The 115,343-nt window shown below is 56.9% G+C and carries 100 protein-coding genes, 3 tRNA genes and 2 pseudogenes (1 of these 105 only partly in view); 21 read left to right on the top strand and 84 right to left on the bottom strand.

Annotated features, from left to right (window positions below):
* The 26 genes from ASN_RS14275 to ASN_RS14150 all read right to left on the bottom strand — a co-directional run.
* Nucleotides 1-186, bottom strand: the beginning of a protein-coding gene (locus ASN_RS14275) for a lipoprotein-releasing ABC transporter permease subunit (protein ID WP_058988550.1). The gene continues 1,062 nt to the left of window position 1, outside the view; 186 of the gene's 1,248 nt are visible here — the first part of the coding sequence; it begins with the start codon at nucleotides 184-186; its stop codon lies off the left edge, out of view.
* A gap of 2 nt (nucleotides 187-188) precedes the next feature.
* Nucleotides 189-1,505 (bottom strand): proline--tRNA ligase, encoded by a 1,317-nt coding sequence (gene proS / locus ASN_RS14270; protein WP_045542822.1) that lies wholly within the window; start codon nucleotides 1,503-1,505, stop codon nucleotides 189-191.
* 156 nt (nucleotides 1,506-1,661) lie between these two features.
* Nucleotides 1,662-3,308 (bottom strand): ribonuclease J, encoded by a 1,647-nt coding sequence (locus ASN_RS14265; protein ID WP_006558254.1) that lies wholly within the window; start codon nucleotides 3,306-3,308, stop codon nucleotides 1,662-1,664.
* Between the two features lie 8 nt (nucleotides 3,309-3,316).
* The gene (locus ASN_RS14260; protein WP_006558253.1) at nucleotides 3,317-4,129 is read right to left on the bottom strand and encodes a type III pantothenate kinase; all 813 of its coding nucleotides are present in this window, start codon (nucleotides 4,127-4,129) and stop codon (nucleotides 3,317-3,319) included.
* A complete protein-coding gene (locus ASN_RS14255) occupies nucleotides 4,113-4,877 on the bottom strand; it encodes a biotin--[acetyl-CoA-carboxylase] ligase (RefSeq protein WP_058988549.1) in 765 nt (254 codons plus the stop codon). The genes ASN_RS14260 and ASN_RS14255 overlap by 17 nt, the downstream gene beginning before the upstream one ends.
* A 10-nt stretch (nucleotides 4,878-4,887) precedes the next feature.
* Nucleotides 4,888-6,339: an NADH-quinone oxidoreductase subunit NuoN gene (gene nuoN, locus ASN_RS14250; RefSeq protein WP_006558251.1), complete on the bottom strand. Its 1,452-nt coding sequence runs from the start codon at nucleotides 6,337-6,339 to the stop codon at nucleotides 4,888-4,890.
* A 60-nt stretch (nucleotides 6,340-6,399) separates the two neighbouring features.
* Nucleotides 6,400-8,340 carry an NADH-quinone oxidoreductase subunit L gene (gene nuoL, locus ASN_RS14245; RefSeq protein WP_058989358.1) on the bottom strand — a complete coding sequence of 647 codons (1,941 nt, stop codon included), beginning with the start codon at nucleotides 8,338-8,340 and terminating at the stop codon, nucleotides 6,400-6,402.
* An 8-nt stretch (nucleotides 8,341-8,348) separates the two neighbouring features.
* Nucleotides 8,349-8,672: an NADH-quinone oxidoreductase subunit NuoK gene (gene nuoK / locus ASN_RS14240; RefSeq protein ID WP_006558249.1), complete on the bottom strand. Its 324-nt coding sequence runs from the start codon at nucleotides 8,670-8,672 to the stop codon at nucleotides 8,349-8,351.
* A complete protein-coding gene (locus ASN_RS14235; protein ID WP_082666700.1) occupies nucleotides 8,669-9,382 on the bottom strand; it encodes an NADH-quinone oxidoreductase subunit J in 714 nt (237 codons plus the stop codon). The genes nuoK and ASN_RS14235 overlap by 4 nt, the downstream gene beginning before the upstream one ends.
* 36 nt (nucleotides 9,383-9,418) lie before the next feature.
* A complete protein-coding gene (gene nuoI / locus ASN_RS14230; RefSeq protein WP_006558247.1) occupies nucleotides 9,419-9,907 on the bottom strand; it encodes an NADH-quinone oxidoreductase subunit NuoI in 489 nt (162 codons plus the stop codon).
* Nucleotides 9,907-10,935, bottom strand: a complete 1,029-nt coding sequence (gene nuoH, locus ASN_RS14225; protein ID WP_035380839.1) for an NADH-quinone oxidoreductase subunit NuoH — start codon at nucleotides 10,933-10,935, stop codon at nucleotides 9,907-9,909. Before nuoH ends, nuoI begins: the two co-directional genes overlap by 1 nt.
* A gap of 6 nt (nucleotides 10,936-10,941) precedes the next feature.
* Nucleotides 10,942-13,023, bottom strand: a complete 2,082-nt coding sequence (nuoG, locus tag ASN_RS14220) for an NADH-quinone oxidoreductase subunit NuoG (RefSeq protein WP_058988548.1) — start codon at nucleotides 13,021-13,023, stop codon at nucleotides 10,942-10,944.
* A gap of 5 nt (nucleotides 13,024-13,028) precedes the next feature.
* Nucleotides 13,029-14,357, bottom strand: a complete 1,329-nt coding sequence (gene nuoF / locus ASN_RS14215; protein WP_006559074.1) for an NADH-quinone oxidoreductase subunit NuoF — start codon at nucleotides 14,355-14,357, stop codon at nucleotides 13,029-13,031.
* Between the two features lie 11 nt (nucleotides 14,358-14,368).
* Nucleotides 14,369-15,010, bottom strand: coding sequence for a complex I 24 kDa subunit family protein (locus ASN_RS14210; RefSeq protein WP_035380844.1), 642 nt, complete (start codon nucleotides 15,008-15,010; stop codon nucleotides 14,369-14,371).
* Nucleotides 15,007-16,281, bottom strand: a complete 1,275-nt coding sequence (locus tag ASN_RS14205) for an NADH-quinone oxidoreductase subunit D (protein ID WP_407922284.1) — start codon at nucleotides 16,279-16,281, stop codon at nucleotides 15,007-15,009. Before ASN_RS14205 ends, ASN_RS14210 begins: the two co-directional genes overlap by 4 nt.
* 5 nt (nucleotides 16,282-16,286) lie before the next feature.
* On the bottom strand, nucleotides 16,287-16,949 hold the full coding sequence (locus tag ASN_RS14200) for an NADH-quinone oxidoreductase subunit C (protein WP_052051400.1): 663 nt from the start codon (nucleotides 16,947-16,949) through the stop codon (nucleotides 16,287-16,289).
* Nucleotides 16,942-17,505 (bottom strand): NuoB/complex I 20 kDa subunit family protein, encoded by a 564-nt coding sequence (locus tag ASN_RS14195; RefSeq protein ID WP_006559070.1) that lies wholly within the window; start codon nucleotides 17,503-17,505, stop codon nucleotides 16,942-16,944. The genes ASN_RS14200 and ASN_RS14195 overlap by 8 nt, the downstream gene beginning before the upstream one ends.
* 13 nt (nucleotides 17,506-17,518) lie before the next feature.
* A complete protein-coding gene (locus ASN_RS14190) occupies nucleotides 17,519-17,884 on the bottom strand; it encodes an NADH-quinone oxidoreductase subunit A (RefSeq protein WP_006559069.1) in 366 nt (121 codons plus the stop codon).
* 227 nt (nucleotides 17,885-18,111) lie between these two features.
* Nucleotides 18,112-18,186: transfer RNA gene (locus ASN_RS14185), tRNA-Val, on the bottom strand.
* 89 nt (nucleotides 18,187-18,275) lie between these two features.
* Nucleotides 18,276-18,560: an HU family DNA-binding protein gene (locus ASN_RS14180; RefSeq protein ID WP_006559067.1), complete on the bottom strand. Its 285-nt coding sequence runs from the start codon at nucleotides 18,558-18,560 to the stop codon at nucleotides 18,276-18,278.
* A gap of 146 nt (nucleotides 18,561-18,706) precedes the next feature.
* Nucleotides 18,707-21,229: an endopeptidase La gene (gene lon / locus ASN_RS14175; RefSeq protein ID WP_082666699.1), complete on the bottom strand. Its 2,523-nt coding sequence runs from the start codon at nucleotides 21,227-21,229 to the stop codon at nucleotides 18,707-18,709.
* A gap of 193 nt (nucleotides 21,230-21,422) precedes the next feature.
* Nucleotides 21,423-22,688 (bottom strand): ATP-dependent Clp protease ATP-binding subunit ClpX, encoded by a 1,266-nt coding sequence (clpX, locus tag ASN_RS14170; RefSeq protein ID WP_006559065.1) that lies wholly within the window; start codon nucleotides 22,686-22,688, stop codon nucleotides 21,423-21,425.
* Nucleotides 22,689-22,808: 120 nt separating this feature from the next.
* Nucleotides 22,809-23,474: an ATP-dependent Clp endopeptidase proteolytic subunit ClpP gene (clpP, locus tag ASN_RS14165; RefSeq protein WP_174766843.1), complete on the bottom strand. Its 666-nt coding sequence runs from the start codon at nucleotides 23,472-23,474 to the stop codon at nucleotides 22,809-22,811.
* Nucleotides 23,475-23,643: 169 nt separating this feature from the next.
* Nucleotides 23,644-24,978, bottom strand: a complete 1,335-nt coding sequence (gene tig, locus ASN_RS14160) for a trigger factor (protein ID WP_006559063.1) — start codon at nucleotides 24,976-24,978, stop codon at nucleotides 23,644-23,646.
* 99 nt (nucleotides 24,979-25,077) lie between these two features.
* Nucleotides 25,078-25,162: transfer RNA gene (locus tag ASN_RS14155), tRNA-Leu, on the bottom strand.
* A 49-nt stretch (nucleotides 25,163-25,211) separates the two neighbouring features.
* Nucleotides 25,212-26,675 carry a bifunctional ADP-dependent NAD(P)H-hydrate dehydratase/NAD(P)H-hydrate epimerase gene (locus ASN_RS14150; RefSeq protein WP_058989356.1) on the bottom strand — a complete coding sequence of 488 codons (1,464 nt, stop codon included), beginning with the start codon at nucleotides 26,673-26,675 and terminating at the stop codon, nucleotides 25,212-25,214.
* A gap of 168 nt (nucleotides 26,676-26,843) precedes the next feature.
* Between ASN_RS14150 and ASN_RS14145 the strand changes: the two genes are divergently transcribed.
* The 3 genes from ASN_RS14145 to ASN_RS14135 all read left to right on the top strand — a co-directional run bounded on the left by ASN_RS14145 (nucleotide 26,844) and on the right by ASN_RS14135 (nucleotide 30,883).
* The gene (locus ASN_RS14145) at nucleotides 26,844-27,299 is read left to right on the top strand and encodes a CopD family protein (RefSeq protein ID WP_039904747.1); all 456 of its coding nucleotides are present in this window, start codon (nucleotides 26,844-26,846) and stop codon (nucleotides 27,297-27,299) included.
* 785 nt (nucleotides 27,300-28,084) lie between these two features.
* Complete coding sequence (locus ASN_RS14140; RefSeq protein WP_082786210.1) at nucleotides 28,085-29,548, top strand: DEAD/DEAH box helicase; 1,464 nt, start codon at nucleotides 28,085-28,087, stop codon at nucleotides 29,546-29,548.
* A 3-nt stretch (nucleotides 29,549-29,551) separates the two neighbouring features.
* Nucleotides 29,552-30,883, top strand: coding sequence for a class I SAM-dependent RNA methyltransferase (locus tag ASN_RS14135; protein WP_407922283.1), 1,332 nt, complete (start codon nucleotides 29,552-29,554; stop codon nucleotides 30,881-30,883).
* On the opposite strand, the gene ASN_RS14130 is transcribed toward ASN_RS14135, so the two are convergent.
* The 9 genes and pseudogenes from ASN_RS14130 to ASN_RS14090 form a co-directional block, all read right to left on the bottom strand.
* Complete coding sequence (locus tag ASN_RS14130; RefSeq protein WP_035380859.1) at nucleotides 30,831-31,199, bottom strand: HesB/IscA family protein; 369 nt, start codon at nucleotides 31,197-31,199, stop codon at nucleotides 30,831-30,833. The two genes, ASN_RS14135 and ASN_RS14130, sit on opposite strands and share 53 nt — an antisense overlap.
* Before the next feature lie 18 nt (nucleotides 31,200-31,217).
* Nucleotides 31,218-31,697, bottom strand: a complete 480-nt coding sequence (locus ASN_RS14125; RefSeq protein ID WP_006558279.1) for an SUF system Fe-S cluster assembly protein — start codon at nucleotides 31,695-31,697, stop codon at nucleotides 31,218-31,220.
* On the bottom strand, nucleotides 31,684-32,139 hold the full coding sequence (sufU, locus tag ASN_RS14120; protein ID WP_035380863.1) for a Fe-S cluster assembly sulfur transfer protein SufU: 456 nt from the start codon (nucleotides 32,137-32,139) through the stop codon (nucleotides 31,684-31,686). Before sufU ends, ASN_RS14125 begins: the two co-directional genes overlap by 14 nt.
* Before the next feature lie 2 nt (nucleotides 32,140-32,141).
* Nucleotides 32,142-33,392 carry an aminotransferase class V-fold PLP-dependent enzyme gene (locus ASN_RS14115; RefSeq protein WP_058988544.1) on the bottom strand — a complete coding sequence of 417 codons (1,251 nt, stop codon included), beginning with the start codon at nucleotides 33,390-33,392 and terminating at the stop codon, nucleotides 32,142-32,144.
* A 2-nt stretch (nucleotides 33,393-33,394) separates the two neighbouring features.
* Entirely contained in the window at nucleotides 33,395-34,669 is a 1,275-nt protein-coding gene (gene sufD / locus ASN_RS14110; RefSeq protein WP_058988543.1) for a Fe-S cluster assembly protein SufD, read from the bottom strand.
* Nucleotides 34,666-35,436, bottom strand: coding sequence for a Fe-S cluster assembly ATPase SufC (gene sufC, locus ASN_RS14105; protein WP_006558283.1), 771 nt, complete (start codon nucleotides 35,434-35,436; stop codon nucleotides 34,666-34,668). The genes sufD and sufC overlap by 4 nt, the downstream gene beginning before the upstream one ends.
* A 13-nt stretch (nucleotides 35,437-35,449) precedes the next feature.
* Nucleotides 35,450-36,940, bottom strand: a complete 1,491-nt coding sequence (sufB, locus tag ASN_RS14100) for a Fe-S cluster assembly protein SufB (protein ID WP_006558284.1) — start codon at nucleotides 36,938-36,940, stop codon at nucleotides 35,450-35,452.
* A gap of 3 nt (nucleotides 36,941-36,943) precedes the next feature.
* A complete protein-coding gene (locus ASN_RS14095) occupies nucleotides 36,944-37,408 on the bottom strand; it encodes an SUF system Fe-S cluster assembly regulator (protein ID WP_006558285.1) in 465 nt (154 codons plus the stop codon).
* Nucleotides 37,409-37,537: 129 nt separating this feature from the next.
* Nucleotides 37,538-38,835: pseudogene (locus ASN_RS14090) on the bottom strand (DUF445 domain-containing protein).
* 127 nt (nucleotides 38,836-38,962) lie between these two features.
* Between ASN_RS14090 and ASN_RS14085 the strand changes: the two are divergent.
* Complete coding sequence (locus tag ASN_RS14085) at nucleotides 38,963-41,737, top strand: phosphoenolpyruvate carboxylase (protein ID WP_058988542.1); 2,775 nt, start codon at nucleotides 38,963-38,965, stop codon at nucleotides 41,735-41,737.
* A 92-nt stretch (nucleotides 41,738-41,829) separates the two neighbouring features.
* Here ASN_RS14085 and ASN_RS14080 read toward each other — a convergent pair whose 3' ends face one another.
* Complete coding sequence (locus tag ASN_RS14080) at nucleotides 41,830-42,567, bottom strand: alpha/beta fold hydrolase (RefSeq protein WP_231948244.1); 738 nt, start codon at nucleotides 42,565-42,567, stop codon at nucleotides 41,830-41,832.
* 597 nt (nucleotides 42,568-43,164) lie between these two features.
* Here ASN_RS14080 and ASN_RS14075 point away from each other — a divergent pair.
* Entirely contained in the window at nucleotides 43,165-45,312 is a 2,148-nt protein-coding gene (locus ASN_RS14075; protein WP_058988540.1) for an AsmA family protein, read from the top strand.
* Nucleotides 45,313-45,795: 483 nt separating this feature from the next.
* Here ASN_RS14075 and ASN_RS14070 read toward each other — a convergent pair whose 3' ends face one another.
* From ASN_RS14070 to ASN_RS14050, 5 genes are all read right to left on the bottom strand, one after another.
* Nucleotides 45,796-47,136 carry a hypothetical protein gene (locus ASN_RS14070; RefSeq protein WP_058988539.1) on the bottom strand — a complete coding sequence of 447 codons (1,341 nt, stop codon included), beginning with the start codon at nucleotides 47,134-47,136 and terminating at the stop codon, nucleotides 45,796-45,798.
* A gap of 111 nt (nucleotides 47,137-47,247) precedes the next feature.
* Nucleotides 47,248-49,335 (bottom strand): elongation factor G, encoded by a 2,088-nt coding sequence (gene fusA / locus ASN_RS14065; RefSeq protein WP_039904049.1) that lies wholly within the window; start codon nucleotides 49,333-49,335, stop codon nucleotides 47,248-47,250.
* A 219-nt stretch (nucleotides 49,336-49,554) separates the two neighbouring features.
* A complete protein-coding gene (rpmB, locus tag ASN_RS14060) occupies nucleotides 49,555-49,860 on the bottom strand; it encodes a 50S ribosomal protein L28 (RefSeq protein WP_006558293.1) in 306 nt (101 codons plus the stop codon).
* 113 nt (nucleotides 49,861-49,973) lie between these two features.
* Nucleotides 49,974-50,267, bottom strand: a complete 294-nt coding sequence (locus ASN_RS14055; protein ID WP_006558294.1) for a hypothetical protein — start codon at nucleotides 50,265-50,267, stop codon at nucleotides 49,974-49,976.
* 84 nt (nucleotides 50,268-50,351) lie between these two features.
* The gene (locus tag ASN_RS14050; RefSeq protein WP_058989354.1) at nucleotides 50,352-52,190 is read right to left on the bottom strand and encodes an ABCB family ABC transporter ATP-binding protein/permease; all 1,839 of its coding nucleotides are present in this window, start codon (nucleotides 52,188-52,190) and stop codon (nucleotides 50,352-50,354) included.
* Between the two features lie 122 nt (nucleotides 52,191-52,312).
* Between ASN_RS14050 and ASN_RS14045 the strand changes: the two genes are divergently transcribed.
* A complete protein-coding gene (locus ASN_RS14045) occupies nucleotides 52,313-53,191 on the top strand; it encodes an NUDIX hydrolase (protein ID WP_058988538.1) in 879 nt (292 codons plus the stop codon).
* A gap of 82 nt (nucleotides 53,192-53,273) precedes the next feature.
* Here the strand turns inward: ASN_RS14045 and ASN_RS14040 are convergent, their stop codons facing one another.
* The 3 genes from ASN_RS14040 to ASN_RS14030 are packed head-to-tail and all read right to left on the bottom strand — an operon-like array spanning nucleotide 53,274 to nucleotide 60,874.
* Complete coding sequence (locus tag ASN_RS14040) at nucleotides 53,274-56,225, bottom strand: [protein-PII] uridylyltransferase (RefSeq protein WP_058988537.1); 2,952 nt, start codon at nucleotides 56,223-56,225, stop codon at nucleotides 53,274-53,276.
* 49 nt (nucleotides 56,226-56,274) lie between these two features.
* Nucleotides 56,275-58,941 carry a DNA mismatch repair protein MutS gene (mutS, locus tag ASN_RS14035; protein ID WP_058988536.1) on the bottom strand — a complete coding sequence of 889 codons (2,667 nt, stop codon included), beginning with the start codon at nucleotides 58,939-58,941 and terminating at the stop codon, nucleotides 56,275-56,277.
* A gap of 7 nt (nucleotides 58,942-58,948) precedes the next feature.
* Nucleotides 58,949-60,874 (bottom strand): tetratricopeptide repeat protein, encoded by a 1,926-nt coding sequence (locus tag ASN_RS14030; protein ID WP_058988535.1) that lies wholly within the window; start codon nucleotides 60,872-60,874, stop codon nucleotides 58,949-58,951.
* A 116-nt stretch (nucleotides 60,875-60,990) separates the two neighbouring features.
* On the opposite strand from ASN_RS14030, the gene ASN_RS14025 reads away from it, so the two are divergent.
* From ASN_RS14025 to ASN_RS13995, 7 genes are all read left to right on the top strand, one after another.
* Entirely contained in the window at nucleotides 60,991-62,496 is a 1,506-nt protein-coding gene (locus ASN_RS14025; RefSeq protein ID WP_058988534.1) for a carboxypeptidase M32, read from the top strand.
* Nucleotides 62,497-62,591: 95 nt separating this feature from the next.
* The gene (locus ASN_RS14020; RefSeq protein ID WP_082666698.1) at nucleotides 62,592-63,779 is read left to right on the top strand and encodes an L-dopachrome tautomerase-related protein; all 1,188 of its coding nucleotides are present in this window, start codon (nucleotides 62,592-62,594) and stop codon (nucleotides 63,777-63,779) included.
* A gap of 161 nt (nucleotides 63,780-63,940) precedes the next feature.
* Complete coding sequence (gene thrC / locus ASN_RS14015) at nucleotides 63,941-65,341, top strand: threonine synthase (RefSeq protein ID WP_035380883.1); 1,401 nt, start codon at nucleotides 63,941-63,943, stop codon at nucleotides 65,339-65,341.
* A gap of 51 nt (nucleotides 65,342-65,392) precedes the next feature.
* A complete protein-coding gene (locus ASN_RS14010; protein WP_006559744.1) occupies nucleotides 65,393-66,658 on the top strand; it encodes a M16 family metallopeptidase in 1,266 nt (421 codons plus the stop codon).
* The gene (locus ASN_RS14005; protein WP_058988533.1) at nucleotides 66,655-67,995 is read left to right on the top strand and encodes a TldD/PmbA family protein; all 1,341 of its coding nucleotides are present in this window, start codon (nucleotides 66,655-66,657) and stop codon (nucleotides 67,993-67,995) included. The genes ASN_RS14010 and ASN_RS14005 overlap by 4 nt, the downstream gene beginning before the upstream one ends.
* A 25-nt stretch (nucleotides 67,996-68,020) precedes the next feature.
* Entirely contained in the window at nucleotides 68,021-68,983 is a 963-nt protein-coding gene (locus tag ASN_RS14000; protein WP_058989352.1) for a Tim44 domain-containing protein, read from the top strand.
* 104 nt (nucleotides 68,984-69,087) lie between these two features.
* Nucleotides 69,088-69,285, top strand: coding sequence for a hypothetical protein (locus ASN_RS13995; RefSeq protein ID WP_058988532.1), 198 nt, complete (start codon nucleotides 69,088-69,090; stop codon nucleotides 69,283-69,285).
* Nucleotides 69,286-69,712: 427 nt separating this feature from the next.
* On the opposite strand, the gene ASN_RS20000 is transcribed toward ASN_RS13995, so the two are convergent.
* The 4 genes from ASN_RS20000 to ASN_RS13980 all read right to left on the bottom strand — a co-directional run bounded on the left by ASN_RS20000 (nucleotide 69,713) and on the right by ASN_RS13980 (nucleotide 72,943).
* The gene (locus ASN_RS20000) at nucleotides 69,713-69,850 is read right to left on the bottom strand and encodes a hypothetical protein (RefSeq protein WP_162829217.1); all 138 of its coding nucleotides are present in this window, start codon (nucleotides 69,848-69,850) and stop codon (nucleotides 69,713-69,715) included.
* Complete coding sequence (locus tag ASN_RS13990; RefSeq protein ID WP_006557494.1) at nucleotides 69,850-70,809, bottom strand: heme o synthase; 960 nt, start codon at nucleotides 70,807-70,809, stop codon at nucleotides 69,850-69,852. Before ASN_RS13990 ends, ASN_RS20000 begins: the two co-directional genes overlap by 1 nt.
* Entirely contained in the window at nucleotides 70,806-72,053 is a 1,248-nt protein-coding gene (locus ASN_RS13985) for a heme-copper oxidase family protein (protein ID WP_157765190.1), read from the bottom strand. Before ASN_RS13985 ends, ASN_RS13990 begins: the two co-directional genes overlap by 4 nt.
* A 206-nt stretch (nucleotides 72,054-72,259) precedes the next feature.
* Nucleotides 72,260-72,943, bottom strand: coding sequence for a class I SAM-dependent methyltransferase (locus tag ASN_RS13980; RefSeq protein WP_058989351.1), 684 nt, complete (start codon nucleotides 72,941-72,943; stop codon nucleotides 72,260-72,262).
* A 153-nt stretch (nucleotides 72,944-73,096) separates the two neighbouring features.
* On the opposite strand from ASN_RS13980, the gene ASN_RS13975 reads away from it, so the two are divergent.
* The gene (locus tag ASN_RS13975; protein WP_058988530.1) at nucleotides 73,097-73,315 is read left to right on the top strand and encodes a hypothetical protein; all 219 of its coding nucleotides are present in this window, start codon (nucleotides 73,097-73,099) and stop codon (nucleotides 73,313-73,315) included.
* A 5-nt stretch (nucleotides 73,316-73,320) separates the two neighbouring features.
* On the opposite strand, the gene gshB is transcribed toward ASN_RS13975, so the two are convergent.
* The 4 genes from gshB to ASN_RS13955 all read right to left on the bottom strand — a co-directional run bounded on the left by gshB (nucleotide 73,321) and on the right by ASN_RS13955 (nucleotide 77,521).
* On the bottom strand, nucleotides 73,321-74,319 hold the full coding sequence (gene gshB / locus ASN_RS13970; protein ID WP_058988529.1) for a glutathione synthase: 999 nt from the start codon (nucleotides 74,317-74,319) through the stop codon (nucleotides 73,321-73,323).
* Between the two features lie 178 nt (nucleotides 74,320-74,497).
* Nucleotides 74,498-75,967 carry a glycosyltransferase family 39 protein gene (locus tag ASN_RS13965; protein WP_058988528.1) on the bottom strand — a complete coding sequence of 490 codons (1,470 nt, stop codon included), beginning with the start codon at nucleotides 75,965-75,967 and terminating at the stop codon, nucleotides 74,498-74,500.
* Between the two features lie 10 nt (nucleotides 75,968-75,977).
* Entirely contained in the window at nucleotides 75,978-77,096 is a 1,119-nt protein-coding gene (locus tag ASN_RS13960) for a glycosyltransferase (protein WP_058988527.1), read from the bottom strand.
* A complete protein-coding gene (locus ASN_RS13955; protein WP_264372216.1) occupies nucleotides 77,096-77,521 on the bottom strand; it encodes an Lrp/AsnC family transcriptional regulator in 426 nt (141 codons plus the stop codon). Before ASN_RS13955 ends, ASN_RS13960 begins: the two co-directional genes overlap by 1 nt.
* Nucleotides 77,522-77,776: 255 nt before the next feature.
* On the opposite strand from ASN_RS13955, the gene trxB reads away from it, so the two are divergent.
* The gene (trxB, locus tag ASN_RS13950) at nucleotides 77,777-78,727 is read left to right on the top strand and encodes a thioredoxin-disulfide reductase (RefSeq protein WP_058989350.1); all 951 of its coding nucleotides are present in this window, start codon (nucleotides 77,777-77,779) and stop codon (nucleotides 78,725-78,727) included.
* A gap of 104 nt (nucleotides 78,728-78,831) precedes the next feature.
* Nucleotides 78,832-79,713, top strand: a complete 882-nt coding sequence (locus ASN_RS13945) for a LysR family transcriptional regulator (protein ID WP_006557504.1) — start codon at nucleotides 78,832-78,834, stop codon at nucleotides 79,711-79,713.
* Nucleotides 79,714-79,792: 79 nt separating this feature from the next.
* Here the strand turns inward: ASN_RS13945 and ASN_RS13940 are convergent, their stop codons facing one another.
* Nucleotides 79,793-81,232: a mannose-1-phosphate guanylyltransferase/mannose-6-phosphate isomerase gene (locus ASN_RS13940; RefSeq protein ID WP_006557505.1), complete on the bottom strand. Its 1,440-nt coding sequence runs from the start codon at nucleotides 81,230-81,232 to the stop codon at nucleotides 79,793-79,795.
* Nucleotides 81,233-81,643: 411 nt separating this feature from the next.
* Between ASN_RS13940 and ASN_RS13935 the strand changes: the two genes are divergently transcribed.
* A complete protein-coding gene (locus ASN_RS13935; RefSeq protein WP_006557507.1) occupies nucleotides 81,644-82,105 on the top strand; it encodes a Ros/MucR family transcriptional regulator in 462 nt (153 codons plus the stop codon).
* Between the two features lie 214 nt (nucleotides 82,106-82,319).
* Nucleotides 82,320-82,610 carry an integration host factor subunit beta gene (locus ASN_RS13930; protein ID WP_039903402.1) on the top strand — a complete coding sequence of 97 codons (291 nt, stop codon included), beginning with the start codon at nucleotides 82,320-82,322 and terminating at the stop codon, nucleotides 82,608-82,610.
* On the opposite strand, the gene ASN_RS13925 is transcribed toward ASN_RS13930, so the two are convergent.
* Both ASN_RS13925 and murJ read right to left on the bottom strand, forming a co-directional pair.
* On the bottom strand, nucleotides 82,607-83,890 hold the full coding sequence (locus ASN_RS13925; RefSeq protein ID WP_058988526.1) for a UdgX family uracil-DNA binding protein: 1,284 nt from the start codon (nucleotides 83,888-83,890) through the stop codon (nucleotides 82,607-82,609). The two genes, ASN_RS13930 and ASN_RS13925, sit on opposite strands and share 4 nt — an antisense overlap.
* A 28-nt stretch (nucleotides 83,891-83,918) precedes the next feature.
* Nucleotides 83,919-85,469 carry a murein biosynthesis integral membrane protein MurJ gene (gene murJ, locus ASN_RS13920; RefSeq protein ID WP_058988525.1) on the bottom strand — a complete coding sequence of 517 codons (1,551 nt, stop codon included), beginning with the start codon at nucleotides 85,467-85,469 and terminating at the stop codon, nucleotides 83,919-83,921.
* Nucleotides 85,470-85,667: 198 nt separating this feature from the next.
* Between murJ and ASN_RS13915 the strand changes: the two genes are divergently transcribed.
* The gene (locus ASN_RS13915) at nucleotides 85,668-86,804 is read left to right on the top strand and encodes an AI-2E family transporter (protein ID WP_006557511.1); all 1,137 of its coding nucleotides are present in this window, start codon (nucleotides 85,668-85,670) and stop codon (nucleotides 86,802-86,804) included.
* Nucleotides 86,805-87,055: 251 nt separating this feature from the next.
* On the opposite strand, the gene ASN_RS13910 is transcribed toward ASN_RS13915, so the two are convergent.
* From ASN_RS13910 to ASN_RS13880, 7 genes and pseudogenes are all read right to left on the bottom strand, one after another.
* A tRNA-Pro gene (locus ASN_RS13910) sits at nucleotides 87,056-87,129 on the bottom strand.
* Between the two features lie 62 nt (nucleotides 87,130-87,191).
* Nucleotides 87,192-88,148, bottom strand: a complete 957-nt coding sequence (locus ASN_RS20285) for a MerR family transcriptional regulator (RefSeq protein WP_082666697.1) — start codon at nucleotides 88,146-88,148, stop codon at nucleotides 87,192-87,194.
* Nucleotides 88,141-88,461, bottom strand: a complete 321-nt coding sequence (locus ASN_RS13900; protein WP_006557513.1) for an integration host factor subunit alpha — start codon at nucleotides 88,459-88,461, stop codon at nucleotides 88,141-88,143. Before ASN_RS13900 ends, ASN_RS20285 begins: the two co-directional genes overlap by 8 nt.
* A gap of 74 nt (nucleotides 88,462-88,535) precedes the next feature.
* Entirely contained in the window at nucleotides 88,536-89,501 is a 966-nt protein-coding gene (locus ASN_RS13895; RefSeq protein WP_058988524.1) for a beta-ketoacyl-ACP synthase III, read from the bottom strand.
* Nucleotides 89,502-89,566: 65 nt separating this feature from the next.
* Nucleotides 89,567-90,672: pseudogene (gene plsX / locus ASN_RS13890) on the bottom strand (phosphate acyltransferase PlsX).
* Nucleotides 90,673-90,753: 81 nt separating this feature from the next.
* Complete coding sequence (rpmF, locus tag ASN_RS13885) at nucleotides 90,754-90,957, bottom strand: 50S ribosomal protein L32 (RefSeq protein ID WP_035380917.1); 204 nt, start codon at nucleotides 90,955-90,957, stop codon at nucleotides 90,754-90,756.
* Between the two features lie 162 nt (nucleotides 90,958-91,119).
* Nucleotides 91,120-91,674, bottom strand: coding sequence for a DUF177 domain-containing protein (locus ASN_RS13880; protein ID WP_058988523.1), 555 nt, complete (start codon nucleotides 91,672-91,674; stop codon nucleotides 91,120-91,122).
* Between the two features lie 282 nt (nucleotides 91,675-91,956).
* On the opposite strand from ASN_RS13880, the gene ASN_RS13875 reads away from it, so the two are divergent.
* Nucleotides 91,957-92,514 carry an outer membrane protein assembly factor BamE gene (locus ASN_RS13875; RefSeq protein ID WP_058988522.1) on the top strand — a complete coding sequence of 186 codons (558 nt, stop codon included), beginning with the start codon at nucleotides 91,957-91,959 and terminating at the stop codon, nucleotides 92,512-92,514.
* A gap of 271 nt (nucleotides 92,515-92,785) precedes the next feature.
* On the opposite strand, the gene ASN_RS13870 is transcribed toward ASN_RS13875, so the two are convergent.
* The 5 genes from ASN_RS13870 to def are packed head-to-tail and all read right to left on the bottom strand — an operon-like array spanning nucleotide 92,786 to nucleotide 96,651.
* The gene (locus tag ASN_RS13870; protein WP_058988521.1) at nucleotides 92,786-94,165 is read right to left on the bottom strand and encodes an ATP-binding protein; all 1,380 of its coding nucleotides are present in this window, start codon (nucleotides 94,163-94,165) and stop codon (nucleotides 92,786-92,788) included.
* A 5-nt stretch (nucleotides 94,166-94,170) separates the two neighbouring features.
* Entirely contained in the window at nucleotides 94,171-94,905 is a 735-nt protein-coding gene (locus ASN_RS13865) for a response regulator (RefSeq protein WP_006557520.1), read from the bottom strand.
* A complete protein-coding gene (locus ASN_RS13860; RefSeq protein WP_006557521.1) occupies nucleotides 94,895-95,422 on the bottom strand; it encodes a MarR family winged helix-turn-helix transcriptional regulator in 528 nt (175 codons plus the stop codon). Before ASN_RS13860 ends, ASN_RS13865 begins: the two co-directional genes overlap by 11 nt.
* A 21-nt stretch (nucleotides 95,423-95,443) precedes the next feature.
* Nucleotides 95,444-96,124 (bottom strand): ubiquinone biosynthesis protein COQ9, encoded by a 681-nt coding sequence (locus ASN_RS13855; protein WP_058988520.1) that lies wholly within the window; start codon nucleotides 96,122-96,124, stop codon nucleotides 95,444-95,446.
* On the bottom strand, nucleotides 96,121-96,651 hold the full coding sequence (def, locus tag ASN_RS13850; protein WP_058988519.1) for a peptide deformylase: 531 nt from the start codon (nucleotides 96,649-96,651) through the stop codon (nucleotides 96,121-96,123). Before def ends, ASN_RS13855 begins: the two co-directional genes overlap by 4 nt.
* A 201-nt stretch (nucleotides 96,652-96,852) precedes the next feature.
* Between def and rpsU the strand changes: the two genes are divergently transcribed.
* Nucleotides 96,853-97,056 (top strand): 30S ribosomal protein S21, encoded by a 204-nt coding sequence (gene rpsU, locus ASN_RS13845; RefSeq protein WP_006557524.1) that lies wholly within the window; start codon nucleotides 96,853-96,855, stop codon nucleotides 97,054-97,056.
* A 131-nt stretch (nucleotides 97,057-97,187) separates the two neighbouring features.
* Here the strand turns inward: rpsU and ASN_RS13840 are convergent, their stop codons facing one another.
* The 17 genes from ASN_RS13840 to ubiA all read right to left on the bottom strand — a co-directional run bounded on the left by ASN_RS13840 (nucleotide 97,188) and on the right by ubiA (nucleotide 115,140).
* On the bottom strand, nucleotides 97,188-99,305 hold the full coding sequence (locus ASN_RS13840; protein ID WP_231948243.1) for a prolyl oligopeptidase family serine peptidase: 2,118 nt from the start codon (nucleotides 99,303-99,305) through the stop codon (nucleotides 97,188-97,190).
* Nucleotides 99,306-99,501: 196 nt separating this feature from the next.
* Nucleotides 99,502-100,620: a 3-isopropylmalate dehydrogenase gene (gene leuB, locus ASN_RS13835; protein WP_035380933.1), complete on the bottom strand. Its 1,119-nt coding sequence runs from the start codon at nucleotides 100,618-100,620 to the stop codon at nucleotides 99,502-99,504.
* 17 nt (nucleotides 100,621-100,637) lie between these two features.
* Nucleotides 100,638-101,261 (bottom strand): 3-isopropylmalate dehydratase small subunit, encoded by a 624-nt coding sequence (leuD, locus tag ASN_RS13830; protein ID WP_006557527.1) that lies wholly within the window; start codon nucleotides 101,259-101,261, stop codon nucleotides 100,638-100,640.
* Nucleotides 101,261-102,664: a 3-isopropylmalate dehydratase large subunit gene (gene leuC / locus ASN_RS13825; RefSeq protein WP_058988517.1), complete on the bottom strand. Its 1,404-nt coding sequence runs from the start codon at nucleotides 102,662-102,664 to the stop codon at nucleotides 101,261-101,263. Before leuC ends, leuD begins: the two co-directional genes overlap by 1 nt.
* Nucleotides 102,665-102,916: 252 nt before the next feature.
* Nucleotides 102,917-103,306, bottom strand: coding sequence for a 50S ribosomal protein L19 (gene rplS, locus ASN_RS13820; RefSeq protein WP_006557529.1), 390 nt, complete (start codon nucleotides 103,304-103,306; stop codon nucleotides 102,917-102,919).
* A gap of 14 nt (nucleotides 103,307-103,320) precedes the next feature.
* The gene (gene trmD / locus ASN_RS13815; protein WP_058988516.1) at nucleotides 103,321-104,070 is read right to left on the bottom strand and encodes a tRNA (guanosine(37)-N1)-methyltransferase TrmD; all 750 of its coding nucleotides are present in this window, start codon (nucleotides 104,068-104,070) and stop codon (nucleotides 103,321-103,323) included.
* Entirely contained in the window at nucleotides 104,067-104,609 is a 543-nt protein-coding gene (gene rimM / locus ASN_RS13810; RefSeq protein ID WP_058988515.1) for a ribosome maturation factor RimM, read from the bottom strand. The genes trmD and rimM overlap by 4 nt, the downstream gene beginning before the upstream one ends.
* Nucleotides 104,610-104,637: 28 nt before the next feature.
* Complete coding sequence (rpsP, locus tag ASN_RS13805) at nucleotides 104,638-104,988, bottom strand: 30S ribosomal protein S16 (protein WP_006557532.1); 351 nt, start codon at nucleotides 104,986-104,988, stop codon at nucleotides 104,638-104,640.
* Between the two features lie 46 nt (nucleotides 104,989-105,034).
* Nucleotides 105,035-106,429 carry a signal recognition particle protein gene (gene ffh, locus ASN_RS13800; RefSeq protein WP_035381070.1) on the bottom strand — a complete coding sequence of 465 codons (1,395 nt, stop codon included), beginning with the start codon at nucleotides 106,427-106,429 and terminating at the stop codon, nucleotides 105,035-105,037.
* A gap of 115 nt (nucleotides 106,430-106,544) precedes the next feature.
* Nucleotides 106,545-107,060 carry a Spy/CpxP family protein refolding chaperone gene (locus ASN_RS13795; RefSeq protein ID WP_006557534.1) on the bottom strand — a complete coding sequence of 172 codons (516 nt, stop codon included), beginning with the start codon at nucleotides 107,058-107,060 and terminating at the stop codon, nucleotides 106,545-106,547.
* A gap of 104 nt (nucleotides 107,061-107,164) precedes the next feature.
* Complete coding sequence (locus ASN_RS13790) at nucleotides 107,165-107,335, bottom strand: hypothetical protein (protein ID WP_156105420.1); 171 nt, start codon at nucleotides 107,333-107,335, stop codon at nucleotides 107,165-107,167.
* A gap of 144 nt (nucleotides 107,336-107,479) precedes the next feature.
* Nucleotides 107,480-108,229, bottom strand: a complete 750-nt coding sequence (locus tag ASN_RS13785; RefSeq protein ID WP_058988514.1) for an ATP12 family chaperone protein — start codon at nucleotides 108,227-108,229, stop codon at nucleotides 107,480-107,482.
* Nucleotides 108,226-110,388 carry an AsmA family protein gene (locus ASN_RS13780; protein WP_058988513.1) on the bottom strand — a complete coding sequence of 721 codons (2,163 nt, stop codon included), beginning with the start codon at nucleotides 110,386-110,388 and terminating at the stop codon, nucleotides 108,226-108,228. The genes ASN_RS13785 and ASN_RS13780 overlap by 4 nt, the downstream gene beginning before the upstream one ends.
* Before the next feature lie 33 nt (nucleotides 110,389-110,421).
* Nucleotides 110,422-111,405: an RluA family pseudouridine synthase gene (locus ASN_RS13775; protein ID WP_006557539.1), complete on the bottom strand. Its 984-nt coding sequence runs from the start codon at nucleotides 111,403-111,405 to the stop codon at nucleotides 110,422-110,424.
* Nucleotides 111,406-111,415: 10 nt separating this feature from the next.
* Nucleotides 111,416-112,783: a replication-associated recombination protein A gene (locus ASN_RS13770; protein WP_058988512.1), complete on the bottom strand. Its 1,368-nt coding sequence runs from the start codon at nucleotides 112,781-112,783 to the stop codon at nucleotides 111,416-111,418.
* 518 nt (nucleotides 112,784-113,301) lie between these two features.
* Nucleotides 113,302-114,003, bottom strand: a complete 702-nt coding sequence (locus tag ASN_RS13765) for a LolA family protein (RefSeq protein WP_058988511.1) — start codon at nucleotides 114,001-114,003, stop codon at nucleotides 113,302-113,304.
* Between the two features lie 213 nt (nucleotides 114,004-114,216).
* Nucleotides 114,217-115,140 carry a 4-hydroxybenzoate octaprenyltransferase gene (gene ubiA, locus ASN_RS13760; RefSeq protein WP_058988510.1) on the bottom strand — a complete coding sequence of 308 codons (924 nt, stop codon included), beginning with the start codon at nucleotides 115,138-115,140 and terminating at the stop codon, nucleotides 114,217-114,219.
* Nucleotides 115,141-115,343 lie beyond the last annotated feature (203 nt).

Raw genomic sequence — 115,343 nt, 5'->3', positions numbered from 1 at the left:
CAGACCAAGAATGCGGTCCATCAGATCGGCCTGGAACCCGTTCATCACCGCCATGACGATAATGAGCGTGGCCACACCAAGTGCGATCCCCACCAGCGAGAAAATGGCGATGACAGACACAAACCGCTCACCACGGCGCGCCCGGAGGTACCGCCCGGCTATTACCCGCTCGAAGGGACCAAACATGCTCAGCCTGCCAGAACCAGTGCCAGAGCGTCATCCACGCTCAAATCATGCCGCTCGCCTGTCGCACGGCGCTTGAGTTCCACACGCCCTTCCTTTGCGCTCCGTGGCCCGACCACAATCTGCCACGGATGCCCCATCAGATCCGCATCAGCAAATTTGGCGCCAGCCCGATCCGTGCGGTCGTCATACAGGAAGGCTTCCGTATCCACATTATAGATGCGTTCACACACGGCATCGCACGTTTCATCCCCCACTTTCAGGTTCAGAATTGCGGCCTTGAAGGGTGCTACGGCATCTGGCCAGATGATACCGTTTTCATCATGGCTGGCTTCGATAATTGCTCCGGCTAAGCGAGAGACACCAATGCCGTATGACCCCATTTCCGGGTAGACCTGAGAACCATCAGGCGCACTTACGCTGATATCCATAGCCTTGGTGTATTTGGTACCGAAGTGGAAAATGTGTCCCACTTCAACGCCACGGCCTTCACGCCGACGCTCTTCCGGCACAGCGTCCCACGCCGTGGTGTCATGCATTTCATCGGTGGCGGCATACGGCGTGGTCACCCGCTTGTAGAAGGTTTCCAGCGCCAACGGGCTGTTTACATCAACAGGTTCATCCAGCCAGTCCTGATCTTCCAGCGCGGCATCATAGAACACGCCGCTCTCACCCGTGGGGGCCAGGATAAGGAATTCATGGCTGAGTTCCCCGCCAATGGGACCAGTATCAGCCCGCATGGGCACGGCCCGCACGCCCAACCGCTGGAATGTACGCAGATACGCCAACATCATCCGCTGGTAACTTGCTACGGCGGAGGCATAATCCAGATCAAAGCTGTAGGCATCTTTCATCAGGAATTCACGGCCGCGCATCACACCAAACCGGGGGCGCATTTCATCACGGAATTTCCACTGGATATGATACAGAACCTGCGGCAGTTCCTTGTAGGATTTAACAGTCTGCCCGAACAGATCCGTAATCATTTCCTCATTGGTTGGCCCGTACAGCAGTTCCCGCTTGTGCCGGTCCTGAATGCGCAGCATTTCCGGCCCGTAAGCATCATACCGGCCCGAACGCTTCCACAGATCAGCAGACTGAAGGGTGGGCATCAACACTTCCTGCGCGCCAATGCTATCCTGCTCTTCACGCACAATCTGGCTGATGTTGCGCAGCACCTTCAGCCCCGCTGGCAACCACGCATAGATACCGGACGCCGTCTGCCGGACCAGCCCTGCACGAAGCATCAGCCGATGAGAGACGATCTGCGCCTCTGCCGGGTTTTCTTTAAGGGTAGGGAGAAAACTGCGCGAAAGACGCATGGTCGTACTCAACCTTGTCTGTAAGGCAGACCACAGCAGGGTCTACCCGAAAAATTCCTGAACATCTTCTGCTGTAAAGCACTGTGCCCATAAAGAAAACCCGCATCATGCGGGCTTCCTTCCACGGCTTATGCGCCTATCATGCAGGCAAAGGCTTCATACACGCAGAACGTGCACATCCACCAGCGGGCGCTTCTGAAGCTTACGCCCCAGAGCCCGGCGCAGTGCCGTCTTGGCGGCATCACGGAATGCCTGATCATCATTCCGCAGTTCATCGGGAATAACATCCAGCGCGTTGGCGAATTCTTCACGCACGCGCACGCTTTCCAGATCATCCGGGTCCAGCAGGCCGGGCGCGCTCAGTTTGGGCTCGCCGATAACAAACCCTTCGTCATCCACCGCAAAGCTGGCAATCACCACACCGTTGAACAGCATCTTGCGACGCGCCGCCAGAACGCCACCATTCATTGGCAGCAGACGGCCACCATCCAGCGCCAGACGACCGCTGGGTGCAGTATCAACCACTTCGGCCTTGCCCGGAGCAAGACGCAGAATATCGCCATCTTCAAGCAGAATAGGGGCAATACCCTTATCCTGCGCCAAAGCAGCATGCGCCGTGAGGTGACGCCATTCGCCGTGAACCGGCACAGCATATTGCGGCTTGATCAGATCATACATGGTGCTCACGTCACCGCCCGTGGCGTGACCCGATACATGCACAAAATGGTCTTTATCCGTAATCACGCGCACGCCACGACGGGACAGATTGTCCTGCACGGCCATAATGGCGCGCTCGTTACCCGGAATCATACGGCTGGAATAGATAACCGTATCACCCTCACCCAGAGAAATGTTGGGGTGAATATCCAGAGAGATGCGGGACAAGGCAGAGCGCGGCTCACCCTGGCTTCCGGTAATGATCATGACCGTCTGATCATCGGGCACATCATTCGCATCCTGCTCGTTCAGGAACGGCAGAACACCTGACAGATATCCGCATTCACGCGCGGCAACATCCAGATTGCGCAGGGAGCGGCCAACCAGAACCACCGTGCGGCCTGCCGCCTGTGCAGCCATGGCAATGGTTTCAACACGGGCCACGTTGGAGGCAAAGCAGGTAACGGCGATACGGCCTTTGAGGCTGCCGATCAGGTCCGTCATGCTCCGACGCACTTCCGATTCGGACTGGGAGGCACCGGGCTTCATCACGTTGGTGCTGTCACACACCAGAGCCAGAACCCCTTCCTCACCCACTTCCTTCAGGCGTTTGATATCCGTCGGCGGCCCAACAAGCGGGTCCGGATCAAGTTTCCAGTCCCCTGTATGCACCACAATCCCTGCCGGCGTGCGCAGAACAACGCTCTGTGCTTCGGGCACGGAATGGGTAACGGGAATGAACTCCAGATTGAAAGGCCCGACATCAAACGTGCCACCACAAGGGATGACGTGAATCGGCACTTCCTGAAGCAGGCGGGCTTCACCCAGTTTGCGGCGCAGCACGGCCCCAGCAAAAGGGGTCACGTAAACAGGGCACTGCAGAAGCGGCCACAGATGAGCCACTGCGCCAATATGGTCTTCATGCGCGTGGGTAATCACCAACCCTGCCAACTGGTCCCGACGCTCTGCAATAAAGGTGGGATCAGGCACCAGAATTTCAGCTTCCGGTGTGTCGTTTCCGCTAAAACCAATACCGCAATCTATCGCCAGCCAGGTTTCCCCCAGGCGATAGAGATTAAGATTCATGCCAATCTCGCCCGTTCCGCCCAAGGGCAGAAAGGCGAAATCGCCGTTCTGGTCTGTCATTAGATGTACTATCCTTCTGTCAAAACATCTTTTTCGATTGTAAGACGCGGCAAGGGATTCCGCCCCGCCAATATCCGCAGCCCGTTCAGGGTCAGCATTGAATCCACGTGGTCAAACACCGTTGTTCCTTCCGAGAAGAGCGGAGCCAGACCGCCGGTTGCGAGCACTTTCATATCCTGCCCGACTTCCCGCCTGATCCTCTCGACGATCCCCTCGATCAAACCCACATACCCCCAGAACACCCCTGAGCGCATAGCCGTAACGGTATTACGCCCGATAACGGAATCAACTGCCGGGCGCCCCACACCAATACGCGGCAGACGTGCCGCAGCCTGATGCAAGGCTTCAACAGACAGATTGATCCCTGGCGCAATCACACCACCGCAATAACTGCCTTCACTATCCACCACATCAAACGTGGTGGCCGTGCCAAAATCAATAACTGTTAACGGTCCACCATACAGATGGTGCGCCGCCAGACCATTTAAAAGACGGTCCACCCCAACTTCATCGGGGTTATCCGTCTTGATCACAAAGCCCCAGTCCAACCGGGCTGATGCCAGAAGAGGTTCAACCGCAAACCACTGGCGGCAAAGCGTACGCAGATGATAAAGGGCGGCAGGCACCACTGTGCCAATAACTGCACCCTCAACATCATCAGCAGAGATCCCCTGCATCCGCAGAAGCGCCAGCAGCCAGACAGCATATTCATCAGACGTACGCTGCGCCTGCATGGTAATACGCCACGTACCCCGCCACTTTGCACCATCATGCACGGCAAACACCACATTTGTGTTGCCTGCATCAATGACGAGCAGCACGTCCTGCCCCCTGTGATGCCAGCAGGATATCTCCTGTTGCGATCGTTTTCATCCCGTTTTCCGTTTCAAGCAGCAGCCGACCATCTGCGGCCAGCCCTGCAAACCGCCCCTTTTCATAAGTAGTCCCGCCGTTTACCACAAGAGGCGTGCCCACAGGATGCGCCCGTTTCATCCATTCCGCACACAGAATACCAAACCCCTGGTGCTCCCAGACATCCCGCCAGTGTGTGATCTGTGCCAGAATGGCCTCCGCCACAGCATGCGGATGAGGAGGCTCCCCGTATCGCCCCAGAAAGGCTGCCTCCCGCCCTATGGCGTCCGTTGCCGGAGACCGCGCCAGATTGGCACCCATGCCGATAATGAGGCCTCGCCCTTCCCGCTCGATCAGAATGCCGCCCAGTTTCTGGCCATCCAGCAGAATATCATTAGGCCATTTGATCATCAGATGATCACGGGCGGCGGGCATGGTCTCTGCCAACCCTTCAAAAAAAGCAAGGGACGCAAGAAAGGGCCAACCGCCCAGAGCATCCTGCCCCGCCTGCTGCCCATCAAGAAGCATGGAAAGAGCGAGGCTTTGCCCTGCATCAACCCAGTTCCGCCCCCGGCTGCCCCGCCCCTTTGTCTGCCGCAAAGCCAGAAGGGCCAGACCAGGCTTTTCGCCCGCTCTGGCCCGTTCAAGGCATACATCCGAGGTTGAAGTCAGTTCATCATAACATTCCAGCCGCCAAGGCGGACAAACTGCCTTCATTCCATCTCCTTCAGCCAGCCAGAGCCAGGGCCGCCTGCTGTGCCATGTTCATCAGCGGTCCGAGAACCAGAATGAAGAACACCGTGGCCAGCCCCATGCCGCCCGAAACAAACAGCAGGCTGGGTGCGGGACGGTCCAGCCCTTCCGCTGGCGCATCAAAATACATCACCTTTACAACACGCAGGTAATAGTAAGCGCCCACAATACTGGAGACAGCCCCTACAACGACCAGCACATAAAGGCCAGCCTGCCACGCGGCCGCAAATACCATGAACTTGCCGAAGAACCCGGCCAGCGGCGGTGCGCCAACCATGCTGAACATGAAGATAGCCAGTGCTGCCGCCATGCCGGGGTCGGTCTTGCTCAGCCCGGCAAGATCGGAAATGGCCGTTACCTCACGCCCTTTGCGACGCATGGCGGCAATTCCGGCAAAGACCCCTGCATTCATGACCAGATAGGCTGCAAGATAAATCAGGGTTGCCCTTACGCCTGCGGCTGAAGCAGATGCCAGCCCCATCATGGCGTACCCCATGTGACCAATGGAGGAATACGCCATAAGACGCTTGATATCTGTCTGCGGTATGGCCGCAAAAGCCCCATAAACCATGGAGAGCATGGAAACGGTTTCAATCAGGATCTGCCAGCGAGGCGCAACCGCACCGAACGGCCCGACCATAACACGCAGAAACAAAGCGAAGGCGGCAAATTTGGGCGCACCCGCCATATAGGCTGTTACCGGCGTTGGTGCCCCCTGATAGACATCAGGCGTCCACATATGGAAGGGCACGGCGGAAAGCTTGAAACACAGCCCCACCACCACGAACACAATGCCAACAATCAACCCTGGCGGCAGCGTTCCTGACGCATGGATGGCGGCAATCAGCCCCGTATATTCCATGGTGCCTGCGTAACCATAGACCAGAGACATGCCATACAGCAGCAGCCCGGAAGCCAGCGAGCCCAGAACAAAATATTTCAATCCGGCTTCAGAAGACGTAACCCGGTCCCGCTCCAGAGCGCAGAGAATGTAGATGGAGAGAGAAGACAGTTCCAATCCGACAAACAAGGTCATGAGATTGGCGGAGGATGCCATGATCATGGCACCGAGGGTTGAAAACAGCATAAGGATAGGCGTTTCAAACGGTAACGCTCCCGGATCATGCCGGTCCTCACCACGGTACCCTACGGTGACAATCGTTGCCAGAAGGCCACCCACCAGTGCCAGAATTTTCATGAAGCGTGCAAAGCTGTCATTCACAAAGGTACCGGCATAGCCCGCGCCGTCGGGCGAAAGGGCCACCAGAAACCCACACCCCACAAAAGCGGCAACCGTCAGCATGGAGCAAGGAAAGAACCCTTCCCCACGCCGCTGCAACACGCCCACAACCAGAATGATCAAGCCGGAAAGTGCAAGTGTGATTTCTGGCAGAGCCAGCGCCCAGTTGACCGAGGTCGCACTCATCGCACTGCACTCCGTTCACTACAGATATCAAAAAGGGAAAAAAACGACATCATCCACCCCTCATCCGCACAGGGCGACGGTCAGCAGCACCACAAGGCCCGCCAGCATGGTGAAGGCATAAATGGCAATGGAACCGGTCTGGAGCTTGACGGCCTCCGATGCGCCCGTAACGGTTGCGCGCACCAGATCACGTGGCAACCCTTCCACAGCGCCTTCATCCCCCTCCTTCCACAGCACGCGCGCAATGGCGGCATAGGGACGGACAAAAATAACTGTGTAGAGTTCGTCAAAATACCATTTGTTGAGCAGGAACCGATAAACCGGACCAAAAGACCGCGCCATGGAGGCTGGCAATGCGGGAGACGCCACATAGAACACATAGGCCAGAGCAATCCCTGCCAGCCCGGCAATGGAGGGCAACAGGCCGATTAGCGCGGGAACATGCTCAAATGTTTCCATAATGCTGTTGCCCGGCGCGTTGAAAATAGCCCCATTCCAGAACAGATCCTGCTTTGCGCCGATATAATACGGTGCCAGAGCAACGCCTGCCACCAAGGCACCAATAGCCAACAGCACCAGAGGTACGGTCATAACCGCAGGACTTTCATGCGCGGCATCACGCACATGTTCGTCTGCCGGTGCGCCATGGAACACAAGAAACAGCAGGCGCCAGCTATAAAAAGCCGTGATGAACGCCGTAATGGTGCCGAGCGTCCAGGCATAATGGCTCATACTGCTGCCACTGGCCCACAGAGCGTTCAGAATGGCATCCTTGGACCAGTATCCCGCGAACGGAAACACACCGGCCAGCGCAAGGCTACCAATCCACATAACAGCGTATGTCAACGGCAGTTTTTTCCACAAACCACCCATACGGAACATGTTCTGCTCATCATGCACAGCGTGGATGACAGAGCCCGCGCCAAGAAACAGAAGTGCTTTGAAAAAGGCATGCGTGGTCAGGTGGAAAACAGATGCCTGATACGCCCCCACCCCCACAGCCGCAAACATGTAGCCAAGCTGTGAACAGGTGGAATACGCGATGGTGCGTTTGATATCTGGCTGCACCATGCCGACCGTAGCGGCAAAGAAACAGGTGGTAGCCCCAATAAAGATCACAAACATCCGGGTGCCGGGTGCGAACTCCAGAAAGGGAGACATACGCGCCATCAGGAACACGCCAGCCGTGACCATTGTTGCCGCATGAATAAGGGCAGAAACTGGCGTTGGGCCCTCCATGGCGTCCGGCAACCACGTATGGAGGAAAAGCTGGGCAGATTTGCCCATGGCCCCCACAAACAGCAGGAAGCAGATCACTTCCATCATGTTGAACGTGGTGCCAAACAGGGAATAGGACGCACCAAGAACCTGAGGAACCGTTGCAAAAATCTGATCATACTGAACGGTATGAAACAGAACATACACCAACCCGATCCCGACAAGGAAGAACAGGTCAGCCACGCGGTTGACCACAAATGCTTTGATCGCCGCGGCGGTGGCGGAAGGCCGATCATACCAGTAGCCAATCAGCAGATAGCTGGCCAGACCAACCCCTTCCCATCCGAAGAACAACTGGATGAGATCATTCGAGGACACCAGCATGAGCATGGCGAAGGTAAACAGTGAGAGATACGAAAAGAACCGATAAGTCGGCATGGTTTCGTGGCTCATGTAGCCAAGGCTGTAACAATGCACCAGCAGGGACACACACAGCACCATGGCCGTCATGGTCACAGAAAGCGTATCAAACCGCAGGGTCCAGGTGGCGTGAAAACCGCCTGCGTTCACCCAATCGGCCAATGGCACAGTCTGCGGTGCAAAACCGGCGGACCAGCCACCATAAAGAGCACCAACACCACACAGCGCTGCAACGCCCATGCAGCCAATGGTTATAATCTTGGCCATGGCATCGTCCAAAAGGCGACCACCCAGCCCCGCAACAACCGCCCCTACCAAAGGCAGGAGGATGGCCGTGGCAAACAGGTGAAGATCGGTCTGCATGAGTCCGCTCATCCCTTCATCATCGTAACGTCTTCAACCTGGATGGATCCACGGTTGCGGAAATAGACCGTGACAATAGCCAGACCAATTGCTGCTTCTGCTGCTGCAATGGTCAGCACAAACAACACCATGATCTGCCCAGAAAGATCTGCATGGGCGGAAGAAAACGCGACAAAATTGAGGTTTGCAGACAGCAGGATCAATTCCATGGACATCAGGATGATGATGACGTTTTTCCGGTTCAGGAAAATGCCAAACACACCCAGCACCAGCAATGCTGCGCTGACAATCAGATAAGGGCCAAGCCCAATGGGGGCGATTGCGGGCGTCATGCGCCGGTCTCCCTTTTGTCTGCCTCCGCCTGCCCTCCTGATCCGTATGATCCGGGGACTGCATTTTCGTAATAGGATGTGTGGGGACGGAGGAAACCACCGTTACCCAACACATTTTCGCCAAGTGGCAGATCTACAAGCACCAGCGTGTCTTCACGTGTGCGTGCATGCTGTTTGCTGATGTCCTGACGGCGGCCCGTATTGGTCTGGCGCAGTGTGAGCACAATGGCCCCGATCATGGCCACCAGCAGCACAAGACCGCAGGATTGGAACAGCAGAACATAATGGGTGTAAATCAACGTGCCCAAGGCGGCTGTGTTCGTCAGGCCCGGTGCGCCGTTCAGCGGGGCGATGCCCGTATCGGGGGCCATTTTCCAGTTCCCCAGCGCCATGATGAGCTCAACAAACAAGATGCCGCCCACGCACGCGCCGATCGGGGCATGACGCTGAAAGCCTTCCCGCATCTGCGTGAAATCAATATCCAGCATCATGACCACAAACAGGAACAGAACAGCGACCGCGCCCACATAGACAATCACCAGCAGCATCGCCAGGAATTCGGCCCCGGCCACCAGAAACAGGCCCGCCGCATTGAAAAACGCGAGAATGAGAAACAGCACCGAATGCACCGGGTTGCGCGCCGTAATAACCATTGTGGCGGATACAAGCAGCACCGTCGCAAAAACGTAAAATACAAGCTGCGGTATCATCAGCTTACCTCCTGCCAGGACATGGCCTGCATCATCTCAGCGATAAGGCGCATCAAGTTCCAACCGTCGGGCCAGCAGAGCCTCCCAACGGTCTCCATTCGCGAGCAGCTTGTCCTTGTTGTACATCAGCTCTTCACGCGTTTCGGTTGCAAATTCGTAGTTCGGGCCTTCAACAATGGCGTCAACCGGGCACGCTTCCTCGCACAGACCACAATAGATGCATTTGGTCATGTCAATGTCATAGCGTGTGGTGCGGCGGGAACCATCGTCCCGTTCTTCAGCCTCAATTGTAATGGCTTCAGCGGGGCATGTGGCTTCACACAGCTTGCAGGCAATGCAGCGTTCTTCCCCATTGGGATAACGGCGCAATGCATGCTCGCCGCGAAAACGCGGAGACAGCGGCCCTTTTTCATAAGGATAGTTCAGCGTGACTTTCGGCTTGAACATCATCTTGAAAGTGGACGCCATGCCTGCCGCCAGTTCGGCTAACAGAAAGGACCGGAAGGTTTTTCCAAGAGCACTCATCAGTTTACACCTCCAGCCTGAGGCAGCAGGCCCGTAGCCATAAGGAAGCCTGCGGTTCCAATCATCCACAGTAGGGAGAACGGTAGGAAAACCTTCCAGCCCAACCGCATAAGCTGGTCATACCGATAACGGGGGAATGTGGCCCGCACCCAGATAAACACGAACAGGCAGAACAGGATTTTGCAAATCAGCCACAGGGGGCCAGGTACCCATGTGAAAGGCGCAATACCCAGCGGAGGCATCCAGCCGCCAAGGAAAAGAATGCTGACCATGGCCGACATCAGGATCATGTTGGCATATTCGCCAAGGAAGAAGAGACCAAATGCCAGCGAGGAATATTCAACAAAGAACCCGGCTACCAGTTCACTTTCCCCTTCAGGAAGATCAAATGGTGCCCGGTTGGTTTCTGCCAGCGCCGAGATAAAAAACACGATGAACATCGGGAACATGGGCAGGCAGAACCACACATGCCGTTGCGCCAGCACAATGTCGTTCAGGTTCAGGCTGCCCACCGCCAACAGAACAGAGACGATGACAAGCCCGATCGACACTTCATAGGAGACCATCTGCGCTGCGGACCGCAGACCACCGAGAAAGGCATATTTTGAATTGGACGCCCACCCGGCAATAAGCATACCGTAAACACCCAATGAAGAAATAGCCAGCAGATACAGAATACCAACATTGATATTCGCAACGGCCAGACCATTCCCCGTGGGAATAACCGCCCATGCCAGCATGGCCAGAGAGAATGTTAGAAACGGAGCAAACAGAAACAGTGCCCTATTGGCCCCTGCGGGAATAACCGTTTCCTTGAAAATCATCTTGATGGCATCAGCAAAAGCCTGAAGCAGCCCAAAAAGACCATTCACGTTCGGGCCGCGCCGCATCTGCATTGCGGCCATCACCTTGCGTTCCATCAATGTGAGGTACGCTACACCAATCAGCAGCGGAACCAGAACGGCCAGCGTTTCCAGAACCATCAGAATAATCTGGCCTATCAGCGTATGATAAAAAAACTGCGCCATCAGCCCTTACTCCGCCGCCACTGCGCGCACTGGTGCGTAAATGCGCGAACATTCCGCCATGGTCGGGCTAGCCCGGCTTATGGGGTTTGTCTGGTAATAATCATCAATAGCCGGACGGAACGCACCAGCACTGAACTCGGCTGTTGTTTTTTGTGCAGTCCCTTCGGCCTGTGCCGGAAGGCGGGCCTGTGGTGTCGCCACAGAACCAATGGACGCAAACACGGGGTTCACCTCCACCATTCTGGCGCGCAAAGCCTCCAGTGTGTCATACGGCAATGTGTGCCCGACCACTTCTGAAAAGGCCCGAAGAATACGCCAGTCTTCCCGCGCATCACCCGGAGGGAACACCGCACGGAATGCCCGTTGGACACGCCCTGCCATATTGACATACGTGCCCGGTTTTTCGGTATAAGCCGCCCCCGGCAGGATAATGTCAGCACGGGCGGCAGCAGCGTCTCCATGGTGCCCCTGATAGACCACAAATGTCTCGGGAGCGATTTTATCGATCGGGAATTCGTCGGCGCCCATCAGCCAGAGAACATCCACCCCGCCCCGCAGCATATTGGCTGCGGCCAGACCACGTGGCCCCGGCAGAAAACCAAGATCAAGCGCCCCTACTCGAGAAGCCGCAGTGTGCAGAATGTTGAACCCATTCCATCCATCCGCAATAGCACCGCTCTGTTCCGCCAGGGTGCGACAGGCTTCATAAACCGCCTGAGCATCCCGCCGCGTCAGCGCCCCATGCCCCAGAATGATCATGGGGCGCTTTGCTGACTTCAGTGTTTCTGCAAAAGGAATGCTACCATCAAGCAGAGAAGTCAGAACATCCGGCCCATCCCCAAGGAAGGTGACATCATAAGTGGGGTCAGCGGAGGGTGCACCGATCATCGCAATCGGAAAGCCGCCACGCCCTGCCCGCAGAAACCGCTTGCGGATACGGGCGTTCAGCACAGGCGCTTCATGACGAGGCACTGAGCCCACAATCAGGAGCGCATCGGCCTCATCAATTCCGACAATATCACTATTGAACAGATAGCCTTCACGGTCACTGGTATCATACCAGGCCCCATCCTGGCGGCAGTCTGTGTTGGAAGACCCCAGTGCAGACATAAGATCTTTTAAAGCGCACAGGCTTTCTGCGTCACACAGATCACCCGCTACCGCGCCAATCCTGTCTCCGGCCACACCATCCAGCCTGCGAGCCAGAGAGACAAAAGCATCCTGCCATGAGGCTGCATGAAGTTTGCCATGCACTCGCACCCATGGCTTATCAAGCCGCCGACGCTTCAGACCGTCAACTGAAAAACGCGCTTTGTCAGACAGCCATTCTTCATTCACTTCATCATTCACACGGGGCACAATGCGCATTACTTCGCCGCCGCGCGCCTGAACCTGAATGTTGGTCCCCAGCGCATCCAGCACATCAATGCTGTCCGTCTTTTTGTATTCCCAAGACCGTGCATGAAACGCCGTGGGTTTAGCTGTCAGCGCACCAACAGGACAGATATCAATCAGATTACCTGAAAGCTCGGATGTCAGGGCCTTTTCCACATAGGTGGTAATTTCCGCGTTTTCACCGCGCGACACCATACCAAGTTCAGGAGTGCCTGCCACTTCCGTTGTGAAACGAACGCACCGTGTGCATTGAATGCAGCGCGTCATTACCGTTTTCACCAACGGACCGAGGTTCTTGTCCGTTACCGCGCGCTTGTCTTCGTGGTAGCGGGAGATACCGGTGCCGTAACCATAAGCTTGGTCCTGCAAATCACATTCACCACCCTGATCACAGATCGGGCAATCAAGCGGATGATTGATCAGCAGAAATTCCATTACGGCCCGACGGGCGCGGCGCACCACATCCGTATCCGTCAGAATTTCCATTCCTTCCGAAACCGGAAAACCGCAGGATGCAACTGGCTTTGGCGCACGCACAACCTGCACCAGGCACATACGGCAGTTACCTGCTACGGAAAGACGTTCATGATAGCAGAAGCGGGGAATTTCTTTCCCTGCGGCTTCACACGCCTGAAGAGCGGAAGAGCCGGGAGCAACATCAACCGGCGTTCCATCAACAATAACCCTCACCATGGCTTTTACTCCGCTGCCACTGGCACGCCGTGCGCGGGCACCTGCACCAGACCGGTTCCGCCAAGTGCGGCTTTGTACTGACGAATACGGGCTTCCATTTCAGGGCGAAAATGGCGGATCAGCCCCTGAATAGGCCATGCCGCCGCATCACCCAGCGCGCAGATGGTATGCCCTTCTACCTGCCGCGTGACCTGTTCAAGCAGATCAATTTCTTCAAGCTCGGCACGCCCCTGCACCATCCGGTCCATCATGCGCATCATCCACCCGGTACCTTCGCGGCACGGTGTGCACTGTCCGCAGCTTTCATGTTTGAAAAAGCGGGAGAAACGCGCAATGGCCTCAATAATGTCTGTCGATTTATCCATGACAATCATGCACGCCGTCCCCAGACCAGAGCGCTCAGCGCGTAAACTGTCATAATCCATCAACACTGTTTCGCAGATGGATTTCGGCAGGACCGGAACGGAGCAGCCACCGGGAATAACGGCCAGCAGGTTATCCCAGCCGCCCCTTACGCCACCGCCATGCTTTTCGATAATGTCCTTCAGCGGAACACCGAGTTCTTCTTCAAACACGCAGGGCGTATTCACATGACCGGAAATTGCCATGAGTTTGCTACCCGCATTATTGGGCCGCCCAAGCCCGGCAAACCAGCTTGCCCCACGCCGCATGATCGTAGAGGCAACTGAAATGCTTTCCACGTTGTTCACCGTGGTCGGGCAGCCATACAACCCGACCCCGGCCGGGAAAGGCGGTTTCATACGTGGCTGGCCTTTTTTGCCTTCCAGGCTTTCCAGCAGGGCTGTTTCTTCCCCGCAGATATAAGCCCCTGCGCCACGATGAATGTAGAAATCAAAATCCCATCCGGTCCCGGCTGCATTTTTTCCAAGCAACCCGGCCGCGTAAGCTTCATCGACTGCATACTGGAGATGTTCGGCTTCACGAAAGAACTCGCCGCGAATGTAGATATAAGCGGCATGGGCCCCCATGGCGAACGAAGCGATCAGCGCACTTTCAATCAGCTTATGCGGCTCATGCCGCATGACTTCGCGATCCTTGCATGTGCCCGGTTCGGATTCATCGCCGTTAATCACCAGATAATGCGGTCGACCGTCTGACTGCTTGGGCATGAAGGACCATTTCAGCCCGGTGGGGAAGCCTGCCCCGCCGCGCCCGCGCAAACCGGACGCTTTCATTTCCGCCACAACACCATCCCGCCCCTTGGCGAGGATAGCTGCCGTATCATCCCAGTCTCCGCGCTTGCGGGCTCCCTCCAGCTTCCAATCATCCTGACCATAGAGATTGGTGAAGATCCGGTCTTTGTCCTGCAACATGGCCGTCTCTCCTATTGGTTTTCAGACGCCGCTTCCGGCGTTACAAGCAGGGTCTTACGTCCCCCTTCGGGGGCGGACCCGCACCGGTTTACGGTCGGTCCTGCCGGAGGTCTTTCTCCTGCACGGAGCGCTGCAATCAGGGCTTCCGTGCGTGGACCATCCATATCTTCATAGAAATCATCATCTACCTGCAGAATGGGAGCGTTGGCGCATGCTCCCAGACATTCAACCTGTGTCAGGGTGAACAGACCATCTTCGCTGGTCTCACCAAAGCCACCGACGCCGGCTGCTTTTTTGCAGGCATGCACAACATCATCTGAACCACGAAGCCAGCAGGATGTCGTCGTGCAAACCTGAAGATGATACCGCCCGATCGGGCGCGTGTTGAACATGGTATAAAAGGATGCGACCTCGTACACACGGATGGGCGCCATGTCCAACCGCCGCGCAATTTCATCCATGGCGGCAACAGGCACCCATGCACTCCCCGTTTCCCGCCCCATCTGCCGCTGGGCAATATAAAGCATGGGCATGACGGCACTGGCCTTGCGCGCTTCCGGATATTTGACGAGCACTTTTGCGATTTCCGCTTCAGATGCTGCATCAAATGAAAATTTGTCCGGCTGCTCTGCCGGTTTCCATGGGGTGTTCAACGGTCCACCTCCCCAAACACAAGATCAAGAGAACCAATGACCGCCACCATATCTGCCAGCATAGCCCGGCGTGACAGTTCATCTATGGCCTGCAAATGGGAAAAACCCGTAGGCCGTATTTTGCAGCGATACGGACGGTTGCTGCCGTCTGCCACAAGATACACGCCAAATTCGCCCTTCGGGCTTTCGACGGCTGTGTAGGTGGCTCCTGGCGGCACGTGATACCCTTCACTGAACAGCTTGAAGTGATGGATCAGTGCTTCCATGGACCGCTTCATGTCTGCACGCCGTGGCGGCGTGAACTTTGGGTCCTGCACTTTCACATCTCCGGGCTGAATCTGCGCCAGGCACTGTTCGATAATCTTCACACTCTCGCGCATTTCTTCCATGCGCACGAGATACCGATCATAGCAGTCGCCCTGCCGGGTAACAGGCACCTTGAAGTCAACTTTGTGGTAATTGTCATACGGCTGACTGCGCCGGAGATCCCATGGCACACCGGAAGCCCGAAGGCATGGGCCACTGAACCCCCAGGCCAGAGCCTGCTCGGTTGTGAAAATGCCAATGCCTACCGTACGCTGTTTCCAGATACGGTTTTCCGTCAGCAGACCTTCAAGATCATCAATCCACGCCGGAAATTCCTTGGCCCACGCGCCAATCCGATCTTCCAACTCAGCCGGAATATCGCGCGCCACACCGCCGGGACGAAAATAGTTGGCATGAAACCGCGCACCAGACGCTGCTTCATAAAACTCCAACAGTTTTTCCCGTTCTTCATATCCCCACAAAGCGGGCGTTACCGCTCCGCAGTCCAACCCCATGGCGGTAATGTTGAGGATATGATTTAAAATACGGGTAATTTCCGCAAACATAACCCGCAGCCATTTAGCCCGTTCGGGAATGTCTATGCCCAGAAGCTTTTCCGTGGCCAGCGCAAACGCCTGCTCCTCGCACATGGGAGAAACGTAATCCAGCCGGTCAAAATACGGCAGCGCCTTATGATAGGTTTTGTATTCTATCAGCTTTTCCGTGCCACGATGCAAAAGGCCGATATGGGGCACGGCCCGCGCCACAACCTCGCCTTCCATTTCCAGCACAAGACGCAACACACCATGAGCTGATGGATGCTGAGGCCCGAAATTCAGGGCATGGGAATCAATTTCAACTGTTCGCCGTTCAGTTTCCTGAAGCTTCTGTTCAGACAAAAGGCTTTCAGGAATATCGTTTTTCAGGAATGTTTCTTCAACATCCACGGCACGGGGCTGTTTCATGTCGGTCATCCGCGGGACCTCTTGATACCTTGCCTGACTTCATGCGCCTTTTCGTCTCCGGGCAGGGTTAGCATCCCTTCCCACGGAGAAACAAAATCAAAATCCCGGAAATCCTGTGTCAGGGAAACGGGTTCTTTTACAACTTTGCGCAGCTCAACATCGTATCGGACTTCTTCGTAACCCGTCAGGGGGAAATCCTTGCGCAACGGGAAGCCTTCAAAACCGATGTCAGTCAAAATCCGGCGCAAATCCGGCTGCCCGGAAAAGAGAACGCCAAACAGATCATAACATTCACGTTCCCACCACGTGGCGCACGGCCAGAGGTGATGCACGGACGGAACCGGCGTTGTCTCATCTGTTGTGACAATCACGCGGATACGATGGTTATGGGAGACGGAAAGAAGGTTATACACGACCTCAAACCGCTCTTCCCTTCCCGGGAAATCAACACCGCACAGATCCATCAATTGTTCAAAACGATACCGAGGATCATCACGAAGCAACGTCATGAGCGGGAGAAGTTGGTCACGCACCGTACGCACCACCAGTTCGCCCTTTTCAACCGCGGCCGAATGAATGCCGGGCAGAGACGTGGCAAGCGTAAACGCCATGGAGCCCACTTGCCCCTGCAGGCGGTTCTGCTGTGGATTAACAGGAAGCTCAGCCACGAAGAATGGTCCCCGTGCGGCGAATTTTCTTCTGCAAAAGCATGATGCCGTAAATCAACGCTTCTGCAGTGGGCGGACAGCCGGGCACGTACACATCAACCGGCACAATGCGGTCACAGCCGCGCACCACGGAATAGGAATAGTGGTAATACCCGCCACCATTGGCGCAGGAGCCCATGGAGATAACCCAGCGGGGTTCTGCCATCTGCTCATACAAACGGCGCAGCACAGGGGCCATCTTGTTGGTCAGCGTGCCTGCAACAATCATGACATCAGACTGACGCGGAGAACCGCGGGGAATAATCCCCATACGGTCCAGATCGTATCGCGGCATGTACGCATGGATCATTTCCACGGCGCAGCATGCCAAGCCGAAAGACATGGGCCACAGACTCCCTGTGCGTCCCCAGTTCACCAACTTGTCCAGATTGGCGACCACGAAGCCTTTCTCGGCAATGGCGCCTGTAATACCGCGCACAACGGCATCCTGCTCCGGCCCCGGCGGCAGAGCCTCTCTGTTCCAGAGAACAGCATCTTCTTGTGAATTCGTAGACATAGGCGCTTTCCCCTTAATCCCAGTCCAGCGCGCCTTTGCGCCACTCATACAGAAAACCGATCCCCAGCACGCTCAGGAACCCCAGCATGGAAAGAAAGCCGAACAACCCTATGCGGGAGAGACTGACTGCCCATGGGAACAGGAATGCGACTTCAAGATCGAAAATAATGAAGAGGATAGCCACCAGATAAAACCGCACATCAAAGCGGCGACGGGCATCATCAAATGCCTCAAAACCACATTCATATGCTGTTGTTTTTTCAGGATAAGGCTTCTGGTGTCCACTTATCAGCGCCATACCCAGCATCGCAGCGGCAATGACCACGGAGAGGGCACCGAATATAAGAACTGGCGCGTAATCACCAAGGACAGATTGCATCGGGGGGCTCCTGCACGAGAAAGGTCGCGTAAACCAAACATCATGCAGACAACCTACCCCCAAGCGGGGCGAACAACCATGGCTACAGGCAGCCTACAACGGCCACTTTCACGTGATTACTTGGGACGGCCGGTTATTACAGGAGAAAACCGGTGTTTTTTCTTTTATCAGAAAATCGAGAGCGCTTGGCGCTCCGGGAAACCATTTTACCTGAAAGTAGAATGGTTTGGTGGGCGATGAGGGGATCGAACCCCCGACCATCTCGGTGTAAACGAGACGCTCTACCGCTGAGCTAATCGCCCGCCGCTTATGTGTCACAAATAAAAACGGGCGGCAACCCCCTTTTTGGGATTTGCCGCCCGAAAGCCGAAAAACTATTTCCCGCAGGGATTTAGCTTACGGCGTCCTTCAGTGCCTTGCCCGGTTTGAAACGGACAGAGGTAGAAGCCGGAATGTCGATTTCTTCACCCGTGCGCGGGTTACGACCCTTAGCCGCCTTACGTGTTGCGGTTACAAACGTACCGAACCCAACCAGACGAACTTCCTGCTTACGAGACAGAGCCTTCTCGATAGCACCAAATACGGCGTCGACCACTTCTCCAGCCTTAGCCTTGGGCAGAGCAGCCTCGTCGGCCACTGCCGCCACGAGTTCCTGCTTGTTAAGCGGCTTCTCCATATTACGCCTTTCTCAATAATATATAACTTTGGTGGAGCGGCGGGCGGCATTGCGTCCGCCTCTCCGCTTCCCGCTCGCACTATGAAGCCGTTTTTTGCCACGTCAACCGACCAACAGCAAACTTCGGCTTCAGAGCGTTTTTTATATCAGTGCGGCAGCACGGAAACGTGGGCCGCCCCTTCCGCTCCCGGAACAGCTTCCGGCACTTCTTCCCAATGAATTGGCTGCGGCTGCCGCACCAGCGCACGCGCCAGCACTTCATCCACATGCGAAACGGGTACGATTTCCAGATCTTTCTTCACAGATTCAGGAATTTCCGCCAGATCCTTTTCATTATCCTTGGGGATAAAGACCGTGCGAATACCGGCCCGCACTGCCGCCAGCAGCTTCTCTTTCAGGCCGCCAATGGGCAGCACACGCCCGCGCAACGTGATCTCGCCTGTCATGGCAACATCCCGCCGGATGGGAATACCAGTCAGCACACTCACCAGAGATGTCGCCATGGCAACGCCCGCAGAAGGCCCATCTTTCGGAGTCGCGCCTTCGGGAACGTGCACGTGGAAGCTCCGCTTATCAAACAGAGTCGGCGCCACACCAAAGGTGGTTGCCCGGCTCCGCACGTAGGAAAACGCAGCAGAGACGCTTTCCTTCATGACGTCACCCAGCTTGCCAGTTTCCACAATGCCGCCTTTACCCGGCACCATGACACTTTCAATGGTCAGAATTTCTCCGCCCACTTCGGTCCATGCCAACCCGGTGACAATGCCCACCATATCTTCCGCTTCGGTCTCGCCGTAACGGAAGCGCTTCACGCCAGCCAGTTTTTCGAGGTTGCGGACGGTAATGGCCACTTTCTTGGCTTTGCCGGTCACAATCTCTTTCACAACCTTACGCGCCAGATTGGCAATCTCGCGCTCAAGGCTACGTACGCCCGCTTCACGCGTGTAATAACGGATCAGATCCCGCAGGGCATCATCACTGATGGACCATTCATCCGGCTTGAGGTTATGGGCCTCACCCTGCTTGGCAATCAGATGACGGCGGCTGATTTCCACCTTCTCATCTTCCGTGTAGCCAGACAGACGGATGATCTCCATCCGGTCCAGCAGCGGTTGCGGCATATTGAGGCTGTTCGCCGTCGTGACAAACATCACATCGGACAGATCATAATCCACTTCCAGATAATGATCAGCGAATGTGCTGTTCTGTTCCGGGTCCAGCACTTCCAACAATGCCGAAGCCGGATCACCACGCCAATCTGCACCCAGCTTGTCAATTTCATCCAGCAGGAAGAGCGGGTTGGACACCTTCGCCTTCTTCATGCCCTGAATGATCTTGCCTGGCATGGAACCGATATACGTGCGGCGATGCCCGCGAATTTCGGCTTCATCCCGCACGCCACCCAGCGACATCCGCACGTAATGACGACCTGTTGCCTTGGCAATGGACCGTGCCAGAGACGTTTTACCAACACCCGGCGGCCCCACCAGACAGAGGATCGGGCCTTTCAGTTTCTGGGACCGGCTCTGCACTGCCAGATATTCAAGGATACGCTCCTTGACCTTATCTAGCGCGTAGTGATCGGTATCCAGAATTTTTTCTGCTTCTGCCAGATCATGACGGGCCTTGGTCCGCTTCTTCCACGGAATACCCAGCAGCCAATCCAGATAATTACGCACCACGGTCGACTCGGCTGACATGGCGCTCATGCCACGCAGCTTTTTGAGTTCCGCTACCGCCTTTTCCCGCGCTTCTTTTGAAAGCTTGGTTTTAGCGATGCGCTCCTCAATCTCGGTAGTTTCGTCCTTACCGTCTTCGCCTTCACCCAGTTCTTTCTGAATGGCTTTCAGTTGCTCGTTCAGATAGTACTCGCGCTGGGTTTTCTCCATCTGGCGCTTTACGCGGTTGCGAATTTTCTTCTCAACCTGCAGCACACCGATTTCCGCCTCAATGTGGGCAAAAACCTTTTCAAGCTGAAGCATGACAGAAGGAGCTTCAAGAATTTCCTGTTTTTCGGAAATCTTGAGGTTCAGGTGGCTTGCCACCGTATCCACCAGCTTGGACAGATCCGTAATCTGGTTCAGGGAAACCAGGACTTCAGACGCAATTTTCTTGTTGAGTTTTATATACTGCTCAAACTGCGAAATAATGGAACGGCCAAGCGCTTCGGCATCCGGGCCGACCGCGGCAGTTTCCACCACATCTTCAATTTCAGCTTCAAAATGTCCGTCAACATCGTGCAGTGCTTTTACCTTGGCGCGGCGGACACCTTCCACCAACACCTTGACTGTGCCATCCGGCAATTTCAGCAACTGCAGAATGGTGGATACCGTACCAAAACGGTAAACGTCATCAATGCCCGGATCGTCCTGTGCAGCATCTTTCTGCGCAATCAGCAGGATCTGCCGGTCATCACGCGTAACGGATTCAAGCGCCTTGACGGATTTTTCACGGCCGACAAACAACGGCACGATCATATGCGGGAAGACAACAATATCACGCAGCGGCAGAACGGCCACGCGGTTCTCGCTTTGCGGTTTCTGCTGAACAGCCGTTCCCTCTTCTGCGGGGGAAACGTTAGCTGGCACAACAGTTTCAGGAGTTGCCGCCTGCGTTTTGGCTGGTGACTTCCGTTTACGTTTTACTGGTGGTTTTTCATTATCAGCCATAACCATGACCTCCTTCAAGGACGATCCAGGCCGGACACCCGCCCTGCGGCATGCCCCTGGGCCCGTAGAGACACCAAACAGTCCCTGCCTCTACTATGTCGTTACGAATGTCCCATTTCACAATGGGTTAACCAGAAAAGAGAGGCGACAGACCTTTCCGATCCGCCGCCCCTATAATGTCTTACCCCGTTTTTCAGGCTGATTGCTCAGCGGGGATCTCTTTCCGTTTGCCGTAGACGTAAACCGGACTGGTTTTTTCCTCCGCCACATCACGGTTCACAACCACTTCTTCCACATTGTCCAGACCAGGAAGGTCAAACATTGTGGACATCAGGATGCTCTCCATAATGGAGCGTAGCCCACGGGCACCGGTCTTGCGTTTGATGGCGCGGTCCGCAATGGCTTTCAATGCATCATCCGTAAAGGAAAGCTGCACATCTTCCATCTGGAACAGACGCTGATACTGCTTAACCAGCGCATTCTTGGGTTCTGTCAGAATACGGATCAATGCCGCTTCATCCAGATCACCCAGAGTAGCCAGCACTGGCAGACGACCAATAAATTCGGGGATCAACCCGAATTTCATCAGATCTTCCGGCTCTACATCGTGCAGGATTTCTCCCATCCGACGATCATCCGGAGAACGAACATCAGCACCGAAGCCAATCCCCGTGCCTTTCCCGCGAGCTGCAATAATTTTGTCCAACCCGGCAAAAGCACCACCGCAGATGAACAGCATATTGGTGGTATCCACCTGCAGGAATTCCTGCTGCGGATGCTTACGGCCACCCTGCGGCGGAACAGATGCCACAGTACCTTCCATCAGTTTCAGCAGAGCCTGCTGAACACCCTCCCCACTTACGTCACGCGTGATGGAAGGATTGTCTGACTTGCGTGAGATTTTATCGATCTCGTCAATGTAAACGATGCCGCGCTGCGCCCGTTCCACATTATAATCAGAAGCCTGCAACAGTTTGAGGATGATGTTTTCAACATCTTCCCCCACATATCCGGCTTCTGTCAGCGTGGTAGCGTCCGCCATGGTGAACGGAACATCCAGAATACGCGCCAAAGTCTGCGCCAGCAGGGTCTTACCGGAGCCTGTCGGGCCAATCAGCAGGATGTTGGACTTTGCAATCTCGACATCATTGTTCTTGGCTGACTGGGTCAGACGTTTGTAATGGTTATGCACGGCAACAGAGAGAACCTTCTTGGCCTCAAACTGCCCGATCACATAATCATCAAGAACTTTGCATATCTCTTTGGGCGTGGGCACGCCTTCACGCGATTTGACAAGCGTGGTCTTGTGCTCTTCACGGATGATATCCATGCAGAGTTCTACGCATTCATCGCAGATGAAAACGGTTGGACCAGCAATAAGCTTCCGCACTTCATGCTGCGATTTGCCGCAGAATGAGCAGTAAAGCGTATTTTTGGAATCACCGGACTTCGCGTTCATGAGCCCACTCCCTCGATCATCCCAGGCCTCAGACTCCCGAGAGCCGTATTCCAGACTTTATCTGCCTTCCTTACGACAGACCACCCCCGCACTGTAACGGGGGTGTTGGTGTTCACCAGATTAAGGATGGTCTTTATCCTTCTTTCCAGTTTCTTCTGCTGCCTTGTGATGACTGATTACCTTGTCAACAATACCGAAAGACTGTGCTTCCTCGGCAGACATATAGCTATCACGTTCCAGCTTCTGCTCGATATCCTCAAGCGTCTGGCCGGTATGTTCGCGATAGATCTCATTCAGGCGCTGACGGATAATAAGGATTTCCTTGGCCTGAATTTCAATATCGCTGGCCTGTCCCTGCGCACCACCAGAAGGCTGATGCACCATGACGCGAGCATTAGGCAGCGCATAACGATGCCCCTTCTCGCCCCCAGCCAGCAACAAAGACCCCATGGAAGCCGCCTGACCGATGCACACGGTGCTAACGGGGCTGCGGATGTACTGCATGGTATCATAAATTGCCAGACCGGCAGACACAACGCCGCCAGGGCTGTTGATATAGAAGGAGATTTCCTTCGTGGGGTTCACACTTTCAAGATAGAGAAGCTGTGCGGAAATAAGAGAGGCCACCTGATCATAGACAGGGCCTGTCAGAAAAATAATCCGCTCCTGAAGCAGGCGGGAATAGATATCGAATGCCCGCTCCCCCCGTGAGGTCTGCTCGACCACCATGGGCACCAAAGCGTTGCTGAAAATCTCAACGGGATCACGATCCCTCATGTTAGTCATTCCCGTAAAAAACCTGCACCAGCCCTTGCCTCCTTCCATCAAAACCCAGGAAGTCGGTTCAGGCACTCTCACTCAAGATAGAGATAAAGTGGCAAGATGCCACCCCGGAAAAGAAAAACAGTCTGAAAAAGAGTGTCCCGCCAGTTCACACTGGCGGGACAGAAAGGTCTCAGATATCAGCCGGAGGAATGTCCGACAGCTCTTCTGGAGTAACTTCCTTATCCTCCACTTTCGCGAGTTCAATCAGATAATCGACAACTTTGTTCTCGAAAATCGGACCGCGAAGGGATTCTATGGCCTGCGGATTGTTCTGGAAGAACTGGAACACCTGCTGTTCCTGGCCCTGGTAACGCATGGCTTCTGCCCGCATTGCTCGTGCCAGTTCATCCTGCGTGACGGTAATGGCGTTTTTACGGCCAATTTCTGCCAGAAGCAGACCCAGCTTCACCCGGCGTTCCGCAATCTTGCGATAGTCGGAACGGAGGGTTTCTTCGTCCTTATCTTTATCTTCGTCGTCAAGCTCACCGGCCTTGCGGTCTGCATCAACGCGCTGCCAGATCTGGTTGAATTCCGCATCAACCATTCCTTCCGGAGCGGGGAAATCGGTTTTTGCAGCCAGAGCGTCCAGCAGTTCACGCTTGATACGCAGACGGGAAAGCTGATCGTACTCGCCTTCAACCTGCTTACGCACCAGATCACGAAGCTGTTCGAGCGTTTCAAAGCCCAGCTTCTTGGCCAGTTCATCATCAATCGGCGCATCAACAGCTTTTTTCAGCTCACGCACCTTGATGTCGAACGTCGCTTCCTTGCCAGCAAGTTCTTCAGCGCCGTAATTTTCCGGGAAGGTCACGGTGATGACTTTTTCTTCACCGGGCTTCATGCCTTCAATCTGTTCGGCAAAACCGGGGATAAAGCCTTCACCACCGATTTCAACGTTCACATCTTCAGCCGTGCCACCGTCAAAGGGCACACCGTCACGCTTGCCAACAAAATCAACGCTGACAACATCACCCTTTACTGCCGGGCGATCTTCCTCAAGCGTTTCAAACGTGCGCTGACGCTTGGCGATGTCTGCCACGATCTTGTCAATGGCTTCATCGCTGGCGGTCGCCTTCAGGCGCGTCAAGCTGAGATCGGAGAGATCCGGAACCGTGATGTCAGGCAGGATCTCGGTTTCCACCTTGAATTCCAGGTCCTTGTCAGCATCTTCCTGACCGGAAACCAGATCAACCTGCGGCTGACCTGCCGGGCGCAGACCACGCTCATCCAGCGTGGTGCGGAGCGCTTCAGACACAGCCTGTTCAAGCACTTCAGCGCGAACGCCTTCACCATAACGCTGGCGCGCAATGGAGACGGGAACCTTACCCGGACGGAAGCCCGGAAGCTTCAGGCTGGCGGCCACTTCCTTGAGACGAGCATCCTGCTTCGTCTTAAGATCCGCTGCCGGAATCGTAATAGTAAAACCACGCTTCAGCCCTTCGGAAAGGGTCTCGGTAACCTGCATCGGCCAGGCCTTCCTTTCGGTACAAACTTAAACACCCCGCATCGTGCCGAAAGGCTGCTGCGGAAGCTGCTGCGAAACAGGACGGGGGCACCAAATAATTGGTACGGGTGGAGGGACTTGAACCCCCACGGCTTGCGCCACCAGAACCTAAATCTGGCGTGTCTACCAATTCCACCACACCCGCACGGTCAAAACCCCGTCGTGAGTTGCGAGCACTTAGCCCAGAGCGTGGCTCACGGCAAGATGCCCGATGCATATCTCTTGTCCTGAGACTGCAATCTGGTCGCTTTTTCCCGCGCAGGGCCCAGATAACGGTCCAGATCCTCGGCTATGGGCCATGTTCCAGCCTCCAAACCGGCCTCTCCATGCAGCCAGACACCCGCACAGGCAGCGCCCCACGCGGGCATGCCTGCCGCCAGCAAGGCGGCAATCACCCCAGAAAGCGTATCACCAGAGCCCGCCGTTCCCAACGCCGGACTCGCGTGATCATTGATCACCAGTCGGCCGTCCGGGGCAGCCACAAGAGTTGACGCCCCCTTCAGGACAACAACCGCATTAAGCCGCTGAGCGGCCGCTCGCACGGCTGCGGGAGGATTATCTCCGGGGGCGCCAAACAGTTTAGTGAACTCTCCGATATGCGGCGTAATGACTGCAACGCCACGCAGCATCTCAGGCTTGCCCGCAAACGCAGAAAGTGCGCCAGCGTCGGCCAGAACAGTTTTTTTCGCCTCCAGCAATACAGGCAGGGCTTTGCTTACTTCCTGCTCTGTCAGCCCCGGCCCACAAACCCAGACAGCGCGCCGCTTATCTTCCAGAAGTTCCGGCAAGGGGCCATCATCCACCACCAGCCCCGGTGCCCCGAGCCTGTAAGCCGGCGCTCCAGTTCCTGCGGCAACCCGCACCAGCCCTGCGCCTGCCGCCCGTGCCCCACCCGCACATAAGCGTGCTGCTCCAGGCATGGTCTCACCCGCACAGATACTGACCACACCGCGGCTGTATTTATGGCTTTCCGGCCCCGGAACCGGCAAAGTCCACAAACCTGGTGCGTTCTGCCACGCCTGTGGCGCGACCTGATCAAGCGCGGAAGCAGGCATACCGATATCAGCCAGCACCAGCCGCCCCATATGGGCACGCCCAGGATACATCAGATGCCCCGGCTTGAAGCGCACGAAGGTAACGGTCATCTGCGCGTGGGGGGCATGGCCCCGCACCTGCCCCGTTTCACCATCAATACCGGAGGGGATATCCACTGCCACCACTTTACGCGCGGCAGCCAGCACTTCCGCAGGGAAGCCGGTCACATCCCGGCTCAACCCCGCACCGAACACCGCATCTATAACCAGATCTGCGCGCTGCGCTTCCTCTGCGGTAAACGGCACCCGTATCCCGCTAAAAAGCGCAGAAGCCTGACCGGAGGGCGAGTCTGCATGTGGGGACGACATCTCAGCCACAGTTACTGGCCAACCTGCATCATAAAGATAACGAGCGGCCACATAACCATCGCCCCCGTTATTACCGGGCCCGCACAGCACCAAGACCCTGCACGGCTTAAAAAAACGCCGCACGGCACGCGCAACGGCACGCCCTGCGGCGTCCATCAACACGGCCACCGGCACGGAAGCAGACGCCAGGCGGTCAATCTGACCCATCTCTTCGGGGGTATAAAGAGCGAGAGAGGAATGAGAAGTGAACGCCATAAAGCCCTCCTGTGCGGCATGAACGGGAAGCCAAAGCCGGAATACTGACTTGCACCCAGCCCCCCCCTTGGCAATCAGGCTCCCAGTTGCACGCCCATGACCATTCGCTGGCCTTGAGGCATAGTGCGTTTTGAAAGCCATCTTTCATTTTCTGTGAGCGGAGTCTGCATGCCTCATTCCATTCTGTGGAGCCTAATTCTCGCACTCCACATCATCAGCATTGTCGTATGGGTTGGCGGTGCTGCTTACGCGACCATCATTCTGCGCCCCAGCCTGAACCTGCTGGACACCACGCAGCGCAATTCCGTGCATCTGCAAACGCTTGGCCGCTTCTTCCGCATGCTGATGCATATCATCCCCACCGTGCTGATTACGGGGTGGTTGATGATCATTCATGAAGGCGGATTTGCCAACGCACCATGGACCACCAACGCCATGCAACTGATGGGCCTGATCATGGCTGGCCTGTTTGTTCGGTTGCAGATGGGGCCTTACCAGAAAGTACGCCGGGCCATCCGCCCCCAGCCCGCCACGTTCGACTCGATCCGCAATCAGATCCTGGTCATCATGGCGCTTGGGCTTCTGACCATCCTGGTCGCGTCACTGGGCCACCCGTTCCTGTAAAAACAGGTAGAACTTCAGGAAAACTTGATTCTCTTACGGAATCCCTTTATCGGAGCATGCGCCTGACCGGCTTCAGTTTGTAACCGTCCACCACACAGGGGGCGGGCAAGAACCAAGGGCCAGTCGGTCCATGCTAAGTAAACGACTGAAGCATCCCCGAGAGCATATTGACAGCAAAAACACCCGCCCGCCCCCGCAGAACAACGACACGCAGCCGCAAGACGGTGACTGCGGCAACCTCTGACGTACCCGCAGAAACCGGGGCTGATGTCTCTGAAACCGCCGCGGAAGCGCCCGTGGAGGCTGAACCTGTCAAAAAAACCGTCCGCCGACGCCGCACGACAAAGGCCAAGGCAGCTCCTGCAGCGGCAGAGGTGAGCGAAACAGAAGCTCTTGGCGCAGCCGAACCCGTTGCCACTGAAGCAGAGGCGACCGTTGACGCCGCAGCCGAGCCCGCAGAACCCAAGCCGCGCCGCACACGCCGCAAAACAACGACAACCCGCTCAACTCGGGCGAAAAAAGCTCCTGCTGCTGAACCGGCTCCAGAAGAGCCCGTTCAGAGTGAATTGTTGACCGAGCCTGATGTTCCGGTTGTTGTTCCGGTTGTGGACGCCGAACCTGCGGTAGCTGAGCCCACAATTGTGGCGGAAATAGCGCCATCTGAGGCTGAGGCTGAGGCTGAGGCTGAGGCTGAGGCTGAGGCTGAGGCTGAGGCTGAGGCTGACAAAAAAACGACTTTTGCTGATCTGGAACTCTCGCAGCCTATCCTGCAGGCCATTGCAGATATGGGATACACGCATCCCACCCCCATTCAGGAACAGGCGATCCCTGCCATTCTGATGGCGCGGGACGTACTGGGTGTAGCGCAGACAGGCACCGGGAAAACGGCATCCTTCACGCTGCCGATGCTTGAAATCCTCTCCGACTCGAGAGCCCGCGCCCGCATGCCGCGCTCCCTGATTCTGGAGCCCACCCGTGAACTGGCCCTGCAGGTTGCAGAAAATTTTGTTCAGTACGGCAAATATCTGAAGCTGACCCATGCGCTGCTAATTGGCGGTGAAAGCATGGCGGATCAGAAAGAAGTACTGAACCGTGGCGTGGATGTTCTGATTGCAACGCCGGGCCGCCTGCTTGACCTGTTTGAGCGTGGTGGGCTTCTGCTGAACCAGACCCGGATTCTGGTGATTGATGAAGCCGATCGCATGCTGGACATGGGCTTCATTCCCGACATTGAAAAAATTGTGGGGCTGCTGCCTGCCAATAGGCAGACGCTGTTCTTCTCCGCCACCATGGCACCTGCCATTCGGCAACTGGCTGATGCCTTCCTGCATACGCCAAAAGAGATAACGGTTTCCCGCGCCTCTTCTGTTGCCACGACCATTGAAGCTGGTCTGGTGATTGTGGATGAATACAACAAGCGTGAAACCCTGCGCCGCCTGCTGCGTGACCCGGGAATGCAGAACGCTATTGTGTTCTGTAACCGTAAGCGGGATGTGGATGTTCTGACGCGGTCGCTGACCAAACATGGTTTTGCCGTGGGCGCTCTGCATGGGGATCTGCCCCAGTCCGTGCGCTTTGCAACGCTGGAAAAATTCAAGAGTGGCGAACTGAAGGTTCTGGTCTGCTCCGATGTTGCGGCACGCGGCATTGACATTGGTGGCCTGTCCCACGTGTTCAACTTTGATCTGCCGTTCCATGCGGAAGATTACGTGCACCGTATTGGCCGCACCGGACGCGCCGGGCGGGAAGGCCACGCCTACAGCTTGGCCACGCCCTATGACAAAGCTCTGGCTGAAGCCATTGAAACCCTGACCGGCAAACCGATTCCGCGCCTTGAACTGGACGGAATTGAACAACTGGAATGGTCTGAGGAAAAACGTCCTCCCCGCAATAACAACCGGCGGGACAAAGACCGGCAGGGCCGTGAAGGTCGGGCAGAAAGCCAGTCTGGAAACCGGAACCGCAATCGGGCTCCCGCTGCGCGTGACGCCGCTCCGGAACAGGAACGGGCCAGCAACCGGCCTACTCCTCCCGCAGAACAGACTCCGCGCGCCAATGCCCCCAAACTACAGCGGGAACGCCGTGTGCGTGATGAAGCACCCCCCATGCCTGCCGGTGAAGTGGTCGGCTTTGGCAAGGATGTGCCGTCTTTCATGCTTCTGCCACGCCGTACCACCGTGCTGGCTGATCTGCCGGCACCGACGGGTGATGTCTCTGTCACCGAGGAAGAAGCTGTAAAGCTGCATTAACTCGTGACCCAATCAACAGCGGCTCATGACGAGCCTACGCCCCTTGATGTCTCCATTCGGTCTCTGGGGGCTCAGGGGGATGGGGTTGCCTCTCTGCCCGATGGCAGCGCGGTGCATGTGCCCTATACCCTGCCGGGAGAACTGGTTCGTCTGACGCAGGATAAGGGGGGTCGCTGGACACTCAAAGAAATCCTGACGCAGTCTCCTGACCGTGTTGACCCACCCTGCTCTCTTTTTGGCAATTGTGGGGGGTGTACACTTCAGCATATGGCACTTCCTGCCTTGCTGGCATGGAAGAGTGAGCGTGTTAACGCCGCGTTAAAAAAAGCCGGCTTCCAAACGCTTCCCACAGCAGAACAGCATCAGGTGAAATCCCATTCCCGACGGCGAGCTGATCTGGCCATCCGCCGGAATGGGAAGGATATTCTTCTGGGCCTTCATGCGCGCAATAGCCACGCCGTGGTGGATTTGACCGAGTGCTCCGTGCTGCATCCAACAGTGGTGAGCGCCCTTCCTGCTTTCCGTCAGGTGCTGCGTAGCCTTGAGGGCTTGCGGCAGGCCGGAGATCTGCACATCAATCTTCTGGAATCGGGGATGGACGTGCTTCTCGCCACTGATGGGCCGCTTTCTACAGGCGATCGAACCCGGCTGGCGGCATTTGCCGATTCGCTTTCCATCCCCCGCATCAGTTGGCGGTCCGTATCAAGCAATGCGGAACCTGAAAACGTGGCCCAACGCGGTAGCGTGCGCCACAGCTTTGGCTCAGCAACGGTTGCTCCTCCTGCCGGTGCCTTTCTACAGGCCACCGCAGAGAGTGAGGCATGGATTCAGGAGAGCGTAATAGCGGCTCTCCCCAAAAAATTGGGTAAACGCGATACTCTTATTGAGCTGTATGCAGGGTGTGGAACGCTCAGCTTTCCCTTAGCCAGTCGTGCACGCGTCCTCGCCTATGAGGGGCACGCGGCGGCAGCCTCATGCCTGCAAGCGGCTACAGGCGGCACACGCGTAACTGCGGAATGTCGGGATCTGAACCGGCGGCCCATCATGGGGAAAACGCTCAACACGGCCACCGCCGTTGTGCTGGACCCACCCCACGCTGGCGCCAAATTGCAAATGACGCAAATTGCCGCAGGCAAGCCCAAATCCGTTGTCTATGTAAGCTGTAACCCGGCCGCACTGGCAAAAGATGCAACAGTGCTATTTTCTGCCGGTTACAGCCTGAGCAGCATCAGTGTGATTGACCAGTTTTTATGGTCAGCCGAGGTGGAAGCCGTATGCGGCTTCACACATGAAAGCTCTCGCCGCAGCCGCAGCGGCCTTTCTCGTTCGGGTTGATAAACACAAACCCTTCTTCAAAGTCCGACTGCTGAAAATCCATTTCCGACCCGATCAGGAATAGGGTCGCCTTGCGATCCACCAGCAAGGTGACGTCCTTGTCCTTGATCACTTCATCCCCAGCAGTTGGCGCATCCACAAATTCCATATCGTAGGCTTTGCCTGAGCACCCTTTGGTGGTGACGGAAATGCGAAGCAACTGGCCCGCATGGGCTGTTTTGTACAGGTGGGTAAGTTGCCGTGCCGCTGCATCGCTCAGACGCATGAGCGGAGGCAGAGCCCTTTTGGCAGGTGACGCAACTGTGGTCTGAGACATCGTTCCGTCCTTTCCTGTTCAGAACATATTCAAGGCGAGACGGGCTTCATCACTCATGCGTGACATGTCCCATGGTGGGTCCCACACCACCTCAACATCGGCTGAGGTCACGCCGGGAACCTTCTCCACCGCTTCCTTTACCTGCACTGGCAGTTCCTGCGCGCTGGGGCAGTTTGGAGCGGTGAGTGTCATTTCAATTTTCACGCGGCCATCGTCATACAGATCAATGGCGTAAATCAGTCCAAGTTCATAAATGTTCACCGGAATTTCCGGATCATGCACCGTGGCGATTGCTTCGATAACGGCGTCTTCAGATGCTGCGCCCTCCGGAGAGCTGGCAGCTTCAGGGGCCACGCCATCCGGGGTCCAGCTTTCTACACGTGGCTTTTCAGCCTCATCCGGCTGCCGGTCTTCATCCAGCACCTCCTGAGAAACTGAATCCACGGCATGATTTGTTTCCAGCACGTCAGGAGCATGCAGCTTTTCAGACGTCGACATGAGAAAGCGCCTCCTTTAAAGCGACCCACGGTAGTTCCGCACACCGGATACGAGCCCGATGCGCACGCAGCGGAGCAAAGGCTTCAAGCTGCTCCAGAGCGGGCGTTCCTGCGGTTGCACTTGTTGCAGGCTGACCATCCTTCTCCACCAGCATAGCGGAAAACTGACGTCCAACCCCTTCAGCCTGAGCAATGTTCAGGCCCGTTATCCGCTCGGCCATCAGATCCGCTGCCGCCAGACAGATGGCGCAGCCGCGGGTGTGATGCCGAACCAGACTGATATGGTCCTGATCAAGCTGAAGTTCCACCCGCGTTTTATCTCCGCAGAGCGGATTTTTGCCTTCCCCGATCTTTTCGGGGTTTTCCAGCCGTCCGGCAAAAAGAGGTTTGCGAGCACGCTCAACAATCAGGCGATCATAGAGCGCGCCGCTATCCACCGGCATGGTCACACAAAAAAGTTCCTGATCCGCACCAGCGTATCCGCCAGCACGTCAATTTCTTCCTGCACGGTATAGATGCCAAAACTGGCCCGCGCGGTGGCGGTCAAACCAAGGCGGCGCATTAACGGCTCCGCACAATGGTGCCCTGCACGCACTGCAACACCGTTCCTGTCGAGCAGGGTGGCGATATCATGCGGGTGGACATCATCCATGGTGAAAGAGATAACGCCGCCACGGTCCTTTGGTGCGCCAATTACTTTCAGGCCCGGCACATTAGCCAGTCGGGTCAGGGCATAGGAGGTCAACGCGGCCTCATGAGCCGTAACGGCTTCCATGCCGACTTTTTCAACCCAGGAAATAGCCGCCCCAAGGCCAATGGCCTCGATAATGGCAGGCGTACCCGCCTCAAACTTGTGCGGCACATGCGCCCAGGTGGAACGCTCGAACGTGACCGTGGAGATCATGTCTCCCCCGCCCATGAACGGCGGCATGGCATCCAGCAGAGCCTTGCGCGCCCACAAAATGCCAATACCCGTGGGTCCATAGAGTTTATGGCCAGTGAAGGTATAAAAATCAGCGCCCAGAGCCTGAACGTCCGTTTTGCGATGGACCACAAACTGGCTACCATCAAAAAGGACCTGCGCCCCGGCGGCATGCGCCATATCGGCAATCTGACGCGCCGGTGTCACGCTGCCCAGTACGTTGGACATATGGGTAATGGCCACAAGAGCGACCTGCCCATCGGACAGAATGTCCTGCAACGCATCAAGATCCAGATCGCCCTCATCCGTAATGGGGGCAATGCGGAGTTCTATGCCAGCGCGGTCCCGCAGCATCTGCCATGGCACCAGATTGGCGTGATGTTCCATTTCGGAAATCACAACAGCCTGACCAGGCTTGAGCAGCGCACCGAAGGAATACGCCACCAGATTGATGGCTTCCGTGCTGTTGCGCGTAAAAACAATTTCTTCACGAGACGGCGCGTTCAGAAAAGCCGCCACCTGATCCCGCACGCCTTCATACGCTTCGGTCGTGCGTTCGCTCATCCAATGCAGACCGCGATGGATGTTGGCATACTGGGTCCGCATGGTGTCAGCCATGCAGTCAATAACAGCGTTTGGCTTCTGGGCCGAGGCGGCGCTATCAAGAAACACCAGCGGCCGATCATGCACTTTCTGCGCAAGGATGGGGAACTGCTGGCGGATGGCAGCACTATCAAACTGATGCACCGGCCCTTTTTCCAAAATCGCAGACATTGTTATTCCTCTCCCGTTACCGGAAAGCGAATTTCCATAATGTGCGCCGCCAAGGTCTGTGCCATAGCATCCGGAATCAGAGCCAGAGCTTCCGCCAGAAAGGCGTGAATCAGGATCTGCCGAGCTTCTGCTTCTGGCACGCCGCGGCTGCGCAGATAGAACATCTGTTCGTCATCCAGCGCGCCAACGGTGGCCCCATGGCTGCATTTGACATCATCAGCGTAAATTTCCAGCTCCGGCTTGGCGTCAATCTCGGCCTGCTCGGAAAGCAGAAGCGCCTGATTCATCTGATAGCCATCGGTCTTCTGGGCAATACGCTCAACCAGCACTTTCCCCTGAAACACACCGCGAGACTGCCCATCCAGCACATTCCGCACCGTCTGACGGGAGCGGCAATCGGGTGCAGCATGGGTAATGACACTCGTCACATCCCCCACCTGACGCCCCAGCAAGCGCTGCGCGCCATTCACATGCACTTCCGCATGGGGGGCGTTCAGCCGGGCATGGACTTCGTGCCGGGAAAGAGCGGCACCCAGCCCCAGAACAAAACTGTCGTATGAGCCTCGTTCTTCAATCTGGGCATACAACGTCGCCAGACAGGCGGCATCGTCACTTTCGGTCTGGATTGTGACATGATTCAGCGTGGCGTTTGCCGCAACCGAAAGTTCCATGACCGGATTGTGCAGATAACGCCCCTGCCCACCCTGAACACAGATAAGGGACAGGCGCGCGCCTTCTTCAACCGTCACGCTATGGCGCGGGTGGAAAGAAACGGGCTCATCAGCCAACCCCAGCGAGACCAGAAGCACCCGGCCCGCATCCACACCCGCCGCGACCGTGATTTCAGCACCATCCGTCGCCAAGGCCGCATTCAGGGCTGTCAGTGCATCACGATCCGGGCTGGATAAGGTTCCAAACGCTTCCGTCTTGCCGAAGAAAGACAGACCCACATTCTGGGGCGGAACGGACAGATCAGGCGCGTAACGCCCATTCACAAAGACCAGCCGCGGAAGATCAGCACCTTCTCCCGCTGTCAGTCCCAGCCGATCAAGTTCGGCACGGGCCTGTGCCGCATCAAACTCTTCTGACGGAGCAACAAGCTGGGTTTCATTGAGAAAACGCAGGCTGGTGTATTTCCATGCCTCTACACGGCGATCAGGCAGACCGCTCCTGTGCAGAGCGCCCAAAGCAGCTTTCCGTGCCGGATCTGTTATCGCGTCAAGACGCGCCTTGAACGGCACAAGGGTTGCTGAGGGCTGTTTGATTATTGCGTTCACGCCGCCTCCGCAAGAAACCGGGTATAGCCTTCACTATCAATCTGCTTGGCCAGTTCAGGACCACCAGAATGGATGATCCGCCCTTTGGCCATCACGTGAATGCGGTCTGGCACCAGATAATCCAGCAAGCGCTGATGGTGGGTAATAACCAGTGCAGAAAAGTCCGGGGAACGCAGGCGGTTCACACCTTCTGCCACGATACGCAGGGCGTCCACGTCCAGCCCGCTATCTGTTTCGTCCAGAATAGCGAAAGATGGCTGCAGGAGTGTCATCTGCAAGACTTCATTGCGCTTCTTTTCACCACCGGAGAAGCCGACATTCACGTTGCGCTTCAACATATCCGGCGCCATGGAAAGAGCCTTTGCCGCCTCACGCGCCGTTTTCAGGAACGCAACTGCATCCAGCTCTTCCTGCCCGCGAGCACGACGCACGGCGTTAACCGCAGTCCGAAGGAAGTTGGCGTTGTTTACGCCCGGCAGTTCGATGGGAGACTGAAACGCCAGGAACAGACCGGCAGCAGCCCGCTCTTCGGGCTCCATTTCCAGCAGATCCTTGCCTTGGAAGGTCACGCTGCCCGCAGTCACTTCATAATCTTCACGGCCAGCAAGCACGTAGGAGAGCGTGGACTTGCCGGAGCCATTCGGCCCCATGATGGCATGGACCTCACCCGGCGGGATGCTCAGATCCACACCGCGCAGAATTTCCTTTTCCTGCCCGTCAGCATCAATCCGGGCACACAGACCGGAAATATCCAAAAACTGGGTCATGTCTTGCCCCTCCTTACCCTACGCTGCCTTCAAGGCTGATCTGCAACAATTTCTGAGCTTCAACCGCAAATTCCATGGGCAGCTCTTTCAGCACATCCCGGCAGAACCCGTTTACAATCAGCCCGACTGCATCTTCTTCCGACAAGCCGCGCTGACGGCAGTAGAAAAGCTGATCTTCCGAGATCTTGGAGGTTGTTGCTTCGTGTTCGATACGCGCGCCCATGTTGCGGTTTTCAATATAAGGCACGGTGTGCGCACCACAGCGGTCACCAATCAGAAGGCTGTCACACTGCGTGAAATTCCGCGCACCATACGCCTTGGGCAATACCCGCACCAATCCGCGATATGTGCTATCAGACTGCCCGGCACTGATGGTCTTGGCGATGATGGTCGAGCGCGTGTTGCGCCCGATATGGATCATCTTGGTGCCCGTATCAGCCTGCTGATGGTTGTTTGTAACCGCAACTGAATAGAACTCACCCACGGACCCTTCCCCCTGCAGAATGCAGGACGGGTATTTCCATGTGATAGCGGAACCTGTTTCAACCTGTGTCCAGGAAATCTTGGAGCGCGCACCACGGCATGCTCCACGTTTGGTCACAAAGTTATAAATGCCACCCCGGCCATTTTCATCGCCCGGATACCAGTTCTGCACCGTGGAATATTTGATGGAGGCATCTTCCATGGCCACCAGCTCCACCACGGCTGCGTGAAGCTGGTTCTCGTCCCGCATGGGGGCTGTACAGCCTTCCAGGTAAGAGACGGATGCCCCATCTTCCACCACAATCAGCGTGCGTTCAAACTGCCCGGTGTTACGGGCATTGATCCGGAAATAGGTGGAAAGCTCCATCGGGCACCGCACCCCTTTGGGCACATACACAAAAGAGCCATCCGTAAACACGGCGGAATTCAGGGCCGCATAGAAATTGTCCCCGGCGGGAACCACGGTGCCCAGATATTTACGCACAAGATCCGGGTGCTCTTTCACGGCCTCGGAAATGGGGCAGAAAATCACACCGGCTTCTTCAAGCGTTTTGCGGAAGGTGGTGACCACGGAAACACTGTCAAACACCGCATCCACCGCCACAGGCGGGCGGGCCGTTTCACCTTCCGGCAATTCCACACCGGCCAGAAGTGCCTGTTCATGTAGCGGAATACCCAGTTTCTCGTAGGTCCGCAGCAGTTCAGGATCAACTTCTTCTAACGATTTGGGGCCGGGCTTCTTCCGGGGAGCGGCGTAGTAATGCGCATCCTGATAATCAATGGGAGGATACGCGACCTTGGCCCATTTGGGCTCTTCCATCTGCTGCCACGCGCTAAAGGCCGCAAGCCGCCATTCCAGCAGCCATTCCGGTTCTTCCTTGCGGGCGGAGATCAGGCGGATGGTGTCTTCATTCAGGCCCTTGGGGGCGAGATCCATGTCAATGTCGGTCTCGAACCCCCATTTATAGGAGGACTGCCCCAGTTTTTCGACTGCTTCACGCGTTTCGGTTACTGCTGGCATAACTCAAGCCCCCTCACGTTCTGCATTGGCGCAGGTCTGCACATTCGGTTTCAGGAACGTAGAACCGCACCCGCTTTTCTGACGCATCGTTTCCAACGAAATGGCCTCCAGAGTGTCCCGAATGGCCTGGTTGATGGTGTCCCACGTCCCGCACATCCCGCAGGACACGCCGGTATCACATTCTCCACCATCCACACACGCGGTGAGCGCAATCTTGCCATCCACTGCGGCAATGACACTGGCCACGGAAATCTCGGACAGCGGACGCGCCAGCCGATAACCGCCTTTTGCCCCCCGCTGGGACAAAACAAATTTGTGGGCCGATAAAACCTTGAGCACCTTGGCCACAGTTGGTTCCGGCACGCCGGTTTCAGCCGCCAGCGCAGGAGAGGTTACAACGCCATCCTGCTCACCAAGGTTCACAAGTATAACGACCGCATAGTCAGCCAGCCGGGAAAGTTTCAGCATTTTCCTGCATCACCTGATTGGAGACCTGTCAGGTCCTGTTTCAGACACATGGAGCCAAGGACACCAAACGTCAACCCAAAACGAACGCATATATCCAAGGCGCGCGAACGTGATGAGCCATCCATGCCTCTATTGTGCATTCAGCCCGAACAGCAGGCGCAGAACGGCAAACAGCAGCGCTCCCACCCCGAATCCGACCAACGTTCCATTGAAGCGCACGTATTGAAGATCTTTGCCCACGCGCAGCTCCAGCTTTTCCGCAATCTGCACGGCATCCCAGCCAGCCACCACACGCGCGATGAAGTCTGCCATACGCTCCCTTACAAAAGGGAGCGTCTTGAAGGTGGCTTTGGCAACGCCATCCATAATACGTTTACGCAGCACCGGATCATGCCGCGCCTGCGTGGCCATCCGGGAAAGGGCCTCCTCAACGATAGAGGCAATGCGACCATTGGGGTCTTCCACATCGGCTTCCACCAGTCTGCGAAAGCGCTGCCATATATCCGCCCACCAGACCACCACACTCTCGTGCGACAGAACCCCCAGAACAGCCTGAGAAATTTCCTTCCCGCGCTCTGGGTCTGTTTCAATACGGTCAATCTGCCCACGCACCCAAGTGGTAAACCCCTCACGCAGCGTAGAGTTCTGGGGGTCTACCCGCTCCAGTTCCTTGCTGGCCGCCATCAGCACACGGGTCGCGATGGAGCCGCCAATGGCCCACCCGAGAATACGCCCTCCCTGCTCCCGCACCCTGTCTTCAATCATGGTGCGCAAAGCGCCTTCCTTTGCCTGCAAACCATCCTTGATCTGGCCCAGCAGGTAAGACAACACTTCTTGATGCCGGTCATCATCCACCAGACTGCGCAGAGCCTTGGCCACAATGGGAGCCAGATTGCTGCCGCCCAGCAGACGGGGAAACACCTTGCCAATGGCCCCGCTGGCACGGCCATCTTCCAGCCGGTCCAGCATCTGCGGCATGGAAGAAAGCAAAGACCTCGTTATGGTCTCCCTTACCGCCGGATCATCCAGCATGTTCGCCAGAAAACTGGGCACGTCCACCTGCCCCAGCACGTTGGAGACTTCTTTTTCTGTAAAGACCTGCCCGGAGACAAAGCGCCCAACGCCCGGCCAAGCCGTTCCTTCTGGGCTGGCAGAATCGCGGTATGCGGAATAGGCAGCCCCATGGGGTGCCGAAACAGCGCCACAACGGCAAACCAGTCCGCCAGACCGCCAACCACGCCTGCCCGCGCCCCGGCACGCAGCATTTCCAGCCAGACTCCATCCGCCACCCATCCGGCAGCAGGCGCGGCATAACCGACAACTGTGAGCCCACCCATGAAAACCAGCAGCCCTGTTGCGGCACGCTGGTACCGTTTCAGGGTTTTTCGGGCGGCAAGATCGGTATCACTCTCAGGGTATGACGTCATGACAATCTGGATAGCACTCCCTCTCCCACACCCCAAGAGTGTGTGAGGCGGTTGCGGGCAATGAGCAGACATGAAAATGTAAGTAGGTCGGTTGCCTCATAAATAAATTCAAACAGTGGACGGCCTCATGGACTACAGCACTCTTCCGCCTGCCCTTGCCTCTCTCCTGACAACCATACGGAATGACGCGGAGGATGCCTCCAACCCGGTAATGGCCATGGCGCACATGGTGGGAATGGCGCTTGAAGACGGCAGATTGGCCCATGATGACATTGCTGAACTGGTTCGCACCTTGCGGGACGCCGCATTTCTACGCCGGGCAGGCCGCCTGCATCGCTATGTTGGCGGAGCAGGCCAGGAAGCCACACATCAGCGGCTGAAAGACTGTGTGGATACGCTTCTGACAAACCTGCCAGCCAACACCCCGGAAGCCTTTACCCAGGCAGTCTCCCCAACCCGGTTTGCGGCGGTCTTTACCGCCCACCCGACATTCGCCGTCAATAATGATGTCTATGCGGCTTTGGCTCAATGTGCCTCCCAGCCCGTTCTGCCAGACAAAGCCCCTCATTTTGAAACGCACCGGCGAAGCGCGCCGCCTACTCTTAATGAAGAATTTGACCTGGCGACCCAGGCCATTGCCCGTGCGCGGGATGCCATTGACCTCCTGAGCGCCGAACTTCTTTCCGCTGCACAGCAGCGCTGGCCCGAAAGCTGGCACACACTCGCCCCGCAACCCATTATTGCAACCAGTTGGGTTGGTTACGATACGGATGGCCGCACGGACATTGGCTGGTGGGATACGCTGCGCCTGCGCTTGCGTATGAAATTGTTCCAACTTGAACGGCTGGAACAGCAAATAAATGCAAGCGGAGCCTCTGTGCCGGTTCTTCAGGATCGCCTGAAACACGCTATCAGCACCGTCAAACAGCAGATTGAAGCGACACCAACCTGCCCCGACCCTCAGGCCGTTGCCCGGTTTGCAGATCTGTTGGTCAACCATCACGCAACAGCACTGCGAAGCGCTTCAGAACTAGCAACGGACCTACAGGACGCCATTGCTGCCGCAGAACCACAGGCTCAATTGCCTCTGGCCGTCGCCCGTGCGGGTTTTCTGGCGCATGGTCTGGCTCTGGCGCACACACATGTGCGCCTGAACGCCACGCAAATTCATAATTTTGTGCGCCAGAAACTGAATCTTCGTGATGATCCCGGCAACCCGGCGCATCGCAGGGCGCTGTTAAACCGTGTCAATGAAGCCCTGACACAGGTTACGCCGGTGGCAGTGGATTTCGGTGCACTCCTGTCCGACCCAGCCACGGCTGGCCGCCTGATGATGACCATTGCCCAGATCATCAAGCATATCGACGCTGATACCCCTGTGCGTTTTCTGATTGCCGAAACAGAAACGGGGTACACCCTGCTGGCTGCACTCTGGGCGGCCACGTATTTTGGCGTTGCCGACAAGATTGAAATTTCCCCGCTGTTTGAAACAGAGGATGCGTTAGCCAACGGTGAACGCATTGTAGAGGAAGTGCTGCGCTCTCCCTCCTGGCGAGACTATATACGCCGCACGGGACGCATGTGCTTCCAGTTCGGGTATTCTGATTCTGGCCGTTATATTGGTCAGCTTGCCGCAACCAATCTGATCGAGCGGTTACGCCTGAAGATCCATGAACAGCTTGTTTTATGGGACCTGACAGATATCACTGTTGTTTTCTTTGACACGCACGGGGAAAGCATTGGCCGTGGCGCGCATCCCTTCCGGATGGCGGACAGACTGCATTATCTCTCTCCACCTTTTGTACGGGAGAAGTTTTCTGAAACCGGCATTGTCTGCCGAGAAGAAACTGCTTTTCAGGGGGGAGATGGCTACCTGCTGTTCGGCACACCGGAGCTTGCAGGCGCAACCATTGCCTCCATTGCGGAAAATCTTTTCACGCCCTTCAGCTCCGCGAGTGACCCGGTTTACGAACAGCCAGATTTCTCCGCCGATTTCTTTTCCAGCATTTCGGAGGGCATGACCACTCTGGTGGGGGACCCCGGATACGCTGCCCTTCTGGGTGCTTTCGGGCCAGCCCTGATTGATCGCACAGGCTCCCGCCCGCCAGCGCGACAGAGCGCAGAGGCTGCCACGGGCTCCCGCCTTACCCATCCAAGCCAACTGCGCGCCATACCGAACAACGCCATCCTGCAACAGTTGGGGTGGTGCGCGAACACCTTGCAGGGGCTTGGGTCCGCTGCCCGCAGACACCCCGACACCTTTGAAACATTCAATACATCCAGCCCACGTTTTCATAGAGCGCTTGATTTTGCACAGCACGCGCTTGCCAGTTCTGATGACCGGGTGCTGAAATGTGTCATCCAGTTGCTGGACCCCGGTTTCTGGCTGGACCGCGCGACCGCCGAACCTTCCAAAACGCGACGGGCCGCTTTCCTTTCCCTTATGCGGGATCTAGAAAAACTTGATTTCTCAGCCGATCTGCAAGCCATGTTCCGCCGCATCCAGGCAGATCACCTCGCACTGCGGGAAGCATGGGAAGATGCTCCACATGGTTCAGACCGCCTGCGGGTTCTTCATGCTGTGCGCATTGCTCTGATTGAACGGATCTGGTTGCTGGCCTGCCGTATTCCCTTCTTCATGCCCCGCAGTGGTTTTAATCGGGATGTGATGATGCAGCAGATCCTGTGTCTGGAAATCCCGGCCGTTCTGAAAGAAATGGACCATATCTTCCCCTCTGGCACGGCGGCGTCAGACCTTGATTTTCATGAACCACGCGGCCCGCGCGAAGAAAGCATCTATATTAACGAACATCGGGATATTTTCATTCCCATGCGTCAGATTTTCGAACTTGTTCGGGAAATCAGTGTTGCCATCATGCATGATATCGGCGCTTTTGGCTGAACCTGACACGCCCCCAAACCTGTTTTCACTTCAACAAAAAAAGCCCCTGAATTTTCCAGGGGCTTTTTTCATTCAAGGATGACCTTAAGGACTTAACGACCCCCCAGAAAACTCTCTACGGATAGAGAGAACAGAAGAGGATTCTGCAACAGTGCAAAGTGGCTGGTAGCGGGCAGGATAGCCAGACCTGCATTTTCAATTGCGGATGCAATCTGCTCGACCTGCATCCGTGCCACCAGTTCATCATGGTCTGCCGCCACGGCCCATAACGGAGCCGTAACCCGCACAAGGTCAGCATTGCTCCACTCAGGAGCCTGCCGATGCAGGTTCCGCATATCGTCACGTAAATCTGAAAAACTGCCAGAACGGGACAAACGCTTATATTCGGTTTTTGCTCGCGTCATGAAGGATTTGATTGTCGGTGCATTCTCGCCAGAGGCCAACAACCCATCGGGCGTTGTGCGGGGGGCAAATGCAAAAACCCGTGAAACTGTGCCGGGATGTCTCATGGCCACATTCATGGCCTGCACCGCACCATCGCCCCACCCCACGAAGGCCGCATTACGCAGGCGCAAATATGCCATCAAGGTGACCACATCATCCGCAAGAAGATCATAGCTTAACGGCAAGGTTCCCATGGTGCTGCGTCCATGGCCACGTGCGTCCATCACCACAACACGGCATCGCGCCCTCAACAGAGCACGCGCAAGGTCACTCATGTAATCAGAGTTCGCCAAACCATCATGCAGCAGGATAACCGGAACGCCCTGCCCGGCAGAGGCAAAATAGATCTGCGCTCGTCCCTGTCCCGGCACAAACCCCGTATCCACCTGTTGACCACCAGCCTCGCTCTCCAAGGGCGTTGGGGTTGGGGGTCAAGGCGTGCCAGTCATACACACCATTGATCGGCGGCAACCTGTCTGGAGAAGAGGACGCCAAGGGAAGAGACATCTGCTGCGCAAAAGCACGCTGCCCAGCCAGCATACCCGCCGCCCCAGCGCCCGCGGCCACAAATCGGCATAATGCCTGTCTGCGGTCGAAAAGACGGATGTTTTCCTCGCTCTGGCGTTGCCTGCCTGACAGAGCAGGGAATGACCTGCTCTTATCCTCTTCTGCCCGATATGCTGACCGGTCTTTTTTTTCCGCCACTTTCTACCTCTCTTGCCGACAGGCTCTTCTGTTCAAGATTAAGCGACCTTCCGCGCTGAGGGCCAGTGTCTTTTCGGGCCCCGTGTCTTTTTTACGAACACTTGCTCCAGCCCCTCGGCATACCAGATGCCTTGACTGCCCTCTGACCGGAACCAGTCAGCCAAACACAGCGTTTGCCTTGTCATATAGATGCAAAACTGGGAGAGACCTCCCTTTTACGGATATATTTCAACTTTTTGTCTTTTTTCCCGGCCGCGCGCCAGCAAGGAGCCCCGACTATGACTGAAACACCCCCTCAGCCACGCAGAAAATCGCATCCGGTGCTGATAGGGTTTGGCTCCTTCTTCCTCGCTATTCTCCTGCTGATACTGTTCTGGTCATGGGACTGGTTCGTGCCATTGGTGAATTCCCGCGCGACAGCAATGCTCCATCGCAAGACCACCATTGAACATCTGCATGTCGCCCTTGGGCGCGTCACAACTGTACGGGTGGAAAACCTCCGCATTGAACAGCCCAAGACCTTTGCAGACGAGAAAAACCCGTTTGCGGAAGCCAAAGAACTCGCCGTTTCAGTCGATGTCTGGTCCTACCTGTGGCATCGTGCGCTCCATATCCCGCTCATAGCGCTGACTGAACCGAAAGCGGACATTCAAGCCCGCAAGAATGGTGAGAATAACTACACATTCACTGAAGACGGCAAACCTGCGCCACAGGATGAGAAAAGTTCTGACACAACCAGCACTCTTCCTGACATCACTGAACTGCGCATCTCAGATGGGGCGGTACATGTGCGGCATGATCCCCTTCAGGCAGACATGCAGATGGGGGTTGAGACCACTCCGCCGGACGAGAAAAGCCGGGGCACTCTCCGCATTTCAGGCAAGGGGCGCTATGCCCAGCAACCCATTACAGCACGCTTTGTCGGTGGGGCTGTTCTCTCCTTTGTTGCCGATAAAGAACCCTACCCGGTTGATCTGTTTGTCCAGAACGGTCCCACCACGGCGACGCTGAAAGGGAATGTTGTCCACCCGCTTACATTGGCCGGTGCGCAGCTTAAACTGCATTTTGCAGGCCCCGATATGTCTTTGCTTTATCCGCTGACGGGCGTTCCCATTCCCCGCACGCCGCCTTACACCATTTCAGGCATGCTGAATTACGCACGCGAACACATTGTGTTCAAAGACTTTGAAGGCAAGATGGGCACCAGTGACATTGGCGGCACCATTGAGGTTAACCCTCATGAAAAACCTTTGTCTGTTCAGGCTAATCTCCGCTCCAAACAGGTAAACCTTGTTGATCTGGGCGGCTTTATTGGAGCCAAACCGAACAAGACAAAAGCCGAAGAAAAAGCGGAGGCCAAAAGCAATACGGTATTGCCCGACACGCCCATCAACATTCCCAAGCTGAATGCCGTGAACGCGCATGTTACGTATCGTGGCGCCCATATTGAAAATCAGAGGCTGCCCCTTGATAATATTGATGCCGAATTTTTTGTCACGGATGGCGCAATTGATCTCAAACGCCTGAATTTTGCCGTGGGACAAGGGACGCTCGCCAGTTCCGCCACACTGAAACCGGACGGCAAATTGTTTGATACCACTGCCCGAATTGATTTTGCCCGAATTGACCTGTCCCGCATCATGCAGGCCACCGCAGATTCAAAGGCACAGGGTATTATTGGTGGCCATATGACCCTTAAGGCCAAAGGCAATTCCATTGCTTCCCTGATGGCGGCAGGGAATGGTGGTCTGACACTGGTGCTGGATCAGGGGGGCGATATTACCGCCATTTTGCCAAATGTGCTGGGTCTGCAACTGGCCAATGCTGTGCTCAGTGCGCTGGGTCTGCCTTCCCATACGGATATCCGCTGCTTTATTGCGGATATGCCGCTTAAAAACGGCATTGTTTCAACCAATACCCTACTGCTTGAAACGGGCGAAGCCCGTACGCTCGGCAAGGGCACCATCAATTTCCGCACAAACAAACTGGATTATGCGCTGACTACGCGCTCCCAGGGGCCGACAGTTGCCTCCCTTCCCGGCGCATTTCACATTACAGGGCCGATCAAATCCCCGACCGTTCTTCCCGGTGCTGAAATTCTGGGCCGAGCGGCCGCGGCGACCGGACTGGGGTTTGTCTTCCCGCCGCTCGCGCTGCTCCCGACAATTCAGATTGGCGTAGGGGATAAATCTCTCTGCAGCCGGGCTGTTCAGGAGGTCAACAATAACCCGGCGGCTGGAATTGCGCCGGGAGCACTCTCTCATGCACGCGGTTCCACCGGAAAACAAAGTGTGTCGTCTGCCAAAACACGCCCGACTGGCGGCAAGAAATCTGCATCGCCACAGAGCAAAAAGAGCGGGCAGAAACAGATGACACCAGCCGAAGTCCGGGCGGCATGGGACGCAAAACTCAAGAACAAGAAATAAAGAACACTGATACATGCAGGGCCATCCACGTTAAGAACCGATGGCCCTGCATGCGTGATTCGGTTTTCGTCTCTGACGGAAAAACCTTCATCAGCACCACTCTTTATCAAATCGCTATAACCATCCTGCGAAAACCATAAGGCGCAGAACGGCTTGGAACTGTTTTCGATACGCACCGGACTGGCATGCGTCGTAACCAGAAAAGAGGGAAAATTTTCTGAGAAAGGCAAAAGGATGCGCAAGAGCGTTTGAAACAATGATCGCTCAAAAGACCATCCATTCAGGCGGAAAAAGCACCGCCTGAGAGATTGGTGCTCCTACGAACACTCATCAGGGTCTTTTTGGAAATTCGTTTTCCAAAACTGATCGCCTTACTGCCCCCAGACCCTGCACGCAAAAATAGTTGTTTTCCGACGTTGCTTCTCAAGTGTGGGGGCTTTCAGCATATTATGCTTGGCTTCACAGAGATTTTCCAAAGCCCCCCTAACGCCACACCAACGTAAGATGCTGTTTGTGAAAATAATGGAGAATTCCTTCCACCCACCATGGAGCCGTTTTCAGATCAAAGTCACCGGTCATAAGACAATCTGAATTGGTTATGTGGCCGGTGGGCGGCATATAGAGCGTCATCGCCGAACCGGGTGCATGACCGGACTGCCATGTATCCGCCCGATCCGCGACGATCTGCTGCCGCATCTGCCAATCTGCCCGGATATCCGGCAACCTGTAAGCCAGAAGGCAGGCCAGAGCAGCCACTAACGCTCCATATGCAACTGCGCGCCTCTCAAAAGAGGCTGCTACAGCACCGCCCAATGTCACAAGAACCAGAAAATAAGTGGCTTCACGCAGGTTGTGGTGGCGTGTGCAACATAATGTGCCGAACTCGTAATAACCCAGCACGAGAGTACTATAAGCTCCCCCTAACAGAGCGCCGCTCCATAACCAGCAGGCGCGGTTGCGGGGGCACGACCGTTTCTGTCCCACCGCAAAAACCAGCACCAATGCAATAACCACGAGAGAAGCAACAAACGGCAGGCCGGGAATATGCAGACTTTCAATAAGGAGGCTACGCCCACCTTTCAGCAGGCTAGGCACCCAATGCCCGCCTAACCCACTGGTTTGGTCAAATATCTCAGTTTTGGTGCCGAGCCGGTGGGTGATGTTGGTCAACACGACAAACATAGTCGCCAGAAAAGGCAGGCACATGGCCCGTCCATAATGGGACCTGCGCACCCCATACAGAATCACACAGGCGCCTGTATAAAGCAGCACAGTCAACGCGCCTGCTTCCTGGCTCCAGGCTGCAACAACAAGCAGGAATACCATCAGCCACCGGTGTCTGGTTGCATCAGCCCTATGCACAAGGCTTGCCGATGCCAAAGCAGCCCAGCAGGGCACATAACTGGCTGCCCCCATGGGCCAGTAAAACATTTCAGCCTGCCCGCACAGCAGCAGGGAAACGGCCAGAAGAACACACGCCACAAACCCGGCTTTTTCCTGATGGGTCACTCTGCCTACCCACCAGAGAAGAGCCAGCGCACTCCCCCACACCACAAACAGGAACGCCGCAACAAGTGGCGTTCCATGCCCATCAGCCAGCCAGAGGTAACTAGCGCTCACCAGTTCACCAACGGGCCGAGGGCTCCAGGATGTTATCCGGCCAAGAACACCAGCCAACCCCTGTTCACGCAGCATGACCCCATAACCGTATTCGTCCCCCTGCCACCGGGCCAAGGGCATCAGTCCGGCATACAGCGCAATCACCAAAAGGACGCTGAGCCAGGCAAAGAGGAAGAGAATTTTTTGAGGAACGACAAATCTCACGATCAGGAACGCCCTGTTCTTACAGTCAGGAGAAAACGGCTGGAGGACAGATACAAAAAAAGCCGCCCCGGATGGAGCGGCTTTTCTGAAACTCTGTCACCAGAAAGAAGATTACTTGGACTGAGCCATGATTTCTTCTGCCACGTTGCGCGGCACCGGATCGTAGTGGTGGAACTGCATGGTGAAGGATGCACGACCCTTCGTCATGGAACGCAGGTGAGAAATGTAACCGAACATTTCTTTCAGCGGCACATGAGCACGCACCATAACCGTGGAACCAGACGTTTCCTGGCTCTGGATCATGCCACGACGGCGGTTGATATCACCCACCACGTCACCAACGTGATCGTTCGGGGTGGTTACTTCCACATCCATGATCGGTTCAAGAATAACCGGACCAGCCTGCTTCATGCCTTCACGGAAGCAAGCCTTTGCCGCGATTTCGAACGCCAGAGCGGACGAGTCAACGTCATGGTACTTACCGTCAAGCAGCGTGAACTTGAAGTCCACCGTCTGGAAGCCTGCCAGAACACCTGTGGAAGACTGAACGCGAATACCTTTTTCAACCGCAGGAATATATTCCTTCGGCACGGTACCGCCGACAACCTTGTTTTCAAACTGGATGTCTTCGTTCCGTTCAAGCGGTTCGAAAGCAATCTTCACTTCAGCGAACTGACCGGAACCACCAGACTGCTTCTTGTGGGTGTAGGTTTCAGTATGCGGCTTGGTGATGGTTTCACGATACGCCACCTGCGGCGCACCAACGTTTGCATCCACACCATATTCACGACGCAGACGGTCGATGATGATGTCGAGGTGCAGTTCACCCATACCGGACAGAATGGTCTGACCCGTTTCCTGATCGGTCTTCAACTGCAGGGAAGGATCTTCACCAGCCAGCTTCTGTAGGGCCAGCGTCATCTTTTCCACGGCGTCCTTGGTTTTCGGTTCAACAGAGATGTCGATAACCGGAACCGGGAAGGTCATGCGTTCAAGAACAACCGGATCTGCCGGATCTGCCAGCGTATCACCCGTCTGGCTGTCTTTCAGGCCAACAAACGCAGCAATATCACCAGCGTGAACTTCAGTCAGTTCTTCACGCTTGTCAGCATGCATCTGATAGATACGGCCGATACGTTCCTTGTGGCCTTTGGTGGTGTTCAGCACGGTATCACCCGTTTTCAGAACGCCACGATAGACGCGCACAAAGGTCAGTGTGCCGTATTTGTCGTTGATGATCTTGAACGCAAGACCAGCAAACTTGCCATCGGGGTCAACCGGGATGATGGGCTGGGCGTTTTCGTTTTCTTCTTCACCTTCCGGCGGAGCACAACGAATGCCTTCAACGTCATCAGGAGCCGGCAGGTAATCGATAATGGCGTCAAGAAGCGGCTGAACGCCTTTGTTCTTGAAGGCCGTGCCACACAGAACCGGACGGAATTCGCCGGAGATGGCACCCTTCTTGATGCAGCGCTTCAGCGTTTCAACAGAAACATCGCCGTTTTCGAAGTACTCTTCCATAGCCTTGTCATCGACAGCCAGAGCGGTGTCGAGCAGGTTCTGGCGGGCTTCAGCAGCCTTTTCCTTCAGATCAGCCGGAATTTCCTCATCATGGAACTTCGCGCCCAGTTCACCGCCTTCCCAGACGATGGCCTTCATTTCAACAAGGTCCACAACGCCGAGGAACTGGTCTTCCGCACCAATCGGCAGCTGCAGCGGGATAGCAACGATATCCAGCTTTTCTTTCAGCGTGTCGAATGCACGGTAGAAGTCTGCACCGGTACGGTCCAGCTTGTTGATGAAGATGATGCGCGGCACCTTGTAGCGGTCAGCCAGACGCCAGTTGGTTTCAGACTGCGGCTGAACACCGGCCACACCTTCAATGATGAACACGGCACCATCGAGCACGCGCAGCGAACGGTTCACTTCGATGTTGAAGTCGATGTGTCCGGGGGTATCGATGATGTTGATGCGGTGGTCGTTCCACACACAGGTCACGGCAGCGGAGGTAATCGTGATACCGCGTTCACGTTCCTGAGCCATGTAGTCAGTGGTGGTGTTGCCTTCGTGCACTTCACCAATCTTGTGAGACACGCCGGTGTAGTAAAGGATACGTTCAGTCGTGGTTGTCTTGCCCGCGTCAATATGCGCGGTGATCCCGATATTGCGGATCTTTGACAGTTCGGATTTGGCGGACACGAAAACCTCCAGAAAACAGGTCAGGCGCGATGGAATTTCCTTCGCGCCTGTGGCCGCCGAACACCGTGCTGGCACCTGAGAAACCCAGATAGCCCGGCTGCCGGAAACCGGCCGATAGACGTAAGGCGCTGACACCCTGCCAGACGCCTGAACCACAGAAACCGGGCCGGTCAGATCATGACAGGTCCGGAAACTGCAGAATTAGGCAGAACCCCTGAATCAGGCGCCAGCAGCAGCCTGCTTTTTGGCCTGAACGCGCAGCACGCGGCGTTTGATCACCTGTGCTTCTTCCGGCAGCTTGCGGTTAGGCGTGCTGGTCAGGAAGGCGTCAAGGCCACCATTGTGCTCAATGGTGCGCAGGCCGCGGGTGCTGACACGCATACGCACAGCAGTGCCTAGCGTTTCAGAGGTCAGGGACGCTTCCTGCAGGTTAGGCAGGAAACGACGACGGGATTTGTTGTTGGCATGGCTGACGTTATTGCCGGTCAGCACGCCTTTGCCGGTAATCTGGCAGCGACGGGACATTGTCTCATCCTTGTCTAATAGAAACAGAGGGCCGAGACAGATTTTGCCCGGCGACCACATTCAGGATTGGCGCGGCTTATGGCTGAGCCACGGCCTTCCGTCAAGGGTTGACCTCAGGCTTTCTCGCTTTCAGGGCCGTTTTCTCCGGCCATGGAAGCATGAACATCGCCTGAGCGCACGCTCTGAGCGGCTGAATCAAGAATGCGCAGAATGGTATCCTTGTCCATGCTGCGCGCAAGCAAACCCAGCGAACCGCCCAGCAAGGCTGAGGCAATAGCCAGCGGGGGCTGCTTTTCCTTGATCAGGTGCTCAACCGCACTTTCAATGACCACAGCGCACCGGGCCAGATCATCAGGCACTTCGGGGGCATTACCTGACGCGGGTGTATTTCCTGCCGTATCCGTCATGAAATCTTCATCCTTTTCTTTCCTAGCAAGGATACGCCGAGCCTTCCCGCCGCCTTGCGATTCGTCTCCATACGGGCCATCTCCCTAACGGGACACAGCCTCTGCCAGACGCTCTGTAACACCTTCCGCACCCTGAGCAGCCCACATGGCTGCATAGTGCCCTCCTGCGGCAAGCAGGGCCTCATGCGTGCCACGTTCAAGCACACGCCCCTGCCCCATCACCAGAATCTCATCCGCGTCCACAATGGTGGATAGTCGGTGAGCAATCACAAGTGTAGTGCGCCGTGCGGAGACGGTTTTCAGAGCAACCTGAATCTCCTGTTCGGTATGTGTGTCCAACGCGCTTGTGGCCTCGTCAAGCACAAGAACGCGTGGGTCTTTCAAAATCGTCCGGGCAATGGCCACGCGCTGCTTTTCACCGCCAGAAAGCTTCAACCCACGCTCACCCACCTGCGTATTATACCCCTCAGGCAGGGACATGATGAAATCGTGAATCTGGGCCAGTCGCGCTGCCTGCTCCACCGCGCTCGGGCTTGCATCAAGGCGGCCATAGGCAATGTTGTAACCTATGGTCTCGTTAAACAGGACGGTATCCTGCGGCACCACACCAATGGCCGCGCGCAGATCCGCCTGCCGATAGGCGCGGACATCATGGCCGTCCACCATAACCGCGCCGGACCAGACATCATAAAACCGGAACAGCAAGCGGCTGATGGTTGATTTACCAGCCCCTGTGGAACCCACAATCGCCAGCTTCTTGCCAGGTTGAGCAACAAAGCTGACCCCATGCAGAATCTCGCGCTCTGGGCCGTATCCAAAACGCACATCCCGGAATTCCACTTCCGCGGCGTCCGAATCCTGAAGGTGCGCGGCAATGGGTAGCGGATGAAGAGGATCAGCGACCTCCACATCTTCTTCCACCAGCCCGAACATGTGCTCCAGATCAACCATGGCCGTGCGTATGGCTGAATAGACAGACCCCAGAAAATTCAGTGGCCCATAAAGCTGCAGCAGATAGGTGTTCACCATCACGAACTGCCCCACGCTGATTCGCCCGGCTTCCACATCCCGTCCGGCCAGCAGCATGATAAGCGTGAGGGCAACCGCAATAATCGCGGCCTGCCCAAAGTTCAGCAGGCCAAGGGAATACTGGGTCTTGCGGGCCGCCTGCTCATAACGGGCCTGTGCGTTATCATACCGTTTTGCCTCATGAGCCTCGTTGCCAAAATACTTGACGGTTTCATAATTCAGCAGGCTGTCCAGCGCCTTGCCGGTTGCTTCACTATTCGTTTCGTTCATCTCGCGGCGGATGCCCAGACGCCATGCAGTGAACTTCACCGTAAAGCCGATATAAGCGGCAATCATCACCCCGATCAGCACCACATAGCGCCAGTCAAACACCCGCCAGATCACCACAGCCACCAACAGGGCCTGCAAGATGGTGGGGGAAAGAGACATGCCCATGCGCAACAGGGTTTCCACCCCTTCCGTGCCGCGTTCAATCGCACGGGTCACGCCACCGGTGCGGCGGTCAAGATGGAAGCGCAGGGAGAGCTTGTGCATGTGCTCAAAGCTGCGGAAGGCTGCCTGCCGTGCCACGCGGAAGCGCACAGGGGCAAAAAGGGAATCGCGCAAGTTGGTCAGGGCGGCCGAAACCAGCCTGACCAACCCGTATCCGATAATCAGGGCAACAGGTGCCAAGGCCAGACTCTGCGGATGGGAAAGCCGGTCCACCACCTTGCTGTAGGCCAGAGGCACGGCAAGGGTCGCCAGTTCCCCCCCCACCATGACCAGCAGGACCAGAATGACGCGCCACCGCAGGCTCCGGTTTTCACGGGGCCAGAGATACGGCAAGAGACGAGAGAGCGTGACGGAAGCCGACTGTTCTGGCGGCCCGGAAATACGACGTTGACGAGGTGACATAAGCCGGATGTGACATGCCTTCCGTATTTTGCAACCCCGCTGCACCTTGCCACTGCCGCGCGCAGACCAGATATAAAGTTGCATAATCCTCTTTTTTCTTCACCAGCACGACAGGATTCTGAATGCCGTCCGACGATATGCCTTTTCTTCGTCATCTCAGGCTGTGCAACACCGCCGTCGTGCCCGGAGACCGTTTTCCTTTCTCGCTTGGTGACAAACTGGCTGGTTGGATTGACCCAGCCATCGCCGATCGGCTTGAGCAGGAAGGTCTCGGCTCCCGCACCAAGGGATTTGCCCTTGCCAACCCGGCGGAACTGGAAGCGCTGGGGGAAAAACTGGCTCAGGAAGGGTTTTACCGATCACATCATGAACTGTTTGATGTGATGACTGATCTGGACCAGCCTGTGATTGCCCGTATTGACCGGGGGGCCCTGCCACTGTTCGGTTTGGTGGCAATCGGTGTGCATATGAACGGGCTGGTCCGCAAATCGGACGGACTTTATCTGTGGACAGGCCGCCGCGCCCGCAACAAGCGCTTGGACCCCGGCAAGCTGGACCATCTGGTGGCAGGCGGGGTGCCAGCGGGCCATTCCCCTGCTGAGGCTTTGCTGAAAGAAGCGGCTGAAGAAGCGAGCATTGGCCCGGAACTGGCAGCACACGCCAAGGAAGTGGGGCGGATTCTCTACGCTCTCAACCGCCCTGAAGGGCTGCGGCGCGATATCCTGTATTGCTATGATCTGTTTCTGCCGGAAAGCTTTGAACCCGTTGCGGCTGACGGAGAAGTGGAATCCTTCAGCCTGATGAAGCTGGAAGACGTGCTGGCACTGGTGCGGGACACCGACGAGTTCAAATTCAACGTGAACCTCGTGCTGATTGATCTCTTCCTACGCCATGGGCTGATTGACCCACACTCCGCCGAGGGCCGTGCCTTGCAGAACGGGCTGGCGCGTGGCCTCTCCCCGGCGAGTCCGGGCAAGGAGCACGTCACTGTGCCAGCCTGAAACGGCAGCCAAACCTCATGAAAAAGGGCAGTGCACTCATCCGGGTGCTACTGCCCTTTTTCATACAGTCTTATGCTACCGCTCAGGCGGACAGGCGTGCGTCCAACAGTGCCTTGGCTTCTGCTTCGGCTGCTTTCATGCAGGACAGCAAACGGTCACGGATTTCGTCCAGCCGCTTCTTGTCTGTAATTTTGAGCCCGAACAGATCTTTCACATAGAAAACGTCAACAGCCCGCACGCCATAAGTGGTAATATGGGCTGAGGCGATCTGAAGGTTTTCCTCGCTCATGGCCGCTGTAACGTCATGCAGCAGGCCGGGGCGGTCCCGCCCGTTAATCTCGATCACGGTGTACGTATTGGATGCACCGTTATCGATCACCACACGCGGCGGCACGTGGATGGCCCGCATCCGCAGCGGCATATGGCCAAACCCGGCCCGGGCAATTTCCGTCCCGATATCAAGCTGACCGCTCAGGGCCTGTTCAATAAGGGAAGACAGACGCGCAAGCCGATGGGTTTCCTCATACGCGCTGCCTGCCGTATCCTGAATCCAGAAGGTATCCAGTGCCATGCCGTGCATCATGGTATGAATACGCGCATCCACAATGGACGCGCCGGCCAACGCCAATGCACCGGCAATTTTGGAAAACAGGCCGGGAACGTCAATGGTATAGACGGTCACTTCCGTCACCCCGCGCGCAGGCAGAGGCAGCACCTCAACCGTCAGCGGCGCATCCTTGGCATCAGCCTCGCGGATCAGACGGGCATGGCGTTTGTGTGTCTCATGATCGAAGGAGAGCCAGTAACCGGCATAGCCCAGATCAAGAAAGCGGTTGATGTCGCTTTCCGGCACACCATCTTCGGCCAGAATTTCAGCCGTGATTTCCTTGGCGTGGCGTACGCGCACATCGCGCTCGGTTGTGGCCAGCCCGCCCGCCAGCACTTCTGCCACGCGCACATAAAGCTCCCGCAGCAGCGTGGCTTTCCACGCATTCCACACACGGGAACTGACGGCGCGCATATCTACAATGGTCAGCAGCAACAGCAGGCGCAGCCGTTCCGGTGACTGCACGATATCCGCAACGTCCAGAATGGTTTTGGGGTCATCAATATCGCGCTGGAACGCAGTATGGCTCAGCAGCAGATGATGCAGCACAAGCCAGGAAACCGTTTCCGTTTCCTCGCCGGACATCCCCAGCCGAGGGCAGAGATCGGCGGCTATTTCCGAACCAATCTCCGAATGATCGCCACCCCGGCCCTTGGCAATGTCATGCAGCAGCACGGCCATATACAGCGCCCGGCGGGAATGCAGCCCCTTTACCAACTCATACGCAACCGGAATTTCATCCGCCATGCGGCCGGAGGCCACTTCATCCATAATGCGGACGGCCTCTATCGTGTGCTCATCCACGGTAAACACATGATAGGTATCAAACTGCATCTGGCCCACAATACGGGCCCAGTCCGGAATAAGACGGCCAAAAATGCCGGTTTCATTCAGGATATGAAGCCAGTGCGCATGACCGGGTGGTGTATGCTGTTCGTAAGAGGGAACAGCCGCGGCAGCCCCCTCTCCCTCCGGCGCAGCAGCTTCCTTCCGGCGACGTGGGGGTTCGAGAGAAGTTGTTTCCCCGCACAGCAAATCCAGAAAAATACGCGCCGCTTCCGGGTCATCACGCAACGCAACAGCCCGACGCTCCCAGCGGATCAACTGATGCCGGGCCAGCGGATGCAGCGGTCTGCGCCGCAGGCGCGCCCAGTCAAGCAACTGCATCATTCTGATGGGTTCCTGATCGAACGAGATACCCCGTTCGGGCAGAATCTGCCCATCCAGCAACGTAAAGCCTGCTTCCCGCATGGCCTCATCCGGCTTGGCAGCCGTAGCTACCGGCCCCTGTGCCTGCCGCAGCACGGCTGGTTCAAGCACATGGGTCAGGCGCATGACTTCACGCGCCGTCAGGAAGTAATGGCGCATGAAGCGCTCAACGCCGTTCTGGCGACCATGGCGCGTATAGCCCATGCGCGCGCCGATAACGGGTTGCATGTCAAAGGTCAGCCGTTCTTCCGCACGACCAGCCACATAGTGAAGATGCAACCGCACCGTCCACAGGAAATCCCACGAGCGGCGCGCACGGGCGGCTTCCTGCTCGGTCAGAATCCCCATCCAGATAAAGTCCGGGGCCAGCAGGTCTGTCACATGGCGCGTGCCAAACGTGTTGCGGCACATCCAGTACAGCGTTTGCAGATCCCGCAGGCCGCCGCGCCCTTCCTTGATATTGGGCTCGACCAGATAGGGGCTGTCTCCAAACCGGCGGTGTCGTTCCAGCCGCTCACGCCGTTTATCCTGAATAAATCCAGCCGGTCCGGCTTCCACGCACGCGACAATGTAGCGGGCTTCAAACATGGCAAAGAGCGCGGCATCACCCGCCAGCAGGCGCGCATCCAGCAAGGCGGTACGCACCGTGGTATCCTTGCGCGCTTCTTCAATACATTCGCTGATGGTGCGCGTAGCGTGCCCGACTTTTACGCCCAGATCCCACAGAAAATAGAGAACATATTCCACCAGCCGGTGGGCCGTTTCCACATTGTCTTCTTCTGTCAGAAACAGCAGATCAATATCGCTGAACGGAGCAAGAAGCCCACGGCCATACCCGCCCGTAGCCGCTACCACCAAACGCCCAGCAGGCCGGTATCCCGCGACAATCTCCTCCAGCCCATCGGCCTGTCCGGTGGCTCTTAAAGCCAAGTCCACAATGCTGCGCAGCATCACATCCGTAAAGGCGGCAATCAGCTTGGCAGCACCTGTGCCCTTGAGCACATGCTGCTCAAACCGGCTGCGAACATCTGCCTGATACCGGCCAAGATACCGCCGAAAAATGGCGACAGCCTCATCACGCGGGGGAATGGCCGCCTCTTCCGGTGTGGCGTCCCTTAATTCCCGGGCAAGGCAAGCCGCCAGCCCCTCCGGGGTCAGGAGAGCGAGTGCGGTGACATCGGGCTGCCCGAAGGCAGCTGGTGCGGGGGAAGTCGACATTGCGGTCGGATTCTGCTCCTGAGGACAGTCTTTTTTATGGAAGTCCAAATTACCCCTGAACGGGACTGCCTTCTTCCTGAACGGCCTGTTTATGAAGCTCGTACAGAATATCTAGCGCCGCACGCGGTGTAAGGGTATCCGGATCTACCTCTGACAAACGCTTTCTTAACGTATTTTCTTCTTCATGCGGTAATATCTTCTGCGTGTCGAACAAGGGTAGCGGTTTGGGGCCTGTGGCATGCTCGCGTTCCAGCTCCTTCAGCAGTCGTCCGGCACGGTCCACAACGGATGCAGGCACACCCGCCAACCGCGCCACATGCACACCCCAGCTTTTTTTTGCTGATCCCACAAGGACTTCGTGCAGAAAAACGATCTGCCCGCGCCATTCCCGCACCGCCATGGTGTGCGGAGCCAATCGTGGCAGGGTATCCACAAGATCGGCCAGTTCGTGGAAATGCGTTGCAAAAATTGCACGGCAGCGCACTGTTGAATGCAGAGCCTCCAGCACGGACCACGCAATGGCCAGTCCATCCAGCGTGGCAGTGCCACGCCCGATCTCATCCACCACCACAAGAGACCGGGGCCCGGCCTGATTGAGTATGGCGGCTGTTTCCGTCATTTCCACCATGAAGGTGGAGCGGCCACGCGCCAGATCATCCGATGCCCCAACACGAGAAAAAAGCTGGTCCACCACGCCGATGGTGGCTTTTTCCGCCGCCACAGGAAAACCGCCCTGTGCCAGAATCACCGCAAGGGCTGTCTGCCGCAAAAAGGTGGATTTACCGGCCATGTTCGGCCCGGTCAGCAACATCACGCGACGATTGGGAGAAAGATCACAGCCGTTGGGCGTAAAGCGCGTGCCTTTGGGCAGAGCGGATTCCACGACCGGATGACGGCAGGCCTGAAGATCAAACGCGGTATCATCTGTCACATCGGGGCGGCACCAGCTTCCGCCAGCCGCCAGCATGGCGCAGGATTGCTGTACGTCCAGCACGGCAAGCGCCTTAGCCAGCACAGGCAGCGTCTGTTCTGCAAGAACAGCATCCACCAATGCGTTAAAAACTGCTTTTTCCCGCGCTGCGGCACGTTCGGCCGCTTCAGCGATACGCGCGTCCAGCCCTGCCAGTTCTTCGGTGGAAAAACGGGCATTGCTGGCCGTGCCTTGCCGGAACATCAGATCGTCCCGGTCTTTCATGCGGCTGCTTGCCCCTACGGGTACCTCAATCACATAACCCAACTGGGCATGATGTTTGATCTTCAGACTGGCAACGCCATAGCGGCTGGCATATTCGGTCTGTAATCCGGCCACAACACGGCGGGAATTGTCACGGAGACCACGGTAGCCATCCAGCTCTCCATCATAGCCCGCTGCAATCACGCCGCCATCATCCAACCGGGCCGGGAGGTCTTCCGCCAGCGCCCGAACAAGTTCGGCTTCCAGTTCCTGCGCACCGCCAAGGCTTGCCGCTGCTTTCGCCAGATAGGGCGGCAGGCGAGAGACATCACCCAAAGCTGCTGCGGCTGCCCGCGCAGCGTGCAGGGCATCCCGAATGGCAGAAAGATCACGCGGTTGCCCGCGCCCCAGAGACAACCGCCCTAAGGCACGTGCAACATCCGGTGCTTTTTTCAGGGCCTCCCGCAACGCTGTGTGGCAACTGGTGGAGTCCCGCAGCCAACACCAACCGTCCTGACGGGCTGCAATACGAACAACATCGGTCAGAGGAGCCGAAAGCCATTCCGCCATCAGCCGCGCACCTGCGGCGGTTACGGTCTGGTTCACTGCGGAAAACAGCGTGTGTTCCATCCCGCCATCCCGCGCGCGCAGCAGATCAAGGCTGGCGCGGGTGGCCGGATCTATGCCCAGAATACCGCCATCCGTCTGCGGTGTAGGGTGCGTCAACCGGGGCAGCTTTCCGGCCTGACTGCGCTGCACATAATCCACGGCCACAGCAGCGGCCATGGCTTCCTCATCCGAGAATGTGCCAAACGCATCTACGCTGGCGACATCAAATGCAGACGCCAGTCGTTGGCGGGCGGCTTCTACCCCCGGCACCAGAACCTCCGGTGCACGACAAGCGTCAAAATCTCCCAGCGCCAGATCGGCTGGGGCCAGAATTTCCGCCGGGTCCAACCGCCCGAGCAGACCTGCAAGGGAAGCCTGCGTTACACTTGCCGTTTCAAACAAACCTGTGGACACATCAATCCACGCAGCCCCAAGCGGCGTATCCGCCTTCACTTTCTGAGCTTTTTCCGCGCCCTTGCCTTTGCGGCCTCGGCCTGTGGAGGCCGGACCTTCCACCAGCGCCAGCAGCAGATTGGAACGGCCGGGTTCCAGCAGTTCATCTTCCGTCAACGTGCCGGGGGTGACAACCCGCACCACAGCACGCGCCAATGGGCCTTTGGCCGCGCCTTTCCCCTTGCGCGGCGCCTCCGTCTGTTCGGCCACAGCCACACGGAAGCCCCGGCGAATCAGGCGCGCCAGATAGGCCGGAGCCGCTGCAACCGGCACACCACACATGGAGATTGGCTCACCAGCATGGGTGCCGCGTGCTGTCAGCGCGATATCCAGCGCTGCGGCTGCGGCTGTCGCATCGTCAAAAAACAGCTCGTAAAAATCGCCCATGCGAAAAAACAGCAGGGCTTCAGGATTTTCCGCCTTCAGCGCAAACCATTGCGCCATGGCGGGGGTGGCGCCCTCAGGAGAATAACGTTTCATCCCATTATCATAAGGGCGTCTTCTGGCGGAGCAACCGCCTTCCTGCACTCTCGCGCACAAGAGCGCGCAAGGCATGAGTCAACGCCTCTACGGGCTCAGCCCAGGGTGCGGCTCCCTCCCCCGGTTCAGGCTGCGTGAAAACCCGAAGACTCGGATACCAGAGATTGTGAGAGTCGCCCTCAGCATCCCTCCGGCTCGACCCTTCCTCCCACCGCCAGTCTCCACCAAAACGGTTAAGCAGCCATACGGGTTTTCCCATCATGCCAGCCAGATGAGCAATAACCGTATCAACCGTAATCACGATATCCAGCCCGGCTATCACGCGGGCCGTAACCAGCATGTCTCCCTCTGGCAAAGGCGTTACGGGAAAATCTGGAAGCGCCCCCTGTTTCTGGAGAGACTGAAAACTCAGCCCTTCCACGTGCGCCAGAGGAGCAAGCGCATCCGGCGTAAGTGAACGACGACGATCAAAACGGTAATTGGGATTACCTGACCAGCACAGACCAACCTTCAAAAGTGTTTCGTCGTCGCTCTGGGTATCTGTGTCTGCCCAAATCTCAGGATCACATACATTCTGCCATGGCAGAGGCGCATCAAGCCCCAGCACATGAGGCAGGCTCAGCAGCGAACACGCAGCAATCGCGCCAAGATCCTGCGCTTTTGCTTTAACGGGCAACATTGTCACTTTCGGGTGCTGTCCATATGCCGTTGCGGCCACCAGAGTCTGCAACCCGTCCGGCACAGCCAGAATGACGGGAGCACATGCGGCAGCCGGGAGGACATAACGCAGAAACTGGAGCGTATCGCCCAACCCCTGTTCGGCATAAATCAGCACAGGAGCCTGCTGCGGTTGGCCATCCCATGATGGCAGATTTTCCGTCCTGCCCGCAGGCAATATCAGCTTGCGGGCTTCAAAACGCAGCCATCCTTCATGAAAGCGCCCTTCCGCCAGCAGAAGCGTGCCCAGATTGAACACCGCCCGCGCCCTGTCCTGCTCTGATGCTGCCGAGGCCATACCGTTCCGGAACAGTGCCTCGGCTTCATCGCGCCTGCCCAGATCAGCCAGAACGGTGCCGTAATTCACCGCCAACCGCACATCCTCGGGCCGCAGTTTGTGAGCGGCCTTCAGTTCTTCCGCGGCCTGTGGCAGTGCCCCCAGCGCCATGAGCACCAACCCCAGATTGCCGCGCGTTTCTGCAGAGTCTGGCCTGAGCGCAATGGCCTCCTCCAGCACGGAACGAGCCGTCTCAAACGCCCCGGTGGAGAAGAGAGCAGCCCCGTAATTGGCAAGTGCGGCAGCATCATGCGGTAGTGCTGCGGCAACGGCGGCAAAATAAGGCTCCGCTTCCGCCATGCGGCCCGTGCGCTCCAGCAACAGGGCATGCTGGTTTTGTGTGAAAGTATCCTGCGGCGCGAGTGCTAAGGCTTTTTCCGAGGCGCTCACTGCCTCCCCGGTCTGCCCATGCCGGGCCAGAAAGGCTGCAAGCTCCAGATGCCTTACGGCCTCCAGGGGCCGAAGCCGCAAGGCATTGCGCAAAGCCTGCCCGGCATCGTCCACGCGCCCCTGTGCCTCCAGAACCTCTGCCATGGCCTGATGCGCACGGGGGTCTCGCGGCGTGCCCAATACAGCAACATGTACAGCCGCACGGGCCGCTTCCTGATGCTTCAGCGCCAGCAGCGCCAGCCCTAAAGTAATATGAAAATGCGGCTCGGGGCTGATCTGGATAGCCCGGCCAGCAAGCCCAACGGCAGACTGGTTTTCTCCCCCTGCCCGTGCAACGCAGGCCATGGCATGCCATGCCTCGGCATCTGCGCTGTTGTCACGCAGCAGGCCACGCAGCATCTCGGCCGCTTTCTCCGCATTGCCCATACCCAGCAAAGCCAGAGCAGCAGAAACGGAAGGTTCTGTAGTGGTCTGGGAGCGAGAGGGCATAAGCAGTGGGGCTCCTTGGTAACTATGCAGCGCGCAACGCACCTGCCGCGTTTTTGGTCGGTTTGTCCTGTTCAGGTCATTCCGTCCGGCAGGTTCCTGATTTATGATCCGGTCCCATGAATAAAGCCTATCAGAGCCTTGAACGCCACTTTGCCCGTCTTTCCTCCCTGAGCGATGCCCTTGGCATCCTGTGCTGGGACAAGGAAGTGATGATGCCCCACGGCACGGCGGACCGCCGTGCGGATAATCTGGCCATTCTGGAAGGATTGCGTCACGAAATCCTGACAGCACCGGAAATGGCCGACCTTCTGGCCGAGGCCGACGCTGGTGAGGACCCATGGCGACGCGCCAATCTGGCCGAAATGCGCCGCGTTCATACCCACGCCACAGCCCTGCCGGGCGATCTGGTGGAAGCCTGCACCCAAGCCACAACGCGGAGTGAGATGGCGTGGCGCGAAGCCCGGCAGAACAGTGACTTTGCCGGTTTTCTGCCGCATCTGACCGAAGTCCTGAACCTTACCCGACAGGTAGGAGAGGCCAAGGGGGCTGCTCTAGGCCTGTCTCCCTACGATGCCCTGCTGGATTCGTTTGATCCCGGCACGCGGCAAACAGATATTGACCCCATTTTTGCCCGCCTGCGCACGGAACTGCCCGGCCTGATTGCCGCGGTGCTGGAAAAACAGGCTTCCTTGCCTGCCAGCATTCCCCTTGAAGGTCCGTTCCCCATTGCACGGCAGGAGGCTCTCGGGCGCAGACTGATGCAGCAGCTTGGGTTTGACATGACCCGTGGGCGGCTGGACGTGAGTGCACACCCCTTCTGCGGAGGGGCCACCCACGATGTCCGCCTGACCACCCGGTATGATGAAGAAGACTTCATTCCGGCCATGATGGGTGTGCTGCATGAAACCGGGCACGCCATGTATGAACAGGGCCTGCCGCAGAACTGGCTCTCGCAACCTGTGGGACGGGCCGCTGGCATGACCGTGCATGAAAGCCAGTCCCTGATGGTTGAAATGCAGGTCTGCCGATCCCGCGCGTTTGTTGAGTGGGTTGCCCCTCTGTTGCGTCAGACTTTTGAGGTAGCAGAAACCACCCCAGCGTGGCAGCCAGACAATCTGCACCGTCTGCTGACCCACGTTCAGCCGGGCCTGATCCGGGTGGACGCGGATGAAGTGACCTACCCGGCCCATATTCTCATCCGCTATGACCTCGAAAAAGCGATGATAAAGGGAGATCTTGCGCTGCGTGATCTGCCTGCCGCTTTCAATGACGGAATCCACAGTCTGCTGGGTTTGAGTGTGCCCGATGACCGGCGAGGTTGTTTGCAGGATATCCACTGGCCCGAGGGGCTGTTTGGTTACTTCCCCTGTTATGCTCTTGGCGCTCTGGCATCCGCACAGTTGCGCACGGCCGCGTATCAGCAGGATGCCAGTCTGGCTCCTGCCATCGCGCAAGGTAATTTTGCGCCGCTGATGCAATGGCTGCGTACCAATGTCCACAGCCGCGCCAGCAGTGCGTCCATGCCGGAGATCATCCGGGCAGCAACAGGTGCCCCACTCAGCGCAGATGCCTATCTGGCACATGTGCGCCGCCGCTATCTGGATCGTGCACCAGACGCCTGAGTCTCTGCGTCTCCAGCCGCTTCTTCGCTCCGCTCCCGTGCGCCATGCGAAGAATGCGGTTGTAGGAGACATCAAAACAGGCTGAGACTACGCCCATGCTTCTGCCGACACGCCATAAGGCGCTCCCTGATCTCTGCTCCGTTCAGCCCTCATCCCGCACGGCAGGCCGTGTCGTTCTGGCTGCCCTCGCCACCGTCAGCCTCACGCTGTTGCAGCCGGCACGTCCGGCGCTCGCTGTGCATATGCCCAAAGTGGCGGAGCTTCCTGCCTCCGCGCTGGAGCCGTTCACGCAATCTGACAAACAGGTTTGGGATGCGGTGGTCATGCTGCCGGGTGGCCGTGCGCTGCTGGAAGCCCCAATCTGGGTAGGCAATACCGGACCGCAGTTGTCCGTGCGCTCTGCAGATGGCAGTTTTGCGCCTTATCCTGATGCCGCATGGAACGCGGAAGACGGCGATGCCAGCAAACGCATTGTCTCCATTGCGGGCATGACCCTTCTGGCAGATGGCACCTTATGGGTGCTGGATAGTGGCGTGCCCAATCATAAAGCCGCTGCTGTTGCCCCGGCCAAACTGATCCAGATTGATACCAGACAGAATACCGTGGTGCGTGTTGTGCCCATTGAAGCCTCAGCCCTGCACAAGGACAGCGTTCTCTCAGGCGTGGCCGTGCACGAAAACACGGCCTATGTGGCCGATTCTGGCGTTGCGGGTGTGCTGGTGATTGACCTTCCCTCCGCCTCCGCCCACCGTTTTCTGGACCGGCATCCTGCCATCAGCGCGACACGCCCCATCGTGACGCCCGATGGCCCGGTTACCACGGCAAACGGAAATCTGCTGGCCATTGACTCCAGCATGATCGCCGTCAGCCCGGACGGAAAATGGATTGTGGTACAGCCCCCCGGTGGCTACCTCTCCCGAGTGGAAACAACCATTTTCACAGACCCGGATGTCACCCCTGCCGCCATGGAAGAAAGCGTGACGCAGTGGTATAAAACGCCGTCTCTGGGTGGCATGACCATCGGGCCGGACGGCACGCTGTACTGGTCAGATATCAGCACCGGCAGCATTCTCAGCTATACAGTAGGCCGTATTCCACGGCGTTTGATAACCGACCCACGCCTGAAATGGCCCGCCACACCTGGTCTGGACACAACCGGCCATCTGTATGTTCCTGCCGCCCAGCTGAACCACACGGCAGCCTTCCAGAACGGGAAATCCTTAGTCGAATGGCCGGTAACCGTTTACAAACTGACGCTGCCCACCACCCCGCCACCCACGTAAGCGCAGCAGGTTTCACGCCTCCTGTCGTCTCGCGCTTCTCTCTGTTCAGACCCTACCCTGAGGTCGGGAAGAGTGTGGCGTCATGCCAGCCCGCAAAAGGGTGACGCAAACAGTGCAGAAGCCTACTTCGCGCCACTCTTTATTCAGGGTATAACCCGCGCATGCGCTATATCTCGACCCGGGGGAAGGCTCCCGCTCTTTCGTTTTCCGATGTCCTGCTGGCAGGTCTGGCCGAAGATGGCGGCCTGTATCTACCGGAAACCTGGCCCTCATTCTCCCTGTCAGAATGGCAGGCCATGCGTGGGCTGCCCTACCCTGAACTGGCGGCCCGTGTTCTGGCACCGTTTGTGGGGGACGATATTGATGAAGCCACCCTGCGCCGCCTGTGCGCACAGGCTTATGCCGGGTTTGACCACCCCGCCATTGTGCCACTGACACAGGTGGAAGATGGCCTGTTTGTGCAGGAACTGTTCCACGGCCCCACGCTGGCCTTCAAAGACATGGCCATGCAGGTGCTGGGCCAGTTGTTTGAACATGTGCTGACCCAGCGTGACAGCCACGTCACCATTGTGGGTGCAACATCAGGGGATACCGGATCGGCTGCTATTGAAGCCTGCCGCGGACGCAAACGGCTTTCCGTGGTCATTCTGCATCCCAAGGGTCGTACCTCCGAGGTACAGCGCCGCCAGATGACCACCGTTCTGGACGCCAACATCACCAATCTGGCCGTTGAAGGCACGTTTGATGATTGTCAGGATCTGGTCAAAGCCTGCTTTGCCGATGCGCCTTTCCGGCAGGACATGCATCTTTCCGCCGTCAATTCCATCAACTGGGCCCGTATCGCCGCGCAGGTGCCCTACTATGTGTATGCCGCCCTGAACTTCGGCGCGCCGGAACGGGAAGTCTCCTTTGCCGTGCCCACAGGGAACTTCGGCAACATTCTGGCCGCATGGACTGCCCGCAAAATGGGCCTGCCCGTGCGCCATCTGTGCGTAGGCTCCAACCGCAACGATATTCTGACCCGCTTCCTGAACGCGAATGACATGACCATGAAAGAGGTTGTTCCCAGCCTCTCGCCCTCCATGGACATTCAGGTTTCTTCCAACTTTGAACGGCTGCTGTTTGAGCTGCTGGGGCGTGATGCCGAAGCCTGTGCCCGGATCATGACCACCTTCCGCACCAGCGGGCACATGGACGTCCCGGCTGAAGCATGGAATACGGCGCGAGAACTCTTTTCCGGTCTGGCCCTTGACGATGCAGGGACGGAAACCGAAATCAGGACCCTGCACCAGCGTTCCAACTATCTGGCAGATCCGCACAGCGCCATTGGCATTGCCGCAGGCCGACGCTTCCGTGAACCAGGTGTTCCCATGGTGGCCATGGCAACCGCTCACCCGGCCAAATTCCCGGATGCCATGGTTGCGGCAACAGGGATTCATCCCGCCCTGCCCGTGCATCTGGAAGACCTTTTCTCGCGCGAGGAACGGTATCGCACCGTTCCGGCCACGCCAGATGCCGTAAAAGATGCGGTGCGCGCCGCTGTTCTGTCTAACGCTGCATAATTTCTTTCTTTTTCAGGCCGCCTCCCCGCGGCCTTTCCTTTCAGGACAAGAATGACTGACCCGATCAATCTGACCCGTCTGCCCTCCGGCCTGACCATTGTAACTGAACGAATGGAACGGGTGGAAACCGTTTCATTCGGGGCGTATGTGTCCACCGGCACGCGCGATGAAACGGCGGAAGAAAATGGTGTGTCCCACTTTCTGGAACACATGGCGTTCAAAGGCACCACAAGCCGCTCCGCCCTGCAGATTGCGGAAGAAATTGAAAATGTGGGTGGCCATATCAACGCCTACACCGCGCGGGAACAGACTGCCTTCTACGTCAAGCTGCTGAAGGAAAACATGGATCTGGGTGTTGATATCATTGGTGATATCCTTACCCACTCCACCTTTGATCCGACCGAGATCGAGCGTGAACGCGGCGTGATCCTTCAGGAAATCGGCCAGGCAAATGATACGCCGGATGATGTGGTGTTTGACCATTTTCAGGCCACAGCCTTCCCTGACCAGCCCATGGGCCGCCCCACGCTGGGTACGGAAGACCTGATTCAGTCCATGAGCCGTGATACGCTCATGTCCTACATGCGCACACATTATACGGCTGAAAACATGGTGGTGGCAGCGGCTGGCAACCTGCACCATGAAGACGTTGTAGAACGCGTGCAGCGCCATTTTGCAGACCTGCCGCTGACATCACAGATCCCAACCCCACCCTCGCTTTATGGTGGAGGCGAATTCCGTCAGGAAAAGGATCTGGATCAGGCCCATGTGGTTCTGGGCTTCCCGTCCGTCGGGTATAATGACCCGGATTATTACGCCACGCTGCTACTTTCCATGGTGCTGGGCGGCGGCATGTCCTCCCGCCTGTTTCAGGAAATCCGGGAAAAACGTGGGCTGGTTTATTCCGTCTATTCCTTCAGCGCCCCCTTCATTGATGGCGGCCTGTTCGGCATTTACGCGGGCACGGGTGAAAAACAATGTGCCGAGTTGGTGCCTGTAACCTTGGAAGAACTCCGCAAGGTCCAGCTTTCGGTTGGGCAGGATGAATTGCTCCGGGCACGGGCGCAGTTGAAGGCCTCCCTGCTGATGTCTCTGGAAAGCACAGGCAGCCGGTGTGAGCAGATTGCACGCCAGCTTCAGCTTTTTGGCCGTATCATCCCGGTTGCGGAAACCGTGGCACGGGTTGAAGCCGTAACCCCGGCTGATATCTGCCGCGTGGCTGGCCGTATCTTTACCCAGCAGCCCACCTTGGCCGCCCTTGGCCCGGTCAGCCATGTGCTGCCCCTGAACACCATTGCGGAGAAGCTTGCAGCATGAGCGCACAAACCCTCGAAAAGATCTCTGATCTTGTCCGCCGTGCGCGCACTGCCGGAGCCGATGCTGCCGATGCAGTCTTTGTCTCCAGCACCGCCATAGGCGCGGGGGTCCGTAACGGGGTTACGGAAGATCTGGAGCGATCAGAAACAACAGATCTGGGTCTGCGCGTCTTCACAGGCCGGAAATCTGCCATTGTTTCCACCACCACGCTTGATCCCAGCCGGTTTGATGGCCTGGTGGAACAGGCCCTTGCCATGGCCCGTGTGCTACCTGAAGACCGCTTTGCGGGTCTGGCCCCGCACGCACTTACCGGCACGCTTACCTCCAACACACTGGACCTGACCGATACGGCTGAGCCAGATGCCAATGCCCTGCTGACCCGCGCCCGTGAGGGGGAAGAAGCTGCTCTGGCCGTCAATGGCGTGACCAACAGCGCTGGTAGCAGTGCATCCTGGGGGCGCACGGACATCGCGCTGGTCACCTCGCAAGATTTTGCAGGCACTTATGCCCGCACCCGCCATTCCACCTCTGTCTGCGTACTGGCGGGCAAAGGTGAGACCATGCAGCGCGATTACGATTATCACGGCACGGTGCATCTGGCTGATCTGGACAACGCTGCTGTTCTGGGCCGCAGCGCAGGCGAAAAAGCCGTAGCCCGCGTTAATCCCGTCCGTCCCCGCACCGGTCGCTACCCAGTGGTGTTTCATCCGCGCGTGGCCAACAGTTTTCTGGGGCATTTTATTGGTGCCATCAATGGTTCCTCCATCGCCCGTGGCACGTCTTTTCTGAAAGAAAAGCTGGGCCAGCGCCTGTTTGCTGAAGGCGTCACCATAACGGATGATCCCACGCGTCACCGTGGGCTGCGCTCTCGTCCGTTTGACGGCGAAGCAATGCCAGTGGCGCCATTGGAACTGGTGCGTGACGGTGTGCTGCAAACGTGGATTCTGGATACGCGCAGCGCCCGCCATCTTGGCTTGGAAAGCAACGGACGCGCGGCGCGTGGCACGTCTGGCCCGCCTTCCCCTTCTGCCACCAATCTGTCCTTTGGTCCCGGCACGCTCAGCCCGGAAGAGCTGATGGCGGATATCAAGGAAGGGCTGTTCATTACTGAAATGATGGGCTCCTCCATCAATGGTCTGACGGGTGACTACAGCCGAGGCGCATCCGGCTTCATGATCCGTGATGGTCAAATTGCCGAATCCGCAGCCGAGTTCACTCTGGCCGGGAACCTGCTGGAAATTTTCGCGTCCCTTACTTTAGCGAACGATTTACAGTTCCGTTTTGGCACCGACGCCCCCACATTAAGGGTAGAAGCCCTGAGTATTGCCGGGGCGTGATGACCGTGTGGAGACACAAGACCTCGTGAAAAAGCGCACTCTCTCTTCCGCTCTTGCCGCCTTGATGACCGTGAGCCTGCTCAGTGGCCCACTGGCTTATCATGCTGATGCGCGGCCCGGACAAGGCGGCTCCATGGGCAGCCGCGGGAGCCGGACCTGGAGCGCTCCCCCGCCCACACGCACCACGCCTTACGGGGCTGCGCCGATGGATCGTTCCATTACGCCGCGCACACCCGGGCAAAGTGGATACGGGGCGCAGGCCCCTTATCAGCAAGGCATGTTCAATCAGGCCATGCGCCCACGCCACCCGTTCCTGACCGGCTTTGCTGGCGGGATGCTGGGCGCAGGTCTTTTCGGGCTGCTGTGCGGCCATGGATTCTTTGGCGGGGTGCACAGCTTTTTCGGGCTGATTGGTCTCATGCTCCAGATTGCTCTGGTTGTGTGGATCATCATGTGGCTGGTGCGGCGGTTCTCCGGCAACCGTATCACGAACAACACAGCTAACGGGCTGGGTCTTACACCGGGTGCAGCAGGGGCTGCGCCTCGCCCTACAGGGGCTATCGGTGCAGCATCCTCGGCCCTGCCCATTACCACCAGTGACTATCAGGCCTTCCAGCAAACATTGCTGGATATCCAGACAGCATGGAACCAGCAGAATGTTCCGGCCATGCAGCAGATGGCCACCCCTGAAATGGTTTCCTACTTCAACCAGCAGCTTGCCGCACTTGCCGCACAGGGTGCACGCAACGTTGTTTCTGATGTTCACTTCATTCAGGGTGATCTGGCCGAAGCCTGGCAGGAAGGCGGCATGGATTACGCGACAGTCGCCATGCGCTACAGCCTGATTGACCTGACCACCAACGCGACAGGGCAAGTGATTGAAGGCAGTTCAACCGATCCTGTGACCATAACTGAACTCTGGACCTTCACGCGCCCCTCTCGCGGTGGACGCTGGCTGCTTTCCGGTATTCAGCAGACGCGCGGTTAAGGCACCCCCTTCCTATCTCTCGGTTCCGCTCTTTGATTGCGCGGACCGAGAGACTTTTTTGCCTCTTCTGAAGGCCTTCAATCCTGTGGCGGGATTCCCGATTTATGCTTGCTCTTGAAATTGTCACCCTGCTTTTAGCTGTCTCAGCCTCGGCCTTCAGCGTCTTTCTGCATTTCTGGAACAAACGGAAAGTGGCAGATCTGGAAGCAGATATTGCCAAGCTTCAGGAAAAAGGCATTCCCGTCCGGATGGAAAACGTTCTCAGCGCGGCGCGCGCCTCTTCCAGAAAAGAAAATAGCTGAAGGCGTAAGGCGTAAATTCGTACAGAATGGTACTTATCAAGCCCCTGCCACGCACAATTTAGCGCAAAAAGACCTATGTGAGGTTCTCTGACACACGCAAGCATTGTGCTCACATAAGAACACTCCACAGACAAATTTTGCCACATCAATCAAGCAACCTCTAACCATACCCTACCTAGTGCCATACCACTGGCACTGGCACTGGCACTGGCACTGGCACTGGCACTGGCACTGGCACTGGCACTGGCACTGGCACTGGCACTGGCACTCAACAAGCTAGCGGGCACCACAACGTCAAACCATTTTCTCACTTATCTGCATAAAAAAAGCCTCTCGTACCACGTGGCAGAGAGGCTTTTTTGTATTGGGGGCTTTGAGAAGGCGTTTTGTCCGTTTTTAGAGACATCGCCTGCCTAATCGGCTCTTTTTAAAGGTGGGTCAGGGTCAAGCCATACATGACGCCAGCAATCAGGATCATGAAGCCGACCATGGCCTTCAGACGTTCTTTCTGTCTGCGCCGCTTTTCAGCCAGTTCAGGCTGGCTCAGTGTAATCTGCGTTTCCATCAGCCAATCCACCCTTGCAGCATATGGTCTGCCAGCAGTCCGCAAAACAGCAGGAACAGATACGCCAGAGAAAAGCGGAAAGAGATACGGGCAGCCTTATCTCCTGCCAAGCTTACCCCATTTTCATCCTGCGGTTCACGCAGAACACGGATAGCGCACAGCACAAACCCAAGCCCCAGCACCAACGCAGTGCCGGTATAAAGCCAGCCACATAGATGCAGCGCTGAGGGAATGAGGGAGATCGCCAGCAGCACCAGCGTATAGACAAAAATGTTCCAGCGTGTGTGTCGTGCCCCTTTGACCACTGGCAACATGGGAATTCCAGCCCGCCCGTAATCCTTGCATGCATACAGGGAGAGAGACCAGAAATGCGGGGGCGTCCAGAAAAACACGATCCCGAACATTACCACCGGCAGCACAGCCATATGGCCTGTGGCTGCGGCCCAACCAATCATGGGTGGGAAAGCACCTGCAGCACCACCAATAACAATATTCTGCGGCGTGGAGCGCTTCAGCCACATGGTATAAATCACGGCGTAGAAGAAAATGGAAAACGCCAGAATACCTGCGGCCAAAGCGTTGGTTGCCATCCACATCAAGCAGACAGAAAGGCAGGATAGACCAATTCCATAAGCCAGCGCTTCCTGTTCCGGAATACGCCCACCGGGAATAGGACGCGTAATAGTACGCTGCATCACGGCATCAATATCGCGGTCATACCACATATTGATGGCCCCAGCGGCACCAGACGCCATGCAGATGCACAGAATAGCTACGGCAGCTTCAAAAAGCGAAAGATGACCGGGGGCCATGATCATGCCCGCAGCCCCGGTAAAGACTACCAGAGAAATCACCCGGGGTTTGAGAAGCTGCACCCAGTCCTTTGCCGTTGTGCCAACACGGTCAGCTTTGAACCTGATGCGGCCTGTCGCTGAAACCTGAGCGGTTGTTTCACTCATGAGTGCACCATTGTTTCTGCAGCATCAAAAGCAACCTCGTTTCCTTCGGCGCTCTCTGCCATCGGGCGATTTTGCGTAAAGCTCAATCCCATGGTCAGCAGGAAGCAGAGGACAGAGGCGCCCAGCAGGCCACCGCTCCACATCTGGCAGACAGGCGGAAGAGTGGGGATAGCCAAGGCCGTGCCAGCCGCCATCAACCCAAACTGCACAGCAGCCAGAGGCGTGGGATACCAGCGGTTACATCCCTCACCGCGCCAAAGATACAGACCGCAGAACACGGCATAAAGTGTTCCGACCTGAAGAGCGGAATGCAGGCCATCGCCCTGCATGAACTGACTGATCCAACCCGTGGAAACAACAGCCAGAAAGCCCAGACCCCATAGCATGGGAATCTTGACCGTCATGCTTGCGCGCCATGTGCCCGCCATCCACAAGGCAGCCAGCAGTACGGAAGCCAGCGTGGCGGCGCTCAGCACCAGTGTCTGGGCAGACAGCAAGGACGCAACAGTGGCAGCCCCAACCAGGCCATGGGCAAAAACGCTTTTAACCCACAGAATGCTCCCAGCCGCAGCAGAAGCACTCATAACGCCAGCAACAGGAAGAGGGGAAAAACGGGCAACCGTTGCGCCCGTTTCAAAAACAATACCAAACCCGGCCAGCAGCGTGACCAGCATGATGGGTTCAGCAAATCCATCCAGCACGGAAGGCGTAAAGGCCACACCGTTCAAGATATGGTAGCTCATGACGGCGGCCAGCACAGGCACAGTCATCAGAAGCACAGAAGACGCCAGCATTTCTCCCCACACAAACGGAGAGAAAGGGGCGCGCGCGGCACCATCAGCACGGCTATCAAAAATGGTGGCCAGAACAACCATCACGGCCAAAAGCGTGCCTGCGCACCACAGCAAGGTAGCGCCAGTCTGCCAGGGAGACGCAACCATCAGCACACCAGCGGCAGATACGCAGGCCAGAGACAGCTTGTTCAAACCTGGAAGAACCGTGCCTTCACGCTTGAGAGCACGCGGCAGCCACAAAGTGCCGAAACCGCAAACCAGCGCAGGCACCACCACAAAAAGCAGCATCAAGGCCACATGCGCCTGCTCAATTCCGGCCAACAAGCCGGTCTGGGGTACCATGCCAAGCTGCTGAACTGCAGAAACACCGCCACCCAGCAGACCAGCCAGAGCCGCAACCAGCAGGTAACCTGCTCCCACACCATCAACAGATGCAGTCCGCCGTACCATGCTGCTTTCCTTATTCTGGCTTTGTTCCGCACAAGCAGATGCCATGTTTCTCACCCCACGCCTTTGACAGATGTGTTCCGGGTGACGACAGACGCACCCCTGAAAGCCCCATCTATAGCGGCTTTTCCGCGCCTTAACGACCCATTTAGCTCCGCATGCCTATCGCCCCTGCCCTGTGTAGAAAGGGCGACAGCACGGAAGTGTGATCAGATGTTTTCAAGCGTAACGAGCGTAAAAAGCCCGGCCGGTGGCACCGGCTGAATCCGCGCCCGCACCAGATCTTCTGGCGGCAGCAGGGATTCCATGGCAAAATCAGGGTGCCATCCCAGTGAGCGAGAGGCCCGTGCCATGCCACGTTCCACAGCACCACGAACACCGCCCGGTGCCAGAAAGTGGTTTACAAACAGAATGTGGCCACCGGGCTTGACCACCCGTTTAAGTTCACGCAGCAGACGGCGTGGATGCGGCACAACCGATGCCACGAACATGGCGACAGCAATATCGAAGGAATCGTCCTGAAAGGTTGTGTCTTCGGCGTCCATTTCCAGAAGCGCATCCACATTATCGAGATGCTCTTTCTGGACGCGTTCACGCGCGCGGGCCAACATATCGCCTGACAGATCAATGCCTGTAATACGTTTGGTCTTGAGATAATGTGGAAGAGCGAGCCCAGTGCCGACACCCACTTCAAGAACATTGGTCCCTGGCAGGGCATTGACAGCCTCAACCGCCCGACGGCGACCAAAACCGGAAACACCACCGAATACGGTGTCATATACACCTGCCCACCGGCGGTAGGCGACCTTTACGGCCTCGGCATCCAGTGCTGATCGCGAAGGAGCCGGATCGTCACCCTGACCGGGCGAGCATTTGTTGAGAACGTCACTCATGGTTTCTCTGTGCCCGCTGGCGGCAATTTCTTCAAGAGCCACAACGCATCTTCCTTTGTTTTAAATAAAATGCGCCATAAAAGCGCCCTTGTCTCCGTGCCCATTGTCGCCTTACCTTCCGTGTGACCGGAACCGTTTTAGAAGAAAAGAGACATGCTGGAACTCCTGCTTGCCCTGCTCAGCCTTATTATCTGGTCATCCATTTTCATTTTCTATTTCCGCGACCCTATTTTTAACTGGCTGGACAACCGCTTTGGTAAGGACACGGTGTTTCCACCAGCAGATGACGCAGCGGATAGCCGTGCGGAACCTACTTTTTCAACGTCCCACGCCAAAACACCGGAGTCCTCCGAGCCCGAGAAAAAAGCGTAACCTCCTCAGGCTACGCTTTTCAGTTTTGCTTCAATGCAGTCCCATATGGCACCTGCACCATTGACGCCATCAAAACGCTCCAGTTCCTGCAGGCCTGTGGGAGATGTCACATTGATCTCCGTCAGGTAATCACCAATCACGTCTATCCCCACAAAAATCAGGCCATGCTCTTTCAGGAACGGGCCGATAGCTGCGCAGATTTCCTTGTCTCTTTCTGTCAGCGCGACTTTCCGCGCCACGCCGCCAACATGCATATTGGAACGGTGATCATCCCCTGACGGCACACGGTTGATAGCGCCAACAGGCTGACCATCCACCAGAATAATCCGTTTATCCCCCTGCTTTACCGCCGGTTCATAACGCTGGATCATCAGGGGTTCACGGGAGCGCGCGAAATGCATTTCCAGCAGAGCGTTCAGATTTTGATCATCTTCCTTGATGCGAAAGATGCCGCTGCCGCCATTCCCGAACAGAGGTTTGACAATAATATCCCGCCAATGGGCGCGGAACGCCCGGATCTGCCCGACATCCCACGTTACAAGCGTTGGGGGCATGAGGTGCGGAAAATGCGTTACCAACAGTTTTTCGGGAGAATCCCGCACCCAGCGAGGATCATTGACCACGAGCGCCTTGCCCGGACCAATTCCATGCACGTGGTCCAGCAGGTGTGTCGCGGTGATATAGGCCATATCAAATGGCGGGTCCTGCCGCATCAGCACCACATCCATCTCGCCCAGAGAGCGACGGGCAGGCTCCCCGAAGGTCGCGTGGTTGCCCTGTTCCCGCTGGACCGTCACAGGGCGCAAGGATGCGCTCACCTGCGTAGCCGTTTTACCACCAGGCGTTGTGGTTCCTTCTCCCAACGCCAGGGAGGGTACCTCATAAACAAACAGTTTATGGCCGCGCCCCTGCGCCTCCAGCATCAACGCGAAGGTAGAATCTCCGTTGATATCAACATGCTCCAGGGGGTCCATCTGGACAGCAACATTCAATGGAGATGACATACGCAGCCGCTTTCCTCAGAATCTCAGGATCAGATAAAATAACCGGACGTTATCGTATCTCCGTTCTGTCCGGCTGTCCAAGGCAGGAAAGCACAGAGCATTTTCTTTAAAGGCTGTTTGAAACATCTGTCAGGGGGCTCAGGAAGATTTTGCGACCACTGATCTTGCAAATAATTCCTTAATTCCGGGTTGGCAGCAGAACAGCATTCCGGCTCTGCCCCGCAGCGGTGCACTGCATCTGTACGTGGTAGATGGCATATGTCTCGCCCACCGCACCATTCCGCGCGCGGGCAATATCGGGCTCCTGCCCCAGGACCTTGAAGAAAGCACCATCGGGCAGATCATGCCGTCTCCTGCTACGAATAAGGTATCCTTCGCCACACGGCGCTGCGGGAAACGTAAACAGGTCCCATCGGGGTTCAACCGCCACAACGGGTTTGCCCAAAGGCGCATAAAATGCCAGTTCCGCCGCCAGCCCATATTCATCTGCAATCAAGAGAGAGTTGGCGGGCACGCGCGCAACAACCTCACGGGAGAAAGTCGGCCAGCCGCCCATCTGACGCAACGTCATGTCAAAATGCGGAGAGAGTTTGAGGGGTGAAGCCACTGCCTGAATGACAATCAGCAACACGAGTGTCACGCCCAGCCCACTGGCCGCTTTCCACCCCCGCCACAGCGGGAGCGCCGCAGCTACGGTAAGCGCCGGATAAAGCACCACGGGCCAGTTGGCCTGCACCCGCGCACCCACAGCATGCTGCAGGAATACCGCCAAAGGAACCAGAATCATGCACAGGAGCAAACGAGAGAACGAGTCCCGGCATTTCCACAGCAGAACACACCCCCCCACAAAAAACAGGAAGACGCCGGGGGATGCCAAACCAATCTGCCCACCAAGCAACTCACTGAAATAGGTCAGCATTTTTGCCGGATGCCAGTCACCGGTACGGCCGCCCTGCTTCATGAAGCTGGCCCAGTGATGTGTCGCATTCCAATAAACGACCGAGCTAACAAACACAGCGGCAACAAGACCACCCAACCATGGCCAGCCCGTTTTGAGCCATTGCCTCCCTGATGAGGTCAGCAGAAGCCATATCCCCATACCTGCGGCGGGAAGGACTGCAGTATATTTACTGTCAAACCCAAGGCCGACGGCGGCCCCAACCACCAGCCACCATGCTCCCTTTCCGGTTGTGCAAAGCCGGGAGAGACTCCACACCATCAGCGCCATAAAGAGCAGAAGGGGCGTATCAGGCGTCATCAATAAAGTGCCCACGCCAAGAACGACCGTTCCATTCAAGAGAACAGCTGTGCGGAGGCCGGCTCTTTTCGCCTCGTCCGGGGCGTAGCCTCTCAAAACCTGCAGCCAGTCCCGTGTCGCCATTGCCAGCAGGACCGTACCAACCGCCGCAGAAAAAGGCCCCATGAGCCTGACGCCGCAAGCCGTATCTCCCCCCAGAAGGAGGCCGAGCCTGATGAACACTGCTACCATGGGAGGATGATCAAGATAGCCGGCTGCCGGTGCCAGCGCCCATAAACGGTAATAGGCTTCATCAGGCGTAAGCGGGACCAACGCTCCCATCAACACGCGTGCAGCAGTCAGCGCCAGAAGCGCCAGACCCCACCCATAATAGGACTGTTTCAGCCGCATTTGGGGTCGCTCATACGCGCCAGATAAGAGTGGAGGAAACCGCGTAATTCCACACCACTGCCAGAATTGCCCCTGCCACACTGGCCTGTGTCAGCCCTTCATGAGCCTGAAACAGCATTTGTGCCACGCCCACATTAGCTACCGCACCTATTGAACACACCAGCATAAAGGCCAGAAGACCGCCCATAAAGCGCATCCCCCGCAGGCGTTTGTCCCGATAGGTAATATTATTATCGAGCACAAAATTGAGGATCATGGCGACAACCGTCCCTCCGCCCTGCGCTACAGGAAAATCCCCCCCCATGCTGCGAATACTCTGCATGACAGCCAGATTAACGCCCACCCCAATAGAACCAACCAGACAGAAGGCAACAAAACGGAGGGGCAACCAGCCACGGCAAAGCTTGTCCAGCATTAACGCCAGAAACTGGAGCATCACGAGAGCATCCAGCTTGCTTTCTCCCGCCACACGGGCGCGGAAGCCACAGGGGACTTCCCGCACACGCAAAGGTTTTGGAGAGGAAAGTAGAATATCCAGCAGAATCTTGAACCCGGTTCCGGAAAGACGGGGGGCTACAGCCTCAAACACATCCTGCCGCAGGGCAAAGAAGCCGCTCATGGGGTCGCTCAGCCTGACAGGCAACACCATCTGCGCCAGCTTTATACCGCCATCAGACAAAGCGTGGCGCCATGCGTTCGCAAGGCCGGCATTGCTGCCGCCTTCAACATGGCGGCTCCCAACCGCAACATCACAGCCACTGCTTTGCACGGCGTCAATCAATGCACCAAGACGCGTATCGTCGTGCTGAAGGTCTCCGTCCATCACGGCGATAATCTGAGCCGAGGACGACAATGCGCCTTCAATCACCGCAGAAGAAAGACCGCGCCGGCCTACCCGGCATAATCCACGTACGCGCGCGTCCTTCTGGGCAAGCTGCCTGACGGCATGCGTGGTGCCATCAGGCGAATTGTCATCAACAAACACCACTTCCCAGCGGCGTCCCGCCAGTGCGCGATCAAGAGCTGCCACCAGTGGGGCAATATTCCTGACCTCGTTATAGCAGGGAATGATGACACTGATGTCGGGACCGCCACACACCGCACCGGGCGACGCCGCAGCGTCTGACATCACGGACTGTTCCCCTCCACCCCGGCAGACAGTGGCACCCCGGTTCTCTCAAGACTGGTGCGGATGGTCTGCAAGGTCTGCACCCGGATAACATGCGGCCCTTCGGTCAAACGCCGAGTCAGTTGGTTTTCGTGAGCGGCATCCCGTGCGATCAGACGCACGAGAAAGTCCCCTCCGCCCCGAATCATGTGACATTCGCGCACTTCTGGCCACTGTGCCAGATCCTGCTCAAAGGCGGACAGAATAGCCTCTTTCTGGCTATCCAGACCGATCAGGGCAAAAAATGTAATCGGCCAACCCAGCATCCCGGCATCCGGTTCAGCATGATACCCCCGGATTACCCCCAGTTCCTCAAGCCGCCGCACGCGCCGCAAACACGGCGGAGCGGAGATCCCAACCCGGCGCGCCAGCTCCACATTGGTCATCCGGCCATCGTCTTGCAGTTCCGCCACAATACGTAGGTCAACAGCGTCAAGTTCTGTCACCTTATCTGTTCCATTTCACGCTGTAGCCTTTTTTCCTGAACATCTTGCTCCGTATATGCCATGCGTCTGCATGGCTCGCAAACCACTTACGCCTCTTGCTCAAATGGAAGGCTCCCGCCATATCGCAAGCAGGAATAGACGGTGCGTGCCACGCGCTCTTTCACACTGACATCTACCGGGAAGGCCTGCCTGACAATGACTGAAACCATTACAACTGACCTGCTGGTTATTGGCGCTGGCCCCGCTGGCTATACCGCCGCCATTTACGCGGCGCGCGCCAACCTCAAGCCGGTTCTTGTGGCGGGCCTTCAGCCGGGGGGGCAGCTTATGATCACAACGGACGTTGAAAACTATCCGGGCTTTGCAGAAGCTGTGCAGGGCCCATGGCTGATGGAACAGATGGCGGCGCAGGCCGAAAATGTTGGCGCGCGCATCCAGCATGACATTATTACATCCGTGGATTTCAAAGCGGGCTCTCCTTTCCGGATGGTGGGAGATTCGGGCACGCAGTACGTTGCAAAATCCGTCATCATCGCGACCGGAGCACAGGCAAAATGGCTGGGCCTGCCCAGCGAAAAGCAGCTTCAGGGCGCTGGTGTTTCCGCCTGCGCAACATGCGATGGCTTTTTCTACCGGGGCAAGAACGTTGTGGTTGTGGGGGGCGGTAATACTGCTGTTGAAGAAGCCCTGTATCTGACGCACCACGCCGCACACGTTACTCTTGTGCACCGGCGCGATACGCTGCGGGCTGAAAAAATCCTGCAAGACCGTTTTTTTGCTAATCCCAAAACCACCATTGTCTGGAACAGTGTTGTGGAAGATATTCTGGCCGATGGTACGCCAGCCGTTGTCTCGGGCATCAAGCTCCGCAACACACAGGACAACACAACAACCGTTTATCCTACGGATGGTGTTTTCATCGCTATTGGGCATTCTCCCAACACGGGCATTTTCGCAAACCAGCTTTCACTGGATGACGAAGGCTATATTCTGACCACTCCCGGCTCGACCCGCACGTCCGTTCCCGGCGTATTTGCCGCAGGCGACGTACAGGACAAGATCTATCGTCAGGCGGTAACGGCAGCGGGAAGCGGCTGCATGGCGGCGCTGGATGCCGAGCGCTATCTGGCTGAAATACAGCACTAATTACAGCAGGTCCCTTGACCACGCCTGACAATTACTGCACGTAATAAACGAATGGCATGAATTCATGCCGTTAATCACTTTATTCAATATTGCAGGAGGCATGCGTGGACTGGGACAAACTCCGGGTTTTCCATGCTGTAGCCGAAGCGGGTTCCTTTACCCACGCTGGGGATGTCCTGAATCTGAGCCAATCTGCTGTTTCACGGCAGATTTCGGCTCTGGAGGATGTTCTTCAGGTTCCTCTTTTTCATCGCCACGCCCGAGGACTGATCCTCACCGAACAGGGCGAGACGCTGCATAAGACGGTGCGCGAAGTCTTTTCAAAACTTGAAATGACCCAAACGCTTTTAACCGAAAGCAAGGAAAAGGCAGCCGGTCGGCTACGGGTTACAACCACTACAGGCTTTGGCAATTGCTGGCTTATGCCACGACTGCACAAGTTTATGTCCGCCAATCCCGATATCGATATCTGTCTGATTTTGGAAGATAACGATCTTGATCTTGGCATGAGAGAAGCCGATGTGGCAGTGCGCATGCACGCTCCACGCCAGCCTGACCTCATTCAGCGGCATCTGGCCGATTTCCATCTGCCCATTTTTGCGGCGCCGCTTTACATAGAAAAGTACGGCACGCCCAAATCGCTAGACGATATCAACGCACATCAGCTTGTTCTTTTCGGAGAGCATCATCCGCCGGTGGCGCATATCAACTGGCTGGCTGAAGCGGTTCGCCATAATGGCGCCAAACAGCAGGCCCGGCTGGAAGTCAACAGCATGGCCGCCATGGCATCCGCCATTGCATCCGGCCTGGGTATAGGCTCCATTCCCACTTACGCAGCCAAGGAATTTCCGGATCTGGTTCAGATTCTTCCTGAAGTTCCCACGCCTACGGTGGATGCCTATTTTGTTTATCCGGAAGAACTGCGCAGCTCCAAGCGCGTAGCCGTATTCCGCGACTTCCTGATGAGCGAACTGGGAATCCGCTAAAAGCAGATTATCTGCTGTTTTTCCCTTCCAAAAAAGCTCCCCTTCGGGGGAGCTTTTTTGTTATCGCCATCTTTATTTATCAATTTCTATTATAACTGTCTTCAATACGAATAATATCATCTTCCCCCAAATAAGCGCCTGATTGCACTTCAATCAGCGTCAGAGGAATTTTTCCGGGATTTTCCAGTCGATGCGTGCAGCCCTGAGGCAAATACACGCTCTCGTTTTCACGCAGCAAAAGTTGCTCGTCATCCCTGGTCACCACAGCCACCCCAGCCACAACCACCCAGTGTTCAGACCGATGGAAATGCTTCTGCAAGGAAAGCTTGCCACCGGGGTTCACCACAATGCGCTTGACCTGAAAGCGGTCATTGCAGATCAACCCTTCATAAAACCCCCAGGGCCGGTAACATCTCTGGTGCGTAAAGGCTTCTGATCGCCCTTCCCGCTTCAACTGTTCCACCAGTTTCTTGACATCCTGAGCCTGATTTTTGTGCGTCACCAGCACGGCATCAGAGGTCACCACCACAACAACATCATCCAGACCGGAAACCGCCGTCAGCATCCCTTCCGAGCGAACATAGCACCCGTGAGCTCCCTCCGTCAGAACGTCCCCAATCAGTACGTTGTTGTCCGCATCCTTGTTACTGATATCCCACAGGGCATCCCAGCTTCCAACGTCTGACCATCCCAGATCTGCCGGGATAACGGCTGAAACATCGGTCTTTTCAGCAATCGCATAGTCCAGGGAAATATCCGGAGCCTGACTAAAGGCCTCTTTATCAAGCCGGATAAAATCCAGATCCGTCGTGCGCTTTTCAAAAGCAGCCTTCACATGCTCCAAAACCTTGGGAGCATATTTGTTCATTTCTTCCAGCAACACGTCCGCGCGGAAGACAAACATGCCGGAGTTCCAGAAGTAATTGCCGTCTTCCACAAAACCCCGAGCGACATCAGCCGTCGGTTTTTCACGAAATGAACGGATAACAAAAGCCCCATCCACACCCGGCAGCGGCTCGCCTTTTTCAATATAGCCATACCCGGTTTCGGGCCGCGTGGGGGTCATGCCGAATGTGACAATTCTTCCGATCCGGGCTGCATCAACAGCCTTTTCCATAACAGCTTGCAAGGCATGATGGTTTTTGATTTCCGCATCCGCCGGCATCATCCATAGGACGGCCTGCGGGTTTGTCTGCGCAACCAGAAGGGCCGCAGCCGCAATAGCGGGAGCCGAATTGCGCCCGACTGGCTCCAGAAGGATGCTTGGTTTCTCAACCATAACTTCGCGCAACTGCTCGGCAATCAGGAAACGATGCTCCTCATTGCAAACAATGACAGGGGGCGCAAAACCAGCGGAACTGCCGCGCAGGACAGTTTCCTGCAACATGCTGCGTTCACTCAGTAATGCCCAGAGCTGCTTGGGAAAACTGGCTCGAGACATGGGCCAGAGACGGCTCCCCGTCCCGCCCGACAACACGACAGGCACAATACCTGTTTCTGTCTTACCGTCCTGCCCCATTTTCTACGGTCCTTGTTTTATGTTCTGACAAATTATCAGAGCTGTTCAGCACTACCTCTGGCTGACTTCAAGACAAACGGCGTACAGCCAGCATCCTGCCTTAATAGCACCCAGATGAAAGTCAATTATCTTGCTTTAAAATACCTGCGCAACGCCAGAGCAACGTCAGTCAGGTGGTTTGGGTTGCAAAAAATAACTGTGCATCATTGGACCGTTTCCATCTTGATCAGAAACAGAAATTACAAAACGTTTATTTTACTTGCTATTTATATTTTGCCTTCACCCATATCTGCTCCTTGATAAAGAAAAACCACTTTATTCAGGCCCATTTGAATATTTTCTATTCACAAAAAAGAATACTGATAGTATGTGTTACTGCATATCAGCCGATAAAATAAAGACGGATCCACCATGACTGAGAATCAGAGCTACCCCATCATTCTCGACCTGGTTGCAGAAATTGTTTCTGCCCATGTCTCCAACAACGCAACGGACCCGGCAACGATCCCGACCCTGATAAAAGATGTTTATCAGGCTCTGAAATCAGCGGATCAGCCGGTTAGCGAACCTGAAAAGCTTCAGCCTGCTGTGCCGGTGAAGCGTTCTGTTTTCCCCGACTACATCATCTGTCTGGAAGACGGCAAAAAGCTGAAAATGCTCAAACGCCATCTGCAAAGCGCTTATGGCATGACGCCTGAACAGTACCGTGAACGCTGGGGCCTGCCGGTTGATTACCCCATGGTTGCCCCGAACTATGCAGAGCGCCGTTCCACGCTGGCCCGTGAAATCGGCCTTGGCCGCAAAATTCACGCAACACCAGAAGGGGAAGATGCAAACGGTCGCGGTCGCCGCACCAAGAAAGCATCAGCCTGATTTGACCACAGAACCCCGTGAGCGTTCCTCTGCAGAGGGCTGACGGGGTTTTTTATGTATTGACGAACAATACCGCCATAGTGAAATCTGAAATGCGCAATCTGGTTTAAAGGCCTTGGTTGCGCATTTTGGGTCTGGGTGGCGTTCCCTTCTGAAAAATGTCCGGGTTCACCGCTCAGTAGTGTATCAGATCATATGAGTCCGGAAGGTAAGCATGACGAAATCTGAGCTCATTGCTGCTCTCATGAGAAAACACCCTCACCTTCAACTCAAAGATATCAATCTGATCGTCAATACTGTCTTTGGCGCCATCTCCAGAAGTCTGGCCGATAACAACCGCGTAGAGCTTCGTGGATTCGGCGCATTTTCCATCAAGGAACGAGACCCGCGCATTGGCCGGAACCCCAAAACCGGGGAACAGGTTCAGGTTTCCAAGAAGTTCATTCCCTTTTTCAAAACCGGGAAAGAACTCCACGCCCGCATCAATAAGGCGCGTGAAGTCTAAAACACCGGCTGCTGACGGCCCTCTTCCATAAAGCGTTTCACCTGCTGCAAGTCTTCCAGAAAACGCTGATACTCGCGTTGTTTATCTGCCTCATTCGGCAGACGCAGCAGGTAAGACGGGTGCACTGTTACCAATCCGTGGCTTCCGCCTTCCAGCGGAAAAATGCGTGATCGTTCCCGTGAAATTGTTACAGGACGCTTGAGCAGGCTTTGGGCGGCCGTAACGCCCATCATCACAACAAGCACAGGCTGAATCAGCCGTCGTTCTGCGTTCAGCCAGAGTCGGCACGCATCCACTGAGCTCTGCTCAGGTTTTTGATGGAGCCGCCGTGTACCCCGCCATAAAAACCGGAAATGCTTGACCGCGTTGGTCACATACACATCCGGGCGCTCAATTCCGGCCTCCTGTAAAGCCCGGTCAAGCACTTGCCCTGCAGGGCCCACAAAGGGGTGCCCGGCAAGATCTTCCTGATCTCCGGGCTGTTCGCCCACCAGCATAACCCTTGCCGTTATTGGGCCTTCCCCAAATACTGTTCGCGTTGCAGGCTGCCATAATGCGCAAGCACGGCAGTCCATGGCTTCACTACCCAGTTGATCAAGCGTGGTGGCTTGCGCAATGTCTTCTTCAGCGGGAGGCAAAACTGTTTTGGGATATCCCAGCCACACGCCCTCTCCGTCTCTTTGCCATAAGAGAGGCAGCCTCTCTTCACTGCCGGGACCAAATGAAAGAGCCCGTCCATCCCACTGCATCCGCCTGTACCCCGTTTGCACGGACCACGGCTCTGCAACACGAGCCAGACAATAGGAGGCATTAGCCTCAACAATATAATTGGAGAGGTGGCTGACCCACTCGCCCCGCCCGCCGTGACGGAAATAGGCGGCAAAATCTGCACGAAACCGGTGTGTTTCAGCAACCACTGCCTCAGCAAGCGCTTCCAACCGTCGCACATCCGGATCGTTTGCATGTGTGCGCAGATCCAACCCTTCATGCATGACACGAAAAACAAGCCGATAGAGCAGAGTAAACCGTTCCGGGTCATGTGCTTGGATTGCCAGCACCAGTTGTTCCACCAGACGGCGGGAAAGCCTGAGAGGCTCCTGCTTTTCTTCCTCGGAGACAGAAAACGCGGCCTGCACATCTGGCCGAGATTGGGACAACAGCGCTGAGGGTTGCACTCGCCACGTCAGCTCTTCTGGCGATGTTCCGGCAAACACATGGTGCCGTGCGGCCCGCCGCCATGTTGCCAGATCAACCTGATGGGCCAGAAGAATCTCGGTCACGCTCTTTCTTTCCTATACTGATGCTGCTTCAAACGCTCCGTTTACCAAAACGACGCCGAAGACGCGCCAGAACGCTTGCTGCATCAATAATACCAAACGCATGCAGGAGTATTCCGTAGAAGACTGCGCCCAGTACAATCATGATACCAAGCCAGATCATGCGCAGAAACAAACCTGCGGGAAAACCGATCACAGCTTCAACACACAGAAGTCCAGCCGCCATCAATCCTGACGCGCCAATTGTCAGTGCCATGTTACGCCCGGTTGCTGGCTCCAACTCCAAAGCCTGACGGCGGCGCAGCAAGAGGGTCAGAAACGCCACATTCAGAAAAGCTGCCACACTGCTGGCAAGGGGCGGCCCCACATGAAGAAGAGGCTTCATGAACAGCAGATTCAGAATGAAATTGAAGACCAGAATGCTGATCCCTACGTAAACGGGCGTCCGGGTATCCCCCCGTGCAAAAAAAGCGGGAGAGAGAACTTTCACCATCACAAATGCCGGCAAGCCAATGGCGTAAGCGCGCAGTGCCTGAGCTGAAAGAAGAGCATCATGTTCCGTAAAAGAGCCATGCCCAAACAGGACAATCATGATCGGGCCAGCCAGCACCAATAACCCCGCCACGGCAGGGAGTGTCAGTAGCAACACATACTCGATTGACCGGTTTTGCGCGGCGCGCGCGGCCTCGTGCTCTCCTGCAGCCAGATGGCGTGTAAGAACCGGCAAAAGCGTTGTGCCAGCAGCCGCCCCCAGCACGCCCAAGGGCAACTGGTTGATACGGTCTGCAAAATACATCAAGGAAACGCTGCCTGCAGGCAGCAAGGTGGCAATGATGGTATCAATTGTCAGATTGATCTGCCCCACCCCGCTTCCAACCAACCCCGGCAGCATACGACGCACCAGCAGCCGGATACGCGGTGTAAGTTGTGGCCAGAGCGGCATAAGCCCGAATCCGGCCCGATGACACGACCAGAGCAACAATCCCAACTGCACCACGCCAGACGCCGTGACACCCCACGCAGCCGCATAAGCCACATTCGGCATGAAAGGCGAGACAAACAGGATGGCCGCAATACCAACCACATTGAAGGCCAGATAAGCCGCCGCGGCCATACTGAACTTATGCAGGCCATTCAGCACCCCGGCCACAAGTGCCGCAGCACAGATCAGCACCAGATAGGGAAAGGTGATACGGCTTAGGCTCACACCAAGGGCATAACGGTCGCCCGTTTGCAAAAAACCCGGTGCAATCAGCCGTAAAACCTGCGGCATGAACAGTTCACCCGCCACGCACAGAAAAATCAGCCACGCCAGCATCACGCCAAGAGCCCGCCGCGCAAAAGTGCGGGCCTGTTCTTCCCCTTCCTGTGTCAGAACGGATGAAAACAGCGGTACAAAGGCCGCGTTAAAAGCGCCTTCCCCAAACAGCCGCCGAAACATATTGGGCAGGCGAAACGCCACCTGATACGCATCCTGTAACGCACCTGCCCCCATGAAGGCCGCCAGAAGCTGGTCGCGCACCAGACCAAGAATACGGCTGAGCATGGTCCAGCCGCCAACTGTAAGAAAATTTTTGAGCATGATTGCCGCTTATAAGAGGAGCCTGCCGCAGAGAGATAGAGGTGTTAAACAGGCAAAGCCAAAATATTCAGCGTGGCATGCCACCAAAAAGCAGTAATTATGTTACTCAAGCGACAGAGCATACCCATATTCTTATGGGCCGGGATCACCCGCCCGGCGCAAACATGCTTTTTCGGTAAACGAGGAGACGCGCCCTTCATGCCAGATCATCACAACCTGCCCTCTCTTTCCGGGCCGCCGCGTTGTGTTCTTGTCAAACCCAGTCAGCGGTCTCGGCGAGGACAGGAAGTGGCACGGGCTGTTCTGGCGTTTTTTATTCTGGCCATCGCTTTTTACACCATTCATGGTTTTCTGCCCGCTCTGGCATGGGGATGCGTGTTTGCTGTCGCAACCTGGCCCCTTTACACACGCGCACGGATGGCCTGGCCTAAGGCCGCAAAGGGCATTTTGTTACCGTTCCTCTTCACTGCGGCCATGGCGTTGATTTTTGTCATCCCCATGATGCTCATTACACTGGAAGCTGTGGGAGAAGCGCAAAGTGCCCTGGCGTGGCTGGAGAAAGCACGGCAATCGGGTGTTCCTGTGCCCGAGGCTATTTCCCGCCTGCCCTTTGGCAGCCAGACGCTGACCTCCTGGTGGCAGGCTCATCTTGCCAACCCGGAAGACGTTTCCGGCCTCACCGGAGCGTTGGATAGTAAGGGTATGGCTTTGACCAAAGCCGTCGGCTCACAGATCGCGCACAGAGGCACTCTGTTCTGCTTCTCCATTGTCACGCTTTTCTTTCTTTATAAAGACGGCGTTTCCGTTATCCGGCAGTGCCGGGTGGCTTCCCGCCGGGCTTTTGGCAAGCGTGGAGAAACCATTGCCCGTCAGATTGTGGCCTCCATTCATGGCACTGTGCAGGGGCTGGTGCTGGTCGGCATGGCCGAAGGCCTGCTGATGGGTATTGTCTATTTTCTCTGTGGCGCCCCTCACCCGGCACTGTTTGGGGTGATCACCGGCGTTGCCGCAATGATTCCCTTCTGCGCCATGGTTGCCGTGGGCTTGGTATCTCTTCTGATCCTGGCTCAGGGAGCTTCCATCGCGGGTATCGCCACATTCTGCATCGGTGCGGTAATCATCTTTGTGGCCGACCACTTTGTGCGCCCGGTTCTGATTGGCGGCAGCACCAAACTCCCCTTCCTGTGGGTCCTGCTCGGTATTCTGGGTGGAGCGGAAACATGGGGATTACTTGGGCTCTTTGTTGGTCCAGCAGCCATGGCTGCATTGGACCTGCTCTGGCGACGCTGGACAGCCGGAAACGAACGGTCGCAAGCACCTCTGCCTCCCTCTTAATTTTAGAGGGAGTAGCAAGCCCTGAAGCGGAAGGACTGTCAGGGCTTTTGGGCAAATAGTTCACTGGAAACTGGCTGCCCGATATAGGGCCAACGAGCACACAGCCCTCGCCTCCAGAAGTGGAAAGCGGCATCTGATGTTTACGGCTGGTTTTTAAAACCAACCTACGCAACAAACAAAAAAGGGTGCTCATAGAATGAACACCCATCATTGCATCTGATTTTTCAGAAAAACCTTTAGCAAACAAGATATCGGGCAGGCGGGATTCGAACCCACGACCCCCAGTCCCCCAGACTGATGCGCTACCAGACTGCGCTACTGCCCGTTTGCTTGGTGTGAGGTCTTTAGCAGCCTCGTGCTATCCGCACAAGCCACCTGATCTGTTTTTTATGCAGAAAGGCGACTGCGCAATGCTTGCAGTTCAAGCAGGATATCGGCCAGATCATTACGCAAGCGTGTATTCTGCTTTTTCAGTTGCACAACATTATGACCCTCACCTTGCACGGACGTTTTATCCGGCTCAGACAAGACTTCTGTAGTGTCTATTGCATCATCACTCTGCTCAGCAGCGGCAGGCTCTTCATTACCGAACGCTGCCACCACATCTTCTTCCGTCACACCAGCGGACTGGTCCTGAGCAGAACCGTCTTCCAAGCTTTCTACAGCCGAAACATCAAGCTGCGGGGCACTCTCGTCTGATATGGGCTCTGGAGCTAATGCAGGGAGAGCTTCAGCAGAAACGGCATCATCCACATTGGTCTCGACCACGCCAATCACATCCTGCGGTGTTTCATCCCTCTCGGGTTCAGACACACTGGCAGGGGCCTCAGCTTCTTCGGCTATTGCGCCACCGTCTACAGCATCAACGACCTCGACAAGCTCGACCTCAACAGAGACTGGCTCAGCCTGTTGCGAAAGGTCTGTGCCTGCGGAAGCTGGAAGCACTGGCGCTTCTTCAGCAGCAGGGGGCACCGTTTCTGATGGAGGCGTCGGTTGTGTCGACGGGACGTCCGCCGCCTCTGCCGCCGTATGAGCCCCTTCGCGCAGAAGGCGCTGAACGCCCTTTACAGTGTAACCTTTGCTGTAAAGCAGATCTGCAATGTAGCGCAGCAGTTCAATATCTGCGGGACGATAATACCGACGCCCCCCGCCGCGCTTGAGGGGACGAACCTGCTCGAACCGTGTTTCCCAAAAGCGAAGCACATGCTGCGGAACGTGCAGTTCATCTGCCACTTCACTGATTGTCCGGAACGCCAGAGGCCCTTTTTCTGACCGGGAGAAAGTGTCTTCTTCAGACTGCGTGGGAATCGAGTCTTCCGGTGAAGAAAACGTGCCTTCAGTCATTATCGTCATCCACACCTGCATCAAGAGATTCGTGATTCACTTCTGCCCGCAAAAGCTGGCTGGGGCGGAAGACCAGAACCGAACGTGGAAGAATTGGGACTTCCTCACCCGTTTTGGGATTACGCCCGCTGCGCTGGCCTTTCTGTCTGACAGAAAAAGTGCCAAAGCCGCTAATTTTCACGCTTTCACCTTGTTCAAGCGCTACCATTACCGTTTCCAGAATATCTTCCAGAAGAACAGCGGATTCTTTTCGGGACAGCCCAACCTGCTGATAGATCTGCTCTACCAGAGATGCACGCGTGACAGTTTCCATAAAAGAGAAGGTAACATGTTGGCGGACCTCGTCAATTCAAACTGAACGACGACTCCTCCTTCCCTGATCAAAAACTAGAAACGAGCCAGAGCAGACCCCCATGTGAGGCCGCCACCCAAGGCTTCCATCAACACCAGATCGCCTTTCTGGATACGCCCGTCCCTTACGGCTTCATCCAACGCCAGCGGAATCGAGGCCGCGGACGTATTGGCATGACGGTCAACCGTAATCACCACCCGTTCTGGCGGAAGGTTCAGCTTTTTGGCCACCCCTTCGATGATACGGATATTGGCCTGATGCGGCACCAGCCAGGAGACATCGCCATATTCCAGCCCTTCGGCTTTCAATGCTTCGTCCACTGAAGAAGAAAGCTTGGCCACGGCGTGACGGAACACATCCCGCCCGCTCATTTTTAGATACCCGCTCATTTCCCGGCGGCCCACGGCGCCGTCCACATACAACAGATCCCCTGCGGTCCCATCAGAATGCAGATGGGTAGAAAGGAGACCAGCCTCACCGGGCTCATCAGTGCCAGACAAAACGACTGCCCCGGCGCCATCGCCAAACAGCACACACGTTCCGCGGTCTGACCAATCGACAATACGGGAATAAACCTCGCTGCCAATCACCAGCACATTGCGGGCCTGGCCGCTGCGTATAAACGCATCTGCTGTTGAAAGAGCAAAAATAAATCCGGAGCAGGCTGCCGCGAGGTCAAACCCGAATCCCTGCTGCATGCCCAGTTCGGCCTGAATTCTGACTGCCGTAGCCGGGAAAGCCTGATCAGGCGTGGACGTTCCAACAATGACCGCATCAATATCTGCCGGAGTCAGGCCTGCATAATCCAGAGCACGACGGGCCGCCTGAGCCCCCATACTGGTTGCCGTATCATTCGGCCCCGCAATATGACGCCGGGTTATGCCAGTGCGGGTTTTGATCCAGTCATCGGATGTATCAAGCTGGGCTGCCAGTTCATCGTTAGTCACGACACGATCTGGCAGGAACCCACCAAACCCTACCAGAAGCGAACGTCTCGCCATCTCTGCTCTTTCATTATCCAGCACCGGCTACCACACGGGCATCAATGCTGTGCTATTCTATCCTGTCAGGACGCCGTCACGGCGGGTTCACGTTCCATGGAAGCCTGCTGGTGGGATAGAAGCGCCCCCATATGGGTCAGACGCTCGCGAATACCATCATTGAAGCCGTGGGTGACCATATCCATGGCAACATCAACTGCGGCGGCAAAGCCTTCCGCATCTGTGCCGCCGTGGGATTTTACAACCACGCCGTTCAGACCAACAAACACGGCTCCGTTATAGCGGCGGGGATCAAGCCACTCTTTCATCCGCTCAAGGCCGGGCCGAACCAGAAGATAACCAATCTTGGCGATAATACCGCGGCTGAAAACCTGGCGCAGAAGGGAGGTTGCCATCTTCAGCACCCCTTCCCCGTTTTCAGCGCGACATTTCCTGTAAAGCCGTCCGTCACCACAACATCCGTCGTGCCGGCTGTAATATCGTGGCCTTCAATAAAGCCATGGAACTGGGACGCCAGCGGGCTTTCCCGCAGGACTTCAGAAGCGATACGCAGCTTCTCGTCGCCTTTAAGTTCCTCTGAACCGATATTGAGGAGACCGATCCGTGGAGCGGGGAGACCAAGAACAGCCTTTGCAAAGGCTTCCCCCATCACCGCAAATTCCACCAGATTACGCCAGTCGCACGCCACATTAGCACCGAGGTCAAGCATGACCACGTCGCCTTTGATTGTGGGGCTGATGGCCGCCATGGCAGGACGGGAAATGCCGGGCATGGTTTTGACCACAATCTTGGCCAATGCCAGCATGGCCCCGCTGTTACCAGCGGAAACAACGCCTCTGGCCCGACCGCTTGCCACAGCATCCATACCAAGACGCATGGAAGACTTCCGCACGCGCAAGGCGGCGGTTGGCTTCATGTCCATCGGCACGGCCTCATCCGTATGCCAGATGGTGCAGATGGACTCAGCCTTTGGGTGCTTGGCCAAAAGTGGACGAAGCTTTGCTTCATCTCCTGTCAGCAGCACCCGCATGCCGGGATGACGATCAGCAGCTATAGCAAGCCCAGCGACAACCACATCAGGAGCTCCATCGCCTCCCATTCCATCAACAGCAAGGCTGAACACCTCACTCTGTTCTGAAATGGAAATATCTGGACTCTCTTTCTTGCTCATGCCTGCTTCTCTGCCATGCTGCAGATGCCTTACCCCCGCATTGTGCCCTCTCTCCTCAGGGAGAGACGAGCACTTTCATTTTCAGGCGCGCACAGCGACTTTCAGCGCTTTGCCCGCAGCAATCACTTCACGGCCATCATAATGACCACAGTGGCTGCAAATGTTGTGCGGACGCTTCAGCTCACCACAGTTGGAGCATTCAGCATAGGCCTCCACACGCAGGGCTTCATGGCTGCGACGCATGCCACGACGTGAAGGCGAGGTTTTTCTTTTGGGTACAGCCATGGGCCCGAGCCCCTCCAAACAGATCTAAAGACCACCGGCGTCACAACACTCAGGCCATGCCGCCAGCAAGACAAAACAGGTTAATCACCAGATTGAGGGCGGGCTCTAGCAGAGAGCTGCCCCTTTCGCAAGCAACACTGCAAGAAATCCGCCCCCAACAGGTCAGCTATCTTTACGGCGCAACTGTTCAAGCGCGGAAAATGGCGTGTTTCCTCTGGCACGCGCCTCTTCCTGCGCCCGTTTCTCCGCCTCTTCCTCAGTGATCACAAGTCCGGGGGGCAGAACCGCATCCGGTGCGTGAGGATAAGGCTCCAGATCCAGAGCAAACTGCTCTACAGCCGCTTCTCCAAGATCAATGGAGTCTCCTTCATAAGGAATTTCATCAATCGCTTCCAGATCAGGCTCGGCACTTTCTTCAAAATCTTCCGCAGGCACGAACTGCACCTCAAAAGAGCCTGCCATCACGTCCTCAAACGGTTCAAGAGTCACCACACAGGTCTGCTTGAAACGCGCCGCCAGCGCACCATGAGCCGTAACGCAGTCTCGTCCGGTGGCTGTCAGGTGATATTTGCACCGCAACATGCTGACTTCAGGCAATCCAAGACGCACAGCAATCTGCCTGCATTCCTCTGGCGTTGCCTCAACCGTTACGTTCAGCCCTCCTGGCGCGATTCGGCGTACGGCCGTCAGGCGGGAAAATTCCGGTTTAGCGGCCATGGGAGCCTCCTGAAACAAAGACATCTGTGATGTTTAATCCAAACATGCTGCTACCGCCGTATTTGCAAGGAACAGACACTCACAGCCCTATCACAAACCCTGCGTGCCGTAAGGGCGGAACATATGGTTTTCCTGCAAAACAGCTCCATGACGGAATTCAGGAATTGACGCCCTCCGCCTGTTCGGGCATCCGACAGAAGCAGGTGTCTGCGTGTGGGCAGCCCTGTCTTTTTTTGTCTCGACACGTTAGAGTGACTGCACAAACCGGGGTGCTTTACTGACATGATGCCGCAACGCTCAAGAAAAATTGCCAATGTCCGCGCAAAGTGCGGGTTGCTGGCAGCCCTGTGCGTTCTTTCTGGCTGCAATGTGTTCCGCCCCACCCCTATCCCCCGTGGCTCCCTGATTGAAGCTGATGATTACAATCAGCTCATTCCTGGCACGAGCACACGGGCTGACGCGGTCGATCTTCTCGGCTCCGCCACGACCAAGGGAGCCTTTGACGACAACACATGGATTTATATTTCCATGGCCACCTATCTGCGCCCCATAGATTTTCCGGGCATCAAGAAGCAGCAGGTTGTTGTTCTCAAGTTCGGCGGCAACGGCACACTGGAAAGCCTGCGGACACTCAGCCGCCGGGATGCCCGGCCTGTTGCCATGATTAGTCAGGTCACACCCACCCCTGGCACCAGCATCAATATCCTGCAGCAGATTCTTGGTAACGTAGGCCGCTACAACCCCATGCAGAACATGATGGGCGGCGGCAGCACATCGGGCACTGGCATGATGGGCAACAACAGCGGCCCCGGTCATTTTGGCTCAGGCAACACGCTCTAAGAGTAGCGATTTAAAAGACTTACCGGACTGGTTTAGCCGCTCCATGGTTGCGTGAAAGCGTTCGCTCGTTCTCCTTCAGCCGCCATGTTAGTCTTTGGAAATCTGCCTTTTGGCGTCACATCTCTCTATGTGGGTCTTGAGTAGGCTTAAAACAACGCTGAAATCACCGGCTCTTCAAACAGGAGAGACGAAGCACCCTCTTAACCTGATCTGCGACAACGCCATGCGTCGGAACGGGCCAAACGTCCTGAAACGAATGAAGAGAATTCTCTCAGGGCAAAAGGATACGCACTCTCAGCCCGCCTGATGGGGAGACATCCAGCTCCATCTCTCCGCCATGCGCCCGTACGATGTCACGGGAGATGGTCAGCCCCAGCCCGGTTCCGCCACCTCGGCCACTTTCAAAAGCCCGGAAAACGGCTTCCCGTCGTTCCGGGCTGATACCTGGGCCATCATCATCTACTAAAATGCAAGCGCCTTCAGCGACCGCCCGGGCTGTTATGGTTATTGCGCCACCATGCCTGCGTGCATTGTCCAACAGGTTGGTCAATGCACGCCGCAGGGCATCCGGGCGTATCATGACCTGCAAATCCTTCTGCACACTGACGGCGCTTACCCGCGCGCCTGTGCGTCGGGCTGCTGTCACAACGTCTTCCATGAAGGGTGCAAATTCCACCAGAAGCGGCGTTTCAGCGCCCTCACCCCGCGCAAACGCCAGATAACTGTCGATCATGTGTTCCATTTCAACCACATCACCGATCATGTCATCCACATCCCCGCGCAGATCTTCTGCCTTCACCACCCCTGTGCGTGGCATCATGGCTAATGAGAGACGAATGCGGGTCAACGGTGTGCGTAGATCGTGCGATACACCTGCCAGAACACCTGTCCGTTGAGACACAAATCGGAAGATCCGGTCCTGCATGCGGTTGAAGGCTACGGAAGCCTTACGCACTTCCTGCGCCCCTTCCGGTTTGATGGGCCCGATATCCCGCCCCAGACCAAATTGTTCGGCCGCATGCGCCAGCCGCCTGATGGCCCGCACCTGATTACGCATGAACAGGCTGGCAATGATAAACAGCAGCAGAGAACTGCCTAAAGCCCATGCCACAAACAACCAGATCTGCCCCATATCCAGCCGTTTGCGGGGCGCTTCCACCTCCAGCACGCCATCGCTCAACTGGATGGAAATTTTCACGGTATGCGGATCACTCCGCCAGTTTACAAAAAATGGGTGATCGATTGCATTTTCCAGTGCGTGGGCCAGATCTTCATCCATTGGCCCAAGCACATGGTTGAAGCCAACCCGCCGCAGCTTGGCTCCCGCGTGCCAGGTTTCCACCAGCTGCAGGTGATCACGCGCCTGTTCGACAAACCATTCCTTGTCGCTTTGTTTGTGCAACCGCTCCAACGCATTGAGAGAAAGTACAATTTCGGAACTGACACTGTCTGATAGACGGCGAGACACAACCTTGAGAAAGTTTCCGTAAAACAGTTCAAGGGAGATTGCCTGCGTCACAAGCAGCGGAATGAAGACAATCAGCAAAGACCGCCCAAGCAGGGAGCGCGGCAGAACCCGCCGCATGGATTTCTCCACCCGACGGGATTTCCATATCCGTGACGGAAACAGCCTGAGCCTTCTGCGGTTCATCTGGCTTATTGAATACCCGGCTTCAGCACATATCCGCGCCCGCGAATGGTATGGAGGAAGCGGGGCTCACGCGGGTCTGGCTCGATACGGCGACGCAGCCGCGTAACCTGCACATCCACGGCGCGCTCTCCAATTTCTGCCATATCAAGGGCCTTGGCTATTTCCTCGCGGGTAAAAACCTCGTTGGGACGCCGCGCCAGGACAGAGAGAAGAGCCGCTTCTCCCCCAGTCAGATGAATATTCCCCTCTGGCCCGGAAAGAAGTGCGCGCATGGGGTCAAACTCCAGATCTCCCAGCCGAATGATCCGCAAATTGTCTGCTGCCGGTGCGGGCGCCAGACGCCGCAGATGGGCCTTGAGCCGCAAAAGCAGTTCACGTGGCTCAAACGGCTTCCCCAGATAATCGTCCGCACCGGCTTCAAGCCCGGTAATACGGTCCGCCGGCTCCCCGCGGGCTGTCAGCAGCAGAATGGGAAATTCCTGCCCCGTGTCCCGCAGCGCGCGGGTCAACTCCAGCCCGTTTTCTCCGGGCATGGTCACATCCAGCACCATGGCGTCAGGCTGAATGCCCCCCAGCGCCTGCCGTGCCTCGGCCGCATTGGCCGCCACGCTGATACGGAACCCATGCTCAGACAGATAACGTTGCAAGAGCCGCCGCAGACGAGGATCATCATCCACCACAATAACATGCGGTGCCATGCCTTCTTCCAGCATCATGTCGTCGTGCAGATTATGAACCATGGCGTCCCTTCTTTCGTCCGGCGGCGTCTTCCGCCACTACTGCGCGGCTGCTGTCTGACAACATCCCCCACATGACACGGCGGAAGCCCTCCACCGCAGCGCCACCCGCTTCCCGATACGCAGCAACCAGCCGATGGCGCACCACGGCAAACAGACGCGCCTCCACACTCTGGCCCTCTTTGCTCAGGCGTAAAAGCTTCTGCCGTCTGTCCCGCATGCAGGACTCGCTTTCCAGATATCCCCGCTCGGTCAGTTCCCCCAGGGTGCGCCCGAGGCTTTGCTTGGTCACGCCAAGAATTTCCTGCAGACGGCTGACAGAAAGACCGGGGCTGAAAGCCAGCACCTGCAACACCCGATAATGCGCCTTCCCCAGCGACTGCTCCGCCAGAATCGGTTCCATGGCCTGCGCCATGTCCCGTCCGGCCAACAACATCATGGTCTGGGCCAGCCGAATCTGTTCTTCCCTGAGAAAAAGGAGTCCTGCCCCGGCGTCATCACTCGGACGATACCCGCTCATCCCGCTGTTCCTGCTCGTCTGTCAGGCTGATGTCGCATAAGGCTCGGGCTGTCTGACGGGCTGAAGGCCCCCGGTCAGACGCGCCTTCAGGCGGCCCAGCCGCAGCACACCGGCCAGACGCCGTTCAACAAACGCCGCCAGATCGGCCTCATTTTGTCCACAGGAGAGCCAGTAGAGAAGCGTCGCGCCATATACCGTGCCCAGAGTGATCCGCTTGGTCATGTAAGTCATGCCCGACGAGTCGTCCTGCGCCGCCTGCCAGATGGCATTCACTGTGCGCATCAGGGAACGGCGAAGCGCACCCCGACCGCATGGCGCAGCCAGAACACCAAAACCTGTTTTCGCCCCACTCCGCATGGCCGGATCAACGGGTAACCGCAGCAGAAGTGCCTGTTTGACACGCTGACTGAGGCGAGGCTCCTCGGTATCCGCCATGGCGGCAATCATGTCCCGGTCACACAGGTCAGACCAAGCCTCTACCATTTCCACAGGCCCACCGGGGAAAAGCAGGTCAGCCTCTGGCCCGGCGACATCCCGCAGTACCGCCAGACTCCAGCCCCGCTCTCCGGCAACGGAGGCGAGTTTTTTCAGGGCCGTATCACGCACAGGATCCCGTTCTATCGCCGCCGGCATGCTGCTCGTTGCAAGCCCGGCGACCGCCAGAGACACTGCCTGCTGCACTTTCCCGCTCCACCCGCTCATGCCCGCACTCCATATCGCGCCATTTCGGCCTCAAAACCCAACTTGCCAAGATCCGTCATCCGCATGGGATAGAGAATCCCGTTCAGATGGTCCATTTCATGCTGCATGACATGCGCCCGGAATCCGGAGGCCACACCCTCCACGCGATTTCCTGTTCTGTCGTAACCAGCATAGCGGACCCGCTTGTAACGCGGCACTTCGCCCCGCCATCCGGGAATGGACAGGCATCCTTCAAACCGCGGAATCATCTCTTCATCCACCGGTTCAAGCTCAGGATTGATGATCACCTGCACATCCAGGGCAGGATCGTCCACTCCTTCGCTCCGACTTTCCGGAACAGAATAGAGAAAAAGCCTTTTCGAAACATGAACTTGTGGTGCGGCCAGCCCTACACCGCCAGCATCAGCCAGTGTTTCTATCATATCATCAATAAGGCGCTGAATATCTGGCGCGGTGCCATCCGCCACCTCCTCCGCCTTTTTCAGCAACACAGGATGCCCCATCCGGGCAATTTTCAGTACAGCCATTCCACACTCCCTTTCTGAAAGAACTGTGTCACAAGAGTTTGTTGGCAAGAAGCAAGAACGAATTGTGTATTTGCATCAGCCCGTGCTATAGACGCCGCCAATAGAGGAATCGGCAGCGCGCTGGTGCTGGATCGGTTCTTTTTTCATATCACTTCAAAACCGGGGTTATCCGGGTTTTCTGAAACAGGGGTTAGTGGCCAAGTGCACGTTCTCGTCCGTGACAACAATGTCGATCAGGCTCTCAAGGCACTCAAAAAGAAAATGCAGCGCGAAGGGATCTTCCGTGAAATGAAGCTGCGTCGTCATTTTGAAAAGCCGTCCGAGCGTAAAGCCCGTGAGTCTGCTGAGGCCGTGCGCCGCGCTCGCAAAATGGAACGCAAGCGTCTGGAACGCGAAGGCTTCTAAGCTTCCGCTTCATACGCCAGAAAAAGGCCGGTGCACCGCAAGGTGCCCGGCCTTTTCTTTATGCAGCAAACCCTCTCTGCCCCACTGCGTCAAACCGGCCCCTTGGAAGACGGGGCCGGTTGTCAGACCGCTCAGTGGGCATCCATCAGCCGATGAGACAGATAGACGGCTTCCAACGCACGCTCATGGGCCACTTCCGGCGCATTGACTGTACCGGAATGACCGCCCTCAATATCTTCATAATAGAAGAACGGCTTGCCTAGAGCTTCCAGCCGTGCCGCAAACCGGCGGGCATGAACCGGCCCCACCCTGTCATCACTCGTGGCCGTAAAAATAAATGGTGTGGGGTAAGTCACCTCAGCCTTGAGATGCTGCACGGGTGATATCTTTTTAAGAAAAGCTGCCTCCGCAGGAACGGACATGGACCCATATTCATCCGCCCACGATGCCCCGGCGGACATGGTTTCAAAATGTTCCATATCCAGAAGCGGTACACCAATAATCACCGCGTTCCACATATCCGGATGCTGCACCATCTGCACACCCGCCAGCAAACCACCATTAGAACGCCCCCGAATACCGAGGTGACGCGGCGTGGTTATTTTCCGTGAAACCAGATCCTGCCCCACTGCGGCAAAATCATCATAAACGTTCTGTCTGCCTGATTTACGGCCAGCTTCATGCCAAGCAGGTCCAAACTCCCCCCCGCCACGGATATTGGCGACAACATACACACCGCCGCGCTCCAACCACAGCTTGCCGATTTCCGGCGCATAGGTGGGCGTATAAGACACCTGAAAACCACCATATGCTGTCAGCAGCGTGGGGTTGGCCCCATTCAGTTTCATGTTCTTTCTGTGCACCACGAAATAAGGAATACGTGTTCCATCTGTGGACTTCGCCCAGAACTGCTCCGTGGTCAGGCCCGCCGTATTGAAGCGCGCAGGTGCTGCCTTCACCTTACGGGGAGCCGTTGTCTCATCCACCAGCCAGAGTTGTTGGGGCTCAAGATATCCCTCCACGCTCAGATACGCGGTATCTGAGGCATGATCTGTCGTCACGATATGAATGGAGGTCATGTCTGGCAGATCCAGCGCCTCACCATTCCATGGACGCCCCGGCTGCATTTCCGTAAAGCGCATGGCGCGACCGCGCACGTTATCAAACAGACTGACCAGAACCGTATTTTTGGTCACCCCCACTTCATCAATGGATTGGGACGGCCCGGGGGTAAAAATAACTTCCACACCGCTCTCCGGCGCTGCCGGGTCTATAGAGACCAGACTGCCCGCTGGCACCACGGGCAAGCCCTGAGGATGCCAGTCTTCCTGAACGGACAAAACAAGACGCCCCTTCAGCAGACCATGAATTTCACTTTTGGCGGGCACGGCGAGCCAACGCAGTTTATCGCCTTCAACCACCGCATAATGGGTTTCAAAAAACGTCACGTTGCGCTGGATTATAACCAGTTTATGGCCGTCTCCGTCCGTCAGCACCATGGGTGAGACAATCATGTCTGATTTCTCACCCCGGTACAGTTCAACAGCCTGCCCTTCTGGGCCACCGCGCACCATCTTCTTCACAACAAACGGATAACCGGACGGCGTGAGGGTCGTGCCTTTACCATCCCAATCCCGCGCCAGCAGGATCGTATCCTGATCAACCCACGCCGCCGTCTGCTTGGAACGTGAAAAAACAAAACCGTTGGGCACAAACTGCCCTGTCTTTGTATTGAACTCGCGCAGGGTGTTGGCATCCTCGCCCCCGTTAGAGAGCGTTACCAGACAATGCTCATCTTCCGGGGCGAGGCAGTCTGCCCCTTCAAAAACCCAGTTCATGTGCTCCTTGGCTGCCAGAGCATCCACATCCAGCCGGGTCTGCCATTTTGGCTGCTTTGTCAGATAGGAAGACCGACTGGTCATCCGCCACAATCCATGAGGATGATGTGCGTCCTGCCAGAAATTCCAGATATCTCCGCCCAGAATCTCCGGCATGGCAAGGCGGTCTGACGCCTGCAGAACTGATAGCGTATTTTTATAGAACCCTTGATAACGCTTGTCTTTTTCAAGAGTTGACGTTGTGTGATGGTTCTGCGCCCTGACCCAGGCCAGAGCCTTTGCTCCGTGAATGTCATTCAGAAAAGAGGCGTCTTTTCCCATCCCGTCAGTTTGAGCAACCCCGTGACTTGCTGCCCCTGCCATAACAAGCGCTGATGCCGCGCATGTCAGTATCCAACGTCCAAGACGCATCAAGACTGTCCTCTTATTCTGCTGTCACATTTCAACGGGTTTTATTTTGTATCGGAAAGAAGACAATTTGTCTTGGCCTTCCCGTTCTGCACCCTCCCTGCGGCCATGACACAAAGAGGGGAGAATAGAAAACGGAAGGCATTTTATCCTTCCGTTTTTTCATGCTTCCAGAGTGATATCCGGAAAGCAAACGCTTTTATTTCTGGAACTTGTCCAGTTCACGCACAATGGCTTCACCCATAACGGACGTGCCAACGCGGGCCATACCTTCGCTCATGATGTCCGCCGTACGCAGGCCGCTGGCCAGTACGTTGGAGACAGCATCTTCAATCAACTGCCCTTCTTCCTGCAGATCAAAGGAATAACGCAGCAACATGGCGAAGGAGAGGATCTGCGCAATCGGGTTGGCAATGCCCTGCCCGGCGATATCTGGCGCACTGCCGTGGATGGGTTCATACAGTGCAGGTGTTTTGCCATTAGCGCCCGGCGCGCCCAGCGTGGCGGAGGGCAGCATGCCCAGGCTGCCGGTCAGCATGGAAGCCAGATCAGACAGCAGATCCCCAAACAGGTTGCCGGTAACAATCACATCAAACTGGCGCGGGTTACGCACCAACTGCATGGCGCAGTTATCAGCCAGCATATGGGAAAGCTCCACATCCTGATATTCACGCGCATGCAGGTCTGTCACGACCTCTTTCCACAACAGGCCGCTTTCCATCACGTTGCATTTTTCAACGGAACAGACACGGCCAGAGCGCTTGCGGGCCAGATCAAAGGCTACACGGGCGACGCGCTCAATTTCTGATGTGGTATAAACTTCCGTATTGATCCCACGCTTGCTGCCATCAGGCAGGGTTTCAATCCCGCGCGGGTTACCGAAGTAAATACCCCCCACGGTTTCACGCACGATCATGATATCCAGCCCGCGCACCACATCGGGTTTAAGGGTGCTGGCGTCCACCAGAGCATCAAACACCTTGGCGGGGCGCAGATTGGCGAACAAGGCCAATTCCTGACGCAGCTTGAGGATGGCCAGTTCAGGGCGCTTTTCAAAACCCACATGGTTCCAGCGCGGATCACCCACGGAACCGAACAGCACGGCATCCGCAGCGCGTGCTTTTTCAATCACTTCATCACGGATGGGCTCACCGTATTCGGCCAGAGAAGCCCCACCCACCAGATCTTCTGTAATCTCGAAAGAGAGTCCCCGCTTTTCTTCCAGCCATGTGATGATGCGCCCGACTTCGCGCATTACTTCCGGGCCAATCCCGTCTCCGGGCAGAACAAGCAGCTTTTTGGCTGGCTGAGCAGTCATGGGGTTCTCCAAGCTCATCAATCGAAGGAAATTTTAGGCATCCAGGGCAGTTCCTTGGCTACGCTGCTTTCAAAGGTTTCAATCTCACCCTCATGTTTAAGCGTCTGACCAATATCATCCAGCCCCTCCAGCAACATATGCTTGCGGAACGGATCAATCTCAAACGGCACTTCCTGCCCATCGGGACGGATAACAACCTGACGCGGCAGATCAACCGTCAGCTTTGCATTGCTGCCCATGGCGGCATCCGCCATCAGCGCATCACACACCTCACGCGGCAGACGGATGGGCAGAATGCCGTTCTTGAAGCAGTTGTTGAAAAAGATGTCCGCAAAAGAGGGCGCAATAACGCAACGGATACCAAAATCAAGCAGAGCCCACGGCGCATGCTCGCGTGAAGAACCACAACCCAGATTGTCATACGTGACAAGAATTTCAGCCTGACGCCACGGCTGCTTGTTCAACACAAAATCAGGATTTTCAGAGCCATCCGGCAGGTAACGCATGCTGTCAAACGCATGTTTGCCAAGGCCCGTGCGGCGCGTGGTTTTCAGGAAACGGGCCGGGATGATCTTGTCTGTATCAATATTGGCTTCCGGCAGTGCCGCAGCCACAGCAGACAGAACCGTGAACTTATCCATTATGCCAGCTCCCTTACATCCGTCAGGCAGCCTGTAACAGCCGCGGCCGCCGCCATGGCGGGAGAGAGCAGATGCGTCCGCCCACCGGGTCCCTGACGCCCTTCAAAATTACGGTTGGAGGTGGAGGCACACCGCTGGCCCGGCGTCAGCCGGTCAGGGTTCATACCCAGACACATGGAGCATCCGGCCTCACGCCATTCAAACCCGGCATCAAGGAAGATCTTGTCCAGACCTTCCTCTTCCGCCTGCAGCTTCACCAGACCAGAGCCGGGCACAATCATGGCCCGCACACCGTCCGCCACCTTGCGGCCTGCAGCCACTTCGGCGGCTGCGCGCAGGTCTTCAATCCGGCTATTGGTGCAGGAACCGATGAAAACAACGTCAACCGGTGTTCCGGCAATTTTCTGCCCAGCTTCCAGCCCCATATAGTCCAGCATGCGCTGCATCTGGACACGCTTGGCTTCGTCTGGTTCCTGAGCAGGGTCCGGCACAGTGGCGGTAATGGGCAGCACGGTTTCCGGGCTGGTGCCCCATGTCAGGCTGGGTGCGATATCTTCCGCCCGCAGCGTCACTTCCGTATCAAAATGCGCGCCTTCATCAGAAGAAAGCGTGCGCCAATACGCCACGGCCTTTTCAAAATCGTCCCCTTTGGGGGCAAACGGACGACCGCGCACATACTCGAACGTCACATCATCAGGCGCAACCAGACCTGCACGTGCCCCTGCCTCGATGGACATGTTGCAGATGGTCATGCGGCCAGCCATGTCCAGCCCGCGGATGGCAGACCCGGCAAACTCGATCACATGCCCGGTGCCGCCTGCCGTGCCGATATGCCCGATAATGGCCAGCATGACGTCCTTGGCGGAAACCCCGGCCCCCAGCGTTCCTTCCACAGTCACGCGCATGTTCTTGGCGGGACGCTGCAGAATGGTCTGCGTGGCCATGACATGCTCAACTTCGGACGTACCGATCCCGAAGGCCAGCGCACCCATGGCGCCATGGGTAGAGGTATGAGAGTCCCCACACACAATGGTCATGCCCGGCAGGGAAATGCCCTGCTCCGGCCCGACCACATGCACAATGCCCTGATTGGCGGACAGCAGCGGAATATACGGCACGCCAAATTCCTTGACGTTCCGTTCCAGCGTTTCAATCTGATTGCGGCTTTCCGGCTCTTCAATCGGCTGCGTGCGGTCAGATGTCGGCACGTTGTGGTCTACAACGGCAACTGTCATTTCCGGGTGACGCAGACGGCGGCCAGCAAGACGCAGGCCTTCAAACGCCTGCGGGCTTGTCACTTCATGGAGGAGGTGACGGTCAATATAAAGGATAGAGGTGCCATCCGGCAGAGTCTCGACAACATGGTGGTCCCAGATCTTGTCGAACAACGTACGCGGCGCCATGGCCCTCCCCTTTCGTGAAACAGTGCGGATTCGCGCAGAGGCATCTGCAATACCACAACCAGCAGAGCAAGGCTTATGCTTCTGTGGTGTTCATCCAGCCATGACGCGGCATGCTGGACGGAAGGCAAAACAGCTATCTGACAGACGAAAAGAACCGCGCCTTCATCTTCTCAGCATCGCAAAGACCCGGCGGGCACAGGCCCGACCGGGTTTTGAAAAGTCAGACCAGCCAGCAGGCTGGTCAGCCTGTTTTTAGTTGGCAGCAGCAGCCGGTGCCACAACGTCACGCGGACGTTCAGCAATACGGGCAGACTTACCGCTACGGCCACGCAGGTAGTACAGCTTCGCGCGACGCACTTTACCACGACGCACAACCTTGATTTCAGCAATGGTCGGCGCATACAGCGGGAACACACGTTCCACACCTTCACCATTGGAGATCTTGCGCACGGTGAAGTTGCTGTTCAGACCCTTGTTGGAGCGGGCAATCACCACACCTTCAAAAGCCTGCAGACGCTGGCGTTCACCTTCAACAACGCGAACGGAAACGCGAACGGTGTCACCCGCAGCAAATTCCGGCACGGCGCGCTGAGCTGTCAGACGCGCGATTTCGGCAGCTTCATACTGCTGAATAATGTTCATATCCGTATCCTTCCTCAAACCCCAGTTCGGCCTGACTGTCCGGACCTTCCGGCAGCAGCCTCATTTCTTTCCCTGCGATCCAGCCAGGCAGACCACAGGTCCGGCCGTCTTTCCCGCGTTATTTCTTCAGCCTGTTTCTGCCGCCATGCCGCAATTGCCGCATGATTGCCAGAGAGCAGGACTTCCGGCACGTCTCGCCCGTCCCATGATGCAGGGCGGGTGTAATGGGGATATTCCAGCAGCCCGTCGGAAAAACTTTCCTCCACGCCGCTTTCATCACTTCCCATAACACCGGGCAACAGCCGGACACATGCGTCCAGCAACACCAGAGCAGCCGTCTCACCCCCGGAAAGAACATAGTCTCCGATGGAGACCTGTTCGATACCCCGGGCTTCAAGCACACGCTCGTCCACGCCTTCAAACCGCCCGCACAGCAACACCACACCGGGCCCCTGAGCGTAACGACTGACGTCCTGCTGACGCAGAGGGCGGCCACGGGGCGTTAAAAACACGCGCGGCGCACCTTCCGGAGCCTGAATGGCAGACACTGCGGCATCAACCACATCCGCCCGGATCACCATGCCTGCTCCACCGCCAAACGGCGTATCATCAACAGCACGATGCCGCCCCAGACCATGCTGGCGCAGATCATGCGTCTGGCATGACCACACACCACCACCCAGCGCCCGCCCGGCCAGAGACAACCCCAACGGCCCCGGAAACATTTCCGGAAACAGTGTCAGGATTGTTGCCTGCCAGCTCACGCTGAAGGCTCCGGCGTTTTAGGGCTACCGACACCACGTCCTTCTTCACCCGCAACCTCTACAGGGCGGATAACGGTCAGAACACGGTTAGCCTGATCAATCTCCGGCACGCAGGCCCGCGTAAACGGAACCAGCATCCCCCCGGCAAGCTCCAGACTGGCTCCGGCACCGTAGTCATGCACCATGACCACCCGCCCCAGAGACTGTCCGTTTTCCCGTGCCTCCATGCCAATCAGATCAGCATGGTAGAATTCTTCCTCTTCCGGCTCGGGCAGAGCATCGCGCGGAACGTAAAGACGCGTGTTCACCACCCCTTGCGCTGCCGTACGGTCCGCCAGTGCCTGCCCCTGCGCATCACGCAGTTCCGCCACACCATCAGCCCCACGCCACCGCAAAGACCAGTTACGGCCTTGATCATCCACCAGAGCCTTGAACCCCTCAAGTGCTGCAGGATCATCCGCATAGCTGTGCACGCGCACAAGGCCGCGCACACCATGGGGTCTTCCTACAACGCCTATCAGGATAAGGTCAGGACGCATGATCCGGTCTGCTCAGTGCTTTTCAGACTCAGGCAGCGGCTTCAGCAGCTTTGGCAGCAGCTTCTGCGCGAGCCTGGGCCTTCTTCTTCGGCGCAGACTGCTTGGGCTGTTCTGCATAAGCAGGCTTCGGAGCCAGACCGGCGTTACCCAGGAAGCGGGCCACACGGTCCGTGGGCTGTGCGCCCTGAGACAGCCAATGCGTGATGCGTTCGTTCACCAGACGCACGCGGTCTGCGTGGTCAGACGGCAGCATCGGGTTGTACGCGCCAACCTTTTCAATAAAACGGCCATCACGCGGGGAACGGCTGTCTGCCACAACAATGTGGTAGTACGGACGCTTTTTTGCACCTGCGCGGGCAAGACGAATTTTAACACTCATTCAGATCACTCCAAACCCAGAAAAACTTGAAAGAGAAACAGGCCGCTTAGCGGAAGGGACGGCCACCACCCGGCGGCCCTCCTCCCATTCCTTTAGGCATGAGCGCGGACATTCCCTGGCGCATGAGACCTTTCACGCCCAGCTTGTTAAAGCGCTTCATCATGTCGGACATCATATCAAACTGCTTGAGCAGCTTGTTGACTTCCTGAACCGTGGTTCCAGACCCGGCGGCAATACGCTTCTTGCGGGATGCCTTGATAATGGCAGGCTTCTTCCGCTCGCCCTTGGTCATGGATGAAATAATGGCGAGGTGCTTCTTGAGGACGGACGTATCCAGATCCTTGTCCCCCAGCGCCTCTTTCAGCTTTCCCATTCCGGGCAGCATGCCAACAATGCCGGAGATAGACCCCAGCTTGTTGATCTGCCGGATCTGGGACGCATAGTCATCAAGATCGAACTTGCCGGCCATCATCTTCTTGGCCAGGCGTTCGCCTTCTTCATGATCCAGCGTATCAGCCGCTTTTTCCACCAACCCGGCAATGTCACCCAGACCGAGGATACGGCCAGCAACACGTTCGGGGTGGAATTCTTCCAGCGCATCCAGCTTTTCGCCAGAGCCAGTCAGCTTGATTGGCGCGCCGGTAATGGCCTTCATGGACAGGGCGGCACCACCGCGCGCATCACCATCCATACGGGTCATGACAACGCCGGTCACGCCAACAGCCTCATTAAAGGCCTTGGCGGTGTTCACGGCATCCTGCCCGGTCATGGCATCCACAACCAGCAGCGTTTCGGCAGGATGGGTTACAGCGCGAACCTGCCGCACTTCTTCCATCAGCGCTTCATCAATGGACAGACGGCCTGCGGTGTCGAGAATGACAACGTCAAACCCTTCACGCCGGGCGGTATCCAACGCGCGATGCGCAATTTCAACCGGAGTCTGACCTGCGACAATCGGCAGAGACGGCACACCGGCCTGCTCTGCCAACTGCGCCAACTGCAACTGCGCGGCTGGACGCTGCGTATCAAGAGAGGCCAGAAGCACTTTCTTGCGTTCACGCGTTTTCAGGCGCAGCGCGATCTTGCCGGATGTGGTGGTTTTACCAGAGCCCTGCAAACCCACCATCAGAATGGGCACGGGCGGCACGGCATTCAGATTGAGCGGGACGGCACCTGCACCGCCCAGAGCATCAATCAGGGCATCATTGACAATCTTGGCAACGGCCTGACCGGGGGAAATGCTTTCCAGCACCTCCGCACCCACAGCACGCTCTTTAACCTTGTTGACGAAGTCCTTGACCACAGGCAGCGCAACGTCTGCGTCCAGCATAGCCAGACGGACCTCGCGCATTGCCTCCATAACGTCAGCTTCTGACAGCGCGCCACGTTTGGCGAGTCCATCAAAAACTCCGGAAAGCCTGCCTGAGAGAGCCTCGAACAATAGCGTACCACCCCATAAGAAAACGCGCCACTGCGCGAACACTCGCGGGGTGGCGGTCCTGAATTGGGGAAGGGGTTAAGCCACCCCTTCCCATGAGTCAAGAAACTTCTGTCTGTTACTTGCTGGCGTCAGTCGGTTCCGGGTGCTGCACTTCCCGCAACTGCTCCATCAGATCCCGGATTTTGGTCTGACGGGCCTTGATCTGCGCAAGCTGATCATCTGTCAGCACATCATGAATACGCTCGGCCACATCAAGATGGCGGGCTTCCTGCTGGGCCCGCAAAGAGGCCTGCTGCTGAAGCAGGGTATTGATCTGGTCCTTGTTGATCGGGCCCGGCGTCGTCAACTGATCCTGGATCTGCTCATGGAGCTTCCCCATGTCATTACGGATGCTATCCGTCTGATCCTGATCGTGCGCATCGCTCAGAATGGCGTCGATCTTCTTGCGCTGCTGCTTGGTCAGGCTGATCCCTTCCAGCATGTCAGGACCACCCTGCGCGCTCCACAACGAAGATCCACCATGAGCGCCCTTGGGCGGATGGGGCGGCCGGGCATTGGCGGAGGCAGGCAGCACGGCGCAGAGAAGCCCTGTCACGGCAGCCGCAGCGAGAAATCCATTTTTGTATGACATCTGGTTGCAAACCTTTCCTGAAAATCCCGTTCGTCACGCATCCGCAGGCCTAATTCTTCTGCGCATACCCTTTGCCGAGCGATCATAAACCAGCAAAAGGTTTTTTACGTCATGGAATAAAGAATAACCACTATCGGGATAATACCAAGCAGAAACCATGATCCCATGGCGCAGGTTGCAAAAAGATGAGCGGCACGCGCCTGCACGCGCGCTTTTCCACCGGATGATGACATACGCTGGCGTAGCATATCGTCTGTATCAGAGTCAGATCGCATCACGTTCTCCTTATCTGGCAACATGACAGCATAGTTGCAGGTCGTTCATTCTTCCTGCTGCATGACCTAATGCGATCTAGAAACACACCGCGGCAAATTCATGGCAATACCGACAAATTGCCGAAGCCTCGCTGCTTTGCCCCGTTAGTTCTGGCGCGACAACGCCAGAAACCGGGCTGCATCTGACACTTCACGTACCAACGCTGCGATACGGTCCGTTATTTCCGTGTCTTCTCCCCACCGCTGCATCTGCGCACGCTCATCAAGCGTTGCGCATGCCACTAGTGTCTCCGGATCGGCCTGCTGCTCTACCAACGCCAGACCCAGCACAAGGCTGCCAAGTGCTGGCACGGCTACACTCAACGCAGCAAGCTGTGCTGGCGTTGCCTGCTCCAGCACACGCCGCAGTGCATTAAATGTTTCTGCCGGTTGAGCGATGGGCATGATGCCCTCGGAAACCTCAAGCGGTGCATCAAACCGCTTGCAGCACCAGTCCAGCCACGGCGTCCATTGCTCCTTCTGCAACCGCGCCAGATCGGACCAGTTTTCGGCCCGATAGCACAGCAGATCACTCCCGGCGTATGCGAGCAGGCTTTCCACCACCCCTTCCCGTTGGGCGGGAATACGTTCAAGCATGGACCCCACGATACCGGTGAGCGGCAGATCTTCCGGCCGAAAGAGCCCCCCCGCTTCCTTACCTGCTGCCTGCCATTCCTCTGCCAGCGCATCTGCCAGCGCCCGGTTTTCTACCCGCAGCGGCGTGCGCTCCGGCAACCTTACGGGCCTGCCGTCAAGCTGCACGGCATAGCCTGCCCCATCGGGCACCACACTGGCCTGCTTCCAGAAGCGCTTGCGCCCAGCCGATGCCGCTACGGCCTTTGCATTTTCACTCACTTGAACAACCCCAGCCCGCGCAACATGTTCATGACCTTCCCTTCCTTCCCCGCCTTTGGCGCAGAAGGGGCCGGGCCTGTGCCCCCTTCCCGTGCGGAGGAAAGCAGGGCCGGGCAATTATCCCCGCCGCCGTCATCCCCACCGATATTGATGCCATAACGGCCGCCATAAGTGGGTTCCATCTGCGGCACGGGGGCGGCGAATGTACCTGTCACCCGCACGTCAGATGCGGCGGATGCGCCCCCCAGCGCCACGCGGGGCGAGAGATGCAGATCAAGCGCCTGATTTTCCAACCCCACAGTCCCGTGGCCATGCAGAGAAAGAAAATCACTCTCCAACCCCAGCATATCCACTCGGGCCACCCCATCACCCACCTGCATGTGGGTGCCGAAGCAGCGCACGGGCATTTTTCCTTTAAGCGGCACATTAGGCCCCAGAAGCGTGCGCAACGCCGGGCCACCAATGCTGCCATCCACAACAGATGCGCCGATGTGCCCCGTGATTGTCCGGCGCTGGGTAGAGGCATCTGCTCCCTGAACAGATACAGCCCCCACCACTGTCATAGCGCCTTGCAGAAGCGCAGGTGCGCCAGTCCATTCCTGCACAAATTCAACCGGCAACACCACCGGGTGCGCCGCCATATCAACCTGCGGCACAGCGCCCGACGCATCATAGGCAAATCGGCCTGACTGCTGCACGCCAGAGCCTTCTGCCTTGATCGGGTCCGCCGTCAGTTTGCCGTTCTGCACGGTGACATGGGCGGAAACCTGGGTCCATGTCAGCCCCCGCCACACCACATGAGGAGCCTGCACATCCACTGCCGCCGTCACCCCACGGATAACCTGTTGCACGTCATGCTCGTGCACCAGCGCCAGGGTATTCGCAGCCTCTACATGGCCGTCCACCTTCAGATTTTCCACAGTGGGGCGGCCATCTCCCAACGCCAGATGATCCAGCACACCGTGGCCATCCAGCGTAGACCGACCTCCACCCAAGGTACCCGTCACCCGAAGGCTGGAGGCCCCATCCATGATCATCAGATCCGCAGGCATATCGGTCTGCTCTGGGTTGAGCGCCAGCGCCGTGATCTGCGCCAGCGTGCCAACCGTGCCCCGCAGGCCCAGCGCCTGCGCGCCCAGCTTACCATCGACCAGCACGGCCAGCCGGTCTTCCGGGCGGGTAGCATCCAGGGTCATGCGGCTGATCGCAGCCCCCGGCACAAGACGGCTGGCATCAACCGCCCCCGTGCGCACATGCAGCCCCTGCACCTGCGGCTGATCGCCCTGACCACCAATTATGGCATCAATGGAGATATTCTGTCCGTCTGGCAGCGCGGCATGCGGGAAGAAGGTTTCCAGCGTTTGAAGCTGCCCCACTGAACTGCCAAAGTTCAGCGTGTAGGCCCGCTTTCCATCAGGGTCGGCAATAGTGCCATCCAGATGCGCAAGCCCGGCAGGATGCCCATCCACAGTAAAGGTCATTCTGGCCTGCACTGGCAGAGTCTGCGCCGCGTCAGGCAGAAGCTGGCCTGTCTGGGCGGTCAGCAGGAACTGCCCCTTGCCCTTGCTTGCCTTGACCTCGAACTCGGGCTTGCTGCCTTCAAGATTGCTGGCCCGAACCACATCAAGCGGTAACCACCCGGACCGGTGCCGCAGCATATCCTGCCATTGCACATCAGCCTTGGTGATATGCACACCTGTCACGCCCAGATTCCAATGCATGGAACCGGAAGACGGCTTGCCGGGTATTGTATCCTGCGCGGTCTCGGGTCTGGGGGTAAAATGCCAGTCAGCCCGGCCATCCACCAAACGCCGCACGGAAATATGCGGCTCAATAATGCTTACATCATTCAGCACGATCCGATGATGAAAGAGCGGCATGAGCGCCAGCCGGGCGCGGATTTCGCCTGCGGTGAGCATATCCGGCCCGCCCTCTTCCACGCCGGAAAACCGAACGCCTCGGGCTTCCACCCAAGGGAATGGCAAAATCCAGACATGCAGATGCTCAATGGCCAGATGGCGGCCCGTCCGGGCTTCTACTGCCTCGGTCAGCCTGACACGCATCCAGTTTGCATCCTGCATGGAGGACACAACGCTGCCGCCCCCCACCAGAAGCACAGCAGCACCGGCCAGCAGACCCAGCTTCCATTTCAGCCGCATAGACGTCTCTCCTGATAGCGAAGCCCTGCCCCTTTACCCGCCCCGACGGACAGGCTTGGGCGTTGAACCCGGCGTAAAGCCCAGAGCACGGAAGGTCTCACGCATATGCGGCGGTAATTCGGCTGTGACCACCAGGCGTCCTCCCGCAGGGTGCGGCATGTCCAGTTCACGGGCATGCAGATGAAGCTGATCCTTGAACCCGTCCACATGCGCGGTTGCACCGCCATATTTCGGGTCACCCAGAATGGGCGTACCAAGGGACTCGCAATGAACGCGCAACTGATGCGTACGGCCTGTAAGCGGCGAAAGAGCCAGCCACGAGAACTTCCGGGCCGCAGCATCCACCACCTCGTACGTGGAGCGCGCATATTGCGCATCCTCATCCTTGCGATCTGCCGCCACCATAATAGCATTGGCACCCGCACCAAGCCGAGCCAGAGGCTGATCAATTTCCCCGGCCAGCGGATCAGGACGGCCGACCACGACGGCCCAATAGGTTTTTTTCACATCCCGCCCACGGAACGCCTCCGCCAGCTTTGCGGCCACACCCGGAGTCCGGGCCAGCAGCAGCAGGCCAGAGGTATCTCTGTCGATCCGATGCACGAGCCGGGGGCGCGGGTCATCCGCTTCCGCCCGCAGGCCATCCAGCATCATATCCACATGCTTGGTAATGCCGGGACCACCCTGCACAGCCAGACCGGCAGGTTTGTTCAGCACAATCACCTGCTTGTCCTGATACAGGACCATACCCTTGATTTCACGCACCAGCCGTTCATCAAGCTGGCGGGGCGTATCTGGCGCTGGTTTAACAGCCTTGGGGATAGGCGGCACCCGCACGGACTGCCCCGGTTGCAGGCGCGTAGAAGCCTCCACACGTTTGCCCTCCACCCGAATCTGCCCTGTACGGCACAGTTTCTGGAGCGCGCCCTGCGTTAAATGCGGGTAATGGCGGCGGAAATAGCGATCAAGGCGAATGTCCGCCTCGTCCTCGCTTACGGTCAGAATCACAACACTCATGGCACGATATTCACGACTGACGCCGATCCCGCAAGCGGGCCCATGTTTCAAGCCGGTGTCGGACCTCCCGTTCATACCCCCTGCCGGTAGGATTATAGAAGGTCTGACGCTTCATCCCGTCCGGAAAATAATTCTGGCCGGAGAAGCCTTCTTCCGCGTCATGATCATATTCATACCCCTTGCCGTAGCCGATATCCTGCATCAGCCGTGTGGGCGCATTCAGAATATGGGCCGGCGGCATCAGGCTGCCTGTCGCCTTGGCGGCACGGCGCACCGCACCATAAGCTTTATAGACGGCGTTTGACTTGGGGGCCGTGGCCAGATGCACCACAAGCTGGGCCAGCGCCAGTTCTCCCTCCGGCGAACCAAGCCGTTCGTACGTTTCCCACGCGGCAATAGCCAATGGCAGAGCGTGCGGGTCAGCCATGCCAACGTCTTCCGCAGCAAAACGTGTCAACCGGCGAGCCAGATAACGGGGGTCCTCCCCACCTTCCAGCATCCGGGCGAACCAGTACAACGCCGCATCCGGGTCTGACCCGCGCAGAGATTTGTGCAGGGCGGAAATCAGATTGTAATGTTCTTCACGGTCCCGGTCATACAACACGGCACGCTTGGCCAGCAGCCGGGCGAGCGCCTGCGCATCCAGCGGCTGTTCCGTTTTCAGGCTGAGAAGCTGCTCAACCATGTTCAGCAAATAACGGCCATCCCCATCCGCCATGGCCCGCAGTGTGGCGCGCCCTTCTTCCGTGAGGGGGAGCGGCCGCCCCGTTTCCTCTTCTGCGCGCACCAGCAGGGCTTCCATAGCGGAATCGTCCAGCCGGTTCAGCACCATCACCTGACAGCGTGACAAAAGTGCCGAGTTCAATGCAAAGGACGGATTCTCGGTTGTCGCCCCGACCAGCACAATGGTGCCGTCTTCCACCACGGGCAGAAACCCGTCCTGCTGGGCACGGTTGAAACGATGAATTTCATCTACAAACAGCAGTGTGCCGCCACCGGCTTCCGCCTGCCGCCGCGCATTTTCAAACGCTTTTTTCAGGTCTGCCACGCCGGAAAACACGGCTGAAAGCTGCACAAACTTCAAACCTGCCGCCTGTGCAAGAAGGCGGGCAATGGTGGTTTTCCCCACACCCGGGCCACCCCACAGAATCAGACTGGCCAGAGAGCCCCTTTCCAGCATGCGGGTAAGGCTGCCATCCGGCCCCAGCAAATGCCCCTGCCCCACCACATCTTCCAGCCGATTGGGCCGAAGCCTGTCCGCCAGCGGTTGGTTAGGGGCAGGACGTGCCGAGGCAGACATGGCAGCATCAAAATTCGGCGGAGGTGCATCCTCCCCAAAAAGATCTCCCGCCATGGGCGTTGTCCGCCGTGCCGCCATACCCTTATCGCCTTGTTCTGTCCTGGTCCGCGTTACTGCCCCTGCTTTGCAAGCAGCCGACGCACTTTTATTCCGTCTTTCTATATCGGCCTGTAGCCCGGCTTTTTCCAGCCACCCCCGGAAAGAATCCGAGACCGACCACGCCCCATCAGTGTCTTTGCTTGCCTACAGGACGCTCCGCGACGGAGAACGCAGCCCTTATGCTTCATACTGGTACCATCAGAAAAACTGGGGCACCTCCCTAAGGACGGAGGAGCAATAGGTTTTTAGGAAGCTGCTTGAGAACTCTGTCGGATCGGTCTGGCAGGTCTCTTTTGAGACTGAATGCACTGAGTTTTCGCCCCGGTCGCTAACGTCAGGTCTTCAACTTCGCCTTTCTGCATCAAAAAGCCCTCACCAACCTCCTTCTACTGATTTTTTAAACCAGCTTCTAAACTCAACACTGCACACGACAGCCCGAACCTGAGAAAATCAGGTGGAAACTCCTCTACCGCCGACATTCATGGCCCCCCGGTTTCTTATTCAGGCTGAGCAGGAAGCGTAAATGTATTGGGGGGAATGCTGATCCCCGTATGCACATCAAACAGTGTCACACGCGTCTCGCGTCCCTGTGCGTCCAGCACGCTCCATGACCGCAAAGAGAGGGGTTTGTCGTGAAAGACCAGAGTCAGACTACCATCCCCCGGAGAGGACGTTCGCACCAAAGACACCTGCACAAGGCCACTTTCATGCGCAAAACCTGTTACTGTCACATCATCAGACAGGCTGATATGCTGGCGTAGCAACAACCCCAGCGGAGTCCGTTCCATGGGAATAACCGTGGTCTGGTCCAACTGGTTATCCCGGAAGACCACCTTGCCTTCGTTCGCCACCAGCACAAGCGGGGTTGGCGGATCATACGCCAGACGCATCTGACCGGGGCGCTTCATCCACACCACACCGGTTGTCCGCTTACCATCTGCATCCAGTTGCTGCATCCGCGCCTGAAAGGTGGTGGCACTGTTCAGCGTCTGCTCGATCTTCGCCAGCCAGGCGCGGTCAGAATCGGAAAGCGGTGCCGCTTCTGGAACAGAGGTCTCTTGTTGGGGCACGGACATCCGTGCTCCAGCCTCCTGAGCCGATGCCACGGGCGAGAAGCTCACCACAGCAACGGGCAACAGCACAGCACCGGCCATCAGACACTGACGAAACGAGGAAAAGGCGCGCAAAACCTTGGTCATATGTTCTGTTATTCCTACTCGTGGCCCATGAGGCACAAAGCCTGCCACCAGACAGCCTTCTCACGCCATTATTATGGCAGCGTGCCGCAAACAGTAAGAGGCTGCCTCAAAAGTCCTGAATGAAGAACGGGTGGGGCCTTTTTACGTCAGAGACCATGCCTTACAACCATATCAGCGCAAGCCGGTTCTCTTTGAAGCCACCGCCCCTTCTCCTCATACAGCGATAAGCCCGAGTGCGAGCGCCAGTGCGACTGCCAGTCCAATTTCACGGCTGAAGCGAAACTGTGACAGGCACATGGCTGGATCGGCCGGATTAACGCCAGCCGCCTGCCGCGCCAGCAGCACAACCGGCAGAAGCAGCGCGGGCCAGAACAGCAGACCAACACCCGCCAGCCCTCCGGCAAGGACCAGCAACACCACCATTCCCCCATAGCAAGCGCCAATGAACCCCCGCGCCTGCGATGCCCACAAACGAGACGTGGACTTCACGCCAATGCGGGCATCGTCCTCCATGTCCTGAAAGCCGTATATGGTATCAAATCCAAGCTGCCACAGGATGGTAGCACCATAGAGCGCCACCTGAGCCCAGGAGAGAGAGCCTGCGGCAGCGGCATATCCCATGGGCGCACCAAACCCGAACGTGAAGCCCATCACCAGTTGCGGCCACCACGTAAACCGCTTTGCCAACGGATACAGGGCCACCAGCACCAGAGAAGACACACCAAGCAGGCAGGATAATCCGTTCAACTGTACCAGAACCGCTAGCCCGATCAGCAGCAGCAGCAGCAGAAACAGAGTGGCCTGCCGCATGCTCAACGCCCCGGATGCCAACGGTCGCCCTGCCGTGCGCGCCACCTGCCGGTCAATATCGCGGTCCCACATATCATTCACCACGCAGCCCGCCGCGCGCATGACAAGACTGCCAATGCCAAACAGGATAATCAGCCGCACCCGTTCTGCCACCGCCACATCACGCGGCAGCAGGATGCCCCACACCCCGGGCAGAAACAGCAGCCAGGTGCCAATGGGCCGATCAAGCCGCGCCAGCAGGGCATAAGCCCGCAACCCTGCCGGAAGACGGGCAATCCACCCCGTGGTTTTGATATCAGTATGGGAAGAAGGGGCTGATACGGACACGGGGCTAACTTATCCCTGATTGCTGAAACTTTTTATGAATGGCAGCCATAAAAGCTGCCTGAACAGCTTCTTACAGAATCGCCAGCCCTCAAACCACCCGTGCCATAAAGATGCACGTTCATCTAACCGCCCTGACTGCCCTCTGCAGCAGCATCAAAACGATAATCCGCAGCTTTCATACGACGATTGGAAGCCCGCCACAA

This window comes from Acetobacter senegalensis (assembly GCF_001499615.1).
Taxonomy (GTDB): domain Bacteria; phylum Pseudomonadota; class Alphaproteobacteria; order Acetobacterales; family Acetobacteraceae; genus Acetobacter; species Acetobacter senegalensis.
Note: the sequence above shows the minus strand (reverse complement) of the source record. Positions and strands in the feature narration are given on the sequence as shown.

Coding starts and splice junctions, on each gene's coding strand:
- proS (WP_045542822.1), bottom strand. CDS start 1,505: ATGCGTCTTTCGCGCAGTTTTCTCCCTACCCTTAAAGAAAACCCGGCA.
- ASN_RS14265 (WP_006558254.1), bottom strand. CDS start 3,308: ATGACAGACCAGAACGGCGATTTCGCCTTTCTGCCCTTGGGCGGAACG.
- ASN_RS14255 (WP_058988549.1), bottom strand. CDS start 4,877: ATGAAGGCAGTTTGTCCGCCTTGGCGGCTGGAATGTTATGATGAACTG.
- nuoN (WP_006558251.1), bottom strand. CDS start 6,339: ATGAGTGCGACCTCGGTCAACTGGGCGCTGGCTCTGCCAGAAATCACA.
- nuoL (WP_058989358.1), bottom strand. CDS start 8,340: ATGCAGACCGATCTTCACCTGTTTGCCACGGCCATCCTCCTGCCTTTG.
- nuoK (WP_006558249.1), bottom strand. CDS start 8,672: ATGACGCCCGCAATCGCCCCCATTGGGCTTGGCCCTTATCTGATTGTC.
- ASN_RS14235 (WP_082666700.1), bottom strand. CDS start 9,382: ATGATACCGCAGCTTGTATTTTACGTTTTTGCGACGGTGCTGCTTGTA.
- nuoI (WP_006558247.1), bottom strand. CDS start 9,907: ATGAGTGCTCTTGGAAAAACCTTCCGGTCCTTTCTGTTAGCCGAACTG.
- nuoH (WP_035380839.1), bottom strand. CDS start 10,935: ATGGCGCAGTTTTTTTATCATACGCTGATAGGCCAGATTATTCTGATG.
- nuoG (WP_058988548.1), bottom strand. CDS start 13,023: ATGGTGAGGGTTATTGTTGATGGAACGCCGGTTGATGTTGCTCCCGGC.
- nuoF (WP_006559074.1), bottom strand. CDS start 14,357: ATGTTGCAGGACAAAGACCGGATCTTCACCAATCTCTATGGTCAGGAT.
- ASN_RS14205 (WP_407922284.1), bottom strand. CDS start 16,281: ATGAAACAGCCCCGTGCCGTGGATGTTGAAGAAACATTCCTGAAAAAC.
- ASN_RS14195 (WP_006559070.1), bottom strand. CDS start 17,505: ATGTCTACGAATTCACAAGAAGATGCTGTTCTCTGGAACAGAGAGGCT.
- ASN_RS14190 (WP_006559069.1), bottom strand. CDS start 17,884: ATGCAATCTGTCCTTGGTGATTACGCGCCAGTTCTTATATTCGGTGCC.
- ASN_RS14180 (WP_006559067.1), bottom strand. CDS start 18,560: ATGGAGAAGCCGCTTAACAAGCAGGAACTCGTGGCGGCAGTGGCCGAC.
- lon (WP_082666699.1), bottom strand. CDS start 21,229: ATGGCTGATAATGAAAAACCACCAGTAAAACGTAAACGGAAGTCACCA.
- clpX (WP_006559065.1), bottom strand. CDS start 22,688: ATGAACGCGAAGTCCGGTGATTCCAAAAATACGCTTTACTGCTCATTC.
- clpP (WP_174766843.1), bottom strand. CDS start 23,474: ATGACTAACATGAGGGATCGTGATCCCGTTGAGATTTTCAGCAACGCT.
- tig (WP_006559063.1), bottom strand. CDS start 24,978: ATGCAGGTTACCGAGACCCTTTCCGAAGGGCTGAAGCGTGGTTTTACT.
- ASN_RS14150 (WP_058989356.1), bottom strand. CDS start 26,675: ATGGCGTTCACTTCTCATTCCTCTCTCGCTCTTTATACCCCCGAAGAG.
- ASN_RS14145 (WP_039904747.1), top strand. CDS start 26,844: ATGCCTCATTCCATTCTGTGGAGCCTAATTCTCGCACTCCACATCATC.
- ASN_RS14140 (WP_082786210.1), top strand. CDS start 28,085: ATGGGATACACGCATCCCACCCCCATTCAGGAACAGGCGATCCCTGCC.
- ASN_RS14130 (WP_035380859.1), bottom strand. CDS start 31,199: ATGTCTCAGACCACAGTTGCGTCACCTGCCAAAAGGGCTCTGCCTCCG.
- ASN_RS14125 (WP_006558279.1), bottom strand. CDS start 31,697: ATGTCGACGTCTGAAAAGCTGCATGCTCCTGACGTGCTGGAAACAAAT.
- sufU (WP_035380863.1), bottom strand. CDS start 32,139: ATGCCGGTGGATAGCGGCGCGCTCTATGATCGCCTGATTGTTGAGCGT.
- ASN_RS14115 (WP_058988544.1), bottom strand. CDS start 33,392: ATGTCTGCGATTTTGGAAAAAGGGCCGGTGCATCAGTTTGATAGTGCT.
- sufC (WP_006558283.1), bottom strand. CDS start 35,436: ATGACCCAGTTTTTGGATATTTCCGGTCTGTGTGCCCGGATTGATGCT.
- sufB (WP_006558284.1), bottom strand. CDS start 36,940: ATGCCAGCAGTAACCGAAACGCGTGAAGCAGTCGAAAAACTGGGGCAG.
- ASN_RS14095 (WP_006558285.1), bottom strand. CDS start 37,408: ATGCTGAAACTTTCCCGGCTGGCTGACTATGCGGTCGTTATACTTGTG.
- ASN_RS14085 (WP_058988542.1), top strand. CDS start 38,963: ATGGACTACAGCACTCTTCCGCCTGCCCTTGCCTCTCTCCTGACAACC.
- ASN_RS14075 (WP_058988540.1), top strand. CDS start 43,165: ATGACTGAAACACCCCCTCAGCCACGCAGAAAATCGCATCCGGTGCTG.
- rpmB (WP_006558293.1), bottom strand. CDS start 49,860: ATGTCCCGTCGCTGCCAGATTACCGGCAAAGGCGTGCTGACCGGCAAT.
- ASN_RS14055 (WP_006558294.1), bottom strand. CDS start 50,267: ATGACGGATACGGCAGGAAATACACCCGCGTCAGGTAATGCCCCCGAA.
- ASN_RS14050 (WP_058989354.1), bottom strand. CDS start 52,190: ATGTCACCTCGTCAACGTCGTATTTCCGGGCCGCCAGAACAGTCGGCT.
- ASN_RS14045 (WP_058988538.1), top strand. CDS start 52,313: ATGCCGTCCGACGATATGCCTTTTCTTCGTCATCTCAGGCTGTGCAAC.
- ASN_RS14040 (WP_058988537.1), bottom strand. CDS start 56,225: ATGTCGACTTCCCCCGCACCAGCTGCCTTCGGGCAGCCCGATGTCACC.
- mutS (WP_058988536.1), bottom strand. CDS start 58,941: ATGAAACGTTATTCTCCTGAGGGCGCCACCCCCGCCATGGCGCAATGG.
- ASN_RS14030 (WP_058988535.1), bottom strand. CDS start 60,874: ATGCCCTCTCGCTCCCAGACCACTACAGAACCTTCCGTTTCTGCTGCT.
- ASN_RS14025 (WP_058988534.1), top strand. CDS start 60,991: ATGAATAAAGCCTATCAGAGCCTTGAACGCCACTTTGCCCGTCTTTCC.
- ASN_RS14020 (WP_082666698.1), top strand. CDS start 62,592: ATGCTTCTGCCGACACGCCATAAGGCGCTCCCTGATCTCTGCTCCGTT.
- thrC (WP_035380883.1), top strand. CDS start 63,941: ATGCGCTATATCTCGACCCGGGGGAAGGCTCCCGCTCTTTCGTTTTCC.
- ASN_RS14010 (WP_006559744.1), top strand. CDS start 65,393: ATGACTGACCCGATCAATCTGACCCGTCTGCCCTCCGGCCTGACCATT.
- ASN_RS14005 (WP_058988533.1), top strand. CDS start 66,655: ATGAGCGCACAAACCCTCGAAAAGATCTCTGATCTTGTCCGCCGTGCG.
- ASN_RS13995 (WP_058988532.1), top strand. CDS start 69,088: ATGCTTGCTCTTGAAATTGTCACCCTGCTTTTAGCTGTCTCAGCCTCG.
- ASN_RS20000 (WP_162829217.1), bottom strand. CDS start 69,850: ATGGAAACGCAGATTACACTGAGCCAGCCTGAACTGGCTGAAAAGCGG.
- ASN_RS13990 (WP_006557494.1), bottom strand. CDS start 70,809: ATGAGTGAAACAACCGCTCAGGTTTCAGCGACAGGCCGCATCAGGTTC.
- ASN_RS13985 (WP_157765190.1), bottom strand. CDS start 72,053: ATGGTACGGCGGACTGCATCTGTTGATGGTGTGGGAGCAGGTTACCTG.
- ASN_RS13980 (WP_058989351.1), bottom strand. CDS start 72,943: ATGAGTGACGTTCTCAACAAATGCTCGCCCGGTCAGGGTGACGATCCG.
- ASN_RS13975 (WP_058988530.1), top strand. CDS start 73,097: ATGCTGGAACTCCTGCTTGCCCTGCTCAGCCTTATTATCTGGTCATCC.
- gshB (WP_058988529.1), bottom strand. CDS start 74,319: ATGTCATCTCCATTGAATGTTGCTGTCCAGATGGACCCCCTGGAGCAT.
- ASN_RS13965 (WP_058988528.1), bottom strand. CDS start 75,967: ATGCGGCTGAAACAGTCCTATTATGGGTGGGGTCTGGCGCTTCTGGCG.
- ASN_RS13960 (WP_058988527.1), bottom strand. CDS start 77,096: ATGTCAGACGCTGCGGCGTCGCCCGGTGCGGTGTGTGGCGGTCCCGAC.
- ASN_RS13955 (WP_264372216.1), bottom strand. CDS start 77,521: ATGACCAATGTGGAGCTGGCGCGCCGGGTTGGGATCTCCGCTCCGCCG.
- trxB (WP_058989350.1), top strand. CDS start 77,777: ATGACTGAAACCATTACAACTGACCTGCTGGTTATTGGCGCTGGCCCC.
- ASN_RS13940 (WP_006557505.1), bottom strand. CDS start 81,232: ATGGGGCAGGACGGTAAGACAGAAACAGGTATTGTGCCTGTCGTGTTG.
- ASN_RS13935 (WP_006557507.1), top strand. CDS start 81,644: ATGACTGAGAATCAGAGCTACCCCATCATTCTCGACCTGGTTGCAGAA.
- ASN_RS13930 (WP_039903402.1), top strand. CDS start 82,320: ATGACGAAATCTGAGCTCATTGCTGCTCTCATGAGAAAACACCCTCAC.
- murJ (WP_058988525.1), bottom strand. CDS start 85,469: ATGCTCAAAAATTTTCTTACAGTTGGCGGCTGGACCATGCTCAGCCGT.
- ASN_RS13915 (WP_006557511.1), top strand. CDS start 85,668: ATGCCAGATCATCACAACCTGCCCTCTCTTTCCGGGCCGCCGCGTTGT.
- ASN_RS20285 (WP_082666697.1), bottom strand. CDS start 88,148: ATGACTGAAGGCACGTTTTCTTCACCGGAAGACTCGATTCCCACGCAG.
- ASN_RS13900 (WP_006557513.1), bottom strand. CDS start 88,461: ATGGAAACTGTCACGCGTGCATCTCTGGTAGAGCAGATCTATCAGCAG.
- ASN_RS13895 (WP_058988524.1), bottom strand. CDS start 89,501: ATGGCGAGACGTTCGCTTCTGGTAGGGTTTGGTGGGTTCCTGCCAGAT.
- rpmF (WP_035380917.1), bottom strand. CDS start 90,957: ATGGCTGTACCCAAAAGAAAAACCTCGCCTTCACGTCGTGGCATGCGT.
- ASN_RS13880 (WP_058988523.1), bottom strand. CDS start 91,674: ATGGCCGCTAAACCGGAATTTTCCCGCCTGACGGCCGTACGCCGAATC.
- ASN_RS13875 (WP_058988522.1), top strand. CDS start 91,957: ATGATGCCGCAACGCTCAAGAAAAATTGCCAATGTCCGCGCAAAGTGC.
- ASN_RS13870 (WP_058988521.1), bottom strand. CDS start 94,165: ATGAACCGCAGAAGGCTCAGGCTGTTTCCGTCACGGATATGGAAATCC.
- ASN_RS13865 (WP_006557520.1), bottom strand. CDS start 94,905: ATGGTTCATAATCTGCACGACGACATGATGCTGGAAGAAGGCATGGCA.
- ASN_RS13860 (WP_006557521.1), bottom strand. CDS start 95,422: ATGAGCGGGTATCGTCCGAGTGATGACGCCGGGGCAGGACTCCTTTTT.
- ASN_RS13855 (WP_058988520.1), bottom strand. CDS start 96,124: ATGAGCGGGTGGAGCGGGAAAGTGCAGCAGGCAGTGTCTCTGGCGGTC.
- def (WP_058988519.1), bottom strand. CDS start 96,651: ATGGCTGTACTGAAAATTGCCCGGATGGGGCATCCTGTGTTGCTGAAA.
- ASN_RS13840 (WP_231948243.1), bottom strand. CDS start 99,305: ATGCGTCTTGGACGTTGGATACTGACATGCGCGGCATCAGCGCTTGTT.
- leuB (WP_035380933.1), bottom strand. CDS start 100,620: ATGACTGCTCAGCCAGCCAAAAAGCTGCTTGTTCTGCCCGGAGACGGG.
- leuD (WP_006557527.1), bottom strand. CDS start 101,261: ATGGATAAGTTCACGGTTCTGTCTGCTGTGGCTGCGGCACTGCCGGAA.
- leuC (WP_058988517.1), bottom strand. CDS start 102,664: ATGGCGCCGCGTACGTTGTTCGACAAGATCTGGGACCACCATGTTGTC.
- rplS (WP_006557529.1), bottom strand. CDS start 103,306: ATGAACATTATTCAGCAGTATGAAGCTGCCGAAATCGCGCGTCTGACA.
- rimM (WP_058988515.1), bottom strand. CDS start 104,609: ATGCGTCCTGACCTTATCCTGATAGGCGTTGTAGGAAGACCCCATGGT.
- rpsP (WP_006557532.1), bottom strand. CDS start 104,988: ATGAGTGTTAAAATTCGTCTTGCCCGCGCAGGTGCAAAAAAGCGTCCG.
- ASN_RS13795 (WP_006557534.1), bottom strand. CDS start 107,060: ATGTCATACAAAAATGGATTTCTCGCTGCGGCTGCCGTGACAGGGCTT.
- ASN_RS13790 (WP_156105420.1), bottom strand. CDS start 107,335: ATGCGATCTGACTCTGATACAGACGATATGCTACGCCAGCGTATGTCA.
- ASN_RS13780 (WP_058988513.1), bottom strand. CDS start 110,388: ATGCGGCTGAAATGGAAGCTGGGTCTGCTGGCCGGTGCTGCTGTGCTT.
- ASN_RS13775 (WP_006557539.1), bottom strand. CDS start 111,405: ATGAGTGTTGTGATTCTGACCGTAAGCGAGGACGAGGCGGACATTCGC.
- ASN_RS13770 (WP_058988512.1), bottom strand. CDS start 112,783: ATGGCGGCACGGCGGACAACGCCCATGGCGGGAGATCTTTTTGGGGAG.
- ASN_RS13765 (WP_058988511.1), bottom strand. CDS start 114,003: ATGACCAAGGTTTTGCGCGCCTTTTCCTCGTTTCGTCAGTGTCTGATG.